The organism is Pseudomonas sp. PICF141, assembly GCF_002286815.1.
In the GTDB taxonomy this organism is placed as follows: Bacteria; Pseudomonadota; Gammaproteobacteria; order Pseudomonadales; family Pseudomonadaceae; genus Aquipseudomonas.
In genome coordinates this window covers 1-115,343 of record NZ_MUNM01000063.1, presented here as the reverse complement: position 1 = coordinate 115,343, position 115,343 = coordinate 1, and the positions used below count along the sequence as shown (strand labels likewise).

General features: G+C 59.4%; 99 protein-coding genes and 2 pseudogenes (1 of these 101 running past the window's edge). 52 read left to right on the top strand and 49 right to left on the bottom strand.

Annotated features, from left to right (window positions below; translation table 11 throughout):
- The 17 genes and pseudogenes from BZL43_RS17740 to BZL43_RS17660 form a co-directional block, all read left to right on the top strand.
- On the top strand, positions 1-112 hold the end of the coding sequence (locus BZL43_RS17740; protein WP_095633505.1) for a hypothetical protein. 434 nt of this gene lie to the left of the window's left edge; only the last 112 of its 546 coding nucleotides appear in the window; its start codon lies beyond the left edge, outside the window; its stop codon occupies positions 110-112.
- Complete coding sequence (locus BZL43_RS17735) at positions 109-1,788, top strand: acyl-CoA synthetase family protein (RefSeq protein WP_095633504.1); 1,680 nt, start codon at positions 109-111, stop codon at positions 1,786-1,788. The genes BZL43_RS17740 and BZL43_RS17735 overlap by 4 nt, the downstream gene beginning before the upstream one ends.
- Positions 1,789-1,952: 164 nt before the next feature.
- Positions 1,953-2,687 carry a glycosyltransferase family 2 protein gene (locus tag BZL43_RS17730; protein WP_095633503.1) on the top strand — a complete coding sequence of 245 codons (735 nt, stop codon included), beginning with the start codon at positions 1,953-1,955 and terminating at the stop codon, positions 2,685-2,687.
- Entirely contained in the window at positions 2,684-3,631 is a 948-nt protein-coding gene (locus BZL43_RS17725) for a glycosyl transferase (RefSeq protein WP_095633502.1), read from the top strand. The genes BZL43_RS17730 and BZL43_RS17725 overlap by 4 nt, the downstream gene beginning before the upstream one ends.
- Entirely contained in the window at positions 3,612-5,156 is a 1,545-nt protein-coding gene (hutH, locus tag BZL43_RS17720; protein ID WP_095633501.1) for a histidine ammonia-lyase, read from the top strand. Before BZL43_RS17725 ends, hutH (BZL43_RS17720) begins: the two co-directional genes overlap by 20 nt.
- On the top strand, positions 5,149-5,574 hold the full coding sequence (locus BZL43_RS17715; RefSeq protein WP_095633500.1) for a thioesterase family protein: 426 nt from the start codon (positions 5,149-5,151) through the stop codon (positions 5,572-5,574). The genes hutH (BZL43_RS17720) and BZL43_RS17715 overlap by 8 nt, the downstream gene beginning before the upstream one ends.
- Before the next feature lie 146 nt (positions 5,575-5,720).
- The gene (locus BZL43_RS17710) at positions 5,721-6,299 is read left to right on the top strand and encodes an outer membrane lipoprotein carrier protein LolA (protein ID WP_095633524.1); all 579 of its coding nucleotides are present in this window, start codon (positions 5,721-5,723) and stop codon (positions 6,297-6,299) included.
- Entirely contained in the window at positions 6,283-8,622 is a 2,340-nt protein-coding gene (locus tag BZL43_RS17705; RefSeq protein ID WP_095633499.1) for an MMPL family transporter, read from the top strand. The genes BZL43_RS17710 and BZL43_RS17705 overlap by 17 nt, the downstream gene beginning before the upstream one ends.
- Positions 8,619-9,779, top strand: coding sequence for a sodium:proton antiporter (locus tag BZL43_RS17700; RefSeq protein WP_095633498.1), 1,161 nt, complete (start codon positions 8,619-8,621; stop codon positions 9,777-9,779). The genes BZL43_RS17705 and BZL43_RS17700 overlap by 4 nt, the downstream gene beginning before the upstream one ends.
- The gene (locus BZL43_RS17695; protein WP_095633497.1) at positions 9,766-11,013 is read left to right on the top strand and encodes an NAD(P)/FAD-dependent oxidoreductase; all 1,248 of its coding nucleotides are present in this window, start codon (positions 9,766-9,768) and stop codon (positions 11,011-11,013) included. The genes BZL43_RS17700 and BZL43_RS17695 overlap by 14 nt, the downstream gene beginning before the upstream one ends.
- Positions 11,010-11,189 (top strand): annotated as a pseudogene (locus BZL43_RS17690) (SAM-dependent methyltransferase); the annotation flags it as partial. The gene BZL43_RS17695 and the pseudogene BZL43_RS17690, both read left to right, overlap by 4 nt.
- 160 nt (positions 11,190-11,349) lie before the next feature.
- Positions 11,350-11,832 (top strand): hypothetical protein, encoded by a 483-nt coding sequence (locus tag BZL43_RS17685; protein ID WP_095633523.1) that lies wholly within the window; start codon positions 11,350-11,352, stop codon positions 11,830-11,832.
- Positions 11,829-13,025: a beta-ketoacyl-[acyl-carrier-protein] synthase family protein gene (locus tag BZL43_RS17680; protein ID WP_095633496.1), complete on the top strand. Its 1,197-nt coding sequence runs from the start codon at positions 11,829-11,831 to the stop codon at positions 13,023-13,025. Before BZL43_RS17685 ends, BZL43_RS17680 begins: the two co-directional genes overlap by 4 nt.
- The gene (locus tag BZL43_RS17675; protein ID WP_095633495.1) at positions 13,022-13,480 is read left to right on the top strand and encodes a hotdog family protein; all 459 of its coding nucleotides are present in this window, start codon (positions 13,022-13,024) and stop codon (positions 13,478-13,480) included. Before BZL43_RS17680 ends, BZL43_RS17675 begins: the two co-directional genes overlap by 4 nt.
- Positions 13,480-14,208 carry a 3-oxoacyl-ACP reductase FabG gene (gene fabG, locus BZL43_RS17670; RefSeq protein ID WP_095633494.1) on the top strand — a complete coding sequence of 243 codons (729 nt, stop codon included), beginning with the start codon at positions 13,480-13,482 and terminating at the stop codon, positions 14,206-14,208. The genes BZL43_RS17675 and fabG overlap by 1 nt, the downstream gene beginning before the upstream one ends.
- Complete coding sequence (locus tag BZL43_RS17665) at positions 14,208-15,434, top strand: beta-ketoacyl-ACP synthase (RefSeq protein WP_095633493.1); 1,227 nt, start codon at positions 14,208-14,210, stop codon at positions 15,432-15,434. The genes fabG and BZL43_RS17665 overlap by 1 nt, the downstream gene beginning before the upstream one ends.
- 29 nt (positions 15,435-15,463) lie before the next feature.
- Positions 15,464-15,910: an excinuclease gene (locus tag BZL43_RS17660; RefSeq protein ID WP_095633492.1), complete on the top strand. Its 447-nt coding sequence runs from the start codon at positions 15,464-15,466 to the stop codon at positions 15,908-15,910.
- Positions 15,911-16,223: 313 nt separating this feature from the next.
- Here BZL43_RS17660 and BZL43_RS17655 read toward each other — a convergent pair whose 3' ends face one another.
- Positions 16,224-16,385 (bottom strand): DNA-binding protein, encoded by a 162-nt coding sequence (locus BZL43_RS17655; protein ID WP_095633491.1) that lies wholly within the window; start codon positions 16,383-16,385, stop codon positions 16,224-16,226.
- 332 nt (positions 16,386-16,717) lie between these two features.
- Here BZL43_RS17655 and queC point away from each other — a divergent pair, with 332 nt between their 5' ends.
- A complete protein-coding gene (gene queC, locus BZL43_RS17650; protein ID WP_095633490.1) occupies positions 16,718-17,407 on the top strand; it encodes a 7-cyano-7-deazaguanine synthase QueC in 690 nt (229 codons plus the stop codon).
- A 48-nt stretch (positions 17,408-17,455) separates the two neighbouring features.
- Here queC and BZL43_RS17645 read toward each other — a convergent pair whose 3' ends face one another.
- Both BZL43_RS17645 and BZL43_RS17640 read right to left on the bottom strand, forming a co-directional pair.
- Entirely contained in the window at positions 17,456-18,328 is an 873-nt protein-coding gene (locus BZL43_RS17645; protein WP_095633489.1) for a queuosine precursor transporter, read from the bottom strand.
- On the bottom strand, positions 18,321-18,917 hold the full coding sequence (locus BZL43_RS17640; protein ID WP_095633488.1) for a helix-turn-helix transcriptional regulator: 597 nt from the start codon (positions 18,915-18,917) through the stop codon (positions 18,321-18,323). Before BZL43_RS17640 ends, BZL43_RS17645 begins: the two co-directional genes overlap by 8 nt.
- 397 nt (positions 18,918-19,314) lie before the next feature.
- Here BZL43_RS17640 and BZL43_RS17635 point away from each other — a divergent pair, with 397 nt between their 5' ends.
- The 4 genes from BZL43_RS17635 (at position 19,315) to BZL43_RS17620 (ending at position 21,788) form a co-directional block, all read left to right on the top strand.
- Positions 19,315-19,698, top strand: a complete 384-nt coding sequence (locus BZL43_RS17635; RefSeq protein WP_095633487.1) for a DUF6124 family protein — start codon at positions 19,315-19,317, stop codon at positions 19,696-19,698.
- A gap of 37 nt (positions 19,699-19,735) precedes the next feature.
- Entirely contained in the window at positions 19,736-19,990 is a 255-nt protein-coding gene (locus BZL43_RS17630) for a hypothetical protein (protein WP_008009183.1), read from the top strand.
- A 208-nt stretch (positions 19,991-20,198) separates the two neighbouring features.
- Positions 20,199-21,530, top strand: coding sequence for an S-type pyocin domain-containing protein (locus BZL43_RS17625; protein WP_095633486.1), 1,332 nt, complete (start codon positions 20,199-20,201; stop codon positions 21,528-21,530).
- Entirely contained in the window at positions 21,531-21,788 is a 258-nt protein-coding gene (locus BZL43_RS17620; RefSeq protein WP_095633485.1) for a bacteriocin immunity protein, read from the top strand.
- 94 nt (positions 21,789-21,882) lie between these two features.
- Here BZL43_RS17620 and BZL43_RS17615 read toward each other — a convergent pair whose 3' ends face one another.
- Together BZL43_RS17615 and BZL43_RS17610 are read right to left on the bottom strand one after the other, a co-directional pair.
- The gene (locus BZL43_RS17615) at positions 21,883-22,326 is read right to left on the bottom strand and encodes a DUF2846 domain-containing protein (RefSeq protein WP_095633484.1); all 444 of its coding nucleotides are present in this window, start codon (positions 22,324-22,326) and stop codon (positions 21,883-21,885) included.
- Positions 22,327-22,418: 92 nt separating this feature from the next.
- Positions 22,419-23,312 carry a LysR family transcriptional regulator gene (locus tag BZL43_RS17610; protein ID WP_095633483.1) on the bottom strand — a complete coding sequence of 298 codons (894 nt, stop codon included), beginning with the start codon at positions 23,310-23,312 and terminating at the stop codon, positions 22,419-22,421.
- Positions 23,313-23,465: 153 nt separating this feature from the next.
- Between BZL43_RS17610 and BZL43_RS17605 the strand changes: the two genes are divergently transcribed.
- Entirely contained in the window at positions 23,466-24,707 is a 1,242-nt protein-coding gene (locus BZL43_RS17605; protein WP_371916220.1) for an MFS transporter, read from the top strand.
- Positions 24,708-24,769: 62 nt separating this feature from the next.
- On the opposite strand, the gene hemE is transcribed toward BZL43_RS17605, so the two are convergent.
- The 11 genes from hemE to BZL43_RS17545 all read right to left on the bottom strand — a co-directional run bounded on the left by hemE (position 24,770) and on the right by BZL43_RS17545 (position 40,611).
- Positions 24,770-25,837 carry a uroporphyrinogen decarboxylase gene (gene hemE, locus BZL43_RS17600; protein ID WP_095633481.1) on the bottom strand — a complete coding sequence of 356 codons (1,068 nt, stop codon included), beginning with the start codon at positions 25,835-25,837 and terminating at the stop codon, positions 24,770-24,772.
- A 181-nt stretch (positions 25,838-26,018) separates the two neighbouring features.
- On the bottom strand, positions 26,019-27,437 hold the full coding sequence (locus tag BZL43_RS17595) for an FAD-dependent oxidoreductase (protein ID WP_095633480.1): 1,419 nt from the start codon (positions 27,435-27,437) through the stop codon (positions 26,019-26,021).
- Positions 27,438-27,563: 126 nt separating this feature from the next.
- Complete coding sequence (gene gltB, locus BZL43_RS17590) at positions 27,564-32,009, bottom strand: glutamate synthase large subunit (protein ID WP_095633479.1); 4,446 nt, start codon at positions 32,007-32,009, stop codon at positions 27,564-27,566.
- A 350-nt stretch (positions 32,010-32,359) separates the two neighbouring features.
- Complete coding sequence (locus tag BZL43_RS17580; protein ID WP_095633478.1) at positions 32,360-33,964, bottom strand: AAA family ATPase; 1,605 nt, start codon at positions 33,962-33,964, stop codon at positions 32,360-32,362.
- A 10-nt stretch (positions 33,965-33,974) separates the two neighbouring features.
- Entirely contained in the window at positions 33,975-35,075 is a 1,101-nt protein-coding gene (gene aroB, locus BZL43_RS17575; RefSeq protein WP_095633477.1) for a 3-dehydroquinate synthase, read from the bottom strand.
- 149 nt (positions 35,076-35,224) lie between these two features.
- Entirely contained in the window at positions 35,225-35,743 is a 519-nt protein-coding gene (aroK, locus tag BZL43_RS17570; RefSeq protein ID WP_032830073.1) for a shikimate kinase AroK, read from the bottom strand.
- A gap of 4 nt (positions 35,744-35,747) precedes the next feature.
- Entirely contained in the window at positions 35,748-37,823 is a 2,076-nt protein-coding gene (gene pilQ / locus BZL43_RS17565) for a type IV pilus secretin PilQ (protein ID WP_095633476.1), read from the bottom strand.
- Positions 37,824-37,836: 13 nt separating this feature from the next.
- The gene (locus BZL43_RS17560; protein ID WP_095633475.1) at positions 37,837-38,364 is read right to left on the bottom strand and encodes a pilus assembly protein PilP; all 528 of its coding nucleotides are present in this window, start codon (positions 38,362-38,364) and stop codon (positions 37,837-37,839) included.
- Complete coding sequence (gene pilO, locus BZL43_RS17555; protein WP_095633474.1) at positions 38,361-38,984, bottom strand: type 4a pilus biogenesis protein PilO; 624 nt, start codon at positions 38,982-38,984, stop codon at positions 38,361-38,363. Before pilO ends, BZL43_RS17560 begins: the two co-directional genes overlap by 4 nt.
- Positions 38,981-39,547 carry a PilN domain-containing protein gene (locus BZL43_RS17550; protein ID WP_095633473.1) on the bottom strand — a complete coding sequence of 189 codons (567 nt, stop codon included), beginning with the start codon at positions 39,545-39,547 and terminating at the stop codon, positions 38,981-38,983. The genes pilO and BZL43_RS17550 overlap by 4 nt, the downstream gene beginning before the upstream one ends.
- Positions 39,547-40,611 carry a pilus assembly protein PilM gene (locus BZL43_RS17545; RefSeq protein WP_095633472.1) on the bottom strand — a complete coding sequence of 355 codons (1,065 nt, stop codon included), beginning with the start codon at positions 40,609-40,611 and terminating at the stop codon, positions 39,547-39,549. Before BZL43_RS17545 ends, BZL43_RS17550 begins: the two co-directional genes overlap by 1 nt.
- A 220-nt stretch (positions 40,612-40,831) precedes the next feature.
- Between BZL43_RS17545 and BZL43_RS17540 the strand changes: the two genes are divergently transcribed.
- Positions 40,832-43,276, top strand: a complete 2,445-nt coding sequence (locus BZL43_RS17540) for a penicillin-binding protein 1A (protein ID WP_371916219.1) — start codon at positions 40,832-40,834, stop codon at positions 43,274-43,276.
- Positions 43,277-43,423: 147 nt separating this feature from the next.
- Here the strand turns inward: BZL43_RS17540 and BZL43_RS17535 are convergent, their stop codons facing one another.
- From BZL43_RS17535 to rpmE, 3 genes are all read right to left on the bottom strand, one after another.
- Positions 43,424-44,692, bottom strand: a complete 1,269-nt coding sequence (locus BZL43_RS17535) for a malic enzyme-like NAD(P)-binding protein (RefSeq protein ID WP_007899225.1) — start codon at positions 44,690-44,692, stop codon at positions 43,424-43,426.
- A 183-nt stretch (positions 44,693-44,875) separates the two neighbouring features.
- The gene (locus tag BZL43_RS17530; protein WP_095633522.1) at positions 44,876-45,664 is read right to left on the bottom strand and encodes a thermonuclease family protein; all 789 of its coding nucleotides are present in this window, start codon (positions 45,662-45,664) and stop codon (positions 44,876-44,878) included.
- A 26-nt stretch (positions 45,665-45,690) separates the two neighbouring features.
- Positions 45,691-45,918 carry a 50S ribosomal protein L31 gene (rpmE, locus tag BZL43_RS17525; RefSeq protein WP_095633470.1) on the bottom strand — a complete coding sequence of 76 codons (228 nt, stop codon included), beginning with the start codon at positions 45,916-45,918 and terminating at the stop codon, positions 45,691-45,693.
- Positions 45,919-46,216: 298 nt separating this feature from the next.
- On the opposite strand from rpmE, the gene BZL43_RS17520 reads away from it, so the two are divergent.
- The 10 genes from BZL43_RS17520 to BZL43_RS17470 all read left to right on the top strand — a co-directional run bounded on the left by BZL43_RS17520 (position 46,217) and on the right by BZL43_RS17470 (position 59,176).
- On the top strand, positions 46,217-48,436 hold the full coding sequence (locus BZL43_RS17520) for a primosomal protein N' (protein WP_095633469.1): 2,220 nt from the start codon (positions 46,217-46,219) through the stop codon (positions 48,434-48,436).
- Positions 48,437-48,655: 219 nt separating this feature from the next.
- Positions 48,656-50,392, top strand: coding sequence for an arginine--tRNA ligase (gene argS, locus BZL43_RS17515; RefSeq protein ID WP_095633468.1), 1,737 nt, complete (start codon positions 48,656-48,658; stop codon positions 50,390-50,392).
- Between the two features lies 1 nt (position 50,393).
- Complete coding sequence (locus BZL43_RS17510) at positions 50,394-51,101, top strand: SPOR domain-containing protein (protein WP_095633467.1); 708 nt, start codon at positions 50,394-50,396, stop codon at positions 51,099-51,101.
- A 250-nt stretch (positions 51,102-51,351) separates the two neighbouring features.
- Positions 51,352-51,882 (top strand): ATP-dependent protease subunit HslV, encoded by a 531-nt coding sequence (gene hslV / locus BZL43_RS17500; RefSeq protein WP_007936812.1) that lies wholly within the window; start codon positions 51,352-51,354, stop codon positions 51,880-51,882.
- Positions 51,883-51,937: 55 nt separating this feature from the next.
- Positions 51,938-53,278: an ATP-dependent protease ATPase subunit HslU gene (gene hslU, locus BZL43_RS17495; RefSeq protein ID WP_095633465.1), complete on the top strand. Its 1,341-nt coding sequence runs from the start codon at positions 51,938-51,940 to the stop codon at positions 53,276-53,278.
- A gap of 117 nt (positions 53,279-53,395) precedes the next feature.
- The gene (locus tag BZL43_RS17490; protein WP_008009230.1) at positions 53,396-53,773 is read left to right on the top strand and encodes a gamma-butyrobetaine hydroxylase-like domain-containing protein; all 378 of its coding nucleotides are present in this window, start codon (positions 53,396-53,398) and stop codon (positions 53,771-53,773) included.
- Between the two features lie 242 nt (positions 53,774-54,015).
- The gene (gene phaC / locus BZL43_RS17485; RefSeq protein ID WP_095633464.1) at positions 54,016-55,695 is read left to right on the top strand and encodes a class II poly(R)-hydroxyalkanoic acid synthase; all 1,680 of its coding nucleotides are present in this window, start codon (positions 54,016-54,018) and stop codon (positions 55,693-55,695) included.
- A gap of 134 nt (positions 55,696-55,829) precedes the next feature.
- Positions 55,830-56,684 carry a poly(3-hydroxyalkanoate) depolymerase gene (gene phaZ / locus BZL43_RS17480; protein WP_095633463.1) on the top strand — a complete coding sequence of 285 codons (855 nt, stop codon included), beginning with the start codon at positions 55,830-55,832 and terminating at the stop codon, positions 56,682-56,684.
- 129 nt (positions 56,685-56,813) lie between these two features.
- Positions 56,814-58,496, top strand: a complete 1,683-nt coding sequence (gene phaC, locus BZL43_RS17475) for a class II poly(R)-hydroxyalkanoic acid synthase (RefSeq protein ID WP_095633462.1) — start codon at positions 56,814-56,816, stop codon at positions 58,494-58,496.
- Between the two features lie 59 nt (positions 58,497-58,555).
- Positions 58,556-59,176 carry a TetR/AcrR family transcriptional regulator gene (locus BZL43_RS17470; RefSeq protein WP_095633461.1) on the top strand — a complete coding sequence of 207 codons (621 nt, stop codon included), beginning with the start codon at positions 58,556-58,558 and terminating at the stop codon, positions 59,174-59,176.
- Between the two features lie 256 nt (positions 59,177-59,432).
- On the opposite strand, the gene BZL43_RS17460 is transcribed toward BZL43_RS17470, so the two are convergent.
- The 3 genes from BZL43_RS17460 to BZL43_RS17450 form a co-directional block, all read right to left on the bottom strand.
- On the bottom strand, positions 59,433-60,218 hold the full coding sequence (locus tag BZL43_RS17460; RefSeq protein ID WP_095633459.1) for a phasin family protein: 786 nt from the start codon (positions 60,216-60,218) through the stop codon (positions 59,433-59,435).
- Between the two features lie 10 nt (positions 60,219-60,228).
- On the bottom strand, positions 60,229-60,651 hold the full coding sequence (locus BZL43_RS17455; RefSeq protein WP_095633458.1) for a phasin family protein: 423 nt from the start codon (positions 60,649-60,651) through the stop codon (positions 60,229-60,231).
- Positions 60,652-60,900: 249 nt separating this feature from the next.
- A complete protein-coding gene (locus BZL43_RS17450) occupies positions 60,901-61,176 on the bottom strand; it encodes a polyhydroxyalkanoic acid system family protein (RefSeq protein WP_095633457.1) in 276 nt (91 codons plus the stop codon).
- 155 nt (positions 61,177-61,331) lie between these two features.
- Here BZL43_RS17450 and ubiE point away from each other — a divergent pair, with 155 nt between their 5' ends.
- From ubiE to BZL43_RS17400, 10 genes are all read left to right on the top strand, one after another.
- Entirely contained in the window at positions 61,332-62,102 is a 771-nt protein-coding gene (gene ubiE, locus BZL43_RS17445; protein WP_008005057.1) for a bifunctional demethylmenaquinone methyltransferase/2-methoxy-6-polyprenyl-1,4-benzoquinol methylase UbiE, read from the top strand.
- On the top strand, positions 62,102-62,725 hold the full coding sequence (locus BZL43_RS17440) for an SCP2 domain-containing protein (RefSeq protein ID WP_095633456.1): 624 nt from the start codon (positions 62,102-62,104) through the stop codon (positions 62,723-62,725). Before ubiE ends, BZL43_RS17440 begins: the two co-directional genes overlap by 1 nt.
- Entirely contained in the window at positions 62,722-64,326 is a 1,605-nt protein-coding gene (gene ubiB / locus BZL43_RS17435) for a ubiquinone biosynthesis regulatory protein kinase UbiB (RefSeq protein ID WP_095633455.1), read from the top strand. Before BZL43_RS17440 ends, ubiB begins: the two co-directional genes overlap by 4 nt.
- Positions 64,327-64,466: 140 nt before the next feature.
- On the top strand, positions 64,467-64,868 hold the full coding sequence (gene hisI, locus BZL43_RS17430) for a phosphoribosyl-AMP cyclohydrolase (RefSeq protein ID WP_095633454.1): 402 nt from the start codon (positions 64,467-64,469) through the stop codon (positions 64,866-64,868).
- A complete protein-coding gene (locus tag BZL43_RS17425) occupies positions 64,861-65,193 on the top strand; it encodes a phosphoribosyl-ATP diphosphatase (protein ID WP_007899279.1) in 333 nt (110 codons plus the stop codon). The genes hisI and BZL43_RS17425 overlap by 8 nt, the downstream gene beginning before the upstream one ends.
- Before the next feature lie 23 nt (positions 65,194-65,216).
- Positions 65,217-65,495 carry a twin-arginine translocase TatA/TatE family subunit gene (locus BZL43_RS17420; protein ID WP_095633453.1) on the top strand — a complete coding sequence of 93 codons (279 nt, stop codon included), beginning with the start codon at positions 65,217-65,219 and terminating at the stop codon, positions 65,493-65,495.
- 10 nt (positions 65,496-65,505) lie between these two features.
- Positions 65,506-65,937: a Sec-independent protein translocase protein TatB gene (gene tatB / locus BZL43_RS17415; protein WP_095633452.1), complete on the top strand. Its 432-nt coding sequence runs from the start codon at positions 65,506-65,508 to the stop codon at positions 65,935-65,937.
- Positions 65,934-66,728: a twin-arginine translocase subunit TatC gene (gene tatC, locus BZL43_RS17410; protein WP_095633451.1), complete on the top strand. Its 795-nt coding sequence runs from the start codon at positions 65,934-65,936 to the stop codon at positions 66,726-66,728. Before tatB ends, tatC begins: the two co-directional genes overlap by 4 nt.
- Positions 66,725-67,432 carry a 16S rRNA (uracil(1498)-N(3))-methyltransferase gene (locus BZL43_RS17405; protein WP_095633450.1) on the top strand — a complete coding sequence of 236 codons (708 nt, stop codon included), beginning with the start codon at positions 66,725-66,727 and terminating at the stop codon, positions 67,430-67,432. The genes tatC and BZL43_RS17405 overlap by 4 nt, the downstream gene beginning before the upstream one ends.
- Before the next feature lie 261 nt (positions 67,433-67,693).
- Entirely contained in the window at positions 67,694-69,610 is a 1,917-nt protein-coding gene (locus BZL43_RS17400; protein WP_095633449.1) for a methyl-accepting chemotaxis protein, read from the top strand.
- A gap of 200 nt (positions 69,611-69,810) precedes the next feature.
- Here BZL43_RS17400 and mdoH read toward each other — a convergent pair whose 3' ends face one another.
- From mdoH to hutC, 18 genes are all read right to left on the bottom strand, one after another.
- Positions 69,811-72,381: a glucans biosynthesis glucosyltransferase MdoH gene (gene mdoH / locus BZL43_RS17395; RefSeq protein WP_095633448.1), complete on the bottom strand. Its 2,571-nt coding sequence runs from the start codon at positions 72,379-72,381 to the stop codon at positions 69,811-69,813.
- Positions 72,374-74,194: a glucan biosynthesis protein G gene (locus tag BZL43_RS17390; RefSeq protein WP_095633447.1), complete on the bottom strand. Its 1,821-nt coding sequence runs from the start codon at positions 74,192-74,194 to the stop codon at positions 72,374-72,376. Before BZL43_RS17390 ends, mdoH begins: the two co-directional genes overlap by 8 nt.
- A gap of 321 nt (positions 74,195-74,515) precedes the next feature.
- A complete protein-coding gene (dtd, locus tag BZL43_RS17385) occupies positions 74,516-74,953 on the bottom strand; it encodes a D-aminoacyl-tRNA deacylase (RefSeq protein ID WP_095633446.1) in 438 nt (145 codons plus the stop codon).
- Positions 74,950-75,921, bottom strand: coding sequence for a prolyl aminopeptidase (pip, locus tag BZL43_RS17380; RefSeq protein ID WP_095633445.1), 972 nt, complete (start codon positions 75,919-75,921; stop codon positions 74,950-74,952). Before pip ends, dtd begins: the two co-directional genes overlap by 4 nt.
- A gap of 105 nt (positions 75,922-76,026) precedes the next feature.
- Positions 76,027-76,956: an alpha/beta hydrolase gene (locus tag BZL43_RS17375; RefSeq protein WP_095633444.1), complete on the bottom strand. Its 930-nt coding sequence runs from the start codon at positions 76,954-76,956 to the stop codon at positions 76,027-76,029.
- Positions 76,957-77,141: 185 nt separating this feature from the next.
- Positions 77,142-78,089, bottom strand: a complete 948-nt coding sequence (locus BZL43_RS17370; protein ID WP_095633443.1) for a choline ABC transporter substrate-binding protein — start codon at positions 78,087-78,089, stop codon at positions 77,142-77,144.
- Between the two features lie 273 nt (positions 78,090-78,362).
- Positions 78,363-79,166: an N-formylglutamate deformylase gene (gene hutG, locus BZL43_RS17365; protein WP_095633442.1), complete on the bottom strand. Its 804-nt coding sequence runs from the start codon at positions 79,164-79,166 to the stop codon at positions 78,363-78,365.
- 10 nt (positions 79,167-79,176) lie between these two features.
- Complete coding sequence (gene hutI / locus BZL43_RS17360) at positions 79,177-80,382, bottom strand: imidazolonepropionase (RefSeq protein ID WP_095633441.1); 1,206 nt, start codon at positions 80,380-80,382, stop codon at positions 79,177-79,179.
- A gap of 16 nt (positions 80,383-80,398) precedes the next feature.
- Positions 80,399-81,808 (bottom strand): amino acid permease, encoded by a 1,410-nt coding sequence (locus BZL43_RS17355; RefSeq protein ID WP_095633440.1) that lies wholly within the window; start codon positions 81,806-81,808, stop codon positions 80,399-80,401.
- Positions 81,809-81,960: 152 nt separating this feature from the next.
- The gene (gene hutH / locus BZL43_RS17350; protein WP_095633439.1) at positions 81,961-83,493 is read right to left on the bottom strand and encodes a histidine ammonia-lyase; all 1,533 of its coding nucleotides are present in this window, start codon (positions 83,491-83,493) and stop codon (positions 81,961-81,963) included.
- 117 nt (positions 83,494-83,610) lie between these two features.
- The gene (gene hutH, locus BZL43_RS17345; protein ID WP_095633438.1) at positions 83,611-85,134 is read right to left on the bottom strand and encodes a histidine ammonia-lyase; all 1,524 of its coding nucleotides are present in this window, start codon (positions 85,132-85,134) and stop codon (positions 83,611-83,613) included.
- A 165-nt stretch (positions 85,135-85,299) separates the two neighbouring features.
- A complete protein-coding gene (locus tag BZL43_RS17335) occupies positions 85,300-86,130 on the bottom strand; it encodes a glycine betaine/L-proline ABC transporter ATP-binding protein (RefSeq protein WP_095633436.1) in 831 nt (276 codons plus the stop codon).
- Positions 86,127-86,978: a proline/glycine betaine ABC transporter permease gene (locus BZL43_RS17330; RefSeq protein ID WP_030129253.1), complete on the bottom strand. Its 852-nt coding sequence runs from the start codon at positions 86,976-86,978 to the stop codon at positions 86,127-86,129. The genes BZL43_RS17335 and BZL43_RS17330 overlap by 4 nt, the downstream gene beginning before the upstream one ends.
- Before the next feature lie 71 nt (positions 86,979-87,049).
- Positions 87,050-88,018, bottom strand: a complete 969-nt coding sequence (locus BZL43_RS17325) for an ABC transporter substrate-binding protein (protein WP_095633435.1) — start codon at positions 88,016-88,018, stop codon at positions 87,050-87,052.
- 68 nt (positions 88,019-88,086) lie between these two features.
- Positions 88,087-89,559 (bottom strand): cytosine permease, encoded by a 1,473-nt coding sequence (locus BZL43_RS17320; protein WP_095633434.1) that lies wholly within the window; start codon positions 89,557-89,559, stop codon positions 88,087-88,089.
- 141 nt (positions 89,560-89,700) lie between these two features.
- A complete protein-coding gene (gene hutU, locus BZL43_RS17315) occupies positions 89,701-91,389 on the bottom strand; it encodes a urocanate hydratase (RefSeq protein WP_095633433.1) in 1,689 nt (562 codons plus the stop codon).
- A gap of 452 nt (positions 91,390-91,841) precedes the next feature.
- Positions 91,842-92,411: a HutD family protein gene (locus tag BZL43_RS17310; RefSeq protein ID WP_095633432.1), complete on the bottom strand. Its 570-nt coding sequence runs from the start codon at positions 92,409-92,411 to the stop codon at positions 91,842-91,844.
- Between the two features lie 23 nt (positions 92,412-92,434).
- On the bottom strand, positions 92,435-93,103 hold the full coding sequence (hutC, locus tag BZL43_RS17305) for a histidine utilization repressor (protein ID WP_232252242.1): 669 nt from the start codon (positions 93,101-93,103) through the stop codon (positions 92,435-92,437).
- A gap of 200 nt (positions 93,104-93,303) precedes the next feature.
- Here hutC and BZL43_RS17300 point away from each other — a divergent pair, with 200 nt between their 5' ends.
- On the top strand, positions 93,304-94,668 hold the full coding sequence (locus BZL43_RS17300; protein WP_095633430.1) for a formimidoylglutamate deiminase: 1,365 nt from the start codon (positions 93,304-93,306) through the stop codon (positions 94,666-94,668).
- Positions 94,669-94,792: 124 nt separating this feature from the next.
- On the opposite strand, the gene BZL43_RS17295 is transcribed toward BZL43_RS17300, so the two are convergent.
- Positions 94,793-95,362, bottom strand: coding sequence for a lipocalin family protein (locus tag BZL43_RS17295; RefSeq protein ID WP_095633429.1), 570 nt, complete (start codon positions 95,360-95,362; stop codon positions 94,793-94,795).
- Positions 95,363-95,395: 33 nt separating this feature from the next.
- Positions 95,396-95,650: a hypothetical protein gene (locus BZL43_RS17290; RefSeq protein ID WP_019581819.1), complete on the bottom strand. Its 255-nt coding sequence runs from the start codon at positions 95,648-95,650 to the stop codon at positions 95,396-95,398.
- A gap of 279 nt (positions 95,651-95,929) precedes the next feature.
- On the opposite strand from BZL43_RS17290, the pseudogene BZL43_RS28855 reads away from it, so the two are divergent.
- Positions 95,930-96,964, top strand: a pseudogene (locus tag BZL43_RS28855) (cache domain-containing protein); the annotation flags it as partial.
- A gap of 93 nt (positions 96,965-97,057) precedes the next feature.
- Positions 97,058-97,822, top strand: coding sequence for a methyl-accepting chemotaxis protein (locus BZL43_RS28850; RefSeq protein ID WP_371916218.1), 765 nt, complete (start codon positions 97,058-97,060; stop codon positions 97,820-97,822).
- Positions 97,823-97,949: 127 nt separating this feature from the next.
- On the opposite strand, the gene BZL43_RS17280 is transcribed toward BZL43_RS28850, so the two are convergent.
- From BZL43_RS17280 to BZL43_RS17260, 5 genes are all read right to left on the bottom strand, one after another.
- Positions 97,950-98,552, bottom strand: a complete 603-nt coding sequence (locus BZL43_RS17280; RefSeq protein ID WP_095633427.1) for a DUF924 family protein — start codon at positions 98,550-98,552, stop codon at positions 97,950-97,952.
- A 3-nt stretch (positions 98,553-98,555) separates the two neighbouring features.
- Entirely contained in the window at positions 98,556-99,566 is a 1,011-nt protein-coding gene (locus tag BZL43_RS17275; protein ID WP_095633426.1) for a class 1 fructose-bisphosphatase, read from the bottom strand.
- 264 nt (positions 99,567-99,830) lie between these two features.
- Positions 99,831-101,198: a DUF3999 domain-containing protein gene (locus tag BZL43_RS17270; RefSeq protein WP_095633425.1), complete on the bottom strand. Its 1,368-nt coding sequence runs from the start codon at positions 101,196-101,198 to the stop codon at positions 99,831-99,833.
- On the bottom strand, positions 101,195-104,782 hold the full coding sequence (locus tag BZL43_RS17265) for a DUF2339 domain-containing protein (protein WP_095633424.1): 3,588 nt from the start codon (positions 104,780-104,782) through the stop codon (positions 101,195-101,197). Before BZL43_RS17265 ends, BZL43_RS17270 begins: the two co-directional genes overlap by 4 nt.
- 170 nt (positions 104,783-104,952) lie before the next feature.
- Complete coding sequence (locus BZL43_RS17260) at positions 104,953-107,403, bottom strand: glycogen/starch/alpha-glucan phosphorylase (RefSeq protein ID WP_095633423.1); 2,451 nt, start codon at positions 107,401-107,403, stop codon at positions 104,953-104,955.
- 255 nt (positions 107,404-107,658) lie between these two features.
- Between BZL43_RS17260 and BZL43_RS17255 the strand changes: the two genes are divergently transcribed.
- Positions 107,659-108,096 (top strand): YkgJ family cysteine cluster protein, encoded by a 438-nt coding sequence (locus tag BZL43_RS17255; RefSeq protein WP_095633422.1) that lies wholly within the window; start codon positions 107,659-107,661, stop codon positions 108,094-108,096.
- Between the two features lie 209 nt (positions 108,097-108,305).
- Here the strand turns inward: BZL43_RS17255 and typA are convergent, their stop codons facing one another.
- Positions 108,306-110,126, bottom strand: a complete 1,821-nt coding sequence (typA, locus tag BZL43_RS17250) for a translational GTPase TypA (protein ID WP_007989225.1) — start codon at positions 110,124-110,126, stop codon at positions 108,306-108,308.
- A gap of 139 nt (positions 110,127-110,265) precedes the next feature.
- On the bottom strand, positions 110,266-111,720 hold the full coding sequence (thiI, locus tag BZL43_RS17245) for a tRNA uracil 4-sulfurtransferase ThiI (protein WP_095633421.1): 1,455 nt from the start codon (positions 111,718-111,720) through the stop codon (positions 110,266-110,268).
- A 330-nt stretch (positions 111,721-112,050) separates the two neighbouring features.
- Here thiI and glnA point away from each other — a divergent pair, with 330 nt between their 5' ends.
- From glnA to BZL43_RS17220, 4 genes are all read left to right on the top strand, one after another.
- Positions 112,051-113,457: a glutamate--ammonia ligase gene (glnA, locus tag BZL43_RS17235; protein ID WP_007907861.1), complete on the top strand. Its 1,407-nt coding sequence runs from the start codon at positions 112,051-112,053 to the stop codon at positions 113,455-113,457.
- Positions 113,458-113,636: 179 nt separating this feature from the next.
- Positions 113,637-114,059: a cupin domain-containing protein gene (locus BZL43_RS17230; RefSeq protein WP_095633419.1), complete on the top strand. Its 423-nt coding sequence runs from the start codon at positions 113,637-113,639 to the stop codon at positions 114,057-114,059.
- A 25-nt stretch (positions 114,060-114,084) separates the two neighbouring features.
- Positions 114,085-114,600 carry a DUF4124 domain-containing protein gene (locus BZL43_RS17225; protein ID WP_095633418.1) on the top strand — a complete coding sequence of 172 codons (516 nt, stop codon included), beginning with the start codon at positions 114,085-114,087 and terminating at the stop codon, positions 114,598-114,600.
- Complete coding sequence (locus BZL43_RS17220) at positions 114,597-115,202, top strand: DUF4124 domain-containing protein (RefSeq protein ID WP_168185106.1); 606 nt, start codon at positions 114,597-114,599, stop codon at positions 115,200-115,202. Before BZL43_RS17225 ends, BZL43_RS17220 begins: the two co-directional genes overlap by 4 nt.
- Positions 115,203-115,343 lie beyond the last annotated feature (141 nt).

The window sequence follows — 115,343 nt, the reverse complement described above, 5'->3', positions numbered from 1 at the left end:
GGCGCCGCTGAATTGGTGGATGTTGTACACCGGCCTGATCTCCTATGGATTGATCGGCCTGATGTTTGCCATTGAATGGCTGATACGACAACGGGTAAGAGGCCGCCCATGAATTGGATAACACTTGAGCAACTGTTGCTCAAGGCTCGGCCAGACCATGTCGTGACGGCCGAACCTGCGTTGAATCATGCGCAATTGTGCGAACAGGCCCTGAGCCTGGCTGCCGGCCTGCAAGCGCAAGGCGTGCAGCGCATCGCCGTGCACCTTGAAGACGCTGCCGACCTGGCCATTGCCCTGCTCGGCGCCTGGCGTGCCGGGGTCAGCGTACTGCTGCCCGCGGACTTGCAAGCGCAAACTCGCCAGCGCTGGTCGACCGAGGTCGATCTGTGGCTGACCGACCAGGCTGAGGATGCGCACCTGAGCGATTATCGGCATGCACCGCTGCCAGCCAGTGCTCTGGATCTGGATCGCTGTCAGCTGAGCCTGTGCACCTCCGGCTCCAGTGGCGAACCCAAGCGTATCGACAAAACCCTGCGCCAATTGGCCAATGAAGTCGAAGCGCTGGAGCATCTGTGGGGCGCAGATCTGGGCGAGGCCTGCATCATTGGCAGCGTCGCCACTCAACACATCTACGGGTTGCTGTTTCGGGTGCTGTGGCCGTTGTGCGCCGGGCGCTCGTTCGTCCGCAAGCAATTGGCCTTCCCGGAAGATTTGCAGCGCGCCAGCCGCGAATACCCGGCCTTCGCCTGGGTCGCCAGCCCGGCGCTGCTCAAGCGCATGGGCGACAACCTCGACTGGCCAGCGCTGAGCGCGGTGCGCCGGGTATTTTCCTCCGGTGGTGCGTTGCCCGCCGAAGCAGCGCAATGCCTGCATGAGCGCCTGCAACAATGGCCGACAGAAATTTTCGGCAGCTCGGAAACTGGCGGCATCGCCTGGCGTCAGGGCCCGCATCTGTGGCAACCCTTCGCCGATGTAGCGCTGAGCCAGGACAACGATGGTGCCCTGCTTGTCGCCTCAGCGTATTTGCCAGCCGGCCATGTCGAACACACCGCCGATGCCGCGCGCATCGCCGCCGACGGCCGTTTCGAGCTGTTGGGACGGCTGGACCGAATCGTCAAACTGGAAGAAAAACGTATTTCGCTACCGATGCTCGAACAAGCGCTGATGGCTCACGACTGGGTCGCCGAAGCACGCCTCGCCGTGGTTCAGGAAAATCGCGCTTCATTAGGGGCGCTGCTGGTACTCAGCGAACGAGGCCTGCGTGCCTTGCGCAATCAGGGTCGACGCAGCCTCACTCAAGCCTTGCGTCAGCACCTGAGTCAGCATTGTGAAACGCTGGCCCTGCCACGCCGCTGGCGCTTGTTGCGGCAGCTACCGCTCAACGCACAAGGCAAACTGCCCCAGGCCGAGGTGGAAGCCTTGCTGCTGGCGCCCCGTCCAAAGGCCCCGGAAGTGCTGGAGCAAATCGACACCGATGGCGAATGGAGCCTGCAATTGGCCGTTCCACCAGACCTGGCGTATTTCAGCGGCCACTTTCCCCGAGCGCCGGTATTGCCCGGCGTGGTGCAGGTGGATTGGGCATTGAGCCTGGGCCAGCGATTGATGGATCTGCCGGCAAAATTCGCCGGCATGGAAGTGCTGAAATTCCAGCAACTGGTACGCCCCGGTGATGAAATCCAGTTGCACCTGCGCTTCGACTCGGCGCGCAGCAAATTGTATTTCACCTATCGCAACGAAACCGCCACCTGCTCCAGTGGGCGGATTTTGCTGGAGGCTGCCTGTGGATAAGTTGAGTTCCGCTGTAGCAGCTGCCGAAGGCTGCGTTCGAGTGCGAAGCGCTCGCATCTGGGTTACCACGTTTATTCTGAAAGATCTCCAATACCGGTTTACGACCGCTTCGCGCTCGAACGCAGCCTTCGGCAGCTGCTACACGGGCGAGGGAATGAGCCACCATGCATAACCCTTGCGCCGTAATCCCGGTCTACAACCACGAAACGGCAATTACCGCGGTGGTCGATGCCCTGCTTGCCAGTGGCCTGCCCTGCATTCTGGTGGACGATGCCAGCAGCCCGGCCTGCGCCAAGGTGCTTGACCGACTGGCCCAGCGGGACCGGGTTTACCTGATCAGGCTCACCGTCAATCAAGGCAAGGGCGGCGCGGTAATGACCGGTTTGCGCGAAGCTTCGCGCCTGGGCTTCAGCCACGCCTTGCAGGTGGACGCCGACGGCCAGCACGACCTGCAAGACGTCAAAGTCTTCATCGAACATTCACGCGCCCACCCCGACGCGATGATCTGCGGTTATCCACAATACGACGCCAGCGTGCCGAAAGGCCGTTTATACGCCCGCTACCTGACCCATGTGATGGTCTGGATCAACACCCTGTCATTGCAGATTCGCGACTCGATGTGCGGCTTCCGTGTCTACCCATTGCCACCGACCCTGGCGCTGATCGACTCGGCCAGGATCGGTAAACGCATGGACTTCGACTCCGACATCCTGGTGCGCCTGGCCTGGCGTAATCAGCCGATGCAGTGGCTGAGAACCAGGGTTCATTACCCTCAGGATGGCGTCTCGCATTTCCGCTTGTTCCACGACAACGTATTGATTTCGAGCATGCACACCCGGCTGTTCTTCGGCATGTTGCTGCGCGCACCGGTAATCCTCTGGCGACGGTGGCGAGCATGAGCGACAACGCCGACAAACAGCATTGGGCCGATCGTCAGGAGCGCGGCAGCTTCTGGCTGATGAAGTTCACCGCGCTATGCGCAAAAGTCTTGGGTCGCCGATTGCTCAGCCCATTGCTGTACGGCATCGTGCTGTACTTTTTCCTGTTCGGACGCAGTGCCCGCCAAAGTGCCTGGCAATACCAACAGCGACTCGCTGACTGGAGCGGTCGCAGCGAGCTGCGCCCGACCCATTGGCGGGTGTTTGGCCAATTCATGGCCTTCGCCGATTCCATGCTCGACAAACTCGATGTGTGGAACGGTAAGCTGAGCATCGACCAAATCGAGATCATCGACCCGGCGCTGCTGCGCAATAAGCTGCGCGGCACACGCGGGCAAATGCTGGTAGGCGCGCACCTGGGCAATCTCGAGGTCTGCCGGGCATTGGCCGAGATCGGTGAGAAAGTCACCATGAACGTGCTGGTGCACACCAAGCATGCCGAACAATTCAACCGCCTGCTGGGCGAAGCCGGGGCGACCAATCTGCGCCTGATTCAGGTCAGCGAGCTGGACGCGGTGATCATGCTGCAGCTGCATGAACGCCTGGAGCGCGGCGAATGGCTGGCGATTGCCGGCGACCGCGTGCCATTGCATGGCGGGCGCAGCGTGAGCGTGGGTTTTCTCGGTCATCAAGCCGCGTTTCCTCAGGGTCCATGGTTGCTGGCCGGTCTGCTGAAATGCCCGATCAACCTGATGCTGTGCCTGAAGAAACCCACTGGCGACTACCGACTGACCCTCGAACCGTTCGCCGACGCCATCGTTTGGAAGCGCAGCGACCGCGAACAGGTCATTCATCAGTGGGCCTCCCGCTACGCCGAACGCCTGAGTCACTATTGCCTCGAAGCGCCCCAACAATGGTTCAACTTTTACCCTTTCTGGAAGACCGATGACGACGCCAACGCTTGAGCCGGTAACCTTCGGCGAACTCCCTTTGCGCATCGAAGACGTGCTGGCCCTGGCCAACCGTCGGGTGCCGACGCAATTGCAGGGCGATCCCGAGTTTCGCCAGCGCATCGCCAAGGGTCCGCAATTCCTTGATTCCCTATTGGACAAGGAAGGCGTGATCTATGGCGTGACCACCGGTTATGGCGACTCCTGCGTGGTGGCGGTACCGCTGCACCACGTCGAAGCCCTGCCGCGTCATCTGTATACCTTCCACGGTTGCGGCCTGGGCAAACTGCTCGACGCCCAAGCCACCCGGGCGGTGCTGGCGGCGCGTTTGCAGTCGCTGTGCCAAGGGGTTTCCGGAGTACGCGTGGAACTGCTGGAGCGCCTGCAGGCCTTCCTCGAATACGACATCCTGCCGCTGATTCCGGAAGAAGGTTCGGTGGGCGCCAGCGGTGATCTGACGCCGCTGTCCTACGTCGCCGCGACCTTGTCCGGCGAGCGCGAAGTGATGTTTCGCGGTGAGCGTCGACAAGCCGCCGATGTGCACAGCGAGCTGGGCTGGGAGCCGCTGGTATTGCGCCCCAAAGAAGCGCTGGCGCTGATGAACGGCACCGCCGTGATGACCGGCCTCGCCTGCCTGGCTTATGCCCGCGCCGATTACCTGTTGCAACTGGCCACGCGCATTACCGCGCTGAACGTGGTCGCGTTGCAGGGCAACCCGGAACACTTCGACGAGCGTCTGTTCGCCGCCAAACCCCATCCGGGGCAGATGCAAGTCGCCGCCTGGTTGCGCAAGGATCTTGCAATCAATGCACCGACCGCGCCGCTGCATCGCCTGCAAGACCGTTATTCCCTGCGTTGTGCACCGCATGTGCTCGGCGTCCTGGCCGACAGCCTGAACTGGCTGCGCTCGTTCATCGAGATCGAACTCAACAGCGCCAACGACAACCCGATCATCGACGCCGAAGCCGAACGCGTGCTGCACGGCGGGCACTTCTACGGCGGCCATATTGCCTTCGCCATGGACAGTCTGAAAAACCTGGTGGCCAACGTTGCCGACTTGCTCGACCGCCAGCTCGCGCTGCTGGTGGACGAGCGTTACAACCATGGCTTGCCGAGCAACCTGTCTGGCGCCAGCGCCGACCGTGCAATGCTTAACCATGGCTTCAAGGCAGTGCAGATCGGCACCAGCGCCTGGACCGCCGAAGCCCTGAAAAACACCCTGCCGGCCAGCGTCTTCTCGCGCTCCACCGAGTGCCATAACCAGGACAAAGTCAGCATGGGCACCATCGCCGCCCGCGACGCCATCCGCGTACTGGAGCTGACCGAACAGGTCGCCGCCGCCACGCTGCTGGCCGCCAACCAAGGCGTCTGGCTACGTGGCCAGGCTGAAGACGCGCGACCACTGCCACCGGCCCTGGCTGCAATGCACGAAGAGTTGGCCAAGGACTTCCCGCCGGTCATCGAAGACCGTGCCCTGGAAGGCGAATTGCGCCTGTGCCTGCAACGTATCGCCGAACAACACTGGAGGCTGCATGCGTAGCAAGGGAGTGCTGCACACCGACACGGAAATCCTCGTACCCTTCTTTGACGTCGACACCATGAACGTGGTCTGGCACGGCCATTACGTCAAATACCTGGAAGTCGCCCGCTGTGCGCTGCTGGACAAGATCGGCCACAACTACGACGCCATGGTGGCGTCGGGTTACGCCTGGCCGGTGATCGATTTGCAACTGCGCTATGTGCGCGGCGCGGTGTTCGGCCAGAAGCTGAATGTGCGCGCCAACCTGGTGGAGTGGCAAAACCGCTTGAAAATCAGCTATCTGATCAGCGATCTGGCCACCGGCGAACGCCTGACCCGCGCCTGTTCGGTGCAGGTCGCCGTCGACATGAGCAGCCGCGAAATGCAGTTGGCTTCGCCGAAGGTGTTCACCGACGCGGTTGAAAGGATGTTGCCATGAAACTGCTGAAAACCCTCTGTAGCAGCTGGCGAAGCCTGCGTTGGACTGCGCAGCGGTCGCCCTGCGATTTCCCTGAAGCACCGCATGCGCAGGTCTTACGACGGCTTCGCCGCCGGACGCAGCCTCGCGGGCTCGGCAGCTGCTACATGTTTGTGCTGGCGCTGGGTTTTACTTCACTGGCGCAGGCCTTCGATCTGCAACAGCTCAGCGATCAACTGGCCAAACCCGATGTGATCCACGGCAGCTTCGTCCAGGAAAAACACCTGCGCGCTCTGCCCCAGCCGCTGACCAGCAAGGGCACCTTCGTTCTGGCAAAAAACCATGGTTTGCTCTGGCTGCTGAAAACGCCGCTGCAACAGGACTACCGCATCAGCGACAAAGGCATTGCCCGGCGTGATGCCAGCGGCTGGCAAATGCTGCCGAACAAGAGCGCCGGTGCCGAACAGAACCGCTTGTTCCTTGCGGTACTGCAAGGCGACAGCAGTGGCCTGCAACGGGATTTCGAGCTTTCGCTGAGCGGCGACGCACAGCGCTGGAAACTGACCCTGATCCCGCGCTCGATGCTGCTCAAACAGGTGTTCAATCAGATCAACATTGATGGCGGCGAACTGGTGCACAGCATCGAGCTGCTCGAAACCCAGGGCGACCGAACCCTGTTGCGCATGCAGGACAGCACCAGCGCACAACCCTTGAGCGATGCGGAGCAACATGACTTTGCCGAGTGAACGGATGCTCCCGCGGCTGTTTCTGATCCTGCTGCTGGCGGTGCTCGCGCTCGCCGGCTGGCAATGGCGTGATGGTGCACCGCTGTCGGCCAACCTGATGGAACTGGTACCAGGCACCGTGCCGGACGCGTTGCAACTGCGTGCCGAACAGCGCATGCAAGAACCGCTGAACCGGGAAATGCTGGTACTGGTCGGCCATAAAGATCGCCAGCAAGCCATTACCATGGCGCAAAAACTCGGCGAGCAATGGCAGGCCAGCGGCGTCTTCGAAAAGGTCCAGTGGACCCTGCAAGCCGACTTGCCCGCCTTGCGCAGCCAATTGCTGCAAGGTCGACTGGCGATGCTGCCCGCTGCCGACCGGCAGCAACTCATCGAGCACCCTGACGCCTTTATCCAGCAACGGGTACAAGCCCTGTTCGACCCGTTCACCGGCTTCAGCCTGGTGCCGAGCCAGGACGACTGGCTCGGCCTGACCGGGCGCATCCAGAACAGCCAGCCACAACATGGCTCGGTGCAACTGGACATCGGCAGCGGTACGCTGGTTGCCGATGCCGACGGCAAGAGTTGGGTGATGCTGCGGGCACGAACCGCCGGCAACGCGTTCGACATGGACTTGCCGCTGCAAGTGGCCGACCTGCTGCAGCACAGTCGCGAAGAAGCGGCCCGGGCCGATGTGCAACTGCTCGCCGCCAGTGGCCTGCTGTATGCCGCCAGCGGTCAACGGCAAGCCGCGCGCGAAATGACCTGGGTCGGCGGCGGCGCCACAGTCGGGATTGTGTTGCTGCTGTTGCTGGCCTTCCGGCGCTGGAGGGTGCTGCTGGCATTCGTCCCGGTGCTGGTGGGCATGTTGTTCGGTGCGGTGGCCTGCGTGGCGCTGTTCGGCCATATGCATGTGATGACGCTGGTGCTGGGCTCAAGCCTGATCGGTGTGGCAGTGGATTACCCACTGCATTACCTATCCAAAAGCTGGAGCCTGAAACCCTGGCACAGCTGGCCGGCGTTACGTCTGACTTTGCCGGGGCTGACGCTGAGCCTGATCACCAGTTGCATCGGCTATCTGGCCCTGGCCTGGACGCCGTTTCCGGCCCTGACCCAAATTGCCGTGTTCTCCGCTGCCGGCCTGGTGGGCGCCTATCTGTCGGCAGTGTGCCTGTTGCCGGCGCTGCTCAAGGGCGTGGTTCTGCAGCCGGCGCAATGGCCGATGCGCATCGCCGAAAAGTTACTGGAGCTGCGTGAGTCGCTGCTCAAATACTTGCGCACGCCGGTCCTGCTGGCACTGCTGATCGCCTTCTGTGTCGGCGGTCTGTTGCAGTTGCAGAGCAAAAACGACATTCGCCAATGGGTCGGCACACCGCAGCAACTGACTGACGAAGCGCAGACCATCGCCCGCATCACCGGCTATCAACCTACCAGCCAGTTTTTCCTGGTGCGCGCGGCCAATCAGCAGGCGTTGCTCGAACGGCTGACGGCACTGAGCGAGCGCCTGGATCAGTTGGTCAATCTGGATAAACTTCAGGGCTATCTGTCGCTCAATCAACTGGTCAGCCAACCGAGCGAGCAGCGCAAAGTGCGTGAAGCACTGAGCAAGTTGCCACAGTTCTGGCAACCGTTGCTCGCCCTTGGTGTGCCGGTCGCCGCGTTGCAGGCCGAGCTGGCAACGTTGCAGGCGCTGCCTGTCGAAGACATCGACGCAGCATTGGCCGGTCCATTGGCCGAGCCCTACCGCACACTGTGGCTGGGGCCGACCGAAGACGGCGTGGCGGCGATGGTCAGCCTGCAAGGCTTGAACAATCCCACGCTGTTGCGGATTCAGGCGCTGGACTTGCCGGGCGTGGAACTGGTGGACCGCCTCGGCGAACTGAACCAGGTTTTCGCCGCCACTCAAATCAGCGCCGCTGAATTGAAACTCGCCTCCTGCGTGTTGATCGTGCTGGTGCTGATCCTGCCATTCGGTTTCGGTGGTGCGTTGCGAATCGTCTCCCTGCCGTTGCTGGCGGCTCTGTGCAGCCTGGCAAGCCTCGGTTGGCTCGGTCAGCCGCTGACGCTGTTCAGCCTGTTCGGCCTGCTGCTGGTGACGGCCATCAGCGTCGATTACGCGATTCTCATGCGCGAACAGATCGGTGGTGCTGCGGCGAGTCTGCTGGGCACCCTGCTGGCAGCGGTGACCACTTGGCTGTCGTTCGGCCTGCTGGCGGTGTCCAGCACGCCGGCGGTGAGCAACTTCGGCCTGTCGGTGAGCCTGGGCCTGGCGTTCAGTTTCATTCTTGCGCCATGGGCCGGACGCCAAGTGCATGCTGCCCCGGTCGTGGAGCCGGCAGCATGATGGTCGCGGCGTTCTGGATGATGGCCCTGGTGTTGTTCGCCGTGGCCACTCGTATCGGTCGTCATTTCGGTCTGATTCCGATCGTCAGCCAGTTGCTGCTGGCGACCTTCGGCCTGCCGTTGTTGATGTACTTGTGGATCGAACCGGGCTGGCACCTCAGCGGCGTCGACCTGATCTCACCGGGCTGGCTGGAGAACCTCTACAGCCTGAGCTTTGCCTTGCTGCTGGGGCACATTCTCAGCGATGTGATCGACCTGCGCCTGGAACGCCAGAGCCTGAAAATCGCCCTGCCGAGTTTCTGTATTCCGTTTGCGTGCGGGCTGGCGACAGCGTTCTGGCTGTTGCCGCCGCAGCCGTGGATCAGCTCGCTGGCGGTCGGTCTGCTGTTCGCCATCACCGCCATTCCGGTGTTGTATCTGTACCTGCGACACATCAACTACCCGCCCGCCGCCACCCGGCGACTGGTGCAAGCCGCGATCCTGATCGACCTGACCTGCTGGACCCTGTTTGCGTTCGCCCAGGGTACCCTGCACCTGAGCAGCCTCTTGCTGCCGCTCGCCGGCGCCTGCCTGCCATTGCTGTTGCGCCTGCTCGGATTACGCCAACCGTTGCTGCACAGCGGCGGCTTCTTCGCGCTGCTGGTGGTCGCCGAACACTTCAAACTCAATGCGCTGATTTTCGGCATCGGCTATCTGCTGTGCATGGCCGCGCTCAAGGTGCCATTGGTGCTGCCATTGTCGGCGGCGTGGATGAGCCGTTTGCAGACCTGGATCGCCATCCCGCTGATCCTCACGTTCGGCATCGTGCAGATCAACGTGCATAGCGCCATCGACAGTCTCAGCGGCGTGCAACTGGCCGCACTTCTGCTGTTGCCGATCGCCAGCAAACTGTTGGGCAACTGGCTGGGCCTCGGCTGGGCCGGCGCCTCGTTTGAAGGTGCCAGCCGCTGGCGGGAAAGCCTTTTACTGAATATTCGCGGTTTGAGCGAGATTGTCTTTCTCAACCTGCTGCTGCAACAACAGCTCATCAGCCCGGCGCTGTATTTTGCGCTGATGTTGATGGGCCTGATCGCAACCCTGCTGCCGGCGCTCGCCGGCATGCACCGAATCCCTTTGAACATCGCCGCCCCGGCAAGGAGCACCCGTGCCAACAGTTGAAATGGAACGTCGTCAGGTACTGGTCATCGGCGCCGGCCCCTCGGGCGCCATCGCCGCCGCGCTGCTCAAGCGTAAAGGTCATGATGTGCTGATGATCGAGCGCCAGCATTTCCCACGGTTTTCCATCGGTGAAAGCCTGCTGTCCCACTGCCTGGATTTCGTCGAAGAAGCGGGCATGCTCGAGGCGGTAAATGCCGCTGGTTTCCAGCGCAAAAACGGTGCAGCGTTCGCTTGGGGCGAGCAATACAGCACGTTCGATTTCGGCGACACATTCACCAAAGGCAAGCCGACGACGTTCCAGGTCCAGCGCGCCGACTTCGATAAGTTGCTGGCCGATCAGGCTGAGTTGCAAGGTGTCGATGTCCGTTATGGCGAAGCCATTGTCAGCGCCGATTTCAGCCTGGAGAAACCGCAGCTCGATGTGCTGCGCGAAGACGGTAGCCAATACCGCGTCGAGGCCGACTTCGTGCTCGATGCCAGCGGCTACGGTCGCGTGCTGCCGCGCTTGCTCGACCTTGAAGCACCGTCAAATTTCCCGGTGCGCCAGGCCGTGTTCACCCACGTCGAAGATTGCATCGACAGCCCGGCTTTCGACCGGGAGAAGATCCTCATCACCACCCATCCGACCCAGCGCGATATCTGGTTCTGGACCATACCGTTCAGTAACGGCCGTTGCTCGGTGGGTGTTGTGGCGGCCGCCGAGCATTTCGCAGGCCGCACCGAGAATCTGGATGACTGCCTGCGTGGCTTTATTGGTGAAACGCCGAGCCTTGCCGGTGCATTGAGCAACGCCGTGTGGGATACGCCCGCGCGGACCATCGGCGGTTATTCAGCCAACGTCAAAACCTTGCATGGCCCGGGTTTCGCCCTGTTGGGCAACGCGGCGGAATTTCTCGACCCGGTGTTCTCCTCCGGAGTGACCATCGCCATGCGTTCGGCGAGCATGGCCGCCGCCGTGCTGCACCGCCAACTGCAAGGTGAAAGCGTCAACTGGCAGACCGAATTCGCTGAACCGCTCAAGCGCGGCGTCGACACCTTCCGTTGCTACGTCGAAGGCTGGTACGCCGGGACCTTTCAGGATGTGATTTTTTATCAGGGCGGCGCAGCGGAAATCCGCCGCATGATCAGCTCGATCCTCGCGGGTTATGCCTGGGATGAACGCAACCCGTTTGTCAGCGAACCCAAACGCCGGCTGCGGATGATCTCAGACCTGTGCGCACAGGCCCCGACATGAGTTACTTGAGCGACAACTACGTCGAAGAAACCTGTTTCGGGTTCTGGTTTCTGCGCAGCCACACCTGGCAGCATCACGTATTGCGGGTGGCGATCAATGATTTGCGCGCCCTGTTCAGCGCGCCATTGCCCGCCAACCCGGTATTGCTGGATGCCGGTTGCGGCCAGGGCTGGTCAATGTGGTCGCGCGCAAGCCTCTTGAAGGTGCTGATTGATGTCTAGCGCAACTCAAACCTGTGGGAGCGAGCCTGCTCGCGAAAGCGGTGTGTCAGTCAACAAACGTGTTGGATGTGCCGTCGCATTCGCGAGCAGGCTCGCTCCCACAGGGTCTGCGGCGCTGATCCGCTTTCTGTTGCTCAGCTGTGTCCTGTTGCTGAGCGCTTGCGCCAGCCAGGCTCCGCTGCCCGAGCGAATCCCAAACCTGGCGTTGCCACTGCAATTGCACATCGAACGGCAGATGGCCGAACAGCGTCAGGACTGGCTGCTGGTCATCCAGCGTGAAGGCCCAGGCATTCGCTGGTCGATGATGGACCCTTTGGGAATTCCCGTGGCACGGCAGAAACTGATTGATGGCCGGTGGCAGGCCGACGGCCTTCTGCCGCCCAATCCGGAAGCCCGGGAACTGTTCGCTGCCTTATTGTTTGCGTTGACCCCCGCAGGCGAGCTGCATCGCAGCTATCCCGCTGCCCGGCAGGACGCTGGGCAACGGTCTTTGTCACCACGCTGGAACATCCTCTATTCGCAACCACTGAGCTTTGTATTGAACGTGTCCCAAGGCCCGCACTATCGCATCACTCCGTTAGGCGAGCGCACGCCATGACGGCCTATCTGAATGCCCTCGGGGTAATCTGCGCCCTGGGCCGCGACAAGCAGGAAGTCGCGCGCAACCTGTTTGCCGGCGATTGCTCGGGCATGCGCAGCGAGGCCGGCTGGGTGGTCGAACGCTCGCTGCCGGTCGCGGCGGTGCGCGGCGAGCTGGCGCCGATTCCACCTGAGCTGGCGCACCAAAGCAGTCGCAACAATCAATTGCTCCTTGAGGCTGCGCTGCAAATTGGCGAAGACATCGAGCAAGCGATCCAGACCTACGGCCGCGACCGTATCGGCGTCATCCTGGGCACCAGCACCTCGGGCATCCATGAGGCCACCAGCGGTCTGGCCCATTACATCCGCGAGCAGCAGTTCCCCGCCGACTACGACTATCAGCAACAGGAACTCGGCGCACCGGCAACGTTCCTCGCCGACTGGCTGCAATTGAGCGGCCCGGCCTATGTGATTTCCACTGCCTGCACTTCCAGCGCCCGGGCGCTGATGAGCGCCCAACGACTGCTCGACCTGGGCCTGTGCGACGCCGTGTTGTGCGGCGGCGTCGACAGTTTGTGCAAACTGACGCTCAATGGCTTTTCGGCCCTGGAAGCGGTGTCCGAGCAGCGCTGCAATCCGTTTTCAGCCAACCGAAACGGCATCAATATCGGCGAAGCGGCGGTACTGTTTCTGATGAGCAAAAATGCCGGCAACTGCCAACCGATTGCCCTGCTGGGCAGTGGCGCCAGCTCCGATGCACACCATATTTCCGCGCCCGAACCCACCGGTCGTGGCGCCTTGCAAGCGATGCGCACAGCCTTGAGCCGCGCAGGGCTGCAACCCCGGCAGATCGGTTACCTGAACCTGCACGGCACCGCCACGCAACACAACGACGCCATGGAAAGCCTGGCCGTGACGACACTATTCCCACAAGGCGTGCCCTGCTCATCGACCAAACCGATGACCGGCCATACCCTCGGTGCCGCCGGTGCCCTGGAAGCGGCGTTCTGCTGGCTGAGCCTGAGCGCGGACAACCGCGAGCATGCCCTGCCGCCCCATGTCTGGGACGGTCAGCCCGACCCCGACTTGCCGGCCCTGCATTGGGTGACCCCGACTGACCACCTGACGTCCATTGCACCTCGCTACCTGATGAGCAATTCCTTTGCCTTCGGTGGCAATAACGTCAGCCTGATTATCGGAGACGCCCCATGATTGCCTGGCCGCTCGCCGAACTGCTGCCGCATGCTGGCGACATGATCCTCATCGAGCAGATCCTGTCGTTCGATGATGAGCAGATTCATACCCGACTCACCGTCAAACCCGACGGCCTGTTCAATCGTCCGGACGGCAGTCTGCCGGCCTGGGTCGGCATCGAGCTGATGGCCCAGAGCGTCGCCGCGTACGCCGGCTGCCATGCGCGCCAGAAAGGTAATGCCGTGGAGTTGGGTTTTCTGCTCGGCACCCGAAAATTCGAATGCAACGTGGAACATTTCCCCGCCGGCACCGAGTTGACCATCCATGGGATACGCTCGCTGGAAGACGACAACGGCATGGGTGTGTTCGAATGCCACCTCACCGCCCCCGGCATCCATGCCACCGCCCGGCTGAACGTGTTTCGTCCGCCCCAGGCCGCGCACTATCTTCATGAACCCCAAGGAGTCGAGTGATGACTGAATCCGTACTGGTCACCGGCTCCAGCCGTGGTATTGGTCGCGCTATCGCGTTGCGTCTGGCCCGGGCCGGGCATGACATCGTGCTGCACTGCCGCAGCGGTCTGGCAGACGCCGAAGCCGTCAAGGCCGAAGTCGAGGCCCTGGGCCGCAACGCTCGTATCCTGCAATTCGACGTGTCCGACCGTGCCCGTTGCAAAGCTGTTCTCCAAGCCGATGTCGAAACCCACGGCGCCTATTACGGCGTGGTGCTCAACGCCGGCCTGACCCGCGACGGTGCTTTCCCGGCCCTGAGCGAGGAGGATTGGGATCTGGTGATGCGCACCAATCTCGACGGTTTCTACAATGTGCTGCACCCGGTAATGATGCCGATGATCCGTCGTCGCGCCGCCGGGCGGATTGTCTGCATCACTTCGGTTTCCGGGTTGATCGGCAATCGCGGGCAAGTCAATTACAGCGCGTCCAAGGCCGGTTTGATCGGCGCTGCCAAGGCGTTGGCGATCGAACTGGGCAAGCGCAAAATCACCGTCAACTGTGTCGCACCCGGCCTGATCGACACGGCGATGCTCGACGAAAACGTGCCGGTGGAAGAACTGATGAAAATGATCCCCGCACAACGCATGGGCACCCCTGAAGAGGTGGCTGGTGCGGTTAATTTCCTGATGTCGGCGGAAGCGTCGTACATCACCCGGCAGGTTCTGGCCGTCAATGGAGGCCTGTGCTGATGAAGCGCGTCGTCGTCACCGGCATGGCCGGCATCACCTCACTGGGCAGCGACTGGGACACCATCGCCGCCAACTTCGCCGCCAACCGCAGCGGCATCCGCCGCATGGACGAGTGGGACCGTTTTACCGAACTCAGCACGCGCCTGGCCGGGCCCATCGATGACTTCAAAGTGCCGAGTCACTGGACCCGCAAACAACTGCGCAGCATGGGCCGCGTCTCACGGCTCGCTGTTGGTGCTGCTGAGCAAGCGTTGGCAGACGCCGGGCTGCTGGGTGATGAATCGATCAAGGACGGGCGCATGGGCGTTTCCTGCGGCTCATCCACCGGCAGCACCGACGAGATCAAGGCGTTCGGCAACATGCTGCTCAACTCGGTGGCCGAAGGTTTGAACGCCAACTCCTACGTGCGGATGATGCCGCACACCACAGCGGCCAATGTCAGCATCTTCTTCGGCCTCGCCGGCAGGCTGATCCCGACCTCCAGCGCCTGCACCAGCGGCAGCCAGGGCATCGGTTATGCCTACGAATCGATCAAGTTCGGCCGCCTGCCGCTGATGCTCGCCGGCGGCGCCGAAGAATTGTGCCCCACCGAAGCCATGGTGTTCGATGCGCTCTACGCCACCAGCCTGAAAAACGACGCCCCGCAAACCAGCCCTCGCCCCTACGACACGGGCCGCGATGGCCTGGTGATCGGTGAGGGCGGCGGCATGCTGGTACTCGAAGAGCTCGAACATGCCTTGGCGCGCGGTGCCCGCATCCACGCCGAGATCGTCGGTTTTGGCAGCAACGCCGACGGTCAGCACGCTACCCGCCCGGAACAGCTCACCATGCGCCGAGCCATGGAACTGGCACTGGAAGACGCCGGACTGCAGCCTTCCGACATCGGCTACGTGAACGGTCACGGCACCGCTACAGAACAAGGCGATATTGCCGAAACACTGGCCACCAGCGCGTTGTTCGGCGAACACATGCCAATCAGTTCACAGAAGAGTTTCCTCGGCCACACCCTGGGAGCCTGCGGCGCGCTGGAGTCCTGGTTCAGCATCGAAATGATGAACCGCGATGTGTATGTGCACACCTTCAACCTCGATGAGGTCGATCCGCAGTGCGGCAAACTCGACTACCTGCGCGGTGAATTCCGGCAGATGAGCAACCAGTACGTGATGAACAACAATTTCGCTTTTGGTGGGGTCAACACCTCGTTGATTTTCCGCCGCTGGTCGTAAAACGAAATACCAAGGTCAAGGAGACCTTCATGCACTTCAAGAAACTCGCTGCCGCTACCGCCCTGCTGATCTGCGCGTTGCCGAGCATCAGCCAGGCCCGCGACACCGCGGTGTATCTGCCTTTTGACAAAGCAGTCGCCGAAGCCACCCGCGCCGGCAAAATCGATGGCAGCGTGAAGTTCTACCTGGCAGGCAATACACCGACTGGCAACGTCACCGTGCTCAGCACCGGCGCCGTAACCAACAAGAAAACCAATGCCTTCAACAAGTCTGATGAAGTGGCCTGCGAATGGGTCGCGCAATCGGCAATCATCAGCCTGCACCAGGCCGCGAAAAACGCCGGCGCCAACGCCGTGACCAACATCGTCAGTTACTACAAGAAAAATGAGCGCAAGGATGCCACGACCTATGAGTGCCACGCCGGGGCGCTCATGGCGGGCGTTGCGTTGAAAGGGGATTTGGCGAAGGTTCAGTAAGGCACTGGTGAGAGGATCGCCCCAATACCAGCCAGCTGAGACCGAGGAACTGTGGCGAGCGAGCTTGCTCGCGCTGGGCTGCGCAGCGGCCCCCAAAATTCTGACGATCACTGCCGATTTTTGTGAGCGCTACGCACTCAAGCGGGAGCAAGCTCGCTCGCCACAATGACAAAGGGCGCCTTTCGGCGCCCTTTCACAAACAGGTCGGCTTGTCATTGCCCTTTACCTGTCTGGCTCTGCGATGGCTGGTTGCCCAGGATCCTCAGAGTCTCACAAGCCCCTTTCGGGAACGCCGCTAGTATCGTTCAAGAATCTATCCCTGAGCACGCTCAATCGTCTTAAGCACTTTGGCGATAAACTCCAAATCACCTCTCATTGCATCCATGCAAACTTCTAGATATTCAGCCCTCTCCTCTTCTGTTTTGAGATAGTCAGCGGAGTCCCATCGACTTAATTGTTCGGTCATGGTTTTCATGCCTGCTGGTGCCTTCCGATAAACCTCGCATCCTGAAATTTCCGCGTAGTAATACTGACAATAAAATTACCGAAGGTCAGGAAAGCACACAAGTCGGCGGTTTCTGATGCATTTGTAGGTTATGCCGCAATGTCGCGTAGTCACCAACACTACCGTTTTTCAACCACTCCGACCCCATGAAGACGGCTTTGCCAAACCTCCACACCCAGCGAAGAAATGAAACTAGGGAAAGCGCCGTCTGTCATTTCGGAAACGTCCCACAGCGAGGCCTTAAATTTCGCGGTAGGGTCGATACCCCAGCGACATGTCGGGGTACTCCAGGGATGAAAAACATGAATAGAAAAGCGGTGATCGTTTTTAGTGGCGGACAAGACTCAACAACCTGCTTGATCCATGCATTACCAAACTACGAAGAAATACACTGCATTACATTCGATTATGGACAGCGCCATCGTGCAGAAATTGAAGTTGCGCAACAGCTTTCGACAAAGCTTGGCGTGACAGTGCACAAGGTTTTCGACACTTCATTATTAAATGAGTTAGCGATCAGTAGCCTTACCCGTGACAACATCCCAGTACCAATCTCTGCCTGCTCAGGGGAGAGCCTGCCAAACACTTTCGTACCTGGCCGGAATATTCTGTTTTTAACGCTTGCTTCTATTTATGCCTACCAGGTGGGTGCCGAGGCTGTAATCACAGGTGTTTGTGAAACCGACTTTTCAGGCTATCCGGATTGCAGGGATGAATTCATCAAGGCTATGAATAAAGCCGTTGAATTGGGGATGGACTATAAATTACAAATTGAAACCCCACTTATGTGGTTAAACAAGGCAGAAACCTGGGCGCTGGCCGATCACTACAGACAGCTAGACTTAATCCGCCACCATACCCTTTCGTGTTACAACGGCATAAAGGGAAGTGGTTGCACCCAATGTGATGCATGCATTCTTCGTGCAAAGGGATTAGATGAGTTCATGAAAAACAAAATAGAAACGATGACCAGTCTAAAAGCAAAAATCTAAAGAAGAAGTACGCTACAAGGGGAGCTATTAGCTCCCCTTCATTCTTCGTTATGTCGTCGAAACCGCAGCTACATATTTTTTAAATAAGCGCCTAGCTCCATAGGCTGGAAAAATATTAAAAACAGCAAAGCACATCTTTATAGATATCTGAATATAAATTATGTCTAGTATTTCATCATTCTGCATCGCCCCATAAAATGCAATAGTGCAAAAAATAAAGCTATCTACTATCACAGCAAAAAAGGTACTTAAAAACACTCGAAGAAATAAAAACCTGGAATTCGTGAGCTCTTTTATCTTGCATAACAAATAAGAATTGAAGTACTCAGAAAAAAGAAATGAAATAGACGAAGCGATCAAAACTGAAGATACATGAGTCATGACCTCGCTAAACGGAGCATCAAGTTTCCAACCCGGCAGTCCAGGTAGATAGCTAGTAGTGCTAAGCAAGGTAATAATGAGTGCATTACTTGAAAAAGCAAATAATATAGCCTTCCTCGCCAGCTTAAAACCATAAGACTCATTTAACAGATCGACTATTAAAAATGTTAGCGGATATAGAAAAACCCCAGGAGTGACGACCACATCAAATCGCTCAAAATAAACGAGCTTCGTGGCAGCTACATTTGAAAAAATGTAAAGCGCGAAAAGTAAAAGATTGAGTACAACATAAGTCAGCCAAGATCGCTCATGACGATCATTGACTTCGTATGCAGTTAATGCCGCCCCACCGGAATAAAATTTCCTGTAAACATCCTTAATCTCGACCTTGCTCAAATTGTCTAATATCTCGCTTTTCAACAGCTCGTTCAGTTTTACTCGAAGAATTTTCCCTGTAGAAATCACCATGATTACTGCGAGACTCTTGTTGCTCTCAAACCCAAGAAGCTTGTACTTACTATTCTCAGCAGCGTCATCCATTGAATCGTTGCTCCAGTACGTCCCCTACAATACAAAAGACATCAGAATCAAAACATGCATCACTAACTATATATAAAGCCCCTGTTTTCTTTTCATACACCAACTTCTCACTAGCACTGTTCGACAGACCTTTCTTTACTATCAACAAATCTCCCGACTCATAGATACCTGGGATATCATTTTCTAATAACACACCGATTACGTTGCAAGCTGATCCGAAATAGTAAGTAAGCGGGTAAGTGGCAGCCAGTTCACCGATTCTTTTTTCCAGACTCTTAATCAACAGAACCTCTTTAACCACCGGAACAGCCGCCGGATTCATATTCCCCAGCAGCGAAACGTCACTCTCAATTATTTCCTTCTCTTCAAAATTTACTGTCTCTATCTCTTTGTAGGACACACCAAAAAAATCAGAAATCTTGCGAATTGTAGATCGTTGAACATTCACCACCCTCCCTTCCAGTATGTTATATATCGTAGTCCGGGTCAGCCCACTGGAATTACACAAGGACAGCTGTGTTTCTCCGCGACTTTTTATCAGATACTTAATATTATTTTTTAAATTTTCTGTTTTTTCTTTCTTATGCATTAAATATTTACCATGTACTTATGCCTTCAGCACTACGCTGGCGTTTCGCTATGAACCCAGCATCCTACAGAATTAGGCCTTATACAAAACCAATATCATAAAAACCCTAAACAATCATTAGATAATATTTCACCATCAGCACTAAAACAAACTCGCCGTTGATATCTTCCACCACACATAACGAAACTTCCCACACATATTTCTTACAGCACAACCCTACAAAATTCACCTGACAAGAAATGAATCATTTAATTGCACAGATGTTCATTTATTTGATTAATTAAATAGAATTTTCTGGTAATAAATCTACCGCTCCACTCCCCTTTGTACGCCGCCAACCAAACTTGGCTTGTTGCATGGGCTCAGTGGTTTCTTAAACCTTGAAGGGAATTCCAATATGAAAAAGATCCCCCCTACCCCCTCGGATTCGCAAAATCCATCAACCGACAACACCGTCGATTTACCCAAGCTCTCCCAAATCACCGAACGCCGCGTCAGCGCCCGTCTGCGCAATCCGGGCCAACCCGACCCTGTCAGTCACCTCTTCACCATCGTCCCGAAGGCCGACACGGAATCTTTGCTCTGTCACGCCTGCGAAACCCTTGCCTCGCTGAATGTCATGACCACCGATCTTGCCGGCGAACTGGAAGGCTCGCGCCGCAATGTGGCACTGGCCATTCAGCAGTTGGCCGTACTGGCCGAGTTATTGGTTAATCGAGCGCTAGACAACCTGGACTTGCCCGGAGGGTTGCCTGAGGCTCCGTCAAACAGCCCACGCTGAGTAGTCCCGTTCTGTTATCAAATGGAGGTTTTTTGTCATGGATCGATACATGCCTATCACCGGCATCGACTGCACCATCGCATCGTTGGTGATCGACACCGAAGCACCACTGGACGTGTTGCACGAAACCGCGGCCTACCGCATTCGTACCGCGACCCAACTGCTGGAAAGTTTCGCGTTTAGCGAGGGCGTTTACAGCGAGCTGGCGCGGGTGTTGGTGACGTCATTGCGCGATGGTTGCGATTTGATGGATGTCATCGGGCGACGATTGCAGGTGCAGGTTTCGGTCTAGTGCCTGGTAAAGACAAACGGGTGATCTCAGTGAGGTCACCCGTTTTTTGCCACAGCTATGTGGCAATGACGCAGTAACAACACGAAATAGGAAATTTCAGCGCGATATTAGGGAAACGTCCTAACGCCAGCACCTGAGCGCTCAGGATAGGTTCGATCCTCCCCCCGGTTACACGCTGGGATTCCCCAAGGACGAACAAGAAACGCTGATGAAAAAGCTCGGTTTCCCGGACACTCCGGACTTTCTACCCATCCCACGGCGACAACCCACCAAGGAGCAGATACAAGCCTTCCAGGACACCGGTGCGGCGGTAGCCGCCAATAACCGACAGAATGAACTGGACGCCAACGCCCGCTGGGAAATGCATCAAAAAAAACAGCAGGACACACTTAACAAACAACCCGATTCGCAGCTTAAGGGTTGCGTGTTCGCCAAGAGCTGCAACCTCCCTGACGGTGTCATCAATCACAGCAACCCATCCGGTTTTGTCCCCCTCGAGAAACTGGCTAATTACGGGTTGTGGGCCGTGCTTGGCACCGGCGCAGTAATCACAGCCGAAGGCATACCCCTGAAACTGGTGGGCGGCTCAGCCACAAGGGGCGCCATTGCCCAACGTCTCGGCGGATCCCTTGCACTCGGTCTGCTATCCGGCTCCACGGCAGTGGCAGCCGGTGCTGCGGTCGGGACCGTGGCACTCCTGATGCCGAACACCCAGCTTGCCCCCGACAGCGCCTTCTACAAGAAAGAACAATACGCGGAGTTGGATACCGGTCGAACCCGAGTGCGCATCAACGTGAAGACATTGCCGGACGGCTCCGTCAGCGCTTATGGCTTCTACACGGGCGGGAAAAAAGACTGGGAATTGGTCCCGGTCATCAAGGCCACCCAAGAGGGTGAACAGTTTGTCGCCGACCTCGGCAATGACATCGGCCTGATCTGGACGCCCGCGACGAACCCCGACGATGTCCCGCGCATCCCGGCCCTCGAAGGCGCCTCGCCACTGCCGACGATATGGGTATATCCGTCCACCGAACAAGCCGAAAAGGTCTTGGTGAACCCGGAGCATCCGCCCGCGTATCAGGACGCGATCATCTGGTTCCCTGCGAATGCCGGGCTTGAGCCGATCTACATCGTGCTCAATGCCCGGTTTGAACCCGGAGGGGTTACGGGGGTGGGCGAAGATGTATCGGGGATTTGGCTTGCGGGGGCTGGCACCGGGTTAGGCGCTCCCATTCCAACGCGGATTGCCGATGCATTGCGAGGGCAAACATTCGATGACTTCAATAAATTCAGGGCTGCGCTTTGGCTAGAGGTTTCGAAAGACGCGGTATTACGAGCTCAGTTCTGTCTGGATAATCAAAGGAAAATCTCAAAAGGCAAAGCACCCATTGCAATCGGAACCGAGCATGCAGGGGACCGAATGAGATTTGAGATTCATCATATTGAACACATCAAGAACGGCGGTGAGGTTTATAACGTTGATAACCTTGCAGTCATGACGCCAAAACTGCATGTTCAAAATCACAAAGAGAATAAGTGAATGGTATTGAAGGGCAAGCTATCCGACTACACAGAAGCTGAATTCATCGAGTTCATCAATGAAATCAAATTCGCCTCCAATGACGAAGCTGAAGAGGACAAGCTCATCCTTCACTTTAAGAGGGTTGTTGGCCATCCAGCCGGATCAGACTTGATCTTCTATCCGGAAAACAAGGCTGAGAATACTGCCGAAGAGATCATTCAAATTCTGAAAAAATGGCGTGCAGCCCAGGGCCTGCCGGGATTCAAAAGCGAGTGATCCCAAATGGCAATATTGACCGAGGTTGAGCTTATAGGAGCAGGCTCAGAGAACGGGACAGTCCCCACGCTCCGCGCAGGGGCCGTCCACACGCTTACTGAGCTTGAATCAACTTGCTTTCAGCGACGCCAGCGCGGCCTGTCTTGTCGTCGACGACTTGCAGGTTGTTACGCGCCTTGATGAAACCCACTTTCACTTCCTGCCAGACAAAGTAGTTTTTGCCGGCTTCTGCGGTGAGTTTCAGTTCCGAGTCGTTTTCCGCCGAAGACACCAGGGTCTGCTGGCCGGCCGGGACGGCTAACATCAGGTAGGACTTGGCGACTGTCTGCCCTACAGGCTTACCATTGAGGGTAACCGGCATTTTTACCCCAGCGCCCATGCTCTCGTTGCGATAAACGTAGATATTGGCTTTGTCGGGGCTCACCTGGAACGTCTTCGCTTGAGCGTCCTGGGTTTCATCAGCCATTTTTACCGAAGCACAACCACCGGTCAGAGCAATCAATGCCAGCAATGCGGTGAACGTTAACTGCTTGAACATCCTGTATCTCCATAGTTTGTGATGAGTCCAATGACGGTATCGGCCGATACGATAAAAGACCTAGGGCTGCATCCAAGAAAAACCTTGAAGCCCTATGGCGTCAACTTACGGGTCAGCAACTCCACAAACGCCTTGGCCATCGGCGATTTCTGGTCCTTGCGCTGCACCAGCCACACCGCCGACACCGCTTCCGGATCCAGCAGCGGGCGATAGACCACGCCATCAATACGCATCCGCTGATACGACGCCGGCAATACCGACACCCCCAATCCTGCCGCCACCAACCCGATAATCGTCATCGCCTCGCCCGCCTCTTGGGCGAAGTGCGGGCTGAAGCCGGCATCACGGGCCAGGCTGAGCAATTGTGCATACAGACCACTGCCATAACTGCGTGGGAAAAACACGAATGGCTCGAGGGCCAAGGCTGAGAGAAACAGGCCCTGTTCGCTATCGGTGACCAACGGATGCTTCGAGCTGAGCACCGCCACCAGAGGCTCGCGCATCAGTTCCACCACGCTGAGTGAGTCCGGCAGCCCAAGCGGCCGCATGATGCCGACTTCGATTGACTCATCCACCAACGCGTCGGCGACCTGGGTGCTGCTCATTTCCCGCAGGTTGAGATGCACCGCCGGAAAACGCTGGCGAAACGAAAAGATTGCCTGGGGAATGGTCGTGTTGAACGGCGCTGATGAGGTGAAGCCGATCTTCAGTTCACCCAACTCACCCAGTTGTGCCCGCCGTGCCACATCGGCCGCTTTGTCGACCTGAGCCAGCACCAGCCGCGCCTCTTCCAGAAACAGACGGCCCGCCTCGCTAAGTTCGACCCGACGATTGGTACGTTCGAAAAGTCGCGCGCCGACCTCCTGCTCCAGCGCCTGAATCTGCTGGCTCAGCGGTGGTTGCGAGATGCCCAGCACCTGGGCGGCGCGACCGAAATGCAGTTCTTCGGCGACGGCAATGAAGTAGCGCAGGTGGCGCAATTCCATATGAATTCCATTAGGTCGTTAAAGCTATCAAACAGGTCGAACAATATATTGGATTGAATCATTAGCCGGCTATATGATTTTTTCATTGCCTGATCGGCTGCGCCCTTCCGAGGTCCGAAAGTGAAAACTGCTGTCGCCCCACTCGCCCATGAAATTCCGCCCGCGGCCCCGGACGATGTCGTCGCCAAGTTGAGCGAGATCTATATCGAAAAAGGTACGCCGCTGTTTATGCGCACGGTGCTGGCGCTGTTCTCGGGCGGTTTCGCGACCTTTGCCCTGCTGTATTGCGTGCAGCCGATGATGCCGCTGCTGTCCCGCGAGTTTTCCATCAACGCAGCCCAAAGCAGCCTGATCCTGTCGGTCGCCACCGGCATGCTTGCCATCGGTTTGCTGATCACCGGCCCCCTCTCTGATCGCATCGGGCGTAAATCGGTGATGGTCGCCGCGCTGTTCGCCGCCGCTCTGTGCACCATGGCCAGCGCAATGATCCCGAGCTGGCAAGGCGTGCTGGTCATGCGGGCGCTGGTGGGACTGTCGTTGAGCGGTCTGGCGGCGGTGGCGATGACTTACCTGAGTGAAGAGATCCATCCACAGCACCTTGGTCTGGCCATGGGTTTGTACATCGCCGGCAATGCCATCGGCGGCATGTGTGGCCGGTTGATCGTAGGCGTGTTGATCGACTTCGTCAGCTGGCACACGGCGATGCTGGTCATCGGTGGCCTGGCGCTGATTGCCGCTGCGGTGTTCTGGAAGATTCTTCCCGAGTCGCGCAACTTCCGCGCCCGCTCGTTGCACCCGCGCAGCCTGCTCGACGGCTTCACCATGCACTTTCGCGATGCCGGCCTACCACTGCTGTTCCTTGAGGCGTTCGTGCTGATGGGTGCATTCGTCACACTGTTCAACTACATCGGTTATCGCCTGCTGGCCGAGCCGTACCATATGGACCAGGCCTTCGTCGGGCTGCTCTCGGTGGTGTACCTGTCGGGCATCTACAGCTCGGCGAAAATCGGCGCCCTGGCCGACCAGCTCGGCCGGCGAAAAGTGCTCTGGGCAACCATCGTGGTGATGATCGCCGGCCTCGCCCTGACCCTGCTCACGCCGTTACCGGTGGTGATCATCGGCATGCTGATTTTTACCTTCGGCTTCTTCGGCGCGCATTCGGTGGCCAGTAGCTGGATTGGTCGCCGAGCGATCAAGGCCAGAGGACAGGCGTCATCGTTGTACCTGTTCAGCTATTACGCCGGGTCGAGTATCGCGGGCACGGCGGGCGGCGTGGCCTGGCATTTGGGTGGCTGGAACGGGATCGGGTTGTTTATTGGCGGGTTGTTGGTGATTGCGTTGTGGGTGGCGTTGAAGCTGGCGAAGTTGCCGCCGTTGGAAAATGTGAAAGCTTGAAAGCAAAAGATCGTTGAATAAAAACGCCCGGCATAAGCCGGGCGGTTTTTATCGAGCCACGATCACTCGTGATATTGCGCCGACAGTTCATGTACCGCGCGCAGGAAGGCACCGGCATGCTCCGGGTCGACTTCCGGGGTGATGCCGTGGCCCAGATTGAACACGTGACCACTGCCCTTGCCGTAGCTGGCGAGGATCCGGCCGACTTCGGCACGAATCGCTTCGGGCTTGGCGTACAACACTGTCGGGTCCATGTTGCCTTGCAGGGCGACCTTGTTGCCGACGCGCTGGCGGGCTTCGCCGATGTCGCAAGTCCAGTCCAGGCCCAGCGCATCCGCGCCGGCGTCGGCAATGCTTTCCAGCCACAGGCCGCCGTTCTTGGTGAACAGGATGACCGGTACTTTGCGGCCTTCGTGTTCGCGGATCAGGCCGCTGACGATTTTACGCATGTAGGCCAGGGAGAATTCCTGGTAAGCCGCCGCCGAGAGGTTGCCGCCCCAGGTATCGAAGATCTGCACCGCTTGCGCGCCGGCCATGATCTGGCCGTTGAGGTAGCTGGTGACTGACTGCGCGAGTTTATCCAGCAGCAAATGCATGGCTTGCGGATTGTCGTAGAGCATGGCCTTGGTCTTGCGGAAGTCTTTCGACGAACCGCCTTCGACCATGTAGGTCGCCAACGTCCATGGGCTGCCGGAGAAGCCGATCAGCGGCACGCGGCCGTTCAATTCGCGACGGATGGTGCTGACCGCATCCATGACGTAGCCCAGGTCTTTGTGCGGATCTGGAATCGGCAGGGCTTCGATGTCAGCCATCGTGCTGACGACTTTCTTGAAGCGCGGGCCTTCACCGGTTTCAAAGTACAAGCCTTGGCCCATGGCATCGGGGATGGTCAGGATGTCGGAGAACAGGATTGCCGCGTCCAGTTGCGGGTAGCGATCGAGCGGCTGCATCGTGACTTCGCAAGCGAACGCCGGGTTCATGCACAGGCTCATGAAATCACCGGCCTTGGCACGGCTGGCGCGGTATTCAGGCAAGTAGCGACCGGCCTGACGCATCATCCATACAGGCGTGACGTCTACGGGTTGCTTGAGCAGGGCGCGAAGGAAACGGTCGTTCTTCAGGGCAGTCATGTCGGCATCCGGAAAAAAAGTGCGGGCATTTTCTCAGAGCGCGAGGCAAAAGGCACGGCAAGAGCCGCTCCTTTTGTCTATCGGGTCAATTGGTCGCAGGGGGAGCAGCTGCAAGTTTCAAGCTACAAGCCGCAAGCGCCGTGGCTTGTAGCTTGCAACTTGTAGCTTGAAGCTGGGGTCTTCAGACCCCCAGGTAATCCAGGATCCCTTCAGCCGCATTGCGGCCTTCGAAGATCGCCGTTACCACCAGGTCGGAACCGCGCACCATGTCGCCACCGGCGAAGATTTTCGGGTTGCTGGTCTGGTGTTTGTACTGGCCTTGTTCCGGAGCCACGACGCGGCCCTGGCTGTCGGTCTGGATGTCGAACTGCTCGAACCACGACGCCGGGCTTGGACGGAAACCGAAGGCGATGACCACGGCATCGGCCGGGATGATCTCCTCGGAACCCGGGATCGGCTCGGGGCTGCGACGGCCACGGGCGTCCGGTTCGCCGAGACGGGTCTCGACCACTTTCACGCCTTCGACGCGGTCTTCTCCGACGATCGCGATCGGCTGGCGGTTGTAGAGGAATTTCACGCCTTCTTCCTTGGCGTTCTTCACCTCTTTGCGCGAGCCCGGCATGTTCGCCTCGTCGCGACGATAGGCACAGGTCACCGATTTGGCGCCCTGGCGAATCGAAGTACGGTTGCAGTCCATCGCCGTGTCGCCACCGCCCAGTACCACAACCTTCTTGCCTTTCATGTCGACGAAATCTTCCGGCGACTTTTCAAAGCCCAGGTTGCGGTTGACGTTGGCGATCAGGAAGTCCAGCGCGTCATACACGCCTGGCAGGTCCTCACCGGCAAAACCGCCCTTCATGTAGGTGTAGGTGCCCATGCCCATGAACACGGCATCGTATTCTTCGAGCAGTTGCTCGATGGTCACGTCCTTGCCGATTTCGGTGTTCAGGCGGAACTCGATGCCCATGCCGGTGAAGACTTCGCGGCGATTGCTCAACACGGTCTTTTCCAGCTTGAACTCGGGGATGCCGAAGGTCAGCAGACCGCCGATTTCCGGGTTCTTGTCGAACACCACAGGAGTCACACCGCCACGTACCAGCACGTCGGCACAACCCAGGCCGGCTGGGCCCGCGCCGATTACCGCGACACGCTTGCCGGTCGGTTTGACCTTGGACATGTCCGGGCGCCAGCCCATGGCGAACGCGGTGTCGGTGATGTACTTCTCGACCGAGCCGATGGTCACCGCACCAAAACCGTCGTTGAGGGTGCAGGCACCCTCGCACAAACGATCCTGAGGACATACCCGGCCGCAGACTTCCGGCAGGGTGTTGGTCTGGTGCGACAGCTCGGCGGCCTGCAGGATGTTGCCCTCGGCCACCAGTTTCAGCCAGTTGGGAATGAAATTGTGCACCGGGCACTTCCATTCGCAATACGGGTTACCGCAACCCAGGCAGCGGTGGGCTTGATCAGCCGACTGCTGGGGTTTGAACGGCTCGTAGATTTCCACGAACTCTTTCTTGCGTTGACGCAACAGTTTCTTCTTCGGATCCTTGCGCCCGACATCGATGAATTGGAAGTCGTTGTTGAGACGTTCGCCCATCTTCAAAACCTCTTACACGACAGCTTCAAGCTACAAGCTTCAAGCTGCAAGAAAATCACATTAATCCGGTACGCCGCGCACTGCATTGAGCTTGCCGCTTGAAGCTTGCGACTTGCAGCTGCGTCGTTACTGCGGACTGGCACGAGTACTGGAGAGCAACGTTTTGAGGCTCGCCGCCTTAGGTTTGACGAGCCAGAAACGACGCAAATAGTCATCGAGGTTTTCAGCGAGGTTACGACCCCACTCGCTGTCGGTTTCCTCGACGTATTCGTTCAGCACGCGTTGCAAGTGGCTGCGATAGGCTTCCATCGCCTCACCGCTGATCCGCTGGATTTCCACCAGTTCGTGGTTGACCCGGTCAACGAAGGTGTTGTCCTGGTCGAGCACGTAGGCGAAACCGCCGGTCATGCCGGAGCCGAAGTTGTAACCGGTCTTGCCCAACACGCAGACGAAACCACCGGTCATGTACTCGCAGCAGTGATCGCCAGTGCCCTCCACGACGGTGTGAGCACCGGAGTTACGCACCGCGAAACGCTCGCCCGCGGTACCGGCAGCGAACAGCTTGCCCCCGGTGGCGCCATACAGGCAGGTGTTGCCGATAATGGCGCTGTCCTGAGTCTTGTAGAGGCTGCCTTTGGGCGGAACGATGACCAGTTTGCCGCCGGTCATGCCTTTGCCGACATAATCGTTGGCGTCGCCTTCCAGGTACATGTTCAGACCGCCGGCGTTCCACACACCGAAGCTCTGACCCGCCGTGCCTTTGAAACGGAAGGTGATCGGCGCGTTGGCCATGCCCTGGTTGCCATGCTTGCGAGCAATTTCACCGGAGATTCGCGCGCCGATAGAACGGTCGCAGTTGCAGATATCCAGGGCGAAATCGGCGCCACTCATGTCGTTGATGGCCGAAGTGGCCAGGTCGACCATTTTCTCCGCCAGCAAACCTTTATCGAACGGCGGGTTGCGGTCGACCTGGCAGAACTGAGGCTTGTCTGCCGGGATGTGATCGCTACCCAGTAACGGGGTCAGGTCCAGGTGGTGTTGCTTGGTGGTCTGGCCTTCAAGGATTTCCAGCAGATCGGTACGGCCGATCAGCTCTTCGAGGGAGCGCACACCCAGCTTGGCCAGCCACTCACGGGTTTCTTCGGCGACGTAGGTGAAGAAGTTCACCACCATGTCGACGGTACCGATGTAGTGATCCTTGCGCAGCTTCTCGTTTTGAGTCGCGACGCCGGTGGCGCAGTTGTTCAAGTGGCAAATACGCAGGTATTTGCAGCCCAGGGCGATCATTGGCGCAGTACCGAAACCGAAGCTTTCAGCACCGAGAATGGCAGCCTTGACCACATCGAGGCCGGTTTTCAGGCCGCCGTCGGTCTGCACTCGGACCTTGCCGCGCAGGTCGTTACCGCGCAGGGTCTGGTGGGTTTCGGCCAGGCCGAGCTCCCACGGTGCGCCCGCGTATTTGATCGAGGTCAGTGGCGATGCACCGGTGCCGCCGTCGTAGCCGGAGATGGTGATCAAGTCCGCGTAGGCCTTGGCCACACCGGCAGCGATGGTGCCGACGCCGGCTTCTGCAACCAGCTTCACCGAGACCAGCGCTTTCGGGTTGACTTGTTTCAGGTCGAAAATCAGCTGCGACAAGTCTTCGATCGAATAGATGTCATGGTGCGGCGGTGGCGAAATCAGAGTCACGCCCGGCACTGCGTAACGCAGCTTGGCGATCAGACCGTTGACCTTGCCGCCCGGCAGTTGACCACCTTCGCCGGGCTTGGCGCCTTGGGCGACTTTGATCTGCAGCACTTCAGCGTTGACCAGGTATTCCGGGGTGACACCGAAACGACCCGTGGCGACCTGCTTGATTTTCGAGCTCTTGATAGTGCCGTAGCGCGCCGGGTCTTCGCCGCCTTCGCCGGAGTTGGAACGCGCACCGAGGCGGTTCATGGCTTCGGCCAGGGCTTCGTGGGCTTCCGGCGACAATGCGCCCAAAGAGATGCCCGCGGAGTCGAAGCGCTTGAGCACCGATTCCAGCGGTTCGATCTCGCTGATGTCCAGTGGCGTGTCCAGGGTTTTGAGCTTGAGCAGATCACGGATCATCGACACCGGACGGTTGTCCACCAGCGCCGTGTATTCCTTGAACTTGCTGTAATCGCCCTGCTGCACAGCGGCTTGCAGGGTGCTGACCACGTCCGGGTTGTAGGCGTGATATTCGCCACCATGGACGAACTTCAGCAGACCGCCTTGCTGGATCGGCTTGCGCGGGCTCCAGGCTTCGGCCGCCAAAGCTTTCTGCTCGGCCTCGATGTCGACGAAACGCGCGCCCTTGATGCGGCTTGGCACACCACGGAAGCTCAGGTCGCAGACTTCTTCGGACAGGCCGATCGCCTCGAACAGTTGCGCACCGCGATAGGACGCGATGGTGGAGATGCCCATCTTCGACAGGATCTTCAGCAGACCTTTGGTGATGCCTTTACGGTAGTTCTTGAACACCTCATAGAGGTCGCCCAGCACTTCGCCGGTGCGGATCAGGTCACCCAGCACTTCGTAGGCCAGGAACGGATAGACCGCCGAGGCGCCGAAACCGATCAGCACCGCGAAATGATGCGGATCGCGAGCGGTCGCGGTTTCCACCAGAATGTTGGAGTCGCAACGCAGGCCCTTTTCGGTCAGGCGGTGATGCACCGCGCCGGTAGCGAGCGAAGCGTGGATCGGCAACTTGCCCGGAGCGATGTGACGGTCACTCAGCACGATCTGGGTGCGACCGGCGCGAACGGCTTCTTCAGCCTGATCGGCAACATTGCGCACCGCGGCTTCGAGGCCGACGCTCTCGTCGTAGTTGAGGTCGATGACCTGACGTTCGAAGCCCGGACGATCGAGGTTCATCAGCGAGCGCCACTTGGCCGGGGAAATGACCGGCGAGCTGAGAATCACGCGTGAGGCGTGTTCCGGCGACTCCTGGAAAATGTTGCGCTCGGCACCGAGGCAGATTTCCAGCGACATGACGATGGCTTCACGCAGCGGGTCGATCGGCGGGTTGGTGACCTGCGCGAACTGCTGACGGAAATAGTCGTACGGCGTACGCACGCGCTGGGACAGCACGGCCATCGGCGTATCGTCGCCCATCGAGCCGACGGCTTCGTAGCCTTGCTCGCCAAGCGGACGCAGTACCTGGTCGCGCTCCTCGAACGTCACCTGATACATCTTCATGTACTGCTTGAGCTGATCGACGTCGTAGAACGCCGAACCATGGTCGTTGTCTTCCATGGTCGCCTGGATGCGCAGGGCATTCTTGCGCAGCCATTGCTTGTACGGGTGACGGGACTTCAAACGGTTGTCGATGGCATCGGTGTCGAGGATCTGACCGGTTTCAGTGTCCACGGCAAAGATCTGGCCCGGACCGACACGGCCCTTGGCAATCACGTCTTCAGGCTGGTAGTTCCAGACACCGATTTCCGAGGCCAGGGTAATGAAGCCGTTCTTGGTGGTGACCCAACGCGCCGGACGCAAACCGTTACGGTCGAGCAGGCACACCGCGTAACGACCATCGGTCATTACCACGCCGGCCGGGCCGTCCCACGGTTCCATGTGCATCGAGTTGTATTCGTAGAATGCACGCAGATCCGGGTCCATGGTTTCGACGTTCTGCCACGCAGGCGGAATGATCATCCGCACGCCACGGAACAGGTCGATGCCACCGGTGACCATCAACTCGAGCATGTTGTCCATGCTGGAGGAGTCGGACCCGACTCGGTTCACCAGCGGGCCGAGTTCTTCCAGATCCATCAGATCGTTGGTGAACTTGGTGCGACGGGCCTGAGCCCAGTTGCGGTTGCCGGTGATGGTGTTGATCTCGCCGTTGTGGGCGAGGAAGCGGAACGGCTGAGCCAGCGGCCATTTCGGCAAGGTATTGGTGGAGAAGCGCTGGTGGAACACGCAGATTGCGGTTTGCAGGCGCTGGTCGCTGAGGTCTGGATAGAAGGCGGTCAGGTCCGCCGGCATCATCAGGCCTTTATAAATGATGGTCTTGTGGGAAAAGCTGCAGATGTAGTGATCGACGTCGGCGGCGTTGGCCACGGACGAACGACGACGGGCGCTGAACAGCTTGATCGCCATGTCCTGATCGCTCAGGCCTTCACCGGCGATGAAAACTTGTTCGATCTGCGGCAGGCGCTCGAGGGCCAGGCGGCCGAGGACGCTGGTGTCGATTGGCACTTTGCGCCAGCCGACCAGGGTCAGGCCTTCGGCGAGGATCTCGCGGTTCATGTTCTCGCGAGCGGCTTCGGCTTTCACCGGGTCCTGGTTGAAGAAGACCATGCCCACCGCATATTGCTTGGGCAGTTCGACGCCGAAGGTTTCCTGGGCGATCGCACGCAGGAATAGATCCGGCTTTTGAATCAGCAGACCGCAACCGTCACCGGTCTTGCCGTCGGCGTTGATCCCACCGCGGTGGGTCATGCAGGTCAGGGCCTCGATGGCCGTTTGCAAAAGGGTATGACTGGGCTCGCCCTGCATATGGGCTATCAGGCCGAAACCGCAGTTATCCTTGAATTCATCTGGTTGGTACAGACCTGCTTTCATAGACACTTTCTCACCAGGCTGCCTCTTATCGAGGCAAATTTCTTTTCAATTCAGCCAGTTACCATCCACGCCGAACGTACGCCAGCTTTGCGGGGGCAAAAGGGAGGTCATTGTACACACCGACACAGAGGCTCACAAATTTGACGACGAACTGTCGCAAATCCATGTCGCATTTGTGAAAGGTTTAAAGCGATATGCTGTGCTAGTCAAAACTTTTTTAATTTTGACCGCACCGACTCAAAGACCACTATGACGCAGACACCACAAGGCACGCGACCTGTAGAGGCGGCATGCACGTGTAGAAATTTTGAGGTGCTTGGAGAGGCGGCCTGGGTAAGGCCGCCGAATCTTCAGCGAGTTGTTGCCAGTTCCTGTTGGACGCTGGCGACAGTGCGAGGCCAAGGTTTACCAGCCTGAACCTTCGCTGGCAAGGCCTTGATGGCGGTAACGGCTGCATCGCGGTTGGCGAAGCTACCGTAGGTGATGACATAAAGCGGCTTGCCGTTGAGTACTTTCTTGAAATAACGGTACTCACCGCCCTGCTCCTTGACGAAGCTTTGCGCGGCCGATTCGGAGCTGGTGCCAAGGATCTGCACCACGTAGTTACCCGGCGCCTGGCCGGCGTACCAGCTGCCACCGGCGGCCTTGGCCACGGTGACTGGCTTCTCGGCAGGTTTGACGGCCACAGCCGGCTTGGCGGGCGCTGGAGCCGGTTTGGCAACAGGTGCAGGCGCTGGCTTGGCTGCAGCGACCTGAGTCGGCGCAGGCGCCGGCTTGGGGGCCGGTATTGGAGTCGGCGCCGGGGTTGGCGCCGGGCCTGGCTGGATGCCCGCAGGCGGTGCAGTCGTGGTCACGGTCGGCGGCGTAGCGCTGGAACCTTCAACCGGCACACCGTCGTCGCCTTCGGTGATACCACCGGCCGCTTCGGCCAGCGGACCACGCATCACCGGCTGCGAATTGCCGACCAAAGGCAATGGCATCGGTTGTGAATTACCGGCGAACTCTACGGCGGGAGCGCCACTGCTGTCAGGTTGTGGCGCGCCCTGGCCCAATGGCAGTTGCGCCTGCTCATTGGCAGGCGCGCCGGTGGTCGGTGCTTTGCTGCGACCCGGCATCAACCAGGCGGCGGCTACCGCGACCACGACTACGGCGGAAATCGCCAATACGTGTTTCTTCGGCATGTTGAACCCCATACTTGGACGCTTCACCGCTGAGCGGCTGGCAATCATGGCTTCGATCATTGCATCGCGGGCGACCTGATTGATATTGCCAGGCCAACCGTCGGAGCTTTCGTGAATATCAGAGATCTGATCCGCGGTGAAAAGTTCGATACCACGGCCAGCGCCCTCAAGACGCTGATCCAGATATTCGCGGGTTTCTTCCTCGGTGTAAGGCTGCAATTCGATGACGTGGAAACGCTCTTCCTCAAGGCTCAGCGCATCAAGCTGGGCGATCAGCGAGGACTCGCCGAACAGGAACACGTGGGGGCGACCCTCCGGTGCACCCGCGGCCAAAGCCAGCAAGGCTTCCAGCGCGGATTCATCGAGTTGCTCGGCATCATCCACCAGCAAATAGACTTCCTGCCCCGTGAGGGCAAGCTGTACCACCTGCGCGAGGATGGCGCCGATTTCGGCCTGTTCGACATTCAGCGTCTGAGCCACCTGATGCAGCACACCCGCTGCATCGCCGGCACCACGGGCGGAAACCACCACGCTCTGCACTGACTGTTTGTTGGTGCTGGCCACCAGGGCCTGACGCAACAGGGTTTTGCCGCTGCCTTGAGGGCCGGTAACCACCAGCAGCAACTGGCTGTAACGGGCCAGATGATGCAGTTGCCCCAGCACCGGTTTGCGCTGGGCCGGGAAAAATTTGAAGCCAGGTACCCGTGGTGCGAAAGGGTCATGACTTAACTGGTAATGGCCGAGGAAAGCCTCGTCGGCATGCAAACTAGTCATCGGAATCTTATTAACCTTTAAGCTGAGCCAGGGCGCGGTAATCCGCTCCCAGCGTGGCCTGTAAAACCTCTTTCGGATAATCGTCGGTCACCACCGCTTCGCCCATGTGGCGCAGCAGCACCAGGCGCAAACGACCGTCGATCACTTTCTTGTCAATCGCCATGTGTTCGAGAAAATCGGCTTCGCTCATCTCTTGCGGCGGGATGACCGGCAGGCCGGCCCGCTGGAACAGACGAATACCGCGATCACGCTCCTGTTCGCTGATCCAGCCCAGGCGCGCGGACATTTCCAAAGCCATTACGGTGCCAGCAGCGACTGCCTCACCATGAAGCCAGACACCATAGCCCATGTGAGTTTCGATCGCGTGGCCGAAGGTATGGCCCAGGTTCAACGTGGCGCGTACGCCCGTCTCTTTTTCGTCGGCACCGACCACCGCAGCCTTGGCCGCGCAGGAGCGTTCGATGGCGTAAGTCAGGGCAGTCTGGTCCAGCGCTCGCAGGCGATCGACGTTCTCTTCGAGCCAGGTCAGGAATGGCTCGTCGCAGATCAGCCCGTATTTGATGACTTCCGCCAACCCGGCAGACAGTTCGCGGGGCGGCAGAGTATTGAGAGTGGCGGTATCGATCAGTACCACGTTGGGCTGATAGAAGGCGCCGACCATGTTCTTGCCCAGCGGGTGATTGATCCCGGTCTTGCCGCCCACCGAAGAATCGACTTGGGACAACAACGTGGTGGGTATCTGGATGAAATCGACGCCACGCTGGTAGCAGGCCGCCGCAAATCCGGCCATGTCGCCAATCACGCCGCCACCCAGGGCGATTATCGTGGTGCGGCGATCGTGCCGTGCGCTCAGCAGGCCGTCGAAAATCAGTTGCAGGGTTTCCCAGGTCTTGAAGGCTTCGCCGTCGGGCAGCACCACCGAAATCACCGAGAACTGCGCGAGGCTGCGGGTCAGACGCTCCAGGTAGAGCGGCGCCACGGTCTCATTGGAGATGATCGCCACCTGCCGCCCGCGGATATGCGGGGCCAGTAGCTCAGGCTGATCCAACAAACCTTCGCCAATATGAATCGGGTAGCTGCGCTCGCCTAGATCGACCTTGAGTGTCTGCATGTGTCCCCACAGTGAAATGGAATCAGGCGTCCTGCCTAAAGTTTACGAATTCCATGGCGTCTGCTGGTGTGACGCCATTCGGTAGCCAACCGCCACAACCTGGAGCGGCTGCGTCAGGACGCCGAGAATAGCGCATTTCGCGCCGCGCATTAACGGGGCGGTAGTTGCTGCAAGCGTTCGAGGATGTCGAGCACCACCATCCGCGGTGGCCGCTCATCGGTTTCAACCACCAGGTCGGCGATCTCCCGGTACAGCGGATCACGGATAGCCAGCAAGTCCCGCAGGGTTTTCGCCGGGTCGGCGGTGCGCAGCAGTGGCCGATTGCGATCGCGAGCCGTCCGGCCGACCTGCTGCTCGACCGACGCATGCAGATAGACCACCCGACCACCGGCGTGCAGCGCCCGGCGATTGGCTTCGCGCATCACCGCACCGCCTCCGGTCGCCAATACCACACCGTCGCACGCACACAGCTCGGCGATCATCGCCTGCTCGCGGTCACGAAAGCCCGGTTCGCCTTCCTTATCGAAAATCCACGGGATATTGGCGCCCGTGCGCAATTCAATTTCCTTATCGGAATCTTTGAATGGCAGGCGCAGCTCTTTGGCCAGCAACCGGCCGATGGTGCTTTTTCCAGCCCCCATCGGTCCAACAAGAATCAAATTTCGCACAGAATCAATGACTCACAGCAATCGCCTGATTGTTCATGATACGCGGAGTGAGAAATACCAGCAGCTCGGATTTTTTCTCCGATACCACGTCACGCCGGAAAAGGCGGCCAAGATACGGCACATCACCGAGAAATGGCACCTTATCTACAACCTTGCTCTGAGTATTTGAGAAAACCCCACCGATGACGATGGTCTCGCCGTCGTTAACCAACACCTTGGCGTTGACCTCGTTTTTCTTGATCGGCGGCACATCCTGCACTTTGTTCAGGTAATCCGGTTCGTCCTTGGTGACCTTGACCTCCATGATGATGCGGTTGTCTGGCGTGATCTGCGGGGTCACTTCCAGGGATAGCGAAGCCTCCTTGAATGACACCGAGGTGGCGCCGCTGGAACTGGCTTCCTGATAGGGAATCTCGGTGCCCTTGAGGATTTTCGCGGTTTCCTTGTCGGACGTGACCACCTTGGGCTGCGAGACGATTTCCCCGTTGCCGGTTTTCTCCATGGCCGAAAGCTCAAGGTCCAGCAGCACATTGTCGGTAATGAACGCGATACCGATCCCCGAGGTATTGGCAGAGGCCCCCAGATCGACGAACGGCGAGTTGGTACTGATGCTGCCCGGCGTACCGATTGTGGTCGAAGAGCCGTTGACCCCCGAGGTGTTCCAGTTACCTTTGCGCACCGAACCGCCCCAGCGCACGCCAAGGCTTTTGTCGTAATCGACATTGGCCTCGACGATACGGGCCTCGATCATCACCTGACGCACCGGAATATCCAGTTGCGCAACGATGCGACGCAGCTCGTCGAGTCGATCCTGGGTCTGGTAAGCAATGATATTGTTGGTTCGTTCATCGACAGTGATTGATCCTCGCTCGTCGATTTTCGCCTCGGTGCTGGTCACCGACTGGAACAGCTTGGCGATCTCGGCGGCTTTGGCGTAGTTGACTTGCAACAGCTCGCGACGCAGAGGCGCCAGTTCGGAGATCTGCTTCTGCGACTCCAGCTCTTGACGTTCTCGGGCAGCGATTTCATCGGCCGGCGCCACCAGCAGCACGTTACCGATCTTGCGCTTATCCAGCCCTTTGGTTTTCAGCACCAGATCCAGCGCCTGATCCCATGGCACATTCTGCAAACGCAACGTGATGCCACCCTGTACCGTGTCGCTGGCCACCAGATTGAGGTTGGTGAAATCAGCGATCAGTTGCAGCACCGATCGCACATCGATGTCCTGAAAATTCAGCGAGAGTTTTTCGCCTGTGTAGGCAAAGCGTTCGGCGTTGCGCTTTTGCAGATCATCGACAGTCATCGGCCGGATGCTGACGGTCAGTTTGTTGTCGGTCTGATAGGTCGAATAATCGAAAGCACCGCTGGGCTCGATGCTGATGATGGCCCGATCGCCCGTTGCGCTGGCGTTGACGAACTGCACCGGTGTGGCGAAATCCTTGACGTCGAGGCGTACGCGCAACCGTTCAGGCAGCTGGGTCTTGGTGAAACCGACGATGATTTTGCCATCGCGCTCCTGGATGTCCGGCGCGATGGAGGGATCCGACAGATCGATGACCACGTTGCCCTCACCCTGGGTGCCGCGCTGGAAATCCACGCCCCGGATGGCTTTGCCCACGGGTGCATTAACCCTGGCAGGTGCTGGCGTTGCAGCGGCTGCACGCGGTGCGCTGGCGGTCGGCTTGGGCACCTTGCCACCAGCCCCTTGCCCGACAATCACGAACAAACTGTTGCCTTCGACGCGGGTGTTGTACGGCGTCATTTGAGTCAGGTTGATGATCAGCCGCGTACGGTCCTTGGCCTCCACGACCGTGGCGCTGCGGGCATTACCGCCACCCAGATCCCGATTCTTGTTCGCCAGCTGACTGGTGACCCCGGGCAGGTCCAGCGCAATCCGCGCAGGCTGCTCAGTTGTGTAACCGCGAGGCTGCGGTGGCGGCCCATCGAACGATAACTTCAACTCGACACGGTCGCCGGGCAGCGCGGCGACATCCAGCGCTTTGAGGTTGGCCGCCAGTACCATCGGCGACAGAATCGCTATCCATAGCGAAATACCGAAGGTTGAAAAAATCCTGTTCATTATTCGAGTTCCACTATGAGTGCTCTTTCAAAGGGATGGTCCGCGGCCGTTCCAGCCAAGCACCTTCGCCGTCAGGAACGATTTCGACCACGTCGACTTGTGAACCGCTGATGGCGACGATCCGCCCATCGTTACGCCCCAGGTAATCGCCGACTTTCAGCCGATGCACGCCGCCCGCCCCGCGCAACAGCGCAAAGAAGCCGGTTGCATTGGAGAGCGTGCCGACCATTTCAAACTGTTCGATGTTGAAACCTTCGAGGTACTGCTTGACCCGGTGGGGGTCGGGTTTGACGTTGCGCGAGCCGTGCTTCTGACCGGCCAGATCGACTCTGACCTGTCGGGAGAACGGGCTACGCAGGTTGGCAGCGTTATAGGTGAATGTCGGGTAAGACCGGAATGTCGGCGTTGGTTCGATTTTGCCGGGGGCACGCAGACGCACTTCGTTCAGGTAGGCGTCCAAATCGCTGAAATCGTTGTCGCCACCACAACCGGCCAGGATGAGCAGGCACATAACCATCGACAGGCAACGAATCGGGCTCATTTCTGCAACCCCTTGTCGTTGTAGCGATAGGTCTTGGCAAGAATGCTCATGCGCAACTTCGGACCGCCATCGGGATTGGCCGGCACCAGGTCGAAGTCATGCAGGGTAACGATCCGTGGCAACCCGGCCACGCCGCTGACAAAAGTGGCCAGGTCGTGATAAGCGCCGGTGACGGTGATCTGAATAGGGAGCTCGATGTAGAACTGCTGGGTAACCTCCGGGAGCAGCTTGATTTCTTCGAAGTCCAGGCCGCTGCCCAGGCCGGTGCGGGTGATGTCCTCAAGCAGGCCGGGCACTTCGGTGTCGCTGGGCAATTGCCGCAAAAGCATGCCGAAGGAGTTCTCCATTTCCTTCATCTGCTGGGTATACAGCTCCAGGTTCGCCGCCATATGGGCTTTGGTCGCGAATTGCTCCCTGAGCGTCGATTCTTCCTCGCGCCTGAGTTCCAGGTGGTTTTGCAGATCACTGATCAAGAAGCTGTAGCCCAGGGTTAGCATCAGGACCATCAGCAGGACACTCGCCAGGAGCTTGATCGCCGGTGGCCAGGAACCCATGTTGCTGGTGTCCAGATCGTTGATGTCGATCTGGCGCAACCCTTCGAACCATTCGGACGGTTTCATTTGGCGCCCCCCACAATCGCGGGCTGGGTCTGACGGACGGTCAACTGAAAAACATTGGCCTGATCCAGCTGACCGGCGGTGGTCGCTTTGACTTCCGTGAGGTTGGGCGCATCGAACCAATCGGAGGCATCAAGATTGCGCATCAGATCCGAAACCCGGTTGTTGGATTCCGCCGCGCCGGTGATGGACACGGTTTTGCCGACCATTTGCACCTCGGTGAAATAAACCCCGTCCGGCAAGGTGCGCGCCAATTGATCGAAAATCCTCCCGCTGATCGGCCGGTTGCCTTGCAAGTCCTGAATAATGCGCATGCGCTCCACGAGTTGCTGTCGGCGGGCCTTCAGATCGCTGATCTGCTTGATCCGCTCGTCGACCACGGCAATCTGCTTGCCGATGTAATCGTTACGGGCGACTTGCCGGTTAATGGCGTTGTTAATGACCTGGTCCGCAATCAGCAGCGCTGCCACCGAGCCCAACAGCACACTGACCAACGCCAGTAAAAAGCGTTTGCGCCGCCCTTCGCGCAACTCTTCACGCCAGGGTAAAAGATTGATCCGCGCCATCAGTCGAAGCTCCTGAGGGCCAGCCCGCAAGCGATCATCAGTGCCGGAGCATCGCTCGCCAGGGCACCGGCGTTGACCTTGCTGCTCAGGGTCATGTCGGAGAAAGGGTTGGCGACCTGGGTCGGCGTACCCAGGCGTTGCTCGATCAATCGCTCCAGCCCGGGGACCGAGGCGGTGCCGCCGGCCAGGAGGATATGATCGACCGAGTTGTACTGGCCAGAGGCAAAGAAAAACTGCAGTGAACGCGACACTTGTTGCACCAACGCATCACGAAACGGCTGCAAGACCTCGCTGACGTAATCGTCCGGCAAACCACCCTGCTTCTTCGCCAACCCCGCCTGTTCGACCGTCAAGCCATAACGACGCTGAATCTCTTCCGTCAGTTGACGCCCGCCGAACAATTGTTCGCGGGTGTAGATGATCCGCCCGTTGTGCAACACGCTCAGGGTGGTCATGGTGGCGCCGATATCGACCACCGCCACGGTGAGGCGCTCCTGAGAGGCGGCCAACGGGGTGGCCAGCAGGCCGAATGATCGCTCCAGGGCATAAGCTTCGACGTCGACCACGCGCGCGGTCAGCCCGGCCAGAGCCAGGGCCGCCTCACGCACCTCGACGTTTTCCTTGCGACACGCCGCCAGCAGCACATTGACCCGCTCGGGGTTGCGCGCCGACGCGCCTTGCACTTCGAAATCGATCGCCACTTCATCCAGAGGATAAGGAATGTACTGATCGGCCTCGATCTTCAGCTGGTTTTCCATCTCGTCATCGGAAAGACCGGCGTCCATCTCGATGGTCTTGGTGATGACCGCTGAACCGGCCACAGCGACGGCCACGTTCCTGAGGCTGGTCTTGGCCTTGGATAACACCCGCGCAAGCGCCTGCCCCACCCCTTCGAGTTCGGCGATATTTTTCTCGACCACGGCGCTGGCAGGCAGCGGCTCGACCGCATAGGCCTCGACCCGATACCGGTCGCCTTGACGACTTAGCTCCAGTAGCTTCACCGACGTGGAGCTGATGTCGATCCCCAGAAGCGTATTGGCTTTTTTATTGAAGAGTCCTAGCACTACCAATTCCCTATGACTATCCGTGAGTTACGGACTCTGTAATATCCATTGCGTTCAATACCCTCCGTCTTGACAGAAGCGCAAATGACGCCTCCCGACGGAAAAATGCTTATAATGCGGAGCGTTTTTTCCGCTTTCACTGCAAGCGCGGGTCATTCTGTGTATAGCCTGAACCCCTGATGCCTAATTCATTCTTTACCCTGGATATCCAAAAGCCTTGATTCGTCTGCTGAAATTTTTCGGTTGGTCCATCGTCGCCGTTTTCTGCGGGCTGCTCCTGGGTCTGAGCGGCGCTTTTCTTTACCTTAGCCCTGGATTGCCATCTGTGGAGGCGCTGAGAAGCATTCAGTTGCAGATTCCTTTGCGGGTGTACAGCAGCGACAACAAATTGATCGCAGAATTTGGCGAAATGCGCCGTACGCCAATCCGTTTCGCCGACATTCCCCCCAATTTCATTAATGCGTTACTAAGTGCTGAAGACGACAATTTCGCCAACCACTATGGCGTCGACCCCAGCAGCCTGATGCGTGCCGCCACCCAACTGGTAAAGAGCGGACACATTCAGTCCGGCGGCAGCACCATCACCATGCAGGTAGCGAAGAACTTTTTCCTGACCAGCGAACGCAGCTTCTCGCGCAAAACCACCGAAATCCTCCTGGCCCTGCAGATCGAACGACAGTTGACCAAGGACGAGATTCTCGAGCTGTACGTCAACAAGATCTATCTGGGCAACCGCGCCTACGGCATCGAAGCAGCGGCGCAGGTTTATTACGGCAAGTCGATTCGTGACGTGAGCCTGGCGCAGATGGCGATGATCGCCGGCCTGCCAAAAGCTCCGTCGCGCTTCAACCCGCTGGCCAACCCGACCCGCAGCAAAGAGCGTCGCGACTGGATCCTGGGGCGCATGTACAAGCTCGGCAAAATCACCGAAGCCGACTACATCACTGCGATCAATGAGCCGCTGAACGCCAGCTACCATGTACCGACTCCCGAAGTGAACGCGCCATACGTCGCCGAAATGGCCCGGGCCGAAATGGTCGGCCGCTATGGCAGCGATGCGTACACCGAAGGTTTCCGTGTCACCACCACGGTGCCGAGCAATTTGCAGGAGATGGCCAATACCGCGGTTCACGAAGGCTTGATGACCTATGACCAGCGACACGGTTATCGCGGCCCCGAGTCACGCCTGCCGGGTAAAACCCGAGAGGCCTGGGCTCAGGAGTTGACCAAACAGCGAATCATCAGCGGCCTGGAACCGGCGATCGTGACCCAGGTCGACAAGAACGGCGTGCAGGTATTGACCCGCACGGGTACCGGCGAAGAGCACGTCGCCTGGGAAACCATGAAGTGGGCTCGTCCGTTCCTGAACACCAACAGCATGGGCGCCAATCCGAAGCAGCCATCGGACGTCGCGCAGGTCGGTGATCTGATTCGCGTGCAGCGTCAGCCAGACGGTTCGCTCAAATTCAGCCAGATTCCGCAGGCTCAAGGCGCGCTGGTTTCCCTCGACCCGCAGAACGGTGCCATTCGTTCGCTGGTCGGCGGTTTCGCCTTCGAGCAGAGCAATTACAACCGCGCCATGCAGGCCAAGCGTCAGCCGGGCTCGAGCTTCAAGCCGTTCGTTTACAGCGCCGCCCTGGACAACGGCTATACCGCCGCCAGCCTGGTGAACGACGCACCGATCGTGTTCGTCGACGAGTACCTGGACAAAGTCTGGCGCCCGAAGAACGACACCAATACCTTCCTCGGCCCGATCCGCATGCGTGAAGCGCTCTACAAGTCGCGCAACCTGGTATCGATCCGCCTGCTGCAAGCGCTGGGTGTCGACCGCACCATCGACTACATCAGCAAGTTCGGCTTCAACAAACAGGACCTGCCGCGCAACCTGTCCCTGGCCCTGGGCACAGCGACCCTGACGCCAATGGAAATCGCCACCGGCTGGGCCACCTTCGCCAATGGCGGCTACAAGATCACCCCATACATCATCGAACGGATCGAAAGCCGCAACGGCGACACGCTATTCGTTGCCAACCCGCCGAGTGTTCCGAAAGGCACCGTAGCCAGCGACGGCATTGCCATGCCGGCCTCTGACACCTTCACGATCAACGCTACCCCAGGCGAAGCACCGAGCACCCAGCCCATGCCACAAACGCCGGCCGTGGCCGAGCGCATCATCGATGGGCGCACCACTTACATCCTCAACAGCATGCTCGAGGATGTGATCAAACTCGGCACCGGTCGCCGTGCGCTGGCCTTGGGTCGCAGCGACATAGCGGGCAAGACCGGCACCACCAACGAATCCAAGGACGCCTGGTTCTCCGGCTACAACGCCGATTACGTGACCACTGTCTGGACCGGCTTCGATCAGCCGGAAAGCCTGGGCAAGCGCGAGTTCGGCGGTACCGTTGCCTTGCCGATCTGGATGAACTACATGGCGGCGGCCCTCAAAGACAAACCGCCCCACACCCAAGCGGAACCCGAAGGCATTCTCAGCCTGCGTGTCGACCCGATCAGCGGCCGTGCGGCCACCCCAAGCACGCCAGGCGCCTATTTCGAGCTGTTCAAGGCCGAAGACACACCACCGTCGGTTAACGAGCTGAGCAACGGCATTGTGCCGGGCAGCCCGCTGCCAGCCGATGAGGCAGCGCCGATCGATTTGTTCTAGAGGAGCAGCTGCGAGCTTCAAGCTGCAAGCCACAAGAAGAAGCAAAAGCAGAACACCCTTCGCTTTTAACTTGCAGCTTGTAGCTTGCCGCTTGAGCCCCATAAAAAAACCCAGCACTTGGCTGGGTTTTTTTATGGGCGGCTGCTTTTATCCGTTGAACACGTCATCCACGCTTTTCAGCGGGTAGTTCTTCGGATACGGCAGGGTCGCCACACCGGTCTCGATCGCAGCCTTGGCCACGGCATCGGAGATCAGGGTGATCAGACGGGCATCCATTGGTTTCGGAATGATGTACTCGCGACCGAATTCCAGTTTGATGCCGCCGTAGGCGTCGCACACTTCCTGAGGCACTGGCAGCTTGGCCAGTTCACGCAGGGCGTTGGCGGCAGCCACTTTCATTTCTTCGTTGATGCGCTTGGCGCGAACGTCCAGGGCACCACGGAAGATGAACGGGAAGCCCAGTACGTTGTTGACCTGGTTCGGGTAGTCCGAACGGCCGGTGGCCATGATCACGTCGTTACGGGTGGCGTGAGCCAGTTCCGGGGAGATTTCCGGATCCGGGTTCGAGCACGCGAACACGATCGGGTTGGCCGCCATGGATTTCAGGCCTTCAGCACTGAGCAGGTTCGGGCCGGACAAGCCAACGAACACATCGGCACCTTCCAGTGCGTCAGCCAGGGTGCGCTTCTCGGTCGCGTGAGCGAACACAGCCTTGTACTGGTTCAGATCGTCACGGCCGGAGTGGATCACGCCGGTACGGTCGACCATGTAGATGTTTTCGATGTTGGCGCCCATGCTCACCAGCAATTTCATGCAGGAGATGGCGGCAGCACCGGCACCCAGGCAGACGATTTTGGCGTCAGCCAGGGTTTTGCCAGCGATTTCCAGGGCGTTGATCATGCCGGCCGCAGTAACGATTGCGGTGCCGTGCTGGTCATCGTGGAATACCGGAATGTCGCACTGCTCGATCAGAGCGCGCTCGATCTCAAAGCACTCAGGCGCCTTGATGTCTTCCAGGTTGATGCCACCGAAGGTAATGGAGATGCGCTTGACGGTGTCGATGAAGGCTTGCGGGCTTTCGGAGTCGACTTCGATGTCGAATACGTCAATGCCGGCGAAGCGCTTGAACAGCACGCCCTTACCTTCCATGACAGGCTTGGAAGCCAATGGGCCAAGGTTACCCAGGCCGAGAATAGCGGTGCCATCGGAAATGACTGCAACCAGGTTGCCCTTGCCGGTGTACTTGTAGGCCAGTTCAGGATCGCGGGCGATTTCGCGTACTGGTTCGGCTACGCCGGGGCTGTAGGCCAGCGACAGATCGCGGGCGGTAGCGGTGGCCTTGGTGAGCTCGACACTCAGCTTCCCTGGACGGGGATGGGCGTGATATTCGAGAGCGGCAGTTTTCAGATCAGACATAGGGGCATTCCGCTTTTTACTGTTGGACAGACGGACCGCCGAGGATACTCGCCTCGCAAAGTCCTCACAAGACTGACCAGTCACCCCTGTCAAGCGCCCGGCCCTACGACTTTGGGCCAAGAGCCACGGAACACAAGGGATAGACTGTTCACAATCAGCAGAAAAAATGTCTACAGTTTTTTCTTACGGTGCTGCCTGCAACATCGCTCGATCGGTCAGCGGCAGAAGCCAGCGCGCCTGCCCCGGTTTCAACCCACCACGGCGCGAACGATCCACCACCCAGCCACGAGCCTCGATTTGCTTGCCTTTGAGCTTTTCAAGCGATGCGACATCGAATCGATCCAGCACATTGGGTGCAACCCGCAATACAACCGAATCCTGCAACTCGATCCAAACCCCGCCGCGATTGCGCTGAACCTTGCTCACACGACCACTGAGCATGGCGAAACCGGACGCGCTGATCTGCTCCGCTTTCAATACAGGTGATTGTCGCCACAGCCCGAGACCGGCCCGACGAGCGCTGCGTTCGGCCGCTTGCTGGCAGGCGACCAAATCGACGTTCGGTGCCACCGCGACCTGAAAACCGAGACCCTCGGCGAGCATCTGCGCTTCGAGATTGGCCCCATCGACACTGTAGACATGAGCCAGGGTGCGGCCGTAATGGTCCTTGCTTTCCTTACCCGGTAACAAACCGACCTGTCCGTTGCTCGCAGCCACCAGAGCTTCAAGACGTTTGCGCGCAGCCACGGCGAACGGTTCGTCGGAGCGACCTTGCTTGCCCAGCTCCGGCGTATTCAAACCGATCATGCGCACACTGCGGCCATCGCTCAGACGCAAGGTGTCGCCATCCACCACGCGTTGCACCGTGACTGACGTGAGTCCGCTCGGTGTCGGGCAGAAGGCCTGGGCACCGGAAAGCCAAATCGCGGACACAAAAAAGGCGCCCGCGAGGGACGCCTTTTTCATCAGCAAGGAAAAGCCCACCGGGCCTTTCAACCTTACTCTGCAGCAGGAGCTTTCTTGCCGAAAGCGCCGAAACGGTCTGCGAAGCGCTGTACACGACCGCCAGTATCCAGAGTCTTCTGCTTACCGGTGTAGAACGGGTGGCACTCGTTGCATACGTCGATCGCCAGAGGCTTGGCCAGGTTCGAACGAGTTTCGAACTTGTTGCCACAGCTGCAGGTAACTGCGGTGATTTCGTATGTTGGATGGATATCGGCTTTCATGATGTATTCCTCAGGCTAGCGTGCCGCCACTCAACACCATTGTTGAATACCGCACGTAATTAGGCCGCGGATTCTACCAGACCTTTGCAATCACGCAAGCTGTCCCTTACACCGACCGTCTGCTAGGCTCGCGCCCCAAATGCTGATCATCTGCACGCAAACCTGTGGGAGTGGGCTTGCCCGCGAAAGCCCTGACAGCCAATGAAGATGCCGGCTGCATAGGCCTCTTCGCGGGCAAGCCGCTCCCACAGGGATTGCGCTCAGCCTTTCTTACTGCCCGCCCAGAGAGACTCCCTGCGTGCCCAACGCCATTCTGCGCCTCGCCCTGCCTTCGCCTCTGCGCCGCCTGTTCGACTACCGCGCGCCAGCCGGAGTCCTGCGCGCCCAGCTACATCCGGGCATGCGCTTGCGGGTGCCGTTCGGTCGGCGCGAGATGATCGGGATTCTGGTGGAGGTCACCGACACCAGCGAAGTGCCGACTGAAAAACTCAAACCGGCCCTTGCGCTACTCGACGTCACGCCGCCCTTGCCGCCCGCGCTGTTCAAGCTGTGCCTGTGGACCTCTCAGTATTACCAACACAGCCTCGGCGACACCTTGAGCTGGGCACTGCCAGTATTGTTGCGTCAGGGTGAACTGGCCGAAGCTCGCCAGGAGCGCTTCTGGTCCGCCGCGCCTGGCGCCAGCCTCGATGATCCGCGCATCGCCCGCGCACCACGACAGCGTGAAGCCCTGGCGACCCTGGCCCAGCATCCCCATGGCGTCGCTCATCAGTTGCTGAGCAAACTGATGCTGAGCAAGGACAGCCTCGATCTGTTGCTGGCCAAGGGGCTGGTGCAAGTTGAAATCCGAAAACACGCACCCGGCGTGCGCCATGAACACTGGCTGGCCCAACCGGAACTACCGCTCAACCCGGAGCAGCGCGCCGCTTACGAAGCGATCCGTGCCGGGTTCGACAGCTATCACGCGTTTCTGCTGGCCGGCGTCACCGGCAGCGGCAAGACCGAAGTCTATTTGCAACTGATCCGCGAAACCCTCGAGGCTGGCAAACAAGCCTTGGTGCTGATCCCGGAGATCAACCTCGGCCCGCAAACCCTGGCGCGTTTCGAGCAGCGCTTCAATGCGCGCATTGCGCTGATCCACTCCGCGGTCAATGACCGCGAACGTCTGGAAGCCTGGCTGGCGGCACGGGATGGCGAGGCCGACATTATTATCGGTACCCGTTCGGCACTGTTCACGCCGATGAAAAACCCCGGTCTGATCATCATCGATGAAGAGCACGACGGCTCTTATAAACAGCAGGAAGGCCTGCGCTACCACGCCCGCGACCTGGCACTGGTCCGCGCCCGGCAGGAAAACATCCCGATCGTGCTCGGGTCCGCTACACCGTCACTGGAAAGCCTGCAAAACGCCTACACCGGTCGTTACGGCCTCTTACGCCTGAATGGGCGGGCCGGTGGAGCCCAACAACCGCGCTTTCTGCGCCTGGACGTGAAAAGTCGTCCGCTGGACAGCGGCATTTCCGGGCCAATGCAGCAAGCCATCGCTCAAACCCTGGCCGCCGGCCAGCAGGTGCTGGTGTTCCTCAACCGCCGGGGGTTCGCCCCGACGCTGCTCTGCCACGACTGCGGCTGGATGTCTGAATGCCAGCGCTGCGACGCGCGAATGACCGTGCACCAGCGCTCCGGCGAACTGCGTTGCCACCATTGTGGCTACGTTGAACGCGTGCCCCGCCATTGCCCGAAGTGCGGCAAGGTCGATTTGCGGCCCGTGGGCGCCGGCACCGAGCGCGCCGAAGAACGCCTGGGGATTCTGTTTCCGGACGTCCCGGTGCTGCGGGTCGACCGCGACAGCACTTCACGCAAAGATGCGATGAATCAATTGTTCGCCACCATCCAGAAGGGCCAGCCGTGCATTCTGGTCGGCACACAGATGCTTGCCAAAGGGCACCACTTTCCACGGGTGACCCTGGTGTCGATTCTCGATGCCGACGGCGGACTGTTCTCCGGCGATTTCCGCGCCAGCGAACGCATGGCGCAGTTGATCGTCCAGGTCGCAGGACGCGCGGGGCGGGCCGAAGAGCCGGGCAAAGTGATCATTCAGACGCATCTGGCAGACCATCCACTGCTGGTGCAATTGACCGAACAGGGCTATTTCGCCTTTGCCGAACAGGCATTGAGCGAACGCCGGGGCGCCGGCCTTCCACCGTTTGCGCATCTTGCGCTGCTGCGGGCCGAAGCGCATAAACCGGGGCAGGCCGAAGGCTTCCTCGATGAAGCGTGCAGCGAGGCCGAGCGTTTGCTGGCCGAGCAGAATCTGAGCGGAATCGAGTTGCTGGGGCCGGTGCCGGCACCGATGGAACGCCGAGCCGGGCGATACCGTGCACAGTTATTGCTGCAAGCCACGGCCCGGGCGCCGCTGCATCGATTGCTGAGCAGTTGGTTGCTGGTGTTGGAGCAGATGCCGAGTGGGCGGGCGGTGCGCTGGTCCTTGGATGTCGATCCGGTCGATTTGTATTGATTGGAAGATGGCCTTCGCGGGCAAGCCTCGCTCCTACAGGGCAGTGCGCCGATCAAAAGATTGTAGGAGCGAGGCTTGCCCGCGAAGGCGGTCGATTTGTCACCACATATCCATAACCTGCCCGCTATAGTTGGCAAGCCCGTCTTCGCAACGGATAATGCCCAGTTTTTCCACCAGCGCATCGAAGCGCCGCCGCGCTAGCGGTCGAAAGAGAAGACCATGAAAGACACCATTCGCCAGCTGATCCAACAAGCCATCACCCAACTCGTCAACGAAGGTGTGTTGCCTGAAGGCCTGTCGCCGGCGATCCAGGTGGAAAACTCCCGCGACAAGAAAAACGGCGACTTCGCCAGCAACATCGCCATGATGCTGGCCAAACCAGCGGGCATGAAGCCCCGTGACCTGGCCGAGAAAATCATCGCCGCGCTGCCGGCTGACGAGAACGTCTCCAAGACCGAAATCGCCGGCCCTGGCTTCCTGAACTTCTTCCAGAACACTCAAGCCCTGGCGACCCGCCTGGACGCGGCGCTCGCCGACGACCACATCGGCGTACGCAAGGCCGGCCCGGTGCAGCGCACTGTGGTCGACCTGTCGGCCCCCAACCTGGCCAAAGAGATGCACGTCGGCCACTTGCGCTCGACCATCATCGGCGACGGCGTGGCCCGGGTTCTGGAGTTTCTCGGCGACGAAGTGATCCGCCAGAACCACGTTGGCGACTGGGGCACCCAGTTCGGCATGCTGATGGCGTACCTGCAGGAAAACCCGATCACCAGCGACGAGCTGTCGGACCTGGAAAACTTCTACCGCGCCGCCAAGCAGCGCTTCGACGAGTCCGAAGAATTCGCCGATCGCGCCCGTGGCCTGGTGGTCAAGCTGCAAGCCGGCGACCCGGACTGCCTGGCGCTGTGGACCAAGTTCAAAGACATCTCGCTGTCGCACTGCCAGAAAATCTACGAACTGCTGAACGTCAAACTGACCATGGCCGACGTGATGGGCGAAAGTGCCTACAACGACGACCTGATCAACGTGGTCAACGACCTCAAGGCCGCTGGCCTGCTGGTCGAGAGCAACGGCGCTCAATGCGTGTTCCTCGACGAGTTCAAGAACGCCGACGGCGACCCGCTGCCGGTGATCATCGTCAAGGCTGACGGCGGTTATCTTTACGCCACCACCGACCTGGCGGCCGTGCGTTATCGTAGCGGTGTGTTGAAGGCCGATCGCGCGCTGTACTTCGTCGACCAGCGCCAGGCCCTGCACTTCCAGCAAGTGTTCCAGGTCGCGCGTCTGGCCGGCTTCGTGACCCATCCGATGGAAATGGAGCACATGGGCTTCGGCACCATGAACGGCGCCGACGGCCGTCCGTTCAAGACCCGCGATGGCGGCACCGTGAAGCTGATCGACCTGCTGACCGAAGCCCAGGAACGCGCCTACACGCTGGTAAAAGAAAAGAACCCGACGCTTACCGAAGACGAGTTGCGCAATATCGCCAGGGTCGTGGGCATTGGCGCCGTGAAATACGCCGACCTGTCCAAGCACCGCACCAGCGACTACAGCTTCAACTTCGACCTGATGCTGAACTTCGAAGGCAACACCGCGCCATACCTGCTCTACGCCTACACCCGGGTGGCCGGCGTATTCCGCAAACTTGGCAAGGACTTCAGCGAAGTCGAAGGACAGATCGTCCTTGAAGCGCCGCACGAACTTGAACTGGCCGCGAAACTGGCGCAATTCGGCGAAATACTGAACAACGTGTCCGACAAAGGCACGCCGCACATTCTCTGTACCTACCTGTACGATGTTGCCGGCCTGTTCTCCAGTTTCTACGAGAACTGCCCGATCCTTGGGGCCGAAACACCGGCGCAAATGCAGAGCCGCCTGCGTCTCGCCGCACTGACCGGCCACACTCTCAAGCAAGGCCTGGAACTCTTGGGTCTGGAAACTCTGGAGCGTATGTAAGTTGGCTGCCAAGAAAAAACCTGCACCCAAACGTGGCGCCAGCCGTTACCAAGCTCCTGCAAAGCAACCGGTCCCGGGCTGGCTGTGGATGGCCATCGGCCTGACGGTCGGCGCGTTCATTGTGTTCCTGATGAAGCTGGAGCCGGGCAAGGGCAGCGATACCGTCAAGCGCGAGAAGATCGAGCAGCAGAAAGCCAGCAAGATCGCCGAGGCCAACAAGACCCCGCCGAGCCCGACGCAACCGGTGAAGCCGAAGTACGACTTCTACACCTTGCTGCCGGAATCGGAAGTGATCGTGCCACCGGACGCCGTACCGGAAAAAACCCTGCCGACACCACAAGTGCCGGCCATTCCCACCACGCCGGTGACGCCAGAGCAAGCGGCGAAGATCGACACGGCCCGGGCTCAAGCGGCGTTGGCCGGCATTACCCCGCCGCCAGCGCCGCCCGTGGCAAAAGCTGCGCCGGTGACCAAGTTCTTCCTGCAAGCCGGCTCGTTCCGCAAGGAAGCCGATGCCGACAAGGTGCGTGCGCAGATCATTCTGCTGGGTCAGGCCGTGGCGGTTGAATCCGGCACCGTGAAAGACGAGACCTGGTATCGGGTGCTGGTCGGCCCGTTCAGCAACCGCGAACAACTGACTACCGCCCAGAAGCAACTGGCCGGCAGCGGCTTCAGCAACTTGTTGTTACAACAACGCCAAAGTCGTTAACCCTTCATGATCGTTCCCACGCTCCGCGTGGGAATGCAGCCCGGGACGCTCCGCGTCCCTTTCTAGAGCTGGAACGCGGAGCGTCCCTTGAGGCATTCCCACGCAGAGCGTGGGAACGATCAAACAGACAACCCCCCATCCCTGCCCTACACCGCTCGTCCCCTCTCCCGCTCCACAGTTGAAAAACGCTCCACCACCCCCATATGAGTTGCGATAAGGCATTTTCGCCCCGCTGCGTGGAGACTCTCCCTTGACCACCATCGTTTCAGTTCGCCGCCACGGCAAAGTCGTCATGGGCGGCGACGGCCAGGTTTCGCTCGGTAATACCGTGATGAAAGGCAACGCGAAGAAAGTTCGCCGCCTCTATCACGGCCAGGTTATCGCCGGTTTTGCCGGGGCCACCGCTGACGCCTTCACCCTCTTCGAGCGTTTCGAAGGCCAGCTGGAGAAACATCAGGGCCACCTGGTTCGAGCCGCCGTCGAACTCGCCAAAGAATGGCGCACCGACCGCTCCCTGAGCCGCCTCGAAGCCATGCTTGCGGTCGCCAACAAAGATGCCTCCCTGATCATCACCGGCAACGGTGACGTGGTTGAGCCCGAAGAAGGCCTGATCGCCATGGGTTCGGGCGGCGGTTACGCCCAGGCCGCCGCGAGCGCCCTGCTGAAGAAAACCGATTTGTCGGCCCGGGAAATCGTCGAAACCGCCTTGGGCATCGCTGGCGACATCTGCGTGTTCACCAACCACAACATCACCATCGAGGAGCAGGATCTCGCTGAGTAAGCCTGTGCAGGCCATTGCGCCACGGCTCATTTATGCTTGAGGACCGCCAATTATTATGCCCATGACCCCCCGTGAAATCGTCCACGAACTCAATCGCCATATCATCGGCCAGGACGATGCCAAACGCGCCGTCGCCATCGCTCTGCGCAACCGCTGGCGCCGGATGCAGCTGCCCGAAGAGCTGCGCGTCGAAGTCACTCCCAAGAACATCCTGATGATCGGCCCCACCGGTGTCGGTAAAACCGAAATCGCCCGTCGCCTGGCCAAGCTCGCCAACGCGCCGTTCATCAAAGTCGAAGCGACCAAGTTCACCGAAGTGGGCTACGTTGGCCGTGACGTCGAATCGATCATTCGTGATCTGGCCGATGCTGCGATCAAGTTGCTGCGCGAACAGGAAATGACCAAGGTTCGTCACCGCGCCGAAGACGCCGCCGAAGAACGCATCCTCGACGCTTTGCTGCCACCGGCACGCATGGGGTTCACCAACGAGGACGCCGCTCCGGCCCAGGATTCCAACACCCGTCAACTGTTCCGCAAGCGCCTGCGCGAAGGGCAGCTGGATGACAAGGAGCTCGAAATCGAAGTGGCCGAAGTGACCGGCGTCGATATCTCCGCGCCACCGGGCATGGAAGAGATGACCAATCAGTTGCAGAGCCTGTTCGCCAACATGGGCAAGGGCAAGCGCAAGAGTCGCAAGCTCAAGGTCAAGGAAGCGCTGAAACTGGTACGCGACGAAGAAGCCGGTCGTCTGGTCAACGAAGAAGAATTGAAGGCCAAGGCCCTGGAAGCTGTCGAGCAGCACGGCATCGTGTTCATCGATGAAATCGACAAGGTCGCCAAACGCGGCAATTCCGGTGGCGTCGACGTGTCCCGCGAGGGCGTACAGCGCGACTTGCTGCCACTGATCGAAGGCTGCACCGTCAACACCAAACTGGGCATGGTCAAGACTGACCACATTCTGTTCATCGCCTCCGGTGCGTTCCACCTGAGCAAGCCGAGCGATCTGGTGCCGGAGCTGCAAGGTCGCCTGCCGATTCGGGTCGAACTCAAGGCCCTGAGCCCGGAAGATTTCGAGCGCATCCTCAGCGAACCGCACGCATCGCTCACCGAGCAATATTGTGCACTGCTGAAAACCGAAGGCCTGCTCATCGAATTCCTGCCGGACGGCATCAAGCGTCTCGCCGAGATCGCCTGGCAAGTCAACGAGAAAACCGAAAACATCGGTGCCCGTCGCCTGCATACCCTGCTCGAACGTCTGCTCGAAGAGGTATCGTTCAGCGCCGGCGATCTGGCCAGCACCCACGAGGACAAGCCGATCCTGATCAATGCCGATTACGTCAACAGCCACCTGGGCGAATTGGCGCAGAACGAAGACCTGTCTCGCTACATTCTGTAAAGCGGCAAGCTTCAAACGACAAGCTGCAAGCTGCAAGCTGCAAGCTGCAAGCTGCAAGCTGGACATCACCGTCTTGCAGCTTGTAGCTTGTAGCTTCAAGCCCGGAAGCCCTTCGCCATGACCCAACTTCCCACCGACATCAAACTGCACAAAGCCTCGAAAACCCTGTCGCTCAAATACGCATCCGGCGAGGAATATCACCTGCCCGCCGAGTTTCTTCGCGTGCATTCTCCTTCCGCCGAAGTCCAGGGCCACGGCAAACCTATCCTGCAATTTGGCAAGATCGGCGTAGGCCTGAGCAAGGTCGAACCGGCCGGTCAGTACGCACTGAAATTGACCTTCGACGACGGCCACGACAGCGGCCTGTTCACTTGGGAATACCTGTACCAGCTGGCAGTGCGCCAAGAAGATCTCTGGAACGATTATCTTGCTGAACTCAAAGCAGCTGGAAAGACCCGTGACCCGAATGAATCGGTCGTCAAGCTGATGCTCTAATACAAGCCTCTGACCGTTTAGAGGGCATTTTCTAATTCCATCTGTTTGAATGCTCCGCTGCGGTGTCAACGATTGGCCCGCTTGCGAAAAAAATTAAACTCGGGTAACCAATGGAGCTGGCAAGTTCCGTGCATTTGTAGCTATTCGCAATTAACGGTCACCCGAGCAGTAGTACCTGGCGTTTGCTGTGTGACTACACAGCTGGGCTCAGGTACTCGTCTCAGGACAATGGAGCGTCGTAGATGAGTAACAAGCTTAACGATGACTTGAAATTTCAGGCTTCGGAAAATACCTTGGGGCTGAATCCTGTTGTTGGACTACGTAGAAAGGATCTCTTGGGCTCTGCCCGAATGGTGCTGACCCAGGCCATCAGACAACCCATCCACAGTGCCAGGCATGTCGCCCATTTCGGCATCGAACTGAAGAACGTGCTGTTTGGAAAATCCGAGCTTCAACCGCAAAGTGATGACCGTCGCTTCCTTGATCCGGCCTGGAGCCAGAACCCGCTCTATAAACGTTATTTGCAAACCTACCTGGCGTGGCGCAAGGAGCTTCACGCATGGATCGATGACAGCAATCTTTCTCCCAAGGACGTCGCTCGCGGGCATTTCGTGATCAACCTGATGACCGAAGCCATGGCCCCGACCAACACGGCGGCCAACCCGGCGGCGGTCAAACGCTTCTTCGAAACCGGTGGTAAAAGCCTGCTCGACGGCCTCTCTCATCTGGCCAAGGACCTGATACACAACGGCGGCATGCCGAGCCAGGTCAACATGGGCGCATTTGAAGTCGGCAAGAGCCTGGGCGTAACCGAAGGCGCAGTGGTATTTCGCAACGACGTGCTGGAGCTGATCCAGTACAAGCCAATCACCGAGCAGGTGCATGAACGCCCGCTGCTGGTGGTGCCGCCACAGATCAACAAGTTCTATGTTTTCGACCTGAGCCCGGACAAGAGTCTGGCGCGCTTCTGCCTGCGCAACAATGTGCAGACGTTTATCGTCAGCTGGCGCAACCCGACCAAGGAGCAGCGCGAGTGGGGCCTGTCGACCTACATCGAAGCGCTCAAGGAAGCGGTCGACGTGGTCACCGCAATCACCGGCAGCAAAGACGTGAACATGCTGGGCGCCTGCTCTGGCGGCATCACCTGCACCGCCCTGCTGGGCCACTACGCGGCGATCGGCGAGAAGAAGGTCAACGCCCTGACGCTGATGGTCAGCGTGCTCGATACGACCCTCGATAGCGACGTGGCGCTGTTCGTCGACGAGCAAACCCTCGAAGCCGCCAAGCGCCATTCTTACCAGGCCGGCGTGCTGGAAGGCCGTGACATGGCGAAAGTCTTCGCCTGGATGCGCCCCAATGATCTGATCTGGAACTACTGGGTCAACAACTACCTGCTGGGCAACGAGCCACCTGTTTTCGACATCCTGTTCTGGAACAACGACACCACCCGCTTGCCGGCCGCGTTCCACGGCGACCTGATCGAGATGTTCAAAAACAACCCACTGATCCGCCCCAACGCACTGGAAGTGTGCGGCACGCCGATCGACCTGAAGCAGGTCACTGCCGACATCTTTTCCCTGGCCGGCACCAATGACCACATCACCCCCTGGAAGTCTTGCTACAAATCGGCACAGCTGTTCGGTGGCAAGGTCGAGTTCGTGCTATCCAGCAGCGGGCATATCCAGAGCATTCTGAACCCGCCGGGCAATCCGAAAGCGCGCTACATGACCAACTCCGACATGCCGGTCAAAGCCGAGGAATGGCTGGAAAACTCCACCAAGCACACCGATTCCTGGTGGTTGTATTGGCAGGCATGGCAGGCCGAGCGTTCGGGCAAGCTGAAAAAATCCCCCGCCAACCTTGGCAACAAGGCCTATCCAGCGGGTGAAGCGGCGCCAGGCACTTATGTACACGAGCGTTGAGCTTCAGGTGGCACGCAGTCCGCGGCACTGGGAGGTGCCGCGATCACTATCAATCACTCTCGAGGCCAGCCTCGAACATTCTGCGACGGCCCGGGACGGCCCGATCAGCGTTTAAAACCTACAGGGCTTCGTGCATGCCGCATCCGTTCGTATTCCGTACCGTCAACCTGGATGGCCAGACCCTCCGCACAGCGGTACGCCCCGGCAAGCCTCACTTGACGCCCTTGCTGATTTTCAACGGCATCGGCGCCAACCTGGAGCTGATATTCCCGTTCGTCCAGGCTCTGGATCCGGACCTGGAAGTCATTGCCTTCGACGTGCCCGGTGTCGGCGGCTCATCGACTCCCAATGTGCCCTATCGCTTTTCCGGGCTGGCAAAACTGACGGCGCGAATGCTCGACTATCTCGATTACGGGCAAGTCAACGTGATCGGCGTGTCGTGGGGGGGGGCGCTGGCACAACAATTCGCCCATGACTATCCCGAGCGCTGCAAGAAATTAGTGCTGGCGGCCACGGCGGCAGGCACCGTGATGGTTCCGGGCAAGCCTAAAGTGCTGCTGATGATGGCCAGCCCGCGACGCTATATCCAGCCCTCCCATGTGATCCGCATTGCACCGATGATCTACGGCGGCTCGTTCCGGCGCGATCCGACCCTGGCGGCCAGTCACGCCTCCAGGGTTCGTTCGGCAGGCAAACTCGGTTACTACTGGCAATTGTTCGCCGGCCTTGGCTGGACCAGCATTCACTGGCTGCACAAGATCCACCAACCGACCCTGGTGCTGGCTGGCGATGATGACCCACTGATCCCGCTGATCAACATGCGCATGCTGGCCTGGCGAATTCCCAACGCCCAACTGCACATCATCGACGACGGCCATCTGTTCCTGATTACCCGGGCCGAAGCGGTGGCACCGATCATCATGAAATTCCTTGAGGAGGAACGTCAGCGCGCAGTTATGCATCCGCATCCGGCGCCATCGGGCGGTTAACCGATCCCGACTTTTGTTTATGAAAAGGAGTCGGCAGGAGGCCGTGCCGCGCAACAACCCGCAACAACGTCTATGGTGTTTTGTTCGGGTGTGTCTGTTTTTGGCCTGATGACGAAGGAGTGTTAACTCATGCGCGACAAACCAGCGAAGGGCACTTTGCCCACTCCCGCTGCATTCATCAATGCTCAGAGTGCGGTTACCGGTCTGCGCGGCCGGGACCTGCTTTCGACCTTGCGCAGCCTGGCCACCCACGGCTTGCGCAACCCGGTGTATACGGCCCGGCATGCCTTGAAGCTGGGCGGCCAGCTAGGCCGCGTGTTGTTGGGTGAAACCCTGCACCCGACCAACCCGCAGGACAGTCGCTTCACTGACCCGACATGGAGCCTCAATCCTTTTTATCGCCGCAGCTTGCAGGCCTATCTGAGCTGGCAGAAAGAAGTCAAAAGCTGGATCGACGAAAGCAACATGAGCCCCGACGATCGTGCCCGCGCGCACTTTGCCTTTGCCTTGATCAATGACGCCGTGGCGCCGTCCAATACGCTGCTCAATCCGCTGGCGATCAAAGAGTTTTTCAACTCCGGCGGCAGCAGCCTGGTGCGGGGTATCGGCCATCTGGTCGACGACGTCCTGCACAACAACGGCCTGCCACGACAAGTGACCAAACAAGCATTCGAGGTGGGCAAAACGGTTGCCACCACGACCGGCTCGGTGGTGTTTCGTAATGAACTGCTGGAACTGATCCAATACAAGCCGATGAGCGAAAAGCAGTATTCCAAGCCATTGCTGATCGTGCCGCCGCAGATCAACAAGTACTACATTTTCGATTTGAGCCCCCATAACAGCTTCGTTCAGTTCGCCCTTAAAAACGGTTTGCAGACTTTCGTTATCAGCTGGCGCAATCCCGATGTGCGTCATCGCGAATGGGGGTTGTCGTCTTACGTCGAAGCCACTGAAGAAGCGATGAATGTATGCCGCGCAATCACCGGTGCACGGGAGGTCAACTTGATGGGGGCCTGTGCTGGCGGGCTGACCATTGCCGCATTGCAAGGGCATTTGCAGGCCAAGCGACAGCTACGACGGGTATCCAGCGCGACCTATCTGGTCAGCATGCTCGACAGCCAGATAGACAGCCCCGCTACCCTCTTCGCCGACGAAGAGACCCTGGAAGCGGCCAAGCGCCGCTCGTATCAGAAGGGCGTTCTGGAAGGTCAGGACATGGCCAGGGTGTTTGCCTGGATGCGTCCCAACGACTTGATCTGGAATTACTTCGTCAATAACTACCTGATGGGCAAGGAGCCGCCGGCGTTCGACATCCTCTACTGGAACAATGACAACACGCGTCTGCCAGCAGCGTTTCATGGCGACCTGCTGGATTTTTTCAAGCACAACCCGCTGAGTCATCCGGGCGGCCTGGAAGTATGCGGTACGCCGATCGACCTGCAGAAAGTCACCGTCGACAGCTTCAGCGTGGCAGGCATCAATGATCACATCACCCCGTGGGACGCGGTGTATCGCTCGACATTACTGCTGGGGGGTGAGCGCCGCTTCGTGCTGTCCAACAGCGGTCATGTACAGAGCATTCTCAACCCACCGAACAATCCGAAAGCCAACTACATCGAAAATCCGAAACTGAGCAGCGACCCGCGTGCCTGGTATTACGACGCCAAGCGCGTCGACGGTAGTTGGTGGACGCAATGGCTTGACTGGATCCAGGAACGCTCCGGCGCACAACACGAAACCCAAACGGCCCTCGGCAACCAGAACTATCCACCGATGGAAGCGGCACCCGGTACTTACGTGCGCGTGCGCTGACGTTTAACCAACCACGGCCGCCAATGGCCGTGGCATGACTCGACCATTAAGAAGACTGGATGAAAACCCGCGACCGGATTCTCGAATGTGCCCTGCAGTTGTTCAATCAAAAGGGCGAACCGAATGTGTCCACCATGGAAGTGGCCAACGAAATGGGCATCAGCCCAGGCAACCTCTACTACCATTTCCACGGCAAGGAACCGCTGATCCTCGGGCTGTTCGAGCGCTTCCAGGCCGAGCTGACACCCTTGCTCGACCCACCGTCCGATGTGGAACTGGGCCCCGAGGATTACTGGCTGTTCCTGCACCTGATCATCGAACGCCTGGCCCATTACAGGTTTCTGTTCCAGGACCTGTCGAATCTTGCCGGCCGCCTGCCGAAACTGGCCAAGGGGATACGCAACCTGCTCAATGCGCTAAAGCGCACACTGGCTTCATTGCTGGCGCAATTGAAAGCTCAGGGTCGATTGGTCAGTGACACCCAGGCGCTGGGGCAACTGGTGGAGCAAATCACCATGACGTTGCTGTTCTCGCTGGACTATCAACGAATTCTCGACCGTGAAGGTGAAGTACGACTGGTTGTGTATCAGATCATGATGCTGGTGGCACCGCACTTGCTGCCGCCGATCAAGATTGCGACCGAGCGGTTGGCGTTGCAGTACCTCGAAGAGCACGACTAATCCTGTAGCAGCGAGGCTTGCCCGCGAACAACGATAACGCGGTATTCCTGATGGACCGAGGCGGCTGGTTCGCCGGCAAGCCTGGCTCCTACAGGAGCGGGCTTGCTCGACAAACTAAAACGCCCGACCTTCGCAGGCCGGGCGTGATCGTTCCCATGCTCCGCGTGGGAATGCAGCCGGTGACGCTCTGCGTCACTGCCGCAATGGATGCGGAGCGTCCGGTGAGGCATTCCCACGCGGCGCGTGGGAATGATCATCAGGACTGACTGGTTGGCGTCGATGGAGCCGGCGCGGCAGTCTGGCTTACAGCAGGAGTCGGCGCAGCGGCGGAATTCGCCGTGCTCGCCGTGCTCACCGGGGTCGCCGGTTTGGCGGCAGCCGCTGCTGGTTTCGGGGCGGCGGCTTTCGGGGCTGCCGGTTTTTTCACTGCAGGTTTCTTGACTGCTGGCTTTTTCGCAGCGGCGGGTTTGGCCGCTGCAGTTTTAGCTGCAGGTTTTGCGGCCGCTTTGGCCGCAGGTTTCGCCGCGGCAGTTTTGGTTGCCGGTTTGGCGGCAGCCTTGGCCAATGGTTTGGCTACGCTTTTGGCTGCTGGTTTGGCTGCCGCGGTTTTCGCCGCAACAGGCGCAACCTTGGCACCGGTGAGTTTTTCGATTTGCTTGGTCAGGGTATCGACTTTGCTGTGCAGTGCCTTGACCTCATTGCGGCTCGGTACACCCAGGCGCGAAATGGCGCTGTTCAGACGTTTGTCAAAAGCCCCTTCCAGCTCATCCCATTTGCCCAGTGCGCGATCCTTTACACCGCTGATGCGCGATTTGGCCGAGGAAGCAGAGTCCTTGGCGGCATCGACTTTCTTGCCGACAGCACTCTTGGTGAGCTTCTCGGCTTTCTCGCCGTCCTTAACCAGTGCATCGAAGAGCTTGCTGCCGTCAGTGTCGATCTTCGAGTACACGCCTAAACCAGCCAGCCAGATCTTGCGGGAGTAGTCTTCGACCTTCCCGATCCACGAGCTGCCTTCTTTTTCAGTATTCTTTTTACCAGCCATCCCGTTCTCCTTAAGATTTACGCGCGACACGTTCGAGCAATGCCGTCAGCTCATCGAGCTTAGCAGAGAGTGTCTCAACGTCATGTTTAGACGGAATGCCGATACGATTCAAGGCACTTGCGATACGCGTATCGAAAGCCCTTTCGACTTTGTCGAGTTGAAGTTCGACTTTGCCTTTGAAAGTGCTCACTTCACTCTTGGCTTCATCGATCTCGGCATTGGCCGCTTCAAGCTTTTCAGTGACTACTTTTTTGCCTTTCTTTTCAACAGCTTGACCAGCCTTGATCAGCTCTTGAACGTACTCGCTGCCCTCTTGGCCGACCTTGGTGTAAGCCCCAAGACCGGCGAGCCAGATCTTGCGGGCATACGATTTGACGTCGCCCTGGGCGTTTGTCTCAACGTCGACTTTTTTCTTCGAAATAACTTTGGCCATGGTGCACCTCACGCGCAGAAGGGTCGAGGAACTGCCCGCAGAGAGTCGGGCTCAGGCACAAAGTAGTGAGAATAATTAGAAACGGCACCCTAACAACTGACACAAACCTTCGGGCGCACCACAAACAAATGTGGGAGCGGGCTTGCCCGCGAAGAGGCCTGTATATCCGCAATATCTCCTGCGGCAGGAATATCGTCTTCGCGGGCAAGCCCGCTCCCACAGGGTTTCTCATGTCACAGAAAGAATGGATTAAGCCAACGCTTTATCCAGAGCTCTTTCGATTTCCGATTTGATCGTGCCGCTCATGGGGGACATCAACAGGCCCAGTTCGACATCGACCTTGATCGAGTCCTCGCCCACATACACCGCCCCTTTGACACCCGTGCGCCTCAGACTCAGGGTGTCGCCGGACCACTGCGGCTCCAGGCCATATTGTTCGGACAGCTTCTGTGCCAACTGGTCGGCCTTCTCGCGGGCCGCTTCCTTACCCAGGTGGTGGGCACGTTCAACACTAATACGGGCCATCGAATGACTCCTGCTTTATCGTGACTTGCTCAAGACATCTTGACCCTGCATGCGTCAAAACGTCCCGGTAGTTGCCTATCTTACCTGCAGCCTTGCCAAGACAAAGCAGGCCACCGGGATTAGAATGTCCCGCATTCTTTTTTGGTGACAGCGATATGACTGATCAGCGCAAAGGCAGCGATGCCGAACCCACCACTCACTTCGGCTTCAAAAATGTTCCGGAGAGCCAGAAAGCGGAAAAAGTCGCTGAGGTTTTCCACTCGGTAGCCGCCAAGTATGACCTGATGAACGACCTCCTGTCGGGCGGCATGCACCGCCTGTGGAAGCGCTTCGCGATCGAGCTGTCGGGCGTGCGCACCGGTAACCGCGTGCTGGACATCGCCGGCGGCACGGGTGACCTGACCCGCAAGTTCTCGCACCTCGTTGGCCCGACCGGTCAAGTAGTGCTGGCGGACATCAACGAATCCATGCTCAAGGTCGGCCGTGATCGCCTGCTGGACCTGGGTGTATCGGGCAATGTCGAATTCGTCCAGGCCGACGCTGAAAAGCTGCCGTTCCCGGACAACCATTTCGATTGCGTGACCATCGCCTTCGGCCTGCGCAACGTGACGCATAAAGAAGACGCCCTGCGCTCGATGCTGCGCGTGCTGAAACCGGGTGGCCGTCTGTTGGTGCTGGAGTTCTCCAAACCGACCAACGCGCTGATGTCCAAAGCCTACGACGCCTACTCGTTCGCCTTCATGCCGTTGATGGGCAAGCTGATCACCAATGATTCGGAAAGCTATCGCTACCTGGCCGAATCGATCCGCATGCACCCCAATCAGGAAACCCTGAAGTCGATGATGGTCGAGGCCGGTTTCGATCGTGTGACCTATCACAACATGACCGCAGGCATCGTCGCTCTGCACCGTGGCATCAAACCCTGATGGTGCTGGCCGGCCTGCTTGCCAGCGTTGAACTCGGCCTGAACCGGGTGCTGCGTCTCGACAGCACGGCCCTGCCGCGGCTGGCGCATTTGAGTGGCAAGGTGATTGCCGTCGACTGCCGCAGCCCGGCGTTGCAACTGTTCATCCTGCCCAGCGATGAAGGCCTGATGCTCGCCTCGCAGTGGGAAACCGCTGCCGATTGCACCTTGCGCGCACCGGCCTCAAGCCTGCTCAAGCTGGCGACGAGCAAGGACAAGACGTCGGTGCTGCATGCCCCGCAAGTCGAACTCGACGGCGACAGCGGCGTGCTGCTGGAACTGGCGGCAATCCTTCAGGACCTCGAACTGGACTGGGAATACGAACTCTCGCGCTGGCTGGGACCTGTGGCCACGCACCTGATTGGCGGTCATCTGCGCAGTCGCGCACGTTGGTATCAGCAAGGATTCGCCAGCCTGAACCAGAACCTGGGCGAATACCTGGCCGAAGAATCCCGCGCCCTGGTCGGTCAGCGTGAAGCTGACGCCCGTTTTAATGAACTGGACCAGATCAAACTCGATCTGGAACGTCTCGAGGCGCGTTTCCAGCGCCTTTCCCGATCCCTCGACCCAAGCGATAACGCATGAAGCTGCTTGCCGTCCGCCGTTTGTTGCGCATCCAGCGCGTTGTGATTCGCTACCGCCTCGATGACTTGCTGTTCGCCCTGCCACTGCCCTGGTTTTTGCTGGCGCTGCGCTATGCCTTGCCGTGGCGCTGGTTTCCGCGCAAAACACTGGACCTGAGCCGTGGCGCGCGACTGCGCCTGGCGTTGCAGGACCTGGGGCCGATTTTCATCAAGTTCGGCCAGATTCTTTCGACGCGCCGCGACCTGCTGCCCGAAGACATCGCCGATGAACTGATGAAGCTGCAGGACCGCGTGCCGCCCTTCGACTCGCAAGTGTCGATCCGGCTGATCGAAGAGCAGCTCGGCAAAAAAATCAGCGAAGTCTTCAGCCGTTTCGACGTTGAACCGCTGGCCTCGGCCTCGGTGGCGCAAGTGCACGCCGCGCAGCTGAAAACCGGTGAAGAAGTCGTCGTGAAAGTGATCCGCCCGGGCCTGAAACCGATCATTGCCCAAGACCTGGCGTGGCTGTTCATCCTCGCCCGCGCCGCAGAAAAACTCTCCGCCGATGCTCGCCTGCTGCACCCGGTGGACGTGGTCAGCGACTACGAAAAAACCATCTACGACGAACTCGACCTGCTGCGCGAGGCGGCTAACGCCAGCCAGTTGAAGCGCAACTTCGAAGGCTCGCCATTGCTCTATGTGCCGCAAGTCTTTTGGGACTGGTGCCGGCCGAAGGTGCTGGTGATGGAGCGCATCTACGGGATTCAGGTCACCGACCTCGCAACACTGGCCGACCAGCGCACCGACATGAAAATGCTCGCCGAGCGTGGTGTGGAGATCTTCTTCACCCAGGTGTTCCGCGACAGCTTCTTCCATGCCGACATGCACCCCGGCAACATCTTCGTCAGCACCGTGCAACCGTGGAGCCCGCAGTACATTGCGATCGACTGCGGCATCGTCGGCAGCCTGACCCCGGAAGACCAGGACTATCTGGCGCGTAACCTGTTCGCGTTCTTCAAGCGTGATTACCGGCGTGTCGCGCAGTTGCACATCGATTCGGGCTGGGTGCCGGCGGAAACCAAACTCAATGAGTTCGAAGCAGCGATCCGTACCGTGTGCGAGCCGATCTTCGAAAAACCGTTAAAAGATATTTCCTTCGGCCAGGTACTGATGCGCCTGTTCCAGACCGCTCGACGCTTCAACATGGAAGTGCAACCGCAGTTGGTCCTGCTGCAAAAAACCTTGTTGAACATCGAAGGTCTGGGCCGTCAGTTGTACCCGGACCTGGATCTGTGGAATACCGCCCAGCCGTTCCTCGAACGCTGGATGCGCGAGCGCGTCAGCCCCAAAGCCTTGTTAAGCAACGCGCAGAGCCAGTTCGAGCAGATCCCGCATCTGGCCAACATGGCCCGCGACCTGCTCGAGCGCATGTCACAGCCCCATGCCAACGACCCGCCACCCCCTTGGCACAAACGCAAGGACGACTGGTTCCTGCGTCTGCTCGGCACTGCTCATCTGGCCGGTGGCACGATACTCGCCGCCGGCGGCCCGCTGAACGAATTGGGGCATTGGCCCGCCGGTATCATGGTGGCGGTCGGCTTGTATCTGGTCGTTCGTCGATAGCAGTAATCAGCTGCAAGTTATAAGCTGCAAGCTTCAAGCGTCGGGTTCAAGAACTTAAAACTCTCAACACTGGCACAACGCAACATTGCCTTTACTTGCGGCTTGAAGCTTGTAGCTTGTAGCTGCTTCAGGAACTGAAGATGAAAAACTGGCTGGACGAGATCAAGTGGGACGCCGATGGCCTGGTGCCGGCGATTGCCCAGGATCACAAGACCGGACGCGTCCTGATGATGGCCTGGATGAACCGCGAAGCGCTGCAATTAACCGTTGCCGAGAACCGTGCCATTTACTGGTCACGTTCCCGTGGCAAGCTGTGGCGCAAGGGCGAAGAGTCCGGCCACGTGCAAACCCTGCATGAGATGCGCCTGGACTGCGACGCTGACGTGATCATCCTGATGGTCGAGCAGATCGGCGACATCGCCTGCCACACAGGCCGTCAGAGCTGCTTCTATCGCGTCTTCGAAAACGGCGACTGGAAAACCGTCGATCCGGTGCTGAAAGACCCGCACGCTATCTACTGCGCAGGACATACCCATGAGTGACACCCTGACCCGTCTGGCCCAGGTGCTGGAAGAGCGCAAAGGCGCCGCTGCCGACAGCTCGTATGTCGCCAGCCTGTACCACAAGGGCTTGAACAAGATTCTGGAAAAAGTCGGCGAAGAGTCGGTCGAAACCATCATTGCCGCCAAGGATGCCGCCATCAGCGGTGACTGCAGCGATGTGATCTACGAGACCGCCGATCTGTGGTTCCACAGCATGGTCATGCTCGCCCAGCTGGGGCAGCATCCACAGGCTGTGCTCGATGAACTGGACCGTCGCTTCGGTCTGTCCGGACACGCCGAGAAAGCCTCTCGCCCGTCCGCCTGAACACTATTAGAGAGGAACACAACATGGGCATTTTTGACTGGAAACACTGGGTCGTCATCCTGATTGTCGTGGTGCTGGTGTTCGGCACCAAGAAACTGAAAAACCTCGGCACTGACGTGGGCGAGTCGATCAAGGGCTTTCGTAAAGCCATGAACGACGACGAGAAACCGGCCGACCCGACAGCAACCCCGGCCCAACCGGTTCCGCCTGTCCAGCCACAGGCCACAACGTCGGTGAACCCGCCGCACACCATCGACGTGCAGGCGCAAAAAGTCGAAGAGCCGATCCGCAAAGACTCGTGAGCACTGACTAATGTTTGGTATCAGCTTCTCTGAACTGCTGCTCGTCGGCCTCGTCGCCCTGCTGGTGCTGGGGCCCGAGCGTCTGCCGGGTGCTGCGCGCACCGCAGGCCTGTGGGTCGGGCGGCTGAAGCGCAGCTTCAACGCGATCAAACAGGAAGTTGAACGTGAAATCGGTGCCGACGAGATTCGCCGGCAACTGCACAACGAGCACATTCTGTCCCTGGAGCAGGAGGCGCGGAAGATCTTCACGCCGACTCAACAGGAGCCGACGCCAGTGGAACCTGTGGCGACGCAAACGATTCATGCGCCGACAGCTGACGCTACACCGGTGGTGGCAGCCGCTGAACCTGCACCTGCCACTCCAGTAGAAGCTGTTGCTCCTGCCGCCGCGCCGACAACGCCGGCACCTCATGACCCAACATTGCCGCCGCGAGCCCCATGAGCGATCTCCCTGAAAACGACCAGCACATGCCGCTGGTTTCGCACCTCACCGAGTTGCGCACCCGTCTGCTGCGCTGTGTAGCGGCGATATTCATCATCTTCGCCGGGCTGTTCGCCTTCACCCAGCAGATCTACACCTTCGTCTCCACGCCGCTGCGCCAATACCTGCCGGCGGGCGCAACGATGATCGCCACTGACGTGTCATCGCCGTTCCTGACGCCGCTGAAACTGACCATGATGGTCTCGCTGTTCCTGGCGATCCCGGTGATCCTGCACCAGATCTGGGGCTTTATCGCGCCGGGCCTGTACAAGCATGAGAAGCGCATCGCGGTGCCGTTGCTGGTCTCCAGCATTCTGCTGTTCTACACCGGCATGGCCTTCGCCTATTTCCTGGTGTTCCCGCTGATCTTCAAGTTCTTCGCCGCCGCCACCCCGGCCGGCGTGGAAATGATGACCGACATCACCAGCTACCTCGATTTCGTCATGACGCTGTTCTTCGCTTTCGGCGTGGCGTTCGAGATTCCGGTGGCTGTGGTGTTGCTGGTGTGGATCGGCGTGGTCAACGTCGCCTACCTGAAGAAAATCCGCCCGTATGTGATCATCGGTTGCTTCGTGGTCGGCATGATCCTGACACCGCCGGACATCTTCTCGCAGACGTTGCTGGCCGTTCCGATGTGGTTGCTGTTCGAGATCGGCATCCTGTTCGGCAGTTTGATCAGCAAGCGTGGCGATCATCCGGACGATCAACCGGCTGACGATCACAACGACCAGCCGCCAGCGACCCAAGCGTGAACCTGCTGCTCCTCGAAGAGGCCGATTTCATTGCGGCCGACCGGGCGATCCTGCGCGATCGACGGTTGACCCACATGCAGGAAGTCCACCGCTCGGTGGTCGGCGACAGCCTGCGGGTCGGGCGTATCGGCGGCTTGATGGGCTCGGCCGAATTGCTGCGCCTGGACGCCGATGAAGCCGAGTTGCGCGTCACCCTCGACCAGCCACCACCGCCCAAGCTGCCGCTGACGTTGGTGCTGGCTTTGCCGCGACCGAAAATGCTCCGTCGCGTGTTTCAGACCGTCGCCGCCATGGGCGTGCCGCGCATCGTGCTGGTGAACAGCTATCGCGTCGAGAAGAGCTTCTGGCAAACCCCATTCCTGGAACCCGAGGCGATTCGCGAGCAATTGATCCTGGGCCTTGAACAAGCCCGGGACAGCGTGTTGCCGGAAATCGTCATCGAGAAACGCTTCAAGCCCTTTGTCGAAGACCGTTTGCCGGCCATGACCGAAGGCACCCTGGGCCTGGTCGGTCATCCCGGTAATTACCCACCCTGCCCTCGCGGCCTGGACGAGCCGGTGACGTTGGCCATCGGCCCCGAAGGCGGCTGGATTCCTTACGAAATCGATTTGCTGGCCAAGGCCGGCCTGCAACCGGTGCAACTTGGCGAGCGCATCCTGCGAGTAGAAACTGCCGTTACGGCGCTGCTCTCGCGGCTGTTTTAACGTCCAAACATCATACCTGTGGCGACGGGGCAACCTGTAGGAGCGAGGCTTGCCCGCGAAGAACGATGACGCGTCATGCCTGAAAAACCGCGGTGCATTCTTCGCGGGCAAGCCTCGCTCCTACAGGATCTTCGTCGCTCAAATTTCTTGTCATTGGGGCAACCCCCTCGCCACCCGAGCATTGCGCCGCGCCTACAGAATCTCGCCTGCCTGCCGATACAGCCCCCATAAAACCAATTAATGGTCCGAGGGAGTAGCAGCATGTACCGTTGGCTAGCCGAGAAACTGGGAAACGTAAGCGTCAATCGCAAACTGGGTGTCGGCTTCGGTCTGGTGCTGCTTCTGACCTTGGTGATCACCTTTACCGGCTGGACGGGCCTGAGCGGTGTGATCAGCCGTGGCGATACACTGGGGTTTATCTCCAGCCTCAATGAGCTGACCAAAGACCTGCGCCTCGCCCGCCTGGATTACGACATGCGCCGTGGCGAACAAGGCCCGGGCGCCGTCAACGAGCTGATCGGCCAACTCGAGACCGGCCTGAAAACCGCCCGCACGCTGATCGAACAGCCTGCCGAAGTGGCAATGATCGATCAGCAATTGGCCGCGGTCAGCGAGTACAAACGCGCTTTCGCGGACATGATTCAAGCCACCGCCACCCGCGAAGATGCTCGCAGCAAATTGGGTGCCACTGCCGACAACGCTGTCGCCCGGGTCGCTGAAGTCGAAAAATCCATGCTCCAGGGCGACAGTGTCGCCCAGTTCAACAGCGTGATCGAACTGAGCAAACTGATTCAGCAAGCGCGTTTCCAGGTTCGCGGCTACACCTACAGTGGCAAGCCCGAAGCCGAGCAGCCGGCGCTGGACGCCATTGGCAATGCTCTGAAGAACCTCGAAAGCCTGCCCTCTCAACTGCCGGAACAACACATCACCAACCTGCAACAAGCGACCGACTCGCTCAAAGCCTATCGCGCGGCGGTCAGCCAGTTCCGCGACTCCCAGATCGCCAGCGCTGCCGCCCTCAAACGCATGAGCGGGCAAGGCGACATTCTGTTCGAGGTCAGCAAAAAGCTCACCGTCTCGCAAACTCTCGTGCGTGACACCGATGCGGCACATGCCAAAAACCTGCTGCTGTTGGCCACCGTCCTGGCGTCAGCCTTTGGTTTGTTCGCGGCTTGGGCCATCACTCGCCAGATCATCATTCCCCTGAGCCAGACCCTCAAAGTGGCCGAGCGTGTCGCCGCCGGCGACCTGACTCACAACCTGACTTCCGAACGTCAGGACGAATTGGGTCAGCTGCAGCGCGCCATGCAGAGCATGACCCTGGGCCTGCGGGAACTGATCGGCGGTATCAGCGACGGCGTGACCCAGATCGCCAGTGCCGCTGAAGAGCTGTCCGCCGTTACCGAACAAACCAGCGCGGGGGTCAACAGCCAGAAGGTCGAGACCGATCAAGTGGCCACCGCCATGCACGAAATGACCGCTACTGTGCAGGAGGTCGCGCGCAACGCCGAGGAAGCGTCCGAAGCTGCCGTCGCCGCCGACCAGCAGGCCCGCGAGGGTGACAAGGTGGTAGGCGAAGCCATCGCCCAGATCGAGCGCCTGGCCGTGGAAGTCGGCAACTCCACCGCCGCCATGGGCGATCTGAAACGCGAAAGCGACAAGATCGGCAGCGTGCTCGACGTGATCAAGTCGGTAGCCCAACAAACCAACCTGTTGGCACTCAACGCCGCCATCGAAGCCGCCCGGGCCGGTGAGGCCGGGCGTGGTTTTGCGGTGGTCGCCGACGAGGTTCGCAGCCTGGCCCAGCGCACCCAGAAGTCCACCGAAGAAATCGAAGAGCTGATCGTCGGCCTGCAAACCGGTACTCAGCAGGTCGCGACCATCATGGACACCAGCCGCAGCCTGACCGACAGCAGCGTCGAATTGACCCGCCGCGCCGGCGGTTCGCTGGAAAGCATCACTCGCACCGTATCGGCGATCCAGTCAATGAACCAGCAGATTGCTGCCGCTGCCGAGCAACAGAGCGCAGTGGCCGAAGAGATCAACCGTAGCGTGCTGAACGTACGGGATGTGTCCGAGCAGACCTCGGCCGCCAGCGAAGAGACCGCGGCCTCCAGCGTCGAGCTGGCGCGGTTGGGGACGCATTTGCAGATGCTGGTGGGGCGGTTCAAGGTTTGAGCTGATGCGGGTATCCCGGTGCGCTTGGAACCGGGGGTGATGCAATCGCGGGCAAGCCCGCTCCCACAGGATCCTGCCATCCATGTAGGAGCGAGGCTTGCCCGCGAAGGCTTCTCCACCGTTCTCACAGAATTTGCGCCCGCCCCAAAAAGCAGCAGGCGAAAAAAAGCCCCGCTTCCTTTCGAAAGCGGGGCTTTTCATCAGGCCAGCTGAGGCTGCACGCTCACAGGCTTGAGCGGCAACAGCGGCGCATGAGGATCGGCATTCACCGATGTGCGCCAGGCTTGCAGCCACTCAGCGTGGCCTTCGTTCCAGACTTGGTCATGCAAGCGACCCAATGCCACCGGATCACTGAGCAGGGCCACACGTTCGTTGTTGGTCAACCCGGCAGGCCCGACCTTGATCGCATGACGAACCCGCTCGATGCGTAACCCTTCGATCGGCTCGGCCTGACGGTGACGAGACGTCGCCAGTGCACACGCCAAAGCGTTCTGCTGAGGATCGACCACTGACCGGACGAAGCCGTCGTTCAGTGCATGCCAACGGTTTTCGTGGGTGTACTGATCGGTCGCCAGCAATTCCTGTGGCGGGGCATATTCCTCAGGAATCAGGAACAGGCTTTCGTCACGGGACTTCAGGCCCAGGCCGACACGACTGGAAATCACGGATACCGGGATCGACAGCATCAGCGAACCGACGATCGGCACCAGCCACCACAGGAAGCTCGGGTTCAGCCAGATCACCAACAGAGCCCAGAAGAAGCCCAGCAAGGTTTGCGGGCCGTGGCGCTTGACCGCTTCGCCCCATGGCGTGGAGTCGTCGTCACGTTGCGGCGAGTTCCAGGTCGCGGCCCAGCCGAGGAACGCGGCGAGTACGAAACGGGTGTGGAAGATCATCCGCACCGGCGCCAGCAGCATGGAGAACAACATCTCCAGCAGCATCGACAGCGTCACCTTGAACTTGCCGCCGAACTCTTTCGCGCCCTTGGTCCAGATCAGGATGATGCTCAGCAATTTCGGCAGGAACAGCAGCACGATGGTCGTTGAGAACAGCGCAATTGCCTTGTCCGGCTGCCATTGTGGCCACAACGGATAAAGCTGACGCGGTTCCAGGAAGTATTGCGGCTCCATCAACGTGTTGACCGCCAGCAAGGCAGTCGACAACACCAGGAACAAGAACCATAACGGTGCAGACAGGTACGACATCACGCCGGTCAGGAACACCGCGCGGTGTACCGGGTGCATGCCCTTGACCAGGAACAGGCGGAAGTTCATCAGGTTGCCGTGGCACCAGCGACGGTCACGCTTGAGTTCGTCCAGCAGGTTCGGTGGCAGTTCTTCATAGCTGCCCGGCAAGTCGTAGGCAATCCATACGCCCCAACCGGCACGACGCATCAGCGCAGCTTCGACGAAGTCGTGGGACAGAATCGCGCCGGCAAACGCGCCTTTACCGGGCAACGGCGCCAGGGCGCAGTGCTCGATGAACGGCTTCATGCGGATAATCGCGTTGTGCCCCCAGTAGTGGGATTCGCCCAACTGCCAGAAGTGCAGGCCGGCGGTGAACAACGGACCATACACACGCGTGGCGAACTGCTGCATACGCGCATAAAGGGTGTCCATACCCGACGCACGCGGCGCGGTCTGGATGATCCCGGCGTCCGGCGTGGCTTCCATCAGGCGCACCAGGCTGCTCAGGCATTCGCCGCTCATCACGCTGTCGGCGTCGAGCACGACCATGTACTTATAGTCACCGCCCCAACGACGGCAAAAGTCGTCGAGGTTGCCGCTTTTGCGTTTTACGCGGCGACGACGGCGGCGATAGAAAATCTTGCCGAAGCCCTTGGCTTCACGGCAGACGTCCAGCCAGGCCTGCTGCTCGGCAACGCAGATGTCGGCATCGTTACTGTCGCTGAGGACGAAAAAGTCGAAGCGATCCAGGTTACCCGAGGCCGCCACCGATTCGAAGGTCGCCCGCAAACCGGCGAACACCCGCGGCACGTCTTCGTTGCAGATCGGCATCACCAGGGCGGTGCGTGCGTCCTTGGCGATCGGCTCGTTGCCGGCACTGGCGCCGGAAATGCGGTACTTGTCACGGCCGGTGATCAGCTCGAGGAAGCCCATCAGCGCCGTCCAGAAACCGGCCGAGACCCAGCAGAACAGAATCCCGAACATGATCAGAATGCTGGTTTGCAAGGCGTAGGGCAGCACTTGCGTGGCGGTTTGGATCAGAGGCTGATGCAGGACTTCTTCAAGGTCGACGAACGACCAGCCCTGATACGGCATGATGCCTTTCATGTACCAGCCGGCGACGATCGTCTGACCGAGCATCAGCACCAGAAGGATGTAGCGTCGGATCGAACCGACGGTGCGCCAGCGAGCCGCCGGCAGCACGTTCTCATCCTTCGGCGGGGCCGGCGGATTGGTGCGACCGGTCAAGCGACGCCAGCCACGCACCAGAATATTGGTGCGCCAAGGCTCGGGCACGACTTTGGTCCGACGGATCGGTGGGGTTGCCTTCAGGCAGACCCGACCACTGGCATCGAGCACCAGCATTTCCGCGTCCGCCAGCTCTTCGGCGGTGTTCAGGGTCAGGCGCCGGCCAACCGAGGCTTGAGCAGCCTCGGTCGGCGCGTCGAACGTCGAGGACGACAGACGTTCGTGCAGTTCACTGAAAGACTTGCAGCTCGCGAGTTCCGCGCGCTGCTCGTCGCTCATCGGCAAATGCGCCAGGTACTCGGCAAGCGATTGTGGCTGTACGTGTGAATTACTCATCGGCGGGCAACTGATAGCTCCAGGTCTCGGTCAGGACTTGTTCAGTCGGTGCCGATTCCGTTGTGGCTGGGGCCGCTTGGGCAGCGACAGGCTGCTTGGCGTCTTTGTTGTCCTTGTCCTTGGTGTCCTTGTCCTTGGTGTCCTTGACCTGCTGGGCTTGCGCCTCAGCCTGCCTGGCTTCCTTGTCCTTCTTCTCTTGCTGGCGGGCGGCGATCTTGTCGGCCTTGGCAACGGAAGAACTGGACGCTGGCGCCGCAGTCTTGAGCGCCTCGGCAGGCGTGATGTTCTTGACCAGCGCAGCGCGCATTTCGGTGGCCTTGCTCGGATCCTTGATCTTCATCCGCAACGTCAGGCGCCAGCCCTTGGTTTCAGGGTTGTAACGGACATTGTTCTCGACCAGTTCTGCGTTGTCGCCAACGCTCACCTGGCTGCGCACCTCAGCATCTTCCGGCAGGACTTGCAGGGACGGGCCCTGGAAATCCACCAGATAGGCCACGCTGCCGTCTGGCTGACGAATCAGGTTCGACTGCTTGACGTCACCCGTGGAACGCAGGGTCTGTTGAACCCAGGCGCTGTCCGGCGAATGCAGGGAGGCTTCGTCGAGGGTCCAGTGCATGCGGTAGGCAACGTCCAGGGACTGGCCAGGCTCAGGCAGCTTTTCCGGGCTCCAGAAGGCGACGATATTGTCGTTGGTTTCGTCGGCCGTAGGAATCTCTACCAGATCGACGGAGCCTTTGCCCCAATCGCCTTTCGGTTCGATCCAGGCACTTGGGCGCTTGTCGTAGCGGTCATCGAGGTCTTCGTAGTGACTGAAGTCACGGCCACGTTGCAGCAAGCCGAAACCGCGCGGGTTCTCGATCGAGAAGTTGCTCACCGACAGGTGTTTTGGATTGTTCAGTGGGCGCCAGATCCATTCGCCGTTGCCGGCATGGATCGACAGGCCGCTGGAATCGTGCAGTTCGCGACGGTAGTTCAGCACTTTCGATGGCTGGTTGGCGCCGAACAGGAACATGCTGGTCAACGGTGCAACGCCCAGCTTGGTGACTTTGTCACGCAGGAACATTTTGGCTTTGACGTCGACGACCGTGTCGCTGCCTGGACGCACGGTCAGGCGATAGGCGCCGGTAGCACGCGGCGAATCCAGCAGGGCGAAGATCACCAGGTGCTTGTCGCCCGGCTTGGGCTGTTGAATCCAGAACTCGGTGAAGCGCGGGAACTCTTCGCCGGATGGCAATGCAGTATCAATGGCCATGCCGCGAGCGGAGAGCCCGTAGGTTTGCCCCTTGCCGATGACACGGAAGTAGCTCGCGCCAAGCATGGTCATGATTTCGTCTTGCTTGTCGGCCTTGTTGATCGGGTACAGCACACGGAACCCGGCATAACCCAGTTGTTCGGTGGCTTTAGGGTCGAACTTCACGTCGCCGAAATCGAAACGACTTGGGTCGTATTTGATCTCTTCGACGGTGTTGGCCGTGATTTCGTTGATTTTCACCGGTGTGTCGAAATGCATGCCCTGGTGATAGAACGAAAGCTTGAAGGGGGTCTTCTGGTTCGCCCATTCGGCTTTTTCCGTGAGGAACCGGATTTTTTGATAGTCCGCGAATTTCATCTCGCGAAATTCATTCGGCAGGTTACTGCGCGGGGCTTCGTACTTTTGCCCGGCCAGCTCTTTTGCCTTGACCGATACGTCATCCAGATTGAATGCCCAAAGTTGGCCGGCGCTGAACAGGCAGAGCAGTGCAGAGCCTGCTACCAGAGCGCTTCGAAACCGTTTGGCAGACAATTTTGGTGCATTACAGGGACTAACAATCACGAGCAACCCTCGCCGAAAACAGATCAAAAAACCAACGGCCAGTTAAAGTGCCAGCACGGTGTGCGGTGGAAAAAAACCGACCCTGCGAACGACTCTTGCCAAGTTGGCGAGCATTGTTCCGACTCCTATGGGGCAAAATGATTCCCCAACAGGTACCGGACAAGTCTCTACCTAAGTCAAAACGGACCAACGAACGCTGATCCCCGTAGCGCGCGATTATCTAGCAGGCCGCGTTACAACGCATCAGGGGGAACCAAGTATTTATCGGGAAAAGTCCCCGTTTTCAGCTGAAATACCCTTAAAAAGATGTTTCAAGCGCTTTCACGTCTGCAACAGGAAGGTTACCGGGCCATCATTGACCAGGTGCACCTGCATATCCGCGCCGAATCTACCTGATGCCACAGTGCCATGCATCTGTTTCGCTTTACCGGTCAGATAGTCGAACAGCTCCTCACCCAAAGCTGGAGGAGCCGCAGTCGAAAAACTTGGGCGCAACCCGTTTTTGGTGTCAGCGGCCAAGGTGAACTGCGAGACCAACAGCAACCCGCCGCCTACATCCGCCAAGGACAGGTTCATCTTGCCCTCGGCGTCATTGAATACTCGATAGTTAAGCAGTTTGTGCAGAAGTTTGTCGGCGCTGGCCCGAGTATCGTCGGGCTCGACGGCGACCAGCACCAGCAACCCCTGATCTATCGCGCCAACCACCTCTCCCGCAACCTCGACTCGCGCGCCTCGCACGCGTTGTAGCAGGCCCTTCATGCTTCGTCAGGCGACAAGTCGAGCATACGACGGGCCATCAGATCGGCGGCGCGTACCAAGGCATCCGTGATACCTGTTTCGGATGCCGCATGGCCGGCGTCGCGAATTACCTGCAATTCACTGTTCGGCCAGGCTTGATGCAGTTCCCAGGCATTGTCCAACGGACAAATCACGTCGTAGCGACCATGAACGATGATGCCCGGCAGATGGGCGATCTTGGCCATGTCGCGAATCAGCTGGTTAGGCTCCAGGAAAGCATTGTTGGTGAAGTAGTGGCACTCGATACGGGCGATGGACAGCGCACGCTGAGGCTCGGAGAAGCGGTCGACCACCAGCGGATTCGGCCGCAGGGTCGCAGTGCGCCCCTCCCACATGGACCAGGCCTTGGCCGCATGCATCTGGGCGATCTGATCGTTGCCGACCAGACGCTTGTGGAACGCCGACAGTAAGTCATGGCGTTCGTCCTGGGGGATCGGTGCGATGTAGTCCTGCCAGTAATCGGGAAACAGACGACTGGCGCCACATTGGTAGAACCATTCGATTTCCTGGGGACGGCAGAGAAAAATCCCACGCAGAATCAAACCGTGCACGCGCTCCGGGTGGGTTTGTGCGTAGGCCAAAGCCAGTGTCGAACCCCAAGAGCCTCCGAACAGCAGCCATTTGTCGATGCCCAGGTGCTTGCGAATCCGCTCCAGATCGGCGACCAGATCCCAGGTGGTGTTGTTTTCCAGGCTGGCGTGGGGCGTGGAGCGACCGCAACCACGCTGGTCAAAGGTGACAATGCGATACAGGTTCGGATCAAAATACCGGCGGCTCTGGGCATCACACCCGGCGCCGGGGCCGCCGTGGATGAACACCACCGGCAACCCTTCCGGCGAACCGCTTTCGTCGACATACAGCGTGTGGGTTTTATCGACGGCCAGATCGTGCCGGGCGTGGGGTTTGATCTGCGGGTACAAAGTCTGCATTGCGCGCTCCGTAAGGGGTCGAGGTCATCCCTGGGGGGACTTCTTTTATTCTGCCGTCCGGCATCATAAACCCGAATTACGTCAATGAGCATGTCCCTTGCAGCGTCAGAGTTTGTCAGCCGTCGTCTCAGCCACATAGCCGAGCAGGGTTTCATAGAGCCGGTCGACCTCGATGACCTGCCCCCGCGCCCGCAAACAGCCGTGAACCAGCCCTTCCCCGTAATAAAGCCTTGCGCCCACACCTGCCGCGTTGAGTCGCTCGGCGTAAAGCACGCCGTCATCGCGCAGAGGGTCGAACTGCGCCACGGCGATCAACGCCGGAGGCAGACCGCTGAAATCGTCGGCAAGCAAGGGCATCGCATAGGCACCCGGTTGGCGGATACCGCCTAAATACAACCCGTGATAACACTCCAGATCACTGCTGCCGAGCAAAGGCGCATCGGCGCATTCGCTGCGCGACGGCAATCGGTGATCGCCACCCAGCCCCGGATAGATAAGAACTTGCGCGCACGGCATCGGCTCACCGGCATCGCGTAAAGCCAGGCACAACGCAGCAGCAAGGTTGCCGCCAGCGCTGTCGCCTGCCACCAAGGTATGCGCAGGATCGAGCCGAAACGGTCCTGTGCGCAAAGCGCGCCAGACACTCAGGCAGTCATCGAACGCCGCTGGAAATGGGTGCTCCGGCGCCAACCGATAATCGACGGCGATCACCAGCGCACCGAGCACCGACGCCAGTTCGGCACAGATGAAGGCGTGGGAGTCCAGATCCCCCACCACCCAACCACCGCCGTGCAGGTACACGATGCACGGCCAACCGTTGGTCGGTGGCGGGACCGAGGGTTGCCAGGAGCGCAGAGCTACGCCTGCCAACTCGAAATCGACCACCTCAAGCCCTGCGGGACAAGGCGGGGTAAACGCCCGACACATGTCGTTGTAGGCCTGACGCAAACCGGCGGGGCTGCTGTCGGTGCTGTTGAAGCTGAGGGTTTTCTCGACGAAAGCCGCCATCTGTTCAGAGAGTGGATAAGGAGCCATGAGCCTGCAGCCAGCCAAATAGAGGGAATCAAAAAATTTGAACGATGCAAGTCCCGTGGGAGCGTGGCTTGCCCGCGAAGAATGCACCGCGGTTTTTCAGGTATTACGCGTCATCGTTCTTCGCGGGCAAGCCACGCTCCCACAAGTTCTGCGCCCCCCTCGCCAAAGTGATCCCGCTCGACCAGTCAGTTCTTCAAACGAGCCTGAACGGTAGCCACACCGTCCTTGCCATCAAAACTGCTGACACCTGCCAGCCAGCGCTGAAGATCTTCAGGATGATCACGCAGCCATTGCCTGGCGACATCCTGTGGCGTCTTGCGCTCCATGATCGGCACCATCAACTGGCTTTCCTGGGCAGCGGTGAAGGTCAGGTTGGCCAGCAAGCGGTTCACGTTCGGGCAGCGCTCGGCGTAGTCGGGTGCCGTCACGGTGGAGACGGTCGCCGCGCCCTCGTTCGGGCCATAGACGTCTTCGCTACCGGTCAGGTAAGTGACGTTCATGTTGATGTTCATCGGATGCGGGGTCCAGCCGACGAACACCACGAACTCCTTGCGATTGACCGCCCGCTGAACGGCGGCAAGCATGCCAGCCTCACCGGATTCGATGAGCTTGAAGTCCTTCAAGCCAAAGTGATTGGTCTCGATCATGGTTTTGATCGTGGTGTTGGCGCCGCTGCCCGGCTCGATGCCGTAGATCTTGCCGCCGAGGCGGTCTTTGAATTTCTCGATATCACTGAAGGTTTTCAAACCTGCCGCGGCCACGTAGTCAGGAACCGCAAGCGTCGCCTGGGCGTCGGCCAGGCTCGGTTTTTCCATGACCTTCACTTGATTGGCGGCCACGAACGGGGCGATGTTCTTATCCATCGCCGGCTTCCAGTAACCAAGGAAGATGTCCAGGCGCTTGTCGCGGATGCCGGCGAAGATGATTTGCTGCACGGCGCTGGTTTGCCTGCTTTCGTAGCCAAGGTCATTGAGCAACACATCGGCCATGCCGCTGGTGGCGATGACGTCGGTCCAGTTGACCACGCCCATGCGTACGGTCTTGCAGGACGGGTCGTCACTGGCCAGAACGCTGGTGCTCAGAATAGTCGTGCCGCAGAGGATTGAGAGACAGCGGGTGAACAGTCTTTTCATTGGGAAGGTTCTCGTACGGCAGCGGATTATTGTCGGGCCGGTGTCTTTGTGCACCGTGCCCGGAACATTACGCAGCGTCGAGAGGGTAAAAGCGAACTGTAGCGACCGTGTTTTGCACGGTGGCGACTGTCTCAATCGATCGTTCCCATGCTCTGCGTGAGAATGCAGCCCGTGACGCTCCGCGTCACTGGACGCGGAGCGTCCCTGGAGGCATTCCCACGCGGAGCGTGGGAACGATCAGTAGGAGCTGCCGCAGGCTGCGATCTTTTGATCTTATGCTTTGTAACGTTGTTGCCCCCACGCCAGCAGCCCTTGCAGCAATTCCCTGAGCACCACTTGCGTCGGCGCCGCCAGGTCCGGGCGATAGCGGAACGGCTCGAACTCTTCCATGTACGTGCACTGACCCAACTCCAGTTGCACAGCGTGGATGTTCTCGGCCGGGTTGCCGTAATGCCGGGTGATGTGACCGCCCTTGAAGCGACCGTTCAGCACATGGCTGTAATCGCCATGCCGTGCGCAGACGGCTTCCAGTTGAGTGGCCAACCGGGGATCGCAACTGGCGCCATTGAAGGTGCCGAGGTTGAAGTCCGGCAGCTTGCCGTCGAACAGGTGCGGAATGATCGAGCGGATCGAGTGTGCATCGAACAGCAGCGCGTAGCCGAATTCGGCTTTCAGCCGCGCCAGTTCTTCCTGCAAGGTGCGGTGATACGGCGTCCAGATGTGTTCCAGATAAGTCGCCCGTTCGGCAGCCGATGGTTCCAGCCCTTCGCGAAACAATGGAATGCCGTCGAACAGCGTCGCGGGGTACAAACCAGTGGTGGCGCCGACATATAAAGGCTTGTCGTCGGACGGTCGGTTCAGGTCGATGACAAACCGCGAGTACTCGGCGGCCAGGGTGCTGGCGCCCAGTTCGGCGGCGAATTCGTAAAGCCGGGGGATGTGCCAGTCGGTATCGGGCAGGCTTTTCGCGTCGGGGATCAACCCGGCTTCGACTGCCGGGGTCAGACGCAAGCCGGCGTGGGGCATGCTGATCAGCAGCGGCACGCGGCCTTGTTTGAAGTTCAGAACCTTATCCACAACCACTCTCCTAAACGCTCGTTTCGACGCCGTGACGCACGACGCGTTTTTCCAGGTCGCCGCCCAGCCAGTACGACAGGTCGGCGGGTCGATCAATCTGCCAGGCGACGAAGTCTGCGACTTTGCCGGCTTCCAGCGAACCATGAGTCTCGGCCATGCCCAGCGCGGTGGCGGCATGAATCGTCGCGCCAGCCAGGGCCTCTTCCGGGGTCATGCGCAAACAGGTGCAGGCCATGTTCAGCATCAAGCGCAACGACAGCGCTGGCGAAGTGCCCGGATTGAGGTCGCTGGCGATGGCGATTTTTACGCCGTGTTTGCGCAGGGCTTCCATCGGCGGCAATTGGGTTTCCCGAAGGAAGTAGAACGCACCGGGCAACAACACCGCGACCGTGCCGGACTTGGCCATGGCGATGGCGTCGTCTTCGGTCATGAATTCCAGATGATCGGCGGACAATGCGTGGTAACGCGCCGCCAGGCTCGAACCGTGCAGCGACGACAATTGCTCGGCGTGCAGTTTCACCGGCAAGCCGAGGTTCTGCGCGGCGACGAAAACCCGTTCGACCTGTTCCGGCGAAAACCCCAGGTATTCACAGAAAGCGTCCACTGCATCCACGAGCCCTTCGGCAGCCAGGGCCGGGAGCATTTCAGTGCAGATGTGATCGATGTAAGCATCGGCGCGGTCTGTGTATTCCGGCGGCAAAGCGTGGGCGGCCAGGCAGGTGCTGCGCACGCTGACTGGCAGTTCGGCGCCGAGACGACGAACGACCCGAAGCATCTTGCGTTCGTTAGCCAGGTCCAGGCCATAACCGGACTTGATTTCGATGCTGGTGACGCCATCGCGCATCAGGCTTTTCAGACGCTTGGCGGCGCTGGCGAACAACTCGTCTTCGCTGGCGGCGCGGGTAGCGCGCACGGTGCTGGCGATACCGCCGCCGGCCGCTGCTATTTCCGCGTAGCTGACGCCTTGCAGTCGTTGTTCGAATTCGCCGCTGCGATTACCGCCAAACACTGTGTGGGTGTGGCAGTCGATCAGGCCCGGTGTCACCCAAGCCCCGTTCAGGTCATTGACCGCCGGGTATTCGCCCGGCGGCAGTTCGCCGCGTGGACCAATCCACTCAATGTGCGCACCGGACGTCACGATGGCTGCATCCTCGATGATCGAGTAGACGCCTTGCGCCATGGTTGCGACGTGGCAGTGTTGCCAGAGCGTTTTCATCCTGGCCTCCGTTAGGTTATCGATGAGAAAAATCAGGGTCCCGCGCCACCAATGCGGCCTGGCCTGCCGCCGGTTTCACCCACGTCAGGTAGGCCAGCACCAGCAACACGATCCAGACCACGCCGACGATCAACGCCGCCTGGGTGTTCGGGAAATAGCCCAGCACGCCGAAAATGAACAGCATGAAAGCAATCGCCGCCATTGGCGCATAGGGCCAGAACGGCACCGGGAACTTCAGTTGTGCGACCTGCTCGGCGCTCATGGAACGACGCATCGCCACCTGGGTGAACAGAATCATCAGCCACACCCACACCGTGGCAAAGGTCGCAACGGAGGCGATTAACAGAAAGACGTTTTCCGGAATCAGGTAGTTCAGCAACACGCCCAGCAGCAGCGCGCTGCTCATCACCACCACCGTCAGCCACGGCACACCATTGCGCGACAAGCGGGCAAAGCCTTTGGGGGCTTGTCCTTGCTGAGCCAGGCCATACATCATGCGACCCGCGCCGAAGATGTCACTGTTGATGGCCGACACCGCCGCCGAGATCACCACGATATTGAGGATGGTCGCCGCCGAGCTGATACCCAGTTTGTCGAAAATCTGCACGAACGGGCTGCCTTGACTGCCGATCTGCTGCCACGGAAAGATCGACATCAGCACCAGCATCGTCAGCACGTAGAACAACAAAATACGCAACGGTACGGCATTGATCGCCCGGGGCAGCACGCGCTGTGGGTCTTTGGCCTCACCAGCCGTTACGCCGATGATTTCAATGCCGCCGAACGCAAACATCACCACGGCGAACGAAGCGATCAGGCCGCCAACGCCGTTGGGCATGAAGCCGCCATGGCTCCAGAGGTTGCTGATGTCGGTCGCCTGGGCACCGGGTGCGGTACTGATGCCGAACAGCATGATGCCGAAGCCACCCAGGATCATCGCAACGATGGCCGCGACCTTGAGCAGCGACAGCCAGAACTCCATTTCGCCAAAGACTTTGACGTTGCACAGGTTCAAGCCGCCGACCACCGAAACGATGCCCAGGACCCAGATCCAGCGATCGACTTCCGGAAACCAGAAGCCCATGTAAATGCCGAATGCGGTGACGTCGGCCATGCCGACGATGACCATTTCAAACGCGTAGGTCCAACCGAGGATGAAGCCCGCCATCGGCCCAAGATAGGTGCTGGCGTACTGGCCGAAAGAGCCGGCCACCGGGTTGTGCACCGCCATCTCGCCGAGGGCGCGCATGACCATGAACACCGCCGCGCCACCGATCAGGTAAGCGAGCAGGACCGCAGGACCGGCCATTTGGATGGCCGAGGCAGAGCCGTAGAACAGCCCGGTGCCGATCGCCGACCCCAGTGCCATGAAGCGAATATGTCGGGCAGAGAGCCCGCGTTTCAAACCCTTTGCTGGCTGTTGCATTGCTCGTCCCTAATTATTTTTATTGGCGACCTGATCGTTCCCACGCTCTACGTGGGAATGCAGCCCCGTGACGCTCTGCGTCACTGGACGCGGAGCGTCCCAAGAGGCATTCCCACGCGGAGGCGTGGGAACGATCATCAGAGAAGGAGTCGTTACAGGCTAGGCAGCAACTTCGCCGTCACCAGATCGCTCAGGCAACGCGTCGCCAACAACTCGCTCGCCGCATTGATGTCCGGTGCAAAGAAGCGGTCCTTCTCATAGAACGGCACTTCGGCACGCAAGATGGCGCGGACCTTTTCCAGTTTCGGCGAGGTCTTCAGACCTTCGCGCAGATCCAGCCCTTGGGCCGCGGCGAGCCACTCGACCGCCAGAACCCCGCGCGTGTTTTCCGCCATTTCCCACAGGCGCTTGCCGGCAGCAGGCGCCATGGACACGTGGTCTTCCTGGTTGGCGGAAGTTGGCAGACTGTCCACCGAATGCGGATGAGACAGCGCCTTGTTCTCGCTGGCCAATGCCGCCGCGGTTACCTGGGCGATCATGAAGCCGGAGTTCACGCCGCCATTGGCCACCAGGAATGGCGGCAGTTGCGACATGTGCTTGTCCATCATCAGCGAGATGCGGCGCTCGCTCAGGGAACCGATTTCGGCGATGGCCAGGGCCATGTTGTCGGCGGCCATGGCCACCGGCTCGGCGTGGAAGTTACCGCCAGAGATAACGTCACCTTCAGCGGCGAACACCAGCGGGTTGTCGGAAACGGCGTTGGCTTCGATGGCCAATACTTCGGCAGCCTGGCGGAACTGGGTCAGGCAGGCGCCCATGACTTGCGGCTGGCAGCGCAGGGAGTACGGGTCCTGGACCTTTTCGCAGTTCTGGTGCGAGTCGGACACTTCGCTGCGCTCGCCCAGCAGATCGCGATAAGCGGCAGCGGCATCGATCTGGCCTTTCTGGCCACGAGCGGCGTGAATGCGGGCGTCGAACGGCGAGCGCGAGCCCAGTACCGCTTCGACGGTCAGGGCACCCAGCGCCACGGCACCGGCGAACAGGTCTTCGCCTTCAAACAAGCCACGCAGAGCGTAAGCGGTGGACACTTGAGTACCGTTGAGCAGTGCCAGACCTTCTTTGGCAGCCAGGGTCAGCGGGGTCAGGCCGGCAACTTTCAGCGCTTCGGTGGCGGGCAGCCACTCGCCTTTGTAGCGCGCCTTGCCTTCACCCAGCAGCACCAGCGACATGTGGGCCAATGGCGCCAAATCGCCGGAGGCACCGACCGAACCTTTCAATGGAATGTGCGGGTACACCTCGGCGTTGATCAGTGCGATCAGCGCGTCGATCACCACGCGACGAATGCCGGAGAAACCACGGCTCAGGCTGTTGACCTTGAGCACCATGACCAGTCGCACCAGTGCGTCGCTGATCGGCTCGCCGACACCGGCGGCGTGGGACAAAACGAGCGAACGCTGGAGGTTTTCCAGATCTTCGCTGGCGATGCGGGTCGAAGCCAGCAGGCCGAAACCGGTGTTGATGCCATAAGCGGTGCGGTTCTCGGCGAGGATCTGTTCCACGCAGGCAACGCTGGCTTCGATTTGCGCCGCAGCGCTTTGGTCGAGGGTGATTTTGACCGGTTGCTGATAAACATCACGCAGTTGGGCAAGGCTCAGTTGGCCGGGGATCAGGTTAAGCGCAGTCATTTTGTGCTCCTTTTGAGAGTTTGTTATTAACTAGCCACACGCTCCGGAAATATCCGTTGTCCGTCGCTTTCCGCCTTTTGGGCGGATGGCGCCTTGGCACGCTGGCTTATGTAGAAATCAGTTCAGGTTCGGTAACGCCTTGTGCAACAAAATCGGGTCTTTCAAAACACCGGCAGCGGCAGCAATGTCCGGTGCCAGCCAGCGGTCCTGGTCGTAGGCCGGAACCCGCTCACGCAGCAGGCGCCATGCGGTATCGGTGCCAGTACCAAAACGTTGCTCTTTCAAGAATTCAAAAGCCTGGGACGCCAGCAAATATTCAATGGCGAGGATCTGCGTGCAGTTTTCCAACGCGCGATGCAGCTTCAGCGCCGCATGGGTGCCCATGCTCAAGTGGTCTTCCTGCAAGCCGGAAGTCACGTAGTTGTCGAGCACCGCCGGTTGCGCCAGTTGACGGTTTTCCGCACACAGGGACGCGGCAACGTACTGGACGATCATCATCCCGGAATTCACCCCGGGATTGGCCACCAGAAACGCCGGCAGACCGCTGACGTGCGGGTTGATCAAGCGGTCCAGCCGACGCTCGGCGATGGAGCCGATTTCGGCCATGGCGATCGCCAGCAAATCCGCCGCCAATGCCACTGACTGGCCATGCGGGTTGGCCTGGGACATCACGCGGAAGTTGTCCGGCGTGCCCAGCAGCATCGGGTTGTCGGTGACCGAGTTGAGTTCGGTTTCGATCTGCTGTTTCGCGTGCTCAAGTTGATCGCGCGCCGCGCCGTGGACTTGCGGGATCGAGCGGATGCTCAGCGCATCTTGAGTGCGAATGCCCTTGCTGCCGGCAATCACTTCACTGCCATCGAGCAACGCCCGCAGGTTGATGCCGACCTGCTGCATGCCTGGATGAGGCTTGAGCGCGATGATCTCGGCGTCGAACGCGGCAATCTGGCCACGCTGGGCTTCGAAGCTCATGGCACCGATCACATCGGCCCACTGCACCAGACGCGTCGCATCGGCAAGTGCCAGACAACTGAGACCGGTCATGCAGGGCGTGCCGTTGACCAGGCACAAGCCATCTTTAGCGCCCAGTTGCACCGGCTGCAGACCTTCTTCGGCCAGGGCTTGCTGCGCCGAGACAATCTGCCCGCGATAACTGACATCGCCGACACCCAGCAGCGCGATCCCGACGTGGGCCATGTGGGTCAGGTAGCCCACCGAGCCCTGGGACGGCACTTGCGGGGTGATGCCGCGATTGAGCAGCGCCAACAGCGCTTCGACCACCCGGCGATGAATGCCGGATTTGCCCTGGCTGTAATTGACGATGGCGGCGCACATGATTGCGCGGGTCTGTTCATTGGCCAACGGCGCGCCAACGCCACAGGCGTGACTGAGCAAGGTATTGCGCGACAACTGGCTGAGTTGTTCGTCCTTGAGCGAGACGTTGCACAGGGCGCCCAGACCGGTATTGACGCCATAGGCACGCTCGCCGCTGGCGACGATGCGCTGGACGATCGCCTGGGCATTTTCGATCCGCGCCCAGACCTGTGGTGACAGCTCAAGCTGTGCGCCATGGCGAGCGACGGCAACCACATCCTGCCAACGCAACGGGGCGTCGGCGATAACGATTTTTTCAGCCTGGGACATCTGGAGCCTCATGCGAATTATGTTGACCTGTGAAACCCTGTGGCGAGGGGGCTTGCCCCCGTTCGAGCGCGCAGCGGTCGCAGATTTTTTTGGGGCTGCTGCGCAGCCCAACGGGGGCAAGCCCCCTCGCCACAGTGGGTTCTCACCCCTTAACTTTCATCCAGTTCAAACCACCGCCGCCCGCCGCTGTACAAACCGGTCCACATATTCATCCGCCGGCGAATGCAGGATCTCTCGTGGTGTGCCGACCTGAATCAGGCGGCCATCCTTGAGGATCGCGATGCGGTTGCCGATGCGCACGGCCTCGTCCAGGTCGTGGGTGATGAAAACGATGGTCTTGTGCAGGGTCTTTTGCAGCTCCAGCAACTGGTCCTGCATTTCGGCGCGGATCAGCGGATCGAGGGCGCTGAAGGCTTCGTCCATCAAGATGATGTCGGTGTCCGCCGCCAGGGCGCGAGCCAGGCCCACACGCTGGCGCATACCGCCAGACAGCTGATGCGGGTATTTGTTTTCGTAGCCTTTGAGGCCCACGGTGTTGATCCAGTGCAACGCACGCTCGGCGCACATCTGCTTGCTTTCGCCACGCACCTTCAGGCCGTAGGCGACGTTATCCAGCACGGTCTTGTGCGGCAACAGGCCGAAGCTCTGGAACACCATGCTGATCTTGTGCCGACGAAATTCGCGCAGGGCTTCCATGTCGTATTGCAGGATGTCCACGCCGTCTACCAGGATCACGCCGCTGGTGGGGTCGATCAGGCGATTGAAGTGGCGCACCAGGGTCGACTTGCCGGAACCCGACAGGCCCATGATCACGAAGATCTCGCCGGTACCGATGCTCAGCGACAGGTCGTTCACGCCGACGACACAACCGGTTTCGGCCAAGACCTGGTCCTTGGTCTTTTTCTGGCGAATCATTTCCAGCGCGTCTTTGGATCGGTTGCCGAAAATCTTGAAGACGTTTTTGACTTCAATCTTGCTGATGGCTTCGTTGCTCATTTGCTCACCTCATGCCGTGGCCGACCATACGCCTGAGTAATGCGGTCGATGACCACTGCCAGAATCACGATCGCCAGACCGGCCTCAAGCCCACGTCCGACGTTGAGGGTCTGAATCCCCACCAACACATCTTCACCCAGGCCACGGGCACCGATCATCGAGGCGATGACCACCATCGACAGGGCCATCATGGTGGTCTGGTTGATCCCGGCCATGATGCTCGGCAGGGCCAGCGGCAGTTGCACGCCAAACAGTTGCTGCCAGCGATTGGCACCGAAGGCGTTGATCGCTTCCATCACTTCACCGTCAACCTGGCGAATACCCAGATCGGTCAGGCGGATCAGCGGCGGCGCAGCGTAGATCACCGTGGCGAAAATCGCCGGGACCTTGCCCAGGCCGAACAGCATCAGCACCGGAATCAGGTACACGAAGCTCGGCATGGTCTGCATGATGTCCAGCAGCGGCATCAGCACCGAACGCAGGCGATTGCTGCGCGCCGAGAGAATACCCAGCGGAATGCCGATCAGCACCGAGATGACCGTCGCCACCATCATCAATGCCAGGGTCTGCATCAGCTTGTCCCAGAGGCCGACCGCCCCCACCAGGAACAGCAGCCCGACGATGACCGACGTGGTCACGACTTTGCGGGTCGCGTGCCAGGCAACGCCCGCCACGATCGCCAGCATCAGCCACCAGGGCGCCGCACGCAGCAGCCCTTCGAGATTGACGATGGCCCACAGCAGGGTGTCGGAAATGCTGCGGAACACATCGCCGTAGTTAGTGACTAGCGAATCGACCCAACTGTTGACCCAGTCGGCGATGGAAAAAGTAAAGCTTTCGGGAAACATAAAAAGACTCTCAATCAAAGGGTTGCGATCAAGCATCCGACTGCCGTTGCCGACAGCCGGAGACACTCGACCTACAAGGCCGCGTCGATCTTTTTGGCTGCGTCTTCGCTCACCCACGCGTGCCAGACTTCAGGATGTTCCTTCAAGAACATCTTGGCCAGTTTTGGCGATTCGATCCGCTCTTTGGCCATGCGCCCGAGGTTCTGATTGAGCAGGTCGATTGGCAGATTGACCTTTTCCAGCACGGCCACCAGTTCCGGGGCCTGTTCGTGGAAGGTCTTGGACAGGCCGACTTTGATGGTCACGCTCTTGTCCACGCCTGGCTTTTCTTCGAGCTTGACCAGGTCCACCTGGCCCATCAGCGGGGTTGGCGACCAGTAGTAGAACAGGATCGGTTCGCCACGCTTGTAGCTCGACAGCACCGCCGCATCCAGCGCCGGGCCAGTGCCTGGGCGGAAGTTGGTGTAGGTGCTTTCCAGACCGTAGCTTTTGAGCATTTCGCTGTTGTCCAGCTCACAGGTCCAGCCGGCCGGGCAGTTGTAGAAACGGCCCTTGGATGGCTCTTCCTGATCCTTGAACACGGCAGCGTATTTGCCCAGATCGGCGATCGCTTTCAGCTCTGGGGCTTTTGGCTCCAGCTTGCGCTTGGCATCGCCTTCGATCACGTAACGCGGCACGTACCAGCCTTCGATCGCGCCAACCACCGGAGCGCCGACACCGACAACCTTGCCGGCCTTCTCGGCCTTGTTCCAGACTTCGCTACGACCGACCCACTCTTCGGCAAACACCTGGATGTCGTTGCTGCTCAGGGCGTTTTCCATGGTGATGGAGTTGCCTGGCAGGCTGTCGGTCTTGCAGTCGTAGCCTTTCTCCAGAACGATTTGCATCACGTCGGTCAGCAGCATGCCGCTTTCCCAATTCAGGCCGGCGAATTTCACCGGTTTGCCCGATTCGCACCAGCCCGCCGCCTGAGTGGCGCCGGCACTGGCCAACAGGCCCATTGAAAGCAATGTGGTCAGCAGGGTCTTGTTCGATTTCATTGTTTGACGCTCCTAATCATAAGTTGGCTTACGGCAGTCAAGAGGCATCCAGCCCTGTCCACGTCCAGTCAGGCCTGCGCCGCAGCGCGACCGGCCCTGCTTGTTTCAGGTTGTACATCGCTGTCCTGCTCGACCGGCAGGATCAGTTGATCGGGTACGGCGCTGTGCCATTTTTTCGCGCACACGTAATACAGGGCTGCGGGAAGCACCAGGCCGATGATCCAGGAAATATCCACGCCACCCAGAGCGTCCACCAGCGGACCGGTATAGAACTTGGTAGCGATGAACGGCAATTGCACCAGCACGCCGAAGACATAGACGCTGATACCGAGCGGGTTCCAACGGCCGTAGCGACCGTTCGGATCACCCAGCGCCGGCACGTCATAGCGCTCGCGAGTGATGCAGTAGTAGTCAACCAGGTTGATCGCGCTCCAGGGCGTGAAAAAAGCCAGCAAAAACAGAATGAAGGACTTGAACGCACCGAGGAACGAGTGCTGACCGAGCAACGCGATCAGGGTCGCAGTGCCGACGATGAGCAGCACGAAGACCAGACGCTGCAAGCGCGTTACCCGCAAGTCACCCCGGAAACCGCTGATGATGGTCGCAATGCACATGAAGCTGCCGTAGGAGTTCAGCGTGGAAATGGTGACCTTGCCGAACGCGATGCTGAAGTACAGCAGCGCGGCGGTGGCACCGCTGCCGCTCAAACCAACGATGTAAGCCACTTCGTGGCCGGCGAATTGCCCGTTGGCCATGGCGGCGGCAAACACGCCGAGGATCATTGCTACCTGTGCACCGATAACCGAACCGGCGCCGGCGGCGAAAAAGGTTTTCACCGAAGACGTGCTGCTCGGCAGGTAGCGTGAGTAGTCAGCCACGTAGGGGCCGAAGGCAATCTGCCAGGACGCCGCAAGCGACACTGCGAGCAGGAAGCTGTTCCAGCTGAAGTGGCGGATTTGCAGGAGTGCGCCAACGTCAGTCTGGCTCATCAGGCGACTGAACAGGTAAACGAAGGCAATCACGCCAATGACGCTGGCGACACGGCCGATGAAGTGGATCACCCGGTAACCGAGCACCGTGACCAGCACGATGACACTGGCGAAGATAAGAATCCCGACGCTGTCGCTGACGCCAAACAACTGGCCCAGTGCCTGGCCGGAAAGCACAGTGCCGGTTGCGGTAAAGCCGAGATACATCAGGCACACCAGCACGATCGGGATGGCCGCGCCATACACGCCAAACTGTACCCGGCTGGAGATCATCTGTGGCAGGCCAAGCTTGGGCCCTTGCGCCGCGTGCAGCGCCATTACGCCACCGCCGAGCAGTTGACCGATCAACAGACCGATCAACGACCAGAACACGTCACCGCCCAACACCACGGCCAGGGCCCCGGTGACAATCGCGGTGATTTGCAGGTTAGCCCCCATCCACAGGGTGAACTGGCTCAACAGACGACCGTGTCTCTCCGCTTCCGGGATGTAGTCGATCGAACGTTTCTCGATCAACGGTTTACTGCCTGCATGATCGTCATTAACAGCCATGATTCAACCTCTGTGGATTGTTTGTCGGTGTTGGTGATCCCTGTAGGAGCGAGGCTTGCCCGCGAACCGCGGTGTGTCAGAAAAAACGCCTTCGCGGGCAAGCCTCGCTCCTACAGGTTTTGCATCAAGCCAAAGCCTGTTCTATTTACCGGTAATCATCGGCAGGTTCAGGCCTTGTTCCTTGGCACAGTCGATTGCGATCTGGTAACCCGCATCGGCGTGACGCATGACACCGGTGGCCGGGTCGTTGTGCAGCACGCGAGCGATACGCTCGGCCGCTTCGTCTGTACCGTCGCAGACAATCACCATGCCCGAGTGCTGGGAGAAACCCATGCCGACGCCACCGCCGTGGTGCAGGGAAACCCAGGTCGCGCCGCTCGCGGTGTTGAGCAGAGCGTTGAGCAGTGGCCAGTCGGATACGGCGTCGGAACCGTCCTGCATCGATTCGGTTTCGCGGTTCGGGCTGGCAACAGAGCCGGAGTCCAGGTGATCGCGACCGATCACGATTGGCGCGGACAATTCACCGCTGCGCACCATTTCGTTGAACGCCAGACCCAGCTTGGCGCGCAGACCCAGGCCAACCCAGCAGATACGTGCCGGCAGACCCTGGAAGCTGATGCGCTCGCGGGCCATGTCCAGCCAGTTGTGCAGATGGGCGTCGTCCGGGATCAGTTCTTTTACTTTGGCGTCGGTCTTGTAGATGTCTTGCGGATCGCCCGACAGCGCAGCCCAACGGAACGGGCCGATGCCACGGCAGAACAGCGGACGGATGTAAGCCGGGACGAAACCCGGGAAGTCGAACGCGTTTTCAACGCCTTCTTCTTGGGCCATCTGACGGATGTTGTTGCCGTAGTCGAAGGTCGGAATACCCATTTTCTGGAAGTCGAGCATCGCTTTGACGTGCACAGCCATGGACTGCTTGGCGGCTTTGACCACGGCAGCAGGCTCGGTCTTGGCGCGAGCGCGGTACTCTTCCCAGGTCCAGCCGGCTGGCAGGTAACCGTTGAGTGGATCGTGGGCGCTGGTCTGGTCGGTGACCATGTCCGGGCGCACGCCGCGCTTGACCAGTTCCGGCAGGATTTCAGCCGCGTTGCCCAGCAGAGCGATGGAAATCGCCTTGCCTTCCTTGGTGTATTTGGCGATGCGGGCCAGCGCGTCGTCGAGGTCGGTGGCTTGCTCATCGACATAACGGCTGTTCAGACGGAAATCGATGCTGACCTGCTGGCATTCGATGTTCAGCGAGCAAGCGCCGGCCAGGGTTGCGGCCAATGGTTGAGCGCCGCCCATGCCGCCCAGGCCTGCGGTCAGGACCCAACGGCCCTTGAGGTTATCGTTGTAGTGTTGGCGACCGGCTTCGACGAAGGTTTCGTAGGTGCCCTGGACGATGCCCTGGCTGCCGATGTAGATCCAGCTGCCAGCGGTCATCTGGCCGTACATGGCCAGGCCTTTGGCGTCGAGTTCGTTGAAGTGTTCCCAGCTCGCCCAGTGTGGCACCAGGTTGGAGTTGGCGATCAGCACGCGCGGGGCGTTGCTGTGGGTCTTGAACACGCCAACCGGCTTGCCGGATTGCACCAGCAGGGTCTCGTCGTCGTTCAGGTTGGTCAGGCTTTCGACGATCTTGTCGTAGCATTCCCAATTACGTGCCGCACGACCGATGCCACCGTAAACCACCAGTTCTTTAGGGTTCTCGGCGACTTCCGGGTCGAGGTTGTTCATCAGCATGCGCAGCGGCGCTTCAGTCAGCCAGCTTTTGGCGGTCAGCTTGTTACCGCGTGCGGCACGGATATCTACATTGCGGTATTTAGTAGGTTTCTGGGTATTGTCAGTCACGAAAAAGACTCCTCAGCGATCAATCCAAACCAACCCTGGCGGTGGGCAAGCCAGCCTGTGCGCGTCAACGCGACACAAGCGAATCAGTGGACGTTGCGAGGAGTCTCGAATCGACTCATACGCATACGTCTTTACTTGTACATACAAGCATATGCAATCAAGCGGCCAACTTGCTGAATGGGTGTTCAAGAAAAATTTTGAACATGGCTGGAGAGCGCCTGAATCAAGGGTTCTGGCGAAAATGAAATTTTTCTGGGGGATTTTGCGAAGGGCGTGGAGTTGTTACTTGAGCGTGGTTTTGCGCCACGCTGGGGCGTTCGGTAACAAAGTGGTGCGCGATGGGAAACGGGTTTTGAGCCCAGAAAAGCATCGCGGGCAAGCCCGCTCCCACAAGTACGATGATGTCCCTGTGGGAGCGGGCTTGCCCGCTATAGAGGCGACTCGGTGCTGGATCAGCGCGCAATCAGCTCGATCACACAGCACTGGCCATTGCTGGAGATATCCAGCAGGCCAACATTACCGTCCAGTTGCAGGCAATCATGGCGTCCTAGCTGAGAAGCGCTGCTATCAACCGTCACTTCAAGCTGTTCAGCCACGCTGAACACCAGCACGGTGCCGGCCGAACTGAAAAACCGTTGTTCGCCCTCCAGCCATTGCAAGCGCGCGTGGTAGCGGTCCGGCGCATAAATCAAGTTGAAATCGCGAATCGGCCCGCCGAGCAATGTGCAGAACACATGGCTCTCGCCACTGAAAGCAAACGGGTCCAGCGGTAACAATGGCCGCGTGTTCTGACCCTCGACGCGCAAGGTCATGCCCTCGCCTTGCAGCACGGTGATCACTCGCTCATAGCCGGCAAAGATGGAAAACCCGCCCGATTCGCCGATGTCGGCAATCGACAGGCGCCAGCCAAAACCCTCAAGGCCCACGCCGCTATCACGGGTGATTTCTTCGGTGCTGCCGCCGCCGTTTTTCCACGGCATGCGCGGGTAATCTGCTGCGCGTAAAACTTTCAACTGGCTCATTAGGGCTCTTTATTTATGGCTCTTTATTTGTGGAACCGTCCTTCCAGACGATGACGGGAACCGGGGTGGATCAAACGGGCGGCGGTCACGGGCTGACGGCCGGACCAGGTGCGGCGACGAATCAGCAGGCACGGCTCGCCCTTTTCAATCTGCAGCAATTTGCATTCGGACGGCTCGGCGAGAATCGCTTCGACCACGTGCTCGCCTTCGGTCAGCGGCGCCACCTGATTGAGATAGGCGTAAGGCGTTTGCAAGGTGAAATCTTGCTTGAGGTACTCCGGCGCCACCAGTGCGTTGACGAAACGGTCTTCGATTTGCACCGGAATATCGTTTTCGAAATGCACGATCAGCGAATGGAACACTTTCTGCCCTTCACGCATGTCCAGCGCCAGGGCCCGCTCGGAACCGGCGGCCTCTTCTTCGAGGGTGATCACCTTGCACGTATGGCGATGGCCACGGGAGGCAATTTCGTCGGCAATGTTGTGCACTTCAAACAGGGCAGACTGGCTTTTCGGTTCGGCGACGAATGTTCCGACGCCTTGCATACGCACCAACAGGCCATCGGCGGTCATCTCGCGCAGGGCGCGGTTGATGGTCATGCGGCTGAAACCCAGCTGGCTGACCAACTCGCTTTCCGACGGAACGCGGTAGTGCGGCGGCCAGTTTCCACTGTCGATCTGCTGGGTGATCATCTGTTTGACGCGGGCGTACAAGGGCGCCGGACTGTCGCCCAGATTGGCGCTCAGATGGGCATTCGGCGGCAATGTGGCAGAGGGAGTCGGCACGGTTAATCCTTGTTCATCTATTAGAGATTGCTAGCTTGCCGGAGTTTACCGAGCAGGCAAACGTCTGTATATGTATATACAAATAACACACGATGGGGTGCTGAACCATGTCCGCCTTCTTTGCCGAACGCGCGCTGCTGCCTAGTGGATGGGCCAACAATGTACGTCTTGAGGTCAGCGCCGATGGCGTGCTGACCCATATTCAGGCCGATTCTCACGCAGATGACGCCGAACGGTTGAGCGGTCCGCTACTGCCGGGGATGCCGAATCTGCATTCCCACGCCTTCCAGCGCGCCATGGCCGGGCTGGCGGAAGTGGCGGGCAATCCGAATGACAGTTTCTGGACCTGGCGCGATTTGATGTACCGGCTCGTCGGAAAAATCAGCCCGGACCAACTCGGCGTGATCGCCCGTCAGCTCTATATCGAAATGCTCAAGGCCGGCTACACCTCGGTCGCGGAGTTTCATTACGTCCACCACGATACGAGCGGTCAACCATACGCTGACCCGGCCGAACTGGCGCTGCGCATCAGCCAGGCGGCCAGCTCCGCCGGTATCGGCTTGACCCTGCTGCCAGTGCTCTACAGCCACTCCGGTTTTGGTGGCCAGGCCCCGAACGAAGGTCAGCGCCGCTTTATCAACAGCACGGAAAACTACCTCAAACTTCAGTCGCGCTTGCAGCCGATCCTGGCCCGGCAAGCGGCGCAGTCGCTGGGTTTGTGTTTCCACTCGTTGCGCGCGGTAACACCGCAGCAGATCAGCGAAGTACTGGCCGCCAGCGACCAGCAGTGCCCGGTGCACATTCACATTGCCGAACAGCAGAAGGAAGTCGATGACTGCCTGAGCTGGAGCGGCCGCCGTCCACTGCAATGGCTGTACGAAAACACTGAAGTCGATCAGCGCTGGTGCCTGGTCCACGCGACCCACGCCAACCCGGAAGAAGTTACGCTCATGGCCAAGAGCCGCGCCATCGCGGGTCTATGCCTGACCACCGAAGCCAACCTTGGCGACGGGATTTTTCCGGCGGTGGATTTCCTGGCGCAGGGCGGGCGCATGGGCATCGGTTCCGACAGCCATGTGTCGTTGAGCGTGGTGGAAGAATTGCGCTGGCTGGAATACGGCCAGCGTTTGCGCGATCAGCGGCGTAATCGTTTGTATGGCGCGGATCAGCCGATGGTTGGCCGCACACTGTACGACGCCGCGCTGGATGGCGGTGCCCAGGCGCTGGGACAACCGATTGGCGCGCTGGAAGTAGGCAAGCGTGCGGATTGGCTGGTGCTGGACGGTAACGATCCGTACCTGGCGACGGCCAGTGGCGACGGGATTCTCAATCGTTGGCTGTTTGCCGGTGGTGACCGTCAGGTGCGGGATGTGCTGGTCAACGGCCAGTGGGTTGTGCGTGATGGGCGGCATGCCGGGGAAGAAGAGAGTAACCGGGCGTTTACCCGGGTGCTGCGCGAACTGCTCGGTTAACCGAAAAAGCAAAAGATCGCAGCCTTCGGCAGCTCCTGCATTGATCCGGTTGATCGCAATAATGCGGATCAACACGGACTCTGTAGGAGCTGCCGCAGGCTGCGATCTTTTTTCGGTCGCGCCGCTAGTTGGAAGTCTTGGCCATCTGCGAATCCGACGCGCGCCAGATCAGTCGCGTCGTGTCATAACCCTGTTGACGCGCCTTGCTCAGCAGCTCTTCTCGCACGACACCATTGACCGTCGGGGTGCGTGACAGCAGCCAGAGGTGACGACGGCTCGGGTCGCCGACAATCGCGGTCTTGTAATCATCGCTGACGTACAACACCCAGTATTCCCCCTTCGCCACACCCGGGATCAGTCGCGAGAACCAGGTATCGAACTCGACCCACAGCTTGTCGGCCTTGCCGGGTACCTGTGGATAAGCCGTGCCTTTGGCCTCTTCCCATTGCCAATCCGACGTCAGGCAGCGGTTCAACACCGCCATGTCACCGTCAGGCTTGAGGGTGTAATGGGCCTCGGATTGCGCGCAGTTGCGCTGGAAATACATCGGCAGCCGCGCCAATTCGTACCAGGTTCCCTGGTAACGCTTGAGGTTGACCGTGTTGACGGTCTTGGGTGCCAATGGATCTACGCCAGAAGTGGCGCAGCCGGCCAATACCAGGCTGGCAAAAAGAACGATCAGTAACCGCTTCATTATTTTTTTCTCCCGTGGGCGAATAGCCCCGGTTTACTTCAGGCCTTGGCCAGAAAACATCAGCACTTTGTCACCGGCATACTGCACGCTGATAAAGCTGTTTTTGTCACCCCAGGTGCAACTGGACATGCCGAGCGCACCCGAGCAATCGGTCGGTTTGCCCAGCAAGGTTTCAACCTCGGCCTTGGGCATGCCGGTCGACAGCTTCGAATAATTTTCCTGATTGATCTTGCTGCACGCTGCCAACAACACGCAGAACGAGAGCAAGGCGATAGATCGCAGCGACATGGTGTAACTCCTGGGGCGTAGGGAATGGCATGGCTGCCAAGCTGAAGCTTAGAAGAGAAAACCCCTCTCTGGTTCCCTGACCCTGCGGCTATTTGTTTGGCCATCCGTCAGCCGTTTGACGATAAATCAGCCACTTTTTTCCGCCACTGAATATTTCCTTGGTTTTCGCAGAAGCCGCCTAATCTTTGGCGCTGGCCAGTCGACATAGAAGCAGTGTAATGCCTTCCACTGCGGCAAATTGACACCCTTGTTGATCAGCCCTTCGCGGTAGCTCATTTAATGACCAGAAACATGAAATTCAGCCACAAAATCCTGTTGGCGGCCGCCCTTGTGGTGGCCGTTGCATTCGTCTGTTTCATCCTGTTCAACGATTACCGCCAGCGGCAGACCCTGCGCAGCAGTACCGAGTCTTCAATGCAGGAACTCGGCAGCCTGACTACCAGCAACATTCAGACCTGGCTGGAAAGCCGCATTCAATTGCTGCAATCGCTGGCCCAGCAAATCGCCGTGGACGGCAGCGCCCAGGCCAATCTCAAGCGCGCCATCGACCTGCCGGCCTACACCGGCAACTTCCAGCTGAGCTACTTCGGCGGCATCGATGGCGTGATGTTCTCGGTCCCGGCCGGCAATCGCGCCGCGGACTACGACCCGCGTGCTCGGGGCTGGTACAAGGCGGCCAACAATGCGCAACAGACCATCGTCACCGAACCCTACATTGCGGCATCGTCGGGCAAACTGGTGATGACCGTTGCCACGCCGGTGAAGCACCAGAATCAAATGATTGGCGTCGCCGGTGCAGACATTGATCTGTCCAGCGTCAGCGCGATCATCAACTCGCTGAACTTCGACGGTCATGGCCATGCGTTTATCGTCAGCGCCGATGGCAAGATCCTGATCCACCCGGACAGCAAACTGGTGCTCAAGAACCTGGCCGACGCTTACCCCAACGCAGCGCCGAAGATCAGCCCCGGCCTGAAAGAGGTCGAACTGGACGGCAAAACCCGGTTCATCTCCTTCACCCACGTCAACGGTGTGCCGTCGGCAGACTGGTACGTGGCGCTGGTGCTGGATAAAGACACCGCGTTCTCGATGCTCAGCGAATTTCGTACCTCGGCAATCATCGCCATGGTTATCGCCGTAGTGATCATCATCGCGTTGCTGAGCATGTTGATCCGTGTGCTGATGCAACCGCTGCTGACTATGGGCCGCGCCATGCATGACATCGCCGAGGGCGAAGGCGACCTGACCAGGCGCCTGACCATTCACGGCCAGGATGAGTTCGGTGCGCTGGGCACCTCGTTCAACCGTTTTGTGGAACGCATTCATACCTCGATCCGTGAAGTGTCCTCGGCCACCGGCCAGGTCAATGAAGTCGCCTTGCGCGTGGTCGCGGCCTCCAACTCGTCGATGTTCAACTCCGATCAGCAAGCCTCACGCACCAGCAGCGTGGCTGCCGCCATCAACGAACTGGGTGCCGCCGCCCAGGAAATCGCCCAGAACGCCGCCCTCGCCTCGCAACATTCGAGCGACGCCCGCGCCTTGGCCGAAGATGGCCAGCAAGTGGTGGATAAAACCATCGCAGCCATGCAGCAGCTATCGGCAAAAATCAGCGATTCCTGCGCCAACATCGAAACCCTGAACAGCAACACGGTGAACATCGGCCAGATTCTGGAAGTGATCACCAGCATTTCCCAGCAAACCAACCTGCTGGCGCTCAACGCGGCCATCGAAGCGGCCCGTGCCGGTGAAGCCGGTCGAGGTTTTGCGGTGGTTGCCGATGAAGTGCGCAACCTCGCCCACCGCACTCAGGATTCGGCGCAGCAAGTGCAAAAGATGATCGAAGAACTGCAAGTCGGCGCCCGGGAAGCGGTCAGCACCATGACTGATAGTCAGCGCCAGAGCGAAAGCAGCGTCGGCATCGCGAACCAGGCCGGCGAACGCCTGGGCAGCGTGACCCAGCGCATCGGGGAAATCGACGGGATGAACCAGTCCGTGGCCACCGCGACCGAGGAGCAAACCGCGGTGGTGGAGTCGATCAACGTCGACATCACCGAGATCAACACGCTGAACCAGGAAGGCGTGGAGAATTTACAGTCGACCTTGCGTGCATGTGCTGATCTTGAGCAGCAGGCGGCGCGGTTGAAGCAGTTGGTGGGTAGTTTCAGAATTTAACTGCCAGTCACTGATCATTCCCACGCTCTGCGTGGGAATGCCTCAACGGACGCTCCGCGTTCGGCTCTGAAAGGGACGCGGAGCGTCCCGGGCTGCATTCCCACGCGGAGCGTGGGAACGATCAAAGCTAGAAGCGGGATCCAGGCCCTGAAAGAAACTCAATTTCCTCAACCGTAGATTCACGCCCCAACACCGCATTGCGATGGGGAAACCGGCCAAACCGCGCAATGATTTTCTGATGCCGCTCGGCATAATCCAGGTTGTCGGCAAACACCGCCCGATCCGCCCCGGATTGCTGTTCAACCAGATCGAGAAACCGCGAAACCGCTTCGTTCTGCACGGCCAGATTTTCGCAGTGTTCGAACACCAGATAGATAAACACCCGCTGGATCGGTCGTAGTTGCCGATCGAAATCCGCAGCAATGCCTTGCGCCACCAGTGCCTGAGCCCTGAGATCGCCTGAAAAGGCTTTGGGTGTGTCGCGATAGATCATGCGCGGGAGTTGATCGAGCAACAGCACCAGAGCCAGCCAACCTTCGGGGCATTGCGCCCATTCGGTCAATTCGCCGGCCAGTGCCTGCTCGACCTGGCCCCCGAAACGCGTCCGCGCTTCGAGGTCCTGGCTGTCGCGCTTGCCGAACCATAACGTGCCCTTGTCAGCCGCTATTTCGTTGGGGGATTCGAAAGATCCGAACCACCATTGAAGCAACGGCTGCCAGGGCGCGCTCATGGTTTATTCCTTGTGGTAAGCCGTAACGCGGGCAACTTCTTCTTTCGAACCGAGGAACACCGCAACACGCTGGTGCAAGCCTTCCGGCTGGATGTCGAGGATGCGCTGGTGGCCATCGGTGGAAGCGCCGCCAGCCTGTTCAATCAGGAACGACATCGGGTTGGCTTCGTACATCAGACGCAGCTTGCCCGGCTTGGACGGCTCGCGGCTGTCGCGTGGGTACATGAACAGACCACCACGGGTCAGGATACGGTGCACGTCGGCGACCATTGCGGCGACCCAACGCATGTTGTAGTTCTTTTTCAACGGCCCTTCTTCGCCCGCCAGCAATTCGCTGACGTAGCGTTGTACCGGTGCTTCCCAGTGCCGCTGGTTGGAGGCGTTGATGGCGAATTCCTGGGTGGCTTCAGGAATGGTGATGTCTTCATGGGTCAGGACGAAGCTGCCCATTTCGCGGTCCAGGGTGAAACCTTTCACGCCGTCGCCCAGGGTCAGGATCAGCATGGTCTGGGGACCATAAATGGCATAACCGGCGGCCACTTGCTGGGTACCTGGCTGCAGGAAAGCCTTTTCATTCAAGGGCTCGTTCTGGCTCAGGTATTCGTTCGGGCAACGCAGTACCGAGAAGATGGTGCCGACCGGCGCGTTGATGTCGATGTTCGACGAACCGTCCAGCGGGTCGAATACCAGCAGATAGGCACCTTTCGGGTATTTGCCCGGGATCTGGTAGGCATTGTCCATTTCTTCGGACGCCATGCCGGCCAGGTGACCGCCCCACTCGTTGGCTTCAAGCAGGATTTCGTTGGACAACACGTCAAGCTTCTTCTGCACTTCGCCCTGAACGTTTTCGGTGCCCATGCTGCCCAGAACACCACCCAGGGCGCCTTTGGAGACGGCGTGGCTGATTTCCTTGCAAGCACGCGCCACCACTTCGATCAGGAAGCGCAGATCGGCAGGAGTGTTGTTGCTGCGGGTCTGCTCAATCAAATAGCGACTCAAGGTAACGCGGGACATGGACGGCTCCGGTGGAATGGGGGGGCTAAAAACCCGCGCAGTTTAACGCGAGTCGGGGCGCATTTCCTCCTATCAGACGTGATACGCCCAATAGAGTTCATGTGCGGGGTTGAGCGTAGTTCGAAATGGGGCTGTGATTGGCGACAGGTTTCAATATTTTTGGTGGCCGGAAGGAACACCTTCGCGGGCAAGCCTCGCTCCTACAGGTAATCCACCAATCCTGTGGGAGCGAGGCTTGCCCGCGATCTGGCGCGAAACGCCAGCCTAGGATTTGACGGGTGGCTTGCGCAGCAAGCTGAACGCCATGGCTCCCAAAAACAGCACACTGAGCAACAGCACCGCCCACAATCCGAATTTCTTCCAGTTCGGGTCCGCCACCGCTGGCACAGTCGCCGCCGGAGTCACCACGACCCCACCCTCCACGGTCGCCTTGCCCAACGCCGCCAGCTTCGCCGCGTTGTAATCGGGAATCAGCGTCGACAATGGCAAGTTCGCCGCCTTCACCGTCGCATTCCCCAACGCCAGCGTATAAGGCCCGGCACCGCGTGCCAGGAACACCAGTTGCGTGGAGCGCACGGCAAACCGCACGATCGGTGCTTCGGCGCCCAGGCCACCGCCGCGCTCATCCACCGTCAGCTTCAATTGCTGCACGGTCTGGCCCGGCAACTGCAATTCGTTCTGCACCACGTCCTGGCCATTCTGGGTCAAGCGGTAGAGCAAACCGCTGGTCAGCGTTTGCCACGGCAGGCTGGTTTCCCGACGCCCCGACAACGTCACCGGTGCCAGGCTGTTAGGCTGATTCAGTTCGATCTGCAAGCGCTGGACGTTCAATCCCATCGGCAATTGCCAGATGTACTCACCGGCCTTCACCCGGGTGCCAGCCAACGGTTGTGACCAGACCAACGGCAGCGGCAAGGTGCGCGGGTTGGCGCTTTCCAGTTGCGCCGAAGTCAGCGCCGGCGCCGATTGCGGTGAACTCCACAGCAAACGCAAGTAGCGCGCCGGTTGTCCCGGCAGGCCGACCTCATGTTGTTCGACCCGTTCGTCGGCAAACGTCAGACGTGCCACCTGACCTTCACCCCAGGACTGCCAATGCTGCAAATCGTCGCTGGCTTCGATGCTGAAACGCTGGAAGCCGTCGCGATCGCTGGTCCAATCGAGGATCAATTGCTGTAAAGGCGCCTTGATTCGGCTGGCATCGAGTAACCAGCCGCGCAGCTCTTCTTCGCCTGCCTCCAACTGGCTGGACGGCTGCACTTCGATCAACGTGCCGTTGGTATTCGATTGCACGCGCACGCTTGGTGCGCGTTCGGTGGCATCCGCCGAGTTGTACAACGGGAACCACTTCACGTCGTGAAGCGTGCGGTTTTCGCGGGTCTGCGCGGGTTCTCGGGCCAGCGCATAAGCCTGAGGCTCACCGGCGGCGTTGAACACCCGTAGATCGCTGAGATCGGTGTGCCGCGCTTTCAGTTGCACGCCCAAGGGTAATTCCAGGCGATACCACGGGCCCTCACCGCTCACCGATAATGGCACCTGTGCGGCAAAGTCCGTCGGTTTTTCCTGGGCTCCGGCCGACAACGTCACGCCCAGTACAACAGCACCCCACCAGCCCAGGCTCAGCTTCTGATTCAAGACGACACTCCTTCGGTTTCAGGGCCCGGTTTTTCAACATCCGGCACAGCGTCGGCGCGCTTGGGCGGCAACGGAGCAAAATAGCCCACCACCAACAGCAACACGCCAACGCCGATAAACGACACGATCCGCGCGAGCCCGCCGCGGTTACTCAATTCAACGAAGAACAGCTTGGCGACCACCAGCGCAATCAGCGCCGCGCCGATCAGCCAGACTTCGCGGCGATGGCGCAGATGCCCACCGATCATCAGACTCAGGGCCATCAGGGTCCAGACGATGGACAAGCCGGCCTGCACCAGCATCGATTCGAGTAGCAAATCCAGCGCGTATGGCACGCCGCCCCAATGATGAGCCGCGCGCATCACCAGCGCGGTGAAGAAGACGAACAGCGAGACCCCGGCAATCACTTGGGTGGCGTTATCGGCGTATTCCTTGCGGATCGCCCGTTGCGTCACGGCATTGCGAGACCAGACGTAAACGCCGAACAGGGCGAACAACAAACCCAATTCCAGCGGGTTGATCAGCGGCACATAGGGCAGTGGCTCAGCGGTGCCGTCACTGGCAATGTTCGCCAACCAGAACCAGCCGAGCATCAACAGTACCAACGGCGCAGCGGCATAGAGCCGGTACTCGCGGGGATAAGCCGACACCGGCCATGGCCAGGCACGCGGTGCAGCCATCAGCACCAGATACAGGCTCGGCAGAATCGCCCAGCCCAACCAGCGCCAGGCGTTGTATTGCTGCGACAACAGCAGCAGACCGTAACGCAGCTCCAGGGCCAACACGCCGATCAACAACCAGCAGCCGAGCATATGGGCGGTGCTCTGGGCGCTTGCGGGCAGCGTCGGCGCCAGACGCCGCAGCGAGATGAAATGCACGACGAACACTGCGATCCAGACCAGCCAGCCGAAGTCGGCGGCCGGGTGATAACGCGAATGCCAGGCCGCGAGCAGCACCAGGCCAGCGGCCGGAATCAGCAAGGTGCAGAGCAAGCCCAGCGACGACCACTTCAGGCGCAGCGCCAATACCGTCCACAGCGCGACACTCACGGCGGCGACGGCCAGCAATAAAGTGGCTTGCAGATTCGACGGCGCAAAGCGCAGCACTTCGCTGAGCCACGCGAGCGCCCACCAACCCGCGCCCCACACCAGCAACACTTCGGACAAACGCTGCAGGCTCAACCCATCGAAGGCCGAAGCATGATTACCCAGCTGCAAACGCCAGGCTCCAATGAAGGCGGCCAGCCCCAGCACCAGCGGCGTCCAGAAGCCGCTGTGCGCCAACGGTCGCAACCCTTCGCTGAGCAGCGGCCCGAGCAGGTTCGGCCCGGCGAACAGGAACGCCGCGCCGCCGATCACCTGCAACAGCAAACCAAAAACAAAACTCACGCGCTGCTTCAGGTACAGGCTCAGCCAGATGATGAACAAACCACTGGCGGCCCACACGGCACTCGCGGTTTGCCACGGCAACACGAACAGCACCGCAAGGTTGATCAGTACCAGGCCGGCCAGCAACACCACTGACAAGCCGCGCAGCAAACGCACGTCACTGCGCACCATTTCGTCGCGGGCCGCCAGCAACATGCCGGCAATCAATGCCAGCCCGATCAGGGACGCGCTGAGCAAACCGCTCCAGCCGGCGCTGAACACCGCGGCCGAATCACCGTCCGACCCTTGCAGGCGCAACAGGAACAACGCACCGCCAAGCAGTTGCACTGCAAACGCGGTGAACAGGAACGTCCGCGATTGCAGGCGCAGACCGACGAACAGCGTCGCCAACCCGGCCAGTGCCCAACTGATCGCCGTGCCGTGGGTGAAGAAGAACAGCGGCGCCAACAGATAGAGGAACGTCAGCCCCAAACAGGCCAATACCGGCAATCCTTGGCGCTCCCACTGCGACGCCTGTTCGGGCAACGCTTTACGCAACTGGTAGAAGCTGAACAGCAGTGCCACACCGAGCATCAACGCCCCCAGCGGTGCGCCCTCGAGCAGGCTGTTTTCGCCGATCCGCAGTTCACTGAGAAAGGCCAGTGCCGAGCCCAGTTGCAGCAGCAAGGCAAAGGCTCGCGCCAACGGTCGCTGTTGACGCAGGCCGAGCCAGAAAATTCCCGCGCCTTCCACCGCCCAGGCGGCTGCGGTCCAACGCGCGTCGAGCCCCAACGGAATCGCCAGGCTGGCGAAGATCACACCGAGCGCCAGGCAGGTTTCCGCCAGCAACAATGCTCGACCGCCCATCAGCAACCGGGCCAGCCCCATGTAAATCATGCCCAGTGCCAAGGCGCTGAAAGCGGCGGCGAACTCCAGATGCTCCACCAGCGCGAACTGCAAACCGAAACCTACCAGCGGTGGCGCGAACAGCATCGTGCCGTCGACGTAATCGCCCTTGCGCGCCGACCAGTGCACCAGTGCCTCGCGGCTGTCATCCTGGGGCGCATCGCTCATTTCCAGCAGTTTGCGCCGGGCGAACAACAGGCCGATAACCAGGTACATCAGGAAAAACAGGATCAGGAACGGCTCGGTGCTCCACAGCAACTCAGGTGTATAGGAGCGCAAGCCCCAGGCCAACCCGATGCCGAAGGTGCCGACAAAACCGATCAGGTTAAGCAGCCGCCAGGCCTTGAACCAGGCGATGGCGAGGATGCCGGTGTTGAGCAAGGCGAAGTAGCTGAACAGCGCAACATGGTTGCCGGCGCCGGTGGACGTCAGGATTGGCGCGGCGAAACCGCCCAGGGCGGCAGCGGCAGCCAGGCCCAAGGCGTTTTGGGTAATGGCGAGAATCGCCGAGAACACCGTCACCACCACCAAAAGCCCCAGTGCAGCCGTGGGATCGAGCAACGGATGCAAACGCATCGCGGCAAATACGGTCAGGTACAACACCGCGATCCCGGTGCCTTGCAGCATCAACGCGTAATGGCTGTTGCGCAGGCGCAACCACCAGCCCAGCCCGAGCAAGCCCAAGGCCGCCGCCGCGACACCGGCGTAGCGCAACTCAACCGGCACCACCATGCCTTCGGTGGCGTAGCGCAACAGGAAGGCCAGGCCAAGGAACAACAGCACCACGCCGACCCGCAGCACGGTATTGCCGCCGAACAGCCAGTTGCGCGCACCGCTGATGGCCCGCTCGATGACGTTCGGGCCGCGCGGCGCCGCCGGTTGTTGTGGTTCGCGGGCGACTGGTTCGGGTTTCCAGGCATCGACGGGCGGCGGACGATCGGCTTCGGTGGCGGCCGCCGCGACGGGTTCAAATTCAGGCGGCAGCTCCCAGATCAGCTCCGGGGATTCGACAGGGGTTTGCTCAAGAATGATTTCAGAGGATGGAGCCGGTTCGCTAGTCGCAGGTTCACTGGCTTCAGGTAGTTTGACGCCCGGTACCTCCAGCAACGCCAATCGCTGCTCGAGCGCATTCAGCGCAACCTGCGCCTGATCGAGCAAGCGTCGCTGCTCGGCGCTTTGAGTGCTCAAGCGGCCGATGCGGATGGCCTGGCCAATACCCAACCCGAGCAAAGCGCCCAACAACGCATCGCTGAACGACTCATCGAGTAGCCAACCCAGCAGCAGCCCAATCAGCATGAACATCCATTGCATGGTCGATATCCCTAAGCGCATTGGCCAATCCAGAAAGATTAGCGTAGCCAGTTCCAAAAAGATCGCAGCCTTCGGCAGCTCCTACACGGGCGTGGTAGCACGCGATTGGTAGGAACTGCCGAAGGCTGCGATCTTTTCCGGCGCGTCAGTATATCGAGCTAATTGACGACTTACTCCAACGCTTTCCAGATATCCGTGGCGTACTCGCGAATGGTCCGGTCGGACGAGAACCAGCCCATCCGCGCGCTGCTCAATACCGCCGAGCGCCACCACTCTTTGGAGTCGTGCCAATGAGCCTCGACCCGCATCTGAGCGTTCCAGTAAGAATCGAAATCGGCACAGACCAGGAAGCGGTCATAGTCCACCAGCGAATCGATCAGCGTGGTGTAGCGGGACGGATCGTCCGGTGAGAACACCCCACCGCGAATCGCTTGCAACACATCGTTGAGTCGGTGGGAGGCGGTAATGTCCGGCGCCGCGTTGAACTCATGGTTAAGCTTGCGCGCTTCCACTTGCTCGGCGCTGAGACCGAAGATGAACATGTGTTCGACACCAATGCGCTCGCTCATTTCCACGTTGGCACCGTCCAGGGTGCCGATGGTCAGCGCGCCGTTGAGGCCGAATTTCATGTTGCTGGTGCCTGAGGCTTCGAAGCCTGCGGTGGAGATCTGCTCCGACAAATCCGCCGCCGGAATGATGCTTTCGGCCAGGCTGACGTTGTAGTTGGGCAAAAACACCACTTTAAGCAAACCACGCACGGTCGGGTCATTATTGACCACCCGGGCGATGTCGTTGGTCAGTTTGATGATCAATTTGGCCTGGTGATAACTGGCCGCTGCCTTGCCGGCGAAGATTTTCACCCGCGGCACCCAATCGATTTCCGGTTCGGCACGAATCGCCTGATACAGCGCAACGGTGTGCAGCAGGTTGAGCAACTGACGTTTGTATTCGTGGATCCGCTTGACCTGTACATCGAACATCGCCGCCGGGTTGACCGCGATTCCCAGCCGCTCATGAATCAGGTACGCCAGGGCTTTTTTGCTATGCATCCGCTGCTCGGCGAACTGTTTTCGGAATGCGGGTTTCTCGGCGAAGGGCTCCAGCCCTATCAGGCTTTCTTCGGGGTTATCCTGCATATCCGGGCCGAGGGCGTCGATCATCATCGAGGTCAATTCGGGGTTGGCCTGGAAGAGCCAGCGGCGGAAGGTAATGCCGTTGGTCTTGTTGTTGATCCGCTCCGGATAGAGTTTATGCAACTCGGAGAACACGGTGCTACGCATCAGTTGCGTGTGCAGGGCGGACACGCCGTTGACGCTGTGAGAACCAAGGAATGCCAGGTTGCCCATGCGCACGCGACGACCGTTGTCTTCTTCGATCAATGAGACCGCACGCAACACGTCGAAATCATGAATGCCCTTGGCCCTTAATGAGTCGATGTGCTGGGCGTTGATCAAATAAATGATCTGCATGTGCCGTGGCAGCATCCGCTCCATCAAACCGACCGGCCAGGTTTCCAGCGCTTCCGGCAACAACGTGTGGTTGGTGTACGACAGCGTATCGACGGTGACCTGCCACGCCGCATCCCACGCCACGTCATAGACGTCGACCAGCTGACGCATCAGTTCGGCCACGGCAATCGAGGGGTGCGTGTCATTGAGTTGAATGGCTGCGTGATCGCCCAGGGTCAGTACCGAAGTGTGCATGTTGCGATGGCGGCGCAATAAATCCTGCAAGGATGCGGCAACGAAGAAATACTCCTGACGCAGGCGCAGTTCCTGGCCGGCATCGGTGCTGTCCGCCGGGTAGAGCACGCGGGAGATACTTTCGGCCCGGGCCACTTCTGCTACCGCGCCCAGATGGTCGCCAGCGTTGAAGCGCTCCAGGTGCAAATCTTCCATGGCCCGGGCACGCCACAGTCGCAGGGTGTTGACACTCGCACCGTGCCAACCGACTACCGGGGTGTCATAAGCGATGGCCCGCACGGTTTCCGCCGGAGACCAGACTTGCCTGGATTTGCCGTTCTCATCGGTCACGGTTTCGACACTGCCGCCGAAGCCAATCGGGTAGGCGACCTCTGGCCGTTCAAACTCCCAGGGATTGCCGAAATCCAGCCAGTTTTCGGTCTGCTCCTGCTGCCAGCCATCGACGACGGCCTGGCGGAACAAGCCGTGTTCGTAACGAATGCCATAACCATGCCCGGCGATGCCCAAGGTCGACATGCTTTCCATGAAACACGCCGCCAGACGTCCGAGACCTCCGTTGCCCAATGCCGCATCGGGTTCCAGCAGACGGATGCGCTCGATGTCGACGCCCAGTTCGGTCATGGCTTCACGGGCCACATCAAGCAGGCCGAGGTTGCTCAGGCTGTCGTAGAGCAAGCGGCCGATCAGGAATTCGAGGGAGAGGTAATAGACCCGTTTCTGGCCTTTGCGGTAGATCTGCCGGGTGTGGTCCATCCAGTGCTCGACCATGTGATCGCGCGCCGCCAGGGCGATGGCTTCGAACCAGTCATGGTCGAAGGCGTGATCAGGGTCTTTGCCCACCGCGTAGGTAAGCTTGGTCAAGACGGCGTCGCGGAATGCGGCCACCTCTGCTTCGCGAACAAGTGGTTCTTGAGTCATCGATAAGACCTCGAGCGAGCGTGAAGTTGTCTGAGCCTAGTCGGTCTGACAGACCGTTGAGACTCTGGTTCGGCAGTTTTTCCTGTTTGTGCGAGATAGGTGACATTAATGTTGTCGGTGCCAGAAACGATGCAGGGGCCGTGCCGGACACAGGGGTTATTTTGCGCCAAACGAAAAAATCTGGCGAAAGGTTGTTCAAAAATCCACCAGTCCCGGTATGATCGCGCGCCCTGATGCACACGCTGGTAACAACCGATGATGAAGCCCAACCTGATCGCCGCCGCAGAGATCGATCGACTCGATACCTGGGCCAAGTACTCTGCCCCGATGTGCGGTTCTTGCGTGTCCAGCTGCTGCACCTTGCCGGTCGAGGTCAAGATCAAGGATCTGATCCGTATCGGCATCGTCGACGAATTCGAGCGGGGCGATCCGCCGAAGAACATTGCCAAGCGTTTGCAGAAGGAAGGGATCGTCGAACGCTATAACCAGAAGTCCGAGATCTTCACGCTGCAGCGCATGAGCAACAACGATTGCCTGTACCTGGATCGCAAGAGCCGTCTGTGCACCATTTATGACAAGCGCCCGGACACCTGCCGCAACCACCCGAAGATCGGACCGCGACCGGGGTATTGCGCGTACAAGCCGAAAGAAGTGGAGCGTGAGAACAATCCGCGGACGCTGGACAAGTTCTGATTCCGATCTTCGTTGTCTGACAGATGGCTTTCGCGGGCAAGCCTCGCTCCTACACAGGCCGCGTCGTTTCATGAGCGTCGGGAACGACCCGGACCTGTAGGAGCGAGGCTTGCCCGCGAAGAGGCCCGAATAAGCGCTACACAAACCCCAGACAAACAAAAACGCCCCCGGCCTTTCGACCGGGGGCGTTTTCGTTCAGCCGGGGCTAATTACGCCTTGGCTTTCTTGGCAGCGCGGGTACGCTCGCTTTCGTCCAGGATCTTCTTGCGAAGACGGATGGACTTAGGCGTCACTTCGCACAATTCATCGTCCTGGATGAATTCCAGAGCCTGTTCCAGGGTGAAGCGAACAGGTGGAACCAGAGCGATGGTTTCGTCTTTGCCCGAAGCACGCATGTTGTCGAGCTTCTTGCCCTTGGTAGGGTTAACGCCCAGGTCGTTGTCACGGCTGTTCAGACCAACGATCTGACCGTTGTAGATTTCCTGGCCATGTTCGACGAACAGCTTGCCACGCGCCTGCAGGGTTTCCAGGGAGTAGGTCAGTGCCTTGCCGGTTTCAACCGAAACCAGAACGCCGTTCTGACGGCCGGACATGTCGCCGGACTTCATCACGTCGTAACGGTCGAAGATCGAGGTCAGGATGCCAGCACCGTTGGTCAGGGTCAGGAACTGGTTACGGAAACCGATCAGACCGCGAGCAGGGATGTTGTATTCCAGACGTACACGGCCCTTGCCATCCGGCACCATGTTGGTCAGGTCGCCTTTACGCAGACCCATCTCTTCCATCACCTTGCCCTGGGATTCTTCCGGCAGGTCGATGGTGACGTTTTCGAACGGTTCGTGCTTCACGCCGTCAACCAGACGGATGATCACTTCCGGACGGCCTACAGCCATTTCGAAGCCTTCGCGACGCATGGTTTCGATCAGTACCGAGAGGTGCAGTTCGCCACGGCCGGAAACCTTGAACTTGTCAGCCGAGTCGCCTTCTTCAACGCGCAGTGCAACGTTGTACAGCAGCTCTTTGTCCAGACGTTCCTTGATGTTGCGGGAAGTCACGAACTTGCCTTCTTTACCGCAGAAAGGCGAGTCGTTTACCTGGAAGGTCATGGAAACGGTTGGCTCGTCGACAGTCAACGGCTTCATCGCTTCAACGGTGTCCGGGTGGCACAGGGTGTCGGAGATGAACAGCGAGTCCATACCGCTGATGCACACGATGTCGCCTGCAGCAGCTTCTTCAACGTCTACACGGTGCAGACCGTGGTGCCCCATCAGCTTCAGGATACGACCGTTACGCTTCTTGCCGTCGGCACCGATAGCGACAACCGGGGTGTTCGGCTTGACGCGACCACGAGCGATACGGCCAACGCCGATAACACCCAGGAAGCTGTTGTAGTCCAGTGCGGAGATTTGCATCTGGAACGGACCTTCACGGTCAACAGCCGGCGCCGGTACGTTGTCGACGATCGACTGGTACAGCGGGGTCATGTCTTCAGCCATTTCGGTGTGGTCCAGACCGGCAATACCGTTCAGGGCCGAGGCGTAGACGACTTTGAAGTCCAGCTGTTCTTCGGTGGCACCCAAGTTGTCGAACAGATCGAAGATCTGGTCCAGAACCCAGTCCGGACGCGCGCCTGGACGGTCAACCTTGTTGATGCACACGATTGGACGCAGGCCGGCTTCGAAAGCCTTCTTGGTCACGAAACGGGTTTGCGGCATAGGGCCGTCTTGAGCGTCAACCAGCAGCAGAACGGAGTCGACCATCGACATTACGCGTTCAACTTCGCCGCCGAAGTCGGCGTGGCCCGGGGTGTCCACGATGTTGATGTGGTAGCCGTTCCAGTTGATGGCGGTGTTTTTCGCCAGAATGGTAATACCGCGCTCTTTTTCCTGGTCGTTGGAGTCCATCACGCGCTCGTCGTTGAGCTCGTTGCGCTCCAGAGTGCCGGATTGACGCAGGAGTTTGTCTACCAGGGTGGTTTTACCATGGTCAACGTGAGCAATGATGGCGATGTTGCGTAGATTTTCGATCACTTGTGTATCTCGATCAGAGGATTCGGTGCGCTGACAAGTCTTGGCAGCGATTTACAGTAGAGTCAGGCCTTGCCGTTACAGCTTGACGGCGGCGTCGGGGGGCCGGTGACGCAAGCCACAGGCAAACAGCCCCGGGCACTTAGCTCGGTCGATAAACGCGCACATTGGCATGCCCCTCACTGAGCAAATGGTGGGCATGCAGGCGACTCATCACGCCTTTGTCGCAATAAAGCAGGTACTGGCGAGTAGGGTCCAGTTCCTTGAAACGAGCGTTCAGTGCATAAAACGGCATCGTTTGTACCTCGATGCCAGCGAGTTCCAGCGGGTCGTCCTCAGCGGCATCCGGGTGACGGATATCGATGATGATCTGACCGGCCAGCGCTTCGCTGACTTCTTCAATTTGCAAATCCTGGCCCAATTCATCGATCACCCGATCGATCGGCACCAGCTTGGCGTTTTCGAGCGCACGCTCGAGTACCGCCATATCGAATTCTTTCTCTTCATGCTCGACGCGATGACGCTTGGCTGCAGTCTTCGGATTGACCGAAATGACGCCGCAGTATTCCGGCATGTGCCGGGCGAAATCGGCGGTGCCAATCTCGTTGGCCAGGTCGATGATGTCCTGCTTGTGGCTGGCAATGAGCGGACGCAAGACCAGCTTGTCGGTCACGCAGTCGATCACGCTCAGGTTCGGCAATGTCTGGCTCGATACCTGGGAGATCGCCTCGCCGGTCACCAGCGCATCAATGTGCAGTCGATCGGCAATTTGGGACGAAGCGCGCAACATCATACGCTTCAATACTACGCCCATATGACTGTTATCGACTTTGCCGAGAATTTCTCCCAGCACTTCCTCGAACGGCACACTGACAAATAACACGCGTTGGGAGCTGCCGTACTTCTTCCAGATGAAATGCGCGACTTCCATGACGCCCAGTTCATGGGCGCGTCCGCCCAGATTGAAGAAGCAGAAATGGGCCATCAGGCCGCGGCGCATGATCTGGTAGGCAGCGACGGTGGAATCGAAACCACCGGACATCAGCACCAGCGTCTGCTCCAGCGCGCCCAGCGGATAACCGCCGATGCCATTGTGCTGGCTGTGGATCACAAACAACCGTTGGTCGCGAACTTCGATGCGGACTTCGATTTGAGGCTTTTTCAGGTCGATTCCGGCGGCACCGCACTGACGGCGCAACTGGCTGCCGACATATTTCTCGATATCGATCGAGCTGAACGGGTGCTTGCCGGCACGCTTGCAACGCACCGAGAAAATTTTCCCGGCTAGCGCATCGCCGTAGTGCTGCTTGCACTTTTCAACGATGTCGTCGAAATCCCCTAGCGGGTACTCGTCGATTTGCAAGAAATGCGCGATGCCCGGCATGCAGCTCAGGCGCTCGCCCATCTCCTTCAAGGCCTTGGGGTCGCTGACGCGGGTTTCCAGCTCGAGGTTGTCCCACACACCGTTCACCACCACGGCCGGGTCCAGGTCGCGGAGCACGGTACGGATGTTTTTGGCCAACTGGCGGATGAAACGCATCCGGACCGGGCGGCTCTTGATGGTGATCTCGGGGAAGACTTTTACGATTAATTTCATGGAAACAGCGCGCGCAGGGCCTGCCGAAAAAGGGGGGCGCGGATTATAGCGGAAATTGCTCAAGGTTTAACCAGTTAATGTGCAGAAGGTTTTGATCGCACCAAAACAGGTCATTTATGGATTTCGACGCTACATTACAGGGCGAGATTTGCCGCTTTTTGAGGCCTTGCATCTTTATAAGCGTGATATTGGGGCAAAAAACCCATGGTGGGGCACTGGCATGCAATTTGCTCCCTTGTGAGGCAGGTTGCCTTGGCAGAGTATTCGCGCCGGCATCACCCACATTCTAAGGGCATCCACTACCAAGCCCGAAGCCACCCGGAGGACACTATGTCGAAGTCGGTTCAACTCATCAAAGATCATGACGTCAAGTGGATTGATCTGCGCTTCACGGACACAAAAGGCACTCAGCATCACGTGACCATGCCGGCTCGCGATGGGCTGGATGAAGCTTTCTTCGAAGAAGGCAAAATGTTCGACGGTTCCTCCATCGCTGGCTGGAAAGGCATCGAAGCTTCCGACATGATCCTGATGCCGGACGACAGCACTGCCGTTCTCGACCCGTTCACCGAAGAGCCGACCCTGATCCTGGTTTGCGACGTGATCGAGCCTTCGACCATGCAAGGCTACGACCGTGACCCACGTGCGATCGCCAAGCGTGCCGAGGAATACCTGAAGTCGACCGGTATCGGTGACACTGTATTCGTGGGTCCGGAGCCTGAATTCTTCATCTTCGACGAAGTGAAGTTCAAGTCCGACATCTCAGGCTCGATGTTCAAAATCTTCTCCGAACAAGGTTCGTGGATGTCCGACCAGGACGTGGAAGGCGGCAACAAAGGCCACCGTCCAGGCGTCAAAGGTGGCTACTTCCCTGTTCCGCCGTTCGACCACGACCACGAAATCCGTACCTCCATGTGCAACGCCATGGAAGAAATGGGCCTGGTCATCGAAGTTCACCACCACGAAGTGGCGACTGCCGGTCAGAACGAAATCGGCGTGAAGTTCAACACCCTGGTGGCCAAGGCTGACGAAGTTCAGACCCTGAAGTACTGCGTACACAACGTGGCTGACGCATACGGCCGCACCGCGACCTTCATGCCTAAGCCTCTGTACGGCGACAACGGTTCGGGTATGCACGTTCACCTGTCCATCGCCAAAGATGGCAAGAATACCTTCGCTGGCGAAGGCTATGCCGGCCTGTCCGATACCGCTCTGTACTTCATCGGCGGCATCATCAAGCACGGTAAGGCTCTGAACGGCTTCACCAACCCGTCGACCAACTCCTACAAGCGTCTGGTCCCAGGTTTCGAAGCACCAGTGATGCTGGCCTACTCGGCTCGCAACCGTTCGGCTTCGATCCGTATTCCTTACGTGTCCAGCCCTCGCGCTCGCCGTATCGAAGCTCGCTTCCCGGATCCGGCAGCTAACCCATACCTGGGCTTCGCTGCACTGTTGATGGCTGGCCTGGACGGCATCCAGAACAAGATCCACCCAGGCGACGCCGCTGACAAAAACCTGTACGACCTGCCGCCTGAAGAGGCGAAAGAGATCCCACAAGTTTGCGGCAGCCTGAAAGAAGCCCTGGAAGAGCTGGACAAAGGTCGTGCGTTCCTGACCAAAGGCGGCGTTTTCAGCGACGACTTCATCGACGCTTACATCGCCCTGAAAAGCGAAGAAGAAATCAAGGTTCGTACCTTCGTACACCCACTGGAATATGAGCTGTACTACAGCTGCTGATCCGGTAGCGCCGCGCTACGCGGCGCGACAAAAAGAGGCCTCCTTCGGGAGGTCTTTTTTTATGGGCAACTTCCGACAATGAAATTGGACATTTCCTCCGACACACACAGCATCGTCCGGCATCAACCCGTTTGAATGGCTCGTAGCCTGTCCACTACCTGCAATCAACGGATGGAATGATGACTACTTTCACGCTCAAGACGCTACTGACCGCTCTCGGTGCCCTCGCCCTTTCAGGCTGCACCACAACACCCCCATCGACAGAAATCGAACGGGAAATCCTGCTTCAAAGCAGCCAGTCGTGGGATAGCACACCTTACATTCGCTACCCGGATACCGCACCTGAGCTGACAGTGCTCAAACTCACGATCCCTGCCAATAGCAAACTTCCCTGGCACACCCATCCGATTCCCAACGCGGCTTATATCCTCTCGGGCGAGCTAACAGTCGAAGACCGGAACAGCGGCCAGACCCGGCGTATCAAACAGGGCGAAGCGCTGGCTGAAATGGTCAATATCACTCATCGTGGAGTTACCGGCGATGCACCGGTAAAACTTATTGTGTTCTATGCTGGGAGCGAGGGTATTCCATTGGCGGAGTAGTCTCTGCCCGACACGGGGAATCCGAATGCGGCCACTGTTATTACTTCTACTATTGTCCTGCATTGCTCCCGTGATGGCCCAAATCTACAAATACATCGATGCCAACGGCAACACCGCCTACAGCGATCAGCCGCCGGAAAGCGTAAAGGCTGAGCCCGTGGAGTTGCCGCCACTCAACAGCGTCGAGCTGCCGCCACCGAACGAGCCTGTAGCGCCTGCGCAACCCGGCAGCCGCGAACCACCCGACAGCGCCTATCCGGTGCTGGAGCTGACCGGCCTGCCGACCGAAGAAGCCTTGCGCGCCAACAACGGCACGTTCACTGTCGGTGTATTGATCCAGCCACGCCTGCAAGACCCTCATCGATTGAGGCTGTTACTGGATGATCAACCCTACGGCCAACCGAGCAACGTCCCGATTCTGCAACTGGTGAATATCGACCGTGGCGAACACCGCCTTGCGGTTCAGGTGATCGATGGGCAAAACGTCGTGCAGCAGAGCCCCACCGTGACCTTTACCGTACAACGGGTGCACAAGCCTTGAGGGGCTGGCTGTTGGTCGCCTGCCTGATCAGCCTGTCGGCAATGGCCGAGGTTTTCACCTACATCGACGCTCAGGGCAATCGGGTCTTCACCGATCAGCCGGGCAACCGTAATGCCAAGCGCGTACCACTGGCGACCAGCAATCGGATGTCGGCCAACCCGAGCGGCGCCGCGCCAGTGACGGCCACGCCAGCCAAGCCACTGTTTCATTACGACATGCTTCGCGTGCTGGTGCCGGAGCCGGATGCCACGATCCGTAGCACGGCAGGTGAATTGATTGTCAGCGTTACCAGCGAACCCGGCCTGCAATCGGGTCATCACTATCGTCTGCTGCTGGATGGCCAGCCCACCGCCGAGCCGGGCCCGAGCCCGGTGTTCGCCCTGAGCAACATCGACCGCGGCAGCCACAACCTGTCGGTGGAAATCCTCGACGAACAGGGCCGCACCCTCGAACGCACGGCCAATCAACCGTTCCACATGCTGCGCATTTCCCTCGCGCAGAGACGTCAGGCCAAACCCTGCGTCCTTACTGACTACGGCCAACGGCCGGAATGCCCTCTCAAAGACAAACCCGAAGAAGAAAAAAGCTTCTTTTGGCGCTGATGCCTGCCATGTAAGGCGCATAACCTGTGGGAGCGTGGCTTTCCCGCGAAGAACGATGACGCGTAATAACTGAAAAACCGCGATGCATTCTTCGCGGGCAAGCCACGCTCCCCCAGGATTCTCGTCGCTCAAAGTTGTTCG

Excerpts from the sequence above, each read along its gene's own strand:
- BZL43_RS17560 (WP_095633475.1), bottom strand. The coding sequence starts at position 38,364 with ATGAGCCCGATTCGTTGCCTGTCGATGGTTATGTGCCTGCTCATCCTG.
- hutH (WP_095633501.1), top strand. The coding sequence starts at position 3,612 with ATGACGACGCCAACGCTTGAGCCGGTAACCTTCGGCGAACTCCCTTTG.
- BZL43_RS17550 (WP_095633473.1), bottom strand. The coding sequence starts at position 39,547 with ATGGCGCGGATCAATCTTTTACCCTGGCGTGAAGAGTTGCGCGAAGGG.
- BZL43_RS17700 (WP_095633498.1), top strand. The coding sequence starts at position 8,619 with ATGATGGTCGCGGCGTTCTGGATGATGGCCCTGGTGTTGTTCGCCGTG.
- pilO (WP_095633474.1), bottom strand. The coding sequence starts at position 38,984 with ATGAAACCGTCCGAATGGTTCGAAGGGTTGCGCCAGATCGACATCAAC.
- BZL43_RS17655 (WP_095633491.1), bottom strand. The coding sequence starts at position 16,385 with ATGAAAACCATGACCGAACAATTAAGTCGATGGGACTCCGCTGACTAT.
- BZL43_RS17260 (WP_095633423.1), bottom strand. The coding sequence starts at position 107,403 with ATGACTCAAGAACCACTTGTTCGCGAAGCAGAGGTGGCCGCATTCCGC.
- BZL43_RS17705 (WP_095633499.1), top strand. The coding sequence starts at position 6,283 with ATGACTTTGCCGAGTGAACGGATGCTCCCGCGGCTGTTTCTGATCCTG.
- BZL43_RS17420 (WP_095633453.1), top strand. The coding sequence starts at position 65,217 with ATGGGCATTTTTGACTGGAAACACTGGGTCGTCATCCTGATTGTCGTG.
- hslU (WP_095633465.1), top strand. The coding sequence starts at position 51,938 with ATGCCCATGACCCCCCGTGAAATCGTCCACGAACTCAATCGCCATATC.
- hutH (WP_095633439.1), bottom strand. The coding sequence starts at position 83,493 with ATGACTGCGCTTAACCTGATCCCCGGCCAACTGAGCCTTGCCCAACTG.
- pilQ (WP_095633476.1), bottom strand. The coding sequence starts at position 37,823 with ATGAACAGGATTTTTTCAACCTTCGGTATTTCGCTATGGATAGCGATT.
- hemE (WP_095633481.1), bottom strand. The coding sequence starts at position 25,837 with ATGACTGCCCTGAAGAACGACCGTTTCCTTCGCGCCCTGCTCAAGCAA.
- BZL43_RS17680 (WP_095633496.1), top strand. The coding sequence starts at position 11,829 with ATGACGGCCTATCTGAATGCCCTCGGGGTAATCTGCGCCCTGGGCCGC.
- BZL43_RS17255 (WP_095633422.1), top strand. The coding sequence starts at position 107,659 with ATGATGAAGCCCAACCTGATCGCCGCCGCAGAGATCGATCGACTCGAT.
- BZL43_RS17610 (WP_095633483.1), bottom strand. The coding sequence starts at position 23,312 with ATGGAATTGCGCCACCTGCGCTACTTCATTGCCGTCGCCGAAGAACTG.
- aroB (WP_095633477.1), bottom strand. The coding sequence starts at position 35,075 with ATGCAGACACTCAAGGTCGATCTAGGCGAGCGCAGCTACCCGATTCAT.
- BZL43_RS17375 (WP_095633444.1), bottom strand. The coding sequence starts at position 76,956 with ATGGCTCCTTATCCACTCTCTGAACAGATGGCGGCTTTCGTCGAGAAA.
- queC (WP_095633490.1), top strand. The coding sequence starts at position 16,718 with ATGAATAGAAAAGCGGTGATCGTTTTTAGTGGCGGACAAGACTCAACA.
- rpmE (WP_095633470.1), bottom strand. The coding sequence starts at position 45,918 with ATGAAAGCCGATATCCATCCAACATACGAAATCACCGCAGTTACCTGC.
- BZL43_RS17615 (WP_095633484.1), bottom strand. The coding sequence starts at position 22,326 with ATGTTCAAGCAGTTAACGTTCACCGCATTGCTGGCATTGATTGCTCTG.
- phaC (WP_095633462.1), top strand. The coding sequence starts at position 56,814 with ATGCGCGACAAACCAGCGAAGGGCACTTTGCCCACTCCCGCTGCATTC.
- BZL43_RS17645 (WP_095633489.1), bottom strand. The coding sequence starts at position 18,328 with ATGGATGACGCTGCTGAGAATAGTAAGTACAAGCTTCTTGGGTTTGAG.
- ubiE (WP_008005057.1), top strand. The coding sequence starts at position 61,332 with ATGACTGATCAGCGCAAAGGCAGCGATGCCGAACCCACCACTCACTTC.
- BZL43_RS17450 (WP_095633457.1), bottom strand. The coding sequence starts at position 61,176 with ATGGCCCGTATTAGTGTTGAACGTGCCCACCACCTGGGTAAGGAAGCG.
- fabG (WP_095633494.1), top strand. The coding sequence starts at position 13,480 with ATGACTGAATCCGTACTGGTCACCGGCTCCAGCCGTGGTATTGGTCGC.
- BZL43_RS17710 (WP_095633524.1), top strand. The coding sequence starts at position 5,721 with ATGTTTGTGCTGGCGCTGGGTTTTACTTCACTGGCGCAGGCCTTCGAT.
- thiI (WP_095633421.1), bottom strand. The coding sequence starts at position 111,720 with ATGAAATTAATCGTAAAAGTCTTCCCCGAGATCACCATCAAGAGCCGC.
- BZL43_RS17370 (WP_095633443.1), bottom strand. The coding sequence starts at position 78,089 with ATGAAAAGACTGTTCACCCGCTGTCTCTCAATCCTCTGCGGCACGACT.
- BZL43_RS17660 (WP_095633492.1), top strand. The coding sequence starts at position 15,464 with ATGCACTTCAAGAAACTCGCTGCCGCTACCGCCCTGCTGATCTGCGCG.
- BZL43_RS17320 (WP_095633434.1), bottom strand. The coding sequence starts at position 89,559 with ATGGCTGTTAATGACGATCATGCAGGCAGTAAACCGTTGATCGAGAAA.
- BZL43_RS17335 (WP_095633436.1), bottom strand. The coding sequence starts at position 86,130 with ATGAGCAACGAAGCCATCAGCAAGATTGAAGTCAAAAACGTCTTCAAG.
- BZL43_RS17295 (WP_095633429.1), bottom strand. The coding sequence starts at position 95,362 with ATGAAGCGGTTACTGATCGTTCTTTTTGCCAGCCTGGTATTGGCCGGC.
- BZL43_RS17310 (WP_095633432.1), bottom strand. The coding sequence starts at position 92,411 with ATGAGCCAGTTGAAAGTTTTACGCGCAGCAGATTACCCGCGCATGCCG.
- BZL43_RS17735 (WP_095633504.1), top strand. The coding sequence starts at position 109 with ATGAATTGGATAACACTTGAGCAACTGTTGCTCAAGGCTCGGCCAGAC.
- BZL43_RS17325 (WP_095633435.1), bottom strand. The coding sequence starts at position 88,018 with ATGAAATCGAACAAGACCCTGCTGACCACATTGCTTTCAATGGGCCTG.
- hutC (WP_232252242.1), bottom strand. The coding sequence starts at position 93,103 with ATGATCACCCAGCAGATCGACAGTGGAAACTGGCCGCCGCACTACCGC.
- gltB (WP_095633479.1), bottom strand. The coding sequence starts at position 32,009 with ATGAAAGCAGGTCTGTACCAACCAGATGAATTCAAGGATAACTGCGGT.
- BZL43_RS17225 (WP_095633418.1), top strand. The coding sequence starts at position 114,085 with ATGCGGCCACTGTTATTACTTCTACTATTGTCCTGCATTGCTCCCGTG.
- BZL43_RS17665 (WP_095633493.1), top strand. The coding sequence starts at position 14,208 with ATGAAGCGCGTCGTCGTCACCGGCATGGCCGGCATCACCTCACTGGGC.
- BZL43_RS17470 (WP_095633461.1), top strand. The coding sequence starts at position 58,556 with ATGAAAACCCGCGACCGGATTCTCGAATGTGCCCTGCAGTTGTTCAAT.
- BZL43_RS17265 (WP_095633424.1), bottom strand. The coding sequence starts at position 104,782 with ATGCAATGGATGTTCATGCTGATTGGGCTGCTGCTGGGTTGGCTACTC.
- BZL43_RS17290 (WP_019581819.1), bottom strand. The coding sequence starts at position 95,650 with ATGTCGCTGCGATCTATCGCCTTGCTCTCGTTCTGCGTGTTGTTGGCA.
- BZL43_RS28850 (WP_371916218.1), top strand. The coding sequence starts at position 97,058 with ATGTTCAACTCCGATCAGCAAGCCTCACGCACCAGCAGCGTGGCTGCC.
- argS (WP_095633468.1), top strand. The coding sequence starts at position 48,656 with ATGAAAGACACCATTCGCCAGCTGATCCAACAAGCCATCACCCAACTC.
- BZL43_RS17620 (WP_095633485.1), top strand. The coding sequence starts at position 21,531 with ATGGTATTGAAGGGCAAGCTATCCGACTACACAGAAGCTGAATTCATC.
- mdoH (WP_095633448.1), bottom strand. The coding sequence starts at position 72,381 with ATGAGTAATTCACACGTACAGCCACAATCGCTTGCCGAGTACCTGGCG.
- hutH (WP_095633438.1), bottom strand. The coding sequence starts at position 85,134 with ATGTCCCAGGCTGAAAAAATCGTTATCGCCGACGCCCCGTTGCGTTGG.
- BZL43_RS17595 (WP_095633480.1), bottom strand. The coding sequence starts at position 27,437 with ATGGGCGAACGTCTCAACAACGACTTCCAATTCATCGATGTCGGGCGC.
- BZL43_RS17625 (WP_095633486.1), top strand. The coding sequence starts at position 20,199 with ATGAAAAAGCTCGGTTTCCCGGACACTCCGGACTTTCTACCCATCCCA.
- BZL43_RS17460 (WP_095633459.1), bottom strand. The coding sequence starts at position 60,218 with ATGGCTGGTAAAAAGAATACTGAAAAAGAAGGCAGCTCGTGGATCGGG.
- BZL43_RS17300 (WP_095633430.1), top strand. The coding sequence starts at position 93,304 with ATGTCCGCCTTCTTTGCCGAACGCGCGCTGCTGCCTAGTGGATGGGCC.
- BZL43_RS17730 (WP_095633503.1), top strand. The coding sequence starts at position 1,953 with ATGCATAACCCTTGCGCCGTAATCCCGGTCTACAACCACGAAACGGCA.
- tatC (WP_095633451.1), top strand. The coding sequence starts at position 65,934 with ATGAGCGATCTCCCTGAAAACGACCAGCACATGCCGCTGGTTTCGCAC.
- BZL43_RS17355 (WP_095633440.1), bottom strand. The coding sequence starts at position 81,808 with ATGCAACAGCCAGCAAAGGGTTTGAAACGCGGGCTCTCTGCCCGACAT.
- BZL43_RS17630 (WP_008009183.1), top strand. The coding sequence starts at position 19,736 with ATGGATCGATACATGCCTATCACCGGCATCGACTGCACCATCGCATCG.
- ubiB (WP_095633455.1), top strand. The coding sequence starts at position 62,722 with ATGAAGCTGCTTGCCGTCCGCCGTTTGTTGCGCATCCAGCGCGTTGTG.
- BZL43_RS17675 (WP_095633495.1), top strand. The coding sequence starts at position 13,022 with ATGATTGCCTGGCCGCTCGCCGAACTGCTGCCGCATGCTGGCGACATG.
- glnA (WP_007907861.1), top strand. The coding sequence starts at position 112,051 with ATGTCGAAGTCGGTTCAACTCATCAAAGATCATGACGTCAAGTGGATT.
- BZL43_RS17400 (WP_095633449.1), top strand. The coding sequence starts at position 67,694 with ATGTACCGTTGGCTAGCCGAGAAACTGGGAAACGTAAGCGTCAATCGC.
- phaZ (WP_095633463.1), top strand. The coding sequence starts at position 55,830 with ATGCCGCATCCGTTCGTATTCCGTACCGTCAACCTGGATGGCCAGACC.
- BZL43_RS17715 (WP_095633500.1), top strand. The coding sequence starts at position 5,149 with ATGCGTAGCAAGGGAGTGCTGCACACCGACACGGAAATCCTCGTACCC.
- BZL43_RS17635 (WP_095633487.1), top strand. The coding sequence starts at position 19,315 with ATGAAAAAGATCCCCCCTACCCCCTCGGATTCGCAAAATCCATCAACC.
- BZL43_RS17440 (WP_095633456.1), top strand. The coding sequence starts at position 62,102 with ATGGTGCTGGCCGGCCTGCTTGCCAGCGTTGAACTCGGCCTGAACCGG.
- BZL43_RS17725 (WP_095633502.1), top strand. The coding sequence starts at position 2,684 with ATGAGCGACAACGCCGACAAACAGCATTGGGCCGATCGTCAGGAGCGC.
- BZL43_RS17280 (WP_095633427.1), bottom strand. The coding sequence starts at position 98,552 with ATGAGCGCGCCCTGGCAGCCGTTGCTTCAATGGTGGTTCGGATCTTTC.
- phaC (WP_095633464.1), top strand. The coding sequence starts at position 54,016 with ATGAGTAACAAGCTTAACGATGACTTGAAATTTCAGGCTTCGGAAAAT.
- BZL43_RS17275 (WP_095633426.1), bottom strand. The coding sequence starts at position 99,566 with ATGTCCCGCGTTACCTTGAGTCGCTATTTGATTGAGCAGACCCGCAGC.
- hisI (WP_095633454.1), top strand. The coding sequence starts at position 64,467 with ATGAAAAACTGGCTGGACGAGATCAAGTGGGACGCCGATGGCCTGGTG.
- BZL43_RS17580 (WP_095633478.1), bottom strand. The coding sequence starts at position 33,964 with ATGACTAGTTTGCATGCCGACGAGGCTTTCCTCGGCCATTACCAGTTA.
- BZL43_RS17330 (WP_030129253.1), bottom strand. The coding sequence starts at position 86,978 with ATGTTTCCCGAAAGCTTTACTTTTTCCATCGCCGACTGGGTCAACAGT.
- tatB (WP_095633452.1), top strand. The coding sequence starts at position 65,506 with ATGTTTGGTATCAGCTTCTCTGAACTGCTGCTCGTCGGCCTCGTCGCC.
- BZL43_RS17230 (WP_095633419.1), top strand. The coding sequence starts at position 113,637 with ATGACTACTTTCACGCTCAAGACGCTACTGACCGCTCTCGGTGCCCTC.
- dtd (WP_095633446.1), bottom strand. The coding sequence starts at position 74,953 with ATGAAGGGCCTGCTACAACGCGTGCGAGGCGCGCGAGTCGAGGTTGCG.
- BZL43_RS17535 (WP_007899225.1), bottom strand. The coding sequence starts at position 44,692 with ATGTCTGATCTGAAAACTGCCGCTCTCGAATATCACGCCCATCCCCGT.
- pip (WP_095633445.1), bottom strand. The coding sequence starts at position 75,921 with ATGCAGACTTTGTACCCGCAGATCAAACCCCACGCCCGGCACGATCTG.
- BZL43_RS17425 (WP_007899279.1), top strand. The coding sequence starts at position 64,861 with ATGAGTGACACCCTGACCCGTCTGGCCCAGGTGCTGGAAGAGCGCAAA.
- BZL43_RS17455 (WP_095633458.1), bottom strand. The coding sequence starts at position 60,651 with ATGGCCAAAGTTATTTCGAAGAAAAAAGTCGACGTTGAGACAAACGCC.
- BZL43_RS17640 (WP_095633488.1), bottom strand. The coding sequence starts at position 18,917 with ATGCATAAGAAAGAAAAAACAGAAAATTTAAAAAATAATATTAAGTAT.
- hutI (WP_095633441.1), bottom strand. The coding sequence starts at position 80,382 with ATGAAAACGCTCTGGCAACACTGCCACGTCGCAACCATGGCGCAAGGC.
- BZL43_RS17490 (WP_008009230.1), top strand. The coding sequence starts at position 53,396 with ATGACCCAACTTCCCACCGACATCAAACTGCACAAAGCCTCGAAAACC.